Genomic DNA, 112585 nt, shown 5'->3' on the forward strand with positions numbered 1-112585 from the left:
GTGGGCATCGCTAACATCGGCAACAACCTGCCTAGCCTGCTAACGGCTAGCGTGTCGGGTATCGCCAACGCAACGGTCAGTGTGCTGGGCGCCAACGGCCTGTTGAACGTCAACATCCCGACCGTGCCATCGGGCACCAACACGCTCACCGTTTCGCTCAGCCTGGCTGGCGTGCAGGTGGCGACGGTGCCCATCAGCGTGACGGGCATTGACGTCATCGTGCCTGCCACCAACCTGGCCTCCGCCGTGGTCGGCACCGCCCTCACCCTGGGCACCTGCCCCGTGGGCAATCCTCTGAGTTACACCCTGGCCAACGGCACCATCGGCACGGGCAACCTGACCTTCGCGGCCAACCTCTCGGGCCAGTCGGTCACCATCGCTTGTCAGGGCAGCCCCTGCCCACCGGCAACCATCACGCTGCCAACCGTATCCCTACCCAGCCTGACTCAGCCCGTGCTGGCCCCCATCTGCGCTGGACAGCCCCTGTCCTTCTCGGTGGGCATCGCTAACATCGGCAACAACCTGCCTAGCCTGCTAACGGCTAGCGTGTCGGGTATCGCCAACGCAACGGTCAGTGTGCTGGGTGCCAACGGCCTGTTGAACGTCAATATCCCGACCGTGCCATCGGGCACCAACACGCTCACCGTCTCGCTCAGCCTGGCTGGCGTGCAGGTGGCCACGGTGCCCATCAGCGTGACGGGCATTGACGCCATCGTGCCTGCTACCAACCTGGCCTCCGCCGTGGTCGGCACCGCTCTCACCCTGGGCACCTGCCCCGTGGGCAACCCTCTGAGCTACACCCTGGCCGACGGCACCATCGGCACGGGCAACCTGACCTTCGCGGCCAACCTCTCGGGCCAGTCGGTCACCATCGCTTGTCAGGGCAGCCCCTGCCCACCGGCAACGGTCGTGCTGCCAACCGTAGGTCTGTTAACGCTCAACTTGGGTAACATTCCAACCAGTGTCTGCGTCGATCTACCAATCAATCTAAACGTACTACCAACACCGGGCGTAAGCCTCAGCTTGGTGACGATTACGGCAAGTACGACCTCCGGTACGCTCGCGGTTTCGGCGTTAGGTCCAAACGGCGCATTAAGTATCAATGGTGGTCAGTTGACAGTAGGCAACAATCAGCCAATCACACTGACGGCCCGTGTGGCTGGAGTAGCGGTGGCAAGTGCTACGTTCAATATCAACGTAACGCAGCCTGCTGTTCCCAACCAGCCACTACCTGGCTCACTTACAGCTACAGTTGGTAGCGTCCTTTCGTTAACGGGACTTTGCCCAACCGGTATACTGGTTAATGCGTCAGACTTGACTAATCTAACAGGCATCATCAACATTCCGACCACTACGGCCGGGGTGCAGAGTCTGTCTGTGCTGTGTAATGACAACGGCTGTCTGAGCCCCATCCGGGTGGTAACTACTACGGTAGTACCAGCGCTCATCGGTTTGTTGACTAATTCGCCAATCTGCCTCAATCAGCCTCTATCGCTGACGGTAATTCCGACGAATCTTACGCTAGGCGATCCACTGCTCAACGTAACGGTAACTGGTCCAGCCGGGCTAACGGCTTCGGCCCTGGACGGTAATGGCGTACTGACCGTAACAGGTCTAGTAAGTGGCATCAACAACCTGACCGTAACCGCTTCGCTGGCTGGTGTTCCAGTAGCGTCAGCCACGGTTCAGGCTACGGTTGTACCAGTTCCTGATCCAGTAGCAGTTGCCTCACTGACAGTATTGGAAGGTACGACGCTGTCATTGACAGCCCTTTGCCCAACGGGTGTTGTTAGCACATCAGGTTTAGGCGGAATCACTCCGCTTCTTTCGCTGCCTCCGACCACTGTGGGCGTACAGGTTCTGCCCATATTGTGCGCTGGACAAAATACGACTTGCGTTAGTCCAGTTACCTCGGTAACGGTAATCACAGTTCCGTTGCCAACGATCGGCATTACCCCATCCTCGCTACAGGTCTGCGTTGGTGATCCACTCTCGCTGACCGTGACCGGACTCGGTGCTATCACTGGACCCATCGGCCTTAGCCTGGTTGGACCGCCGTCCTCGATTGTCGGCATATCAGGTAATGTCATCACCGTCAACGGCCTGCCATCAGGCACCGCCACCCTGACCGTCAACGCGGGCATCACTGTGGCCGGCATTGCCGCCGTCGTCAGCCAAACCGTAACCGTCACGGTACTGGGCGTGCCTGCACCACCCACCGTTGTTACCCAGGCGGGGCAGCCTTACCCGGCTAACGTCAGCTCGCTCTCGGTCAACCAGAACTCAGCCAGCGTTCTCTTCAACGCCAGCTGCACTTCAGGCACCCTGAGCTACACCAGCAACACCGGCTTGGTCGGCAGCGCTAGTGTCATCACCGTTCCCACAACGGCAACGGGCGTATTCAGTTACTCAGCAGTATGTACAAACGGGGCTTGTATAAGTCCGACGACAGTAGCGAGCGTAACAGTTGTTACACCAGCTAACCTAGCGCCAGTCTTGTCACAGTCGCTGACGTCGCCCGTGAACGCTACGGTGGGCGTGGGTGTCAACATCCCAACTGCCTATGCCTTCTCCGATCCCAACGGCGATCCGCTCAGCTTCAGCTCGCCCAACCTGCCAGCCGCCCTGACCATCAACCCAGCAACGGGTGTGATCACCGGAGCTCCTTCGGCCAGCGGTACCTACGGTATCACCATCGTGGCCACCGACCCAGCAGGCTTGTCAGCAACGGGTAGCTTTACCCTGAACGTCGTACCGCAGCCGCCCGTCAACGTGGCGCCGGTGCTATCGCAGTCGCTGACGTCGCCCGTGAACGCTACGGTGGGTGTGGGTGTCAACATCCCGACCGCCTACGCCTTCTCCGATCCAAATGGCGATCCGCTCAGCTTCAGCTCCCCTAACCTGCCAGCCGCCCTGACCATCAACCCGGCAACGGGCGTGATCACCGGAGCTCCTTCGGCCAGTGGCACCTATGGTATCACCATCGTAGCCACCGATCCAAGTGGACTATCGGCAACGGGCAGCTTTACGCTCAACGTGGTGCCAGCCAACGCAGCACCGGTGTTGAGCCAGTCGCTGACGTCGCCCGTGAACGCTACGGTGGGTGTGGGTGTCAACATCCCAACCGCCTACGCCTTCTCCGATCCAAATGGCGATCCGCTCAGCTTCAGCTCGCCTAACCTGCCAGCCGCCCTGACCATCAACCCAGCAACGGGTGTGGTCACCGGGGCTCCTTCGGCCAGCGGTACGTATGGTATCACCATCGTAGCCACCGACCCAGCAGGTCTGTCGGCAACGGGCAGCTTTACCCTGAACGTGGTGCCTGCTAACGCAGCGCCGGTGTTGAGCCAGTCTCTGACGTCGCCAGTGAACGCTACGGTGGGTGTGGGTGTCAACATCCCAACCGCCTACGCCTTCTCCGATCCAAATGGCGATCCGCTCAACTTCAGCTCGCCCAACCTGCCAGCCGCCCTGACCATCAACCCAGCAACGGGCGTGATCACCGGAGCTCCTTCGGCCAGCGGTACCTACGGTATCACCATCGTGGCCACCGACCCAGCAGGCTTGTCAGCAACGGGTAGCTTTACCCTGAACGTCGTACCGCAGCCGCCCGTCAACGTGGCGCCGGTGCTATCGCAGTCGCTGACGTCGCCCGTGAACGCTACGGTGGGTGTGGGTGTCAACATCCCGACCGCCTACGCCTTCTCCGATCCAAATGGCGATCCGCTCAGCTTCAGCTCCCCTAACCTGCCAGCCGCCCTGACCATCAACCCGGCAACGGGCGTGATCACCGGAGCTCCTTCGGCCAGTGGCACCTATGGTATCACCATCGTGGCCACCGATCCAGCAGGTCTGTCGGCAACGGGCAGCTTTACCCTGAACGTGGTGCCAGCCAACGCAGCGCCAGTGCTATCGCAATCGTTGACGTCGCCCGTGAACGCTACGGTGGGCGTGGGTGTCAACATCCCGACCGCCTACGCCTTCAGTGATCCAAATGGCGATCCGCTCAGCTTCAGCTCCCCCAACCTGCCAGCCGCCCTGACCATCAACCCAGCAACGGGTGTGATCACCGGAGCTCCTTCGGCTAGTGGCACCTACGGTATCACCATCGTAGCCACCGATCCAAGTGGACTATCGGCAACGGGCAGCTTTACCCTGAACGTGGTGCCTGCTAACGCAGCGCCGGTGCTATCACAGTCGTTGACGTCACCCGTGAACGCTACGGTGGGTGTGGGTGTCAACATCCCAACCGCCTACGCCTTCTCCGATCCCAACGGCGATCCGCTCAGCTTCAGCTCCCCTAACCTGCCAGCTGCCCTGACCATCAACCCAGCAACGGGCGTGATCACCGGGGCTCCTTCGGCCAGCGGCACCTATGGTATCACCATCGTGGCCACCGATCCAGCAGGTCTGTCAGCAACGGGTAGCTTTACGCTCAACGTGGTGCCAGCCAACGCTGCGCCCGTGCTATCGCAGTCGCTGACGTCGCCCGTGAACGCTACGGTGGGCGTGGGTGTCAACATCCCGACCGCCTACGCCTTCTCCGATCCAAATGGCGATCCGCTCAGCTTCAGCTCCCCCAACCTGCCAGCCGCCCTGACCATCAACCCAGCAACGGGTGTGATCACCGGAGCTCCTTCGGCCAGCGGCACCTATGGTATCACCATCGTGGCCACCGATCCAGCAGGTCTGTCAGCAACGGGTAGCTTTACGCTCAACGTCGTACCGCAACCGCCCGTCAACGTGGCGCCGGTGCTATCACAGTCGTTGACGTCACCCGTGAACGCTACGGTGGGTGTGGGTGTCAACATCCCCACCGCCTACGCCTTCAGTGATCCAAATGGCGATCCGCTCAGCTTCAGCTCCCCCAACCTGCCCACCGCACTGTCCATCAATGCGGCAACGGGTCAGATCACCGGAGCCCCATCGGCTAGCGGCACCTATGGTATCACCATCGTAGCTACGGATCCAGCAGGCTTGAGCGCAACGGGCAGCTTTACGCTCAACGTCGTGCCAGCCAACGCTGCGCCCGTGCTATCGCAGTCGCTGACGTCGCCAGTGAATGCCACGGTGGGTGTGGGTGTCAACATCCCGACCGCCTACGCCTTCTCCGATCCCAACGGCGATCCGCTCAGCTTCAGCTCCCCTAACCTGCCAGCTGCCCTGACCATCAACCCAGCAACGGGTGTGATCACCGGGGCTCCTTCGGCCAGCGGCACCTATGGTATCACCATCGTGGCCACCGACCCAAGTGGACTATCGGCATCGGGCAGCTTTACGCTTAACGTAGTGCCAGCCAACGCAGCACCGGTGTTGAGCCAGTCGCTGACGTCGCCAGTGAACGCTACGGTGGGCGTGGGTGTCAACATCCCCACCGCCTACGCCTTCAGTGATCCAAATGGCGATCCGCTCAGCTTCAGCTCCCCCAACCTGCCCACCGCACTGTCCATCAATGCGGCAACGGGTCAGATCACCGGAGCCCCATCGGCTAGCGGCACCTATGGTATCACCATCGTAGCCACCGATCCAGCAGGCTTGAGCGCAACGGGCAGCTTTACGCTCAACGTGGTACCGCAACCGCCCGTCAACGTGGCACCGGTGCTATCGCAGTCGCTGACTTCACCGGTGAACGCTACGGTGGGTGTGGGTGTCAACATCCCGACCGCCTACGCCTTCAGTGATCCGAACGGCGACCCGCTCAGCTTCAGCTCGCCCAACCTGCCAACGGCACTAGTGATCAACCCCACCACGGGCATCATCACCGGAGCTCCATCGGCTAGTGGTACGTATGGTATTACCATCGTAGCCACCGACCCAGCAGGTCTGTCGGCAACGGGTAGCTTTACGCTCAACGTGGTGCCAGCCAACGCAGCACCGGTGTTGAGCCAGTCGCTGACCTCGCCCGTGAACGCTACGGTGGGTGTGGGTGTCAACATCCCAACCGCCTACGCCTTCTCCGATCCCAACGGCGATCCGCTCAGCTTCAGCTCCCCTAACCTGCCAGCCGCCCTGACCATCAACCCAGCAACGGGTGTGATCACCGGAGCTCCTTCGGCCAGCGGTACGTATGGTATCACCATCGTGGCCACCGACCCAGCAGGCTTGTCGGCAACGGGTAGCTTTACCCTAAACGTGGTACCGCAACCGCCCGTCAACGTGGCACCGGTGCTATCGCAGTCGTTGACGTCGCCAGTGAACGCTACGGTGGGCGTGGGTGTCAACATCCCAACCGCCTACGCCTTCTCCGATCCCAACGGCGATCCGCTCAGCTTCAGCTCCCCCAACCTGCCAACGGCACTAGTGATCAACCCTGCAACGGGTCTGATCACCGGGACTCCTTCGGCCAGCGGTACCTATGGTATCACCATCGTGGCTACCGATCCAGCAGGTCTGTCGGCAACGGGCAGCTTTACGCTCAACGTGGTGCCAGCCAACGCAGCACCAGTACTATCGCAGTCGCTGACGTCGCCAGTAAACGCTACGGTGGGTGTGGGTGTCAACATCCCGACCGCCTACGCCTTCAGTGATCCAAATGGCGATCCGCTCAGCTTTAGCTCGCCCAACCTGCCAGCCGCCCTGACCATCAACCCGGCAACGGGCGTGATCACCGGGGCTCCTTCGGCCAGCGGTACCTATGGTATCACCATCGTAGCCACCGATCCAGCAGGTCTGTCGGCAACGGGTAGCTTTACCCTGAACGTGGTGCCTGCTAACGCAGCACCGGTGCTATCGCAGTCGCTGACGTCGCCAGTAAACGCTACGGTGGGTGTGGGTGTCAACATCCCGACCGCCTACGCCTTCAGCGATCCAAACGGCGATCCACTCAACTTCAGCTCGCCTAACCTGCCAGCCGCCCTGACCATCAACCCGGCAACGGGTGTGATCACCGGAGCCCCTTCGGCCAGCGGTACCTATGGTATCACCATCGTGGCTACCGATCCAGCGGGTCTGTCGGCAACAGGCAGCTTTACGCTCAATGTGGTACCGGCTCAGACAACGCCGTTCGCGATCGTTGGTGTTACGCCAATCAATTGCCAGACGGTAACAGCAGGTCTGCGGACGTTTACCTTCTCGCCGATCTATGCGGGTCTGAACGGACAGCCTGTTCTGTTCTCTGTAGTGAACGAGCTGGTTCCAACGTATGCGTCAGGTCCTTACACGCTGAATCTGTATACCGACAACCCAGTCATCACGCTACGTGCGGAACAGGGTTCGTCAGTCTCCACGTTCACGCTTAACTGGCTGACCATCTGCACCGGTGGCACGGGTAACCAACCACCAGTCGTGGCCAACCCAATTGGTCCGCAGTCGGGTACTGTCGGTGTAGGGGTTAACTTCCCGATCCCAGGCAATACGTTCACGGATCCAAACGGTGATCCGATCACGGTGACTGTCATCAATCTGCCTCCAGGTCTGACATTCGACCCAAGCACGACGGCTATCGTGGGTACGCCAACGACACCTGGTACGACAACCGTAACGGTGATCGCAACGGATCCAAGTAGTGCGACGGTGAGCACGCAATTCCCATTCACCATCGTTCCGGCTACCCCTGGCAACCAGGCTCCGATTGTTGTGAATCCAATTCCGCCACAATCGGGTACGGTAGGCGTTGGCTTTACCTTTGTGATCCCAGGCAATACGTTCCAGGATCCAAACGGCGATCCGCTGACAGTTTCGGTATCGAACCTGCCTCCGGGTCTGACGTTCAATCCAAGCACGACGGCGATTACGGGTACACCAACCGCACCGGGTACGACGGTAGTGACGGTAACAGCAACGGATCCAAGCAATGCGACGGCGTCAACCACGTTTGTGCTGACGATCAGACCTGCGGTTATCCAGCCACCACTCAACTGTGGTAGCAACCTGGATGGCACTCCGCTGCGGGCAACCATGCCGATCTACGATTGCGAACAAATCCGGACCACGGGTCTCATTCAGTTCACGGCGGAAGGCGGTAATCCAAACGGAGGACCAATCGAGTTCCTGGCGTATGGTATCACCGGCTGGACGACAAGCTGTACGGAAACGATTGACCTCGAAACCCGCACGTTCTGCGATGCACCACCAATCGAAATCCAGATTCGTCAGCTGGTTAACGGTACGTATGTGTACGGACAAACGTACATCTTCGACATCCGTCGGGTCTGCCCAGCACCAGGTTGCCCACGTCCGTCGAATAACCGGACACCTGTTGTGAACGCTGGCATTCCAGATCAGTACGCACGAGTTGGTCAGATCTTCGATTATGACATCCAACCCAATGCGTTCTCGGATCCGGATGGCGATGCACTGCTGTACACGATTTCGCCCCGTCTACCAGACAGCTTTACGTACAGCACGGGTCACTTCCACGCCCTGCCGCTGGAGCCAGCCACCTACAACATTACGGTGATGGCCCGCGACAACAGTGGTGCTGCGGTGATCACAACGTTCCGGATCTTCGTGCTCCCATCGAACGAAACAACGCCACAGCCACCAGTCACGACGCCACAACCGCCGGTTACCCCACCCGTTTCGAGCAACTGTGGTAGCAGCAGCCTGGATGGTACGGCGCTGAGAGCGACGACTCCGATCTACGACTGTGCGCAACTGACAACGACGGGCGCACTGCGCTTCACAGCAACGGGCGGTAATCCGAACGGTGGTGCAGTTGAGTTCAGAGCCGTCGGCGTAACCGACTGGACGACGAACTGCAACGTCACCCTCGATCAGGGTATCCGGACGGCCTGCGATGCAGCTCCTGTCCCAATCCAGGTGCGTCAGTTGGTCAACGGTACGTATGTGTACGGACAAACGTTCCTGTTCAACATCCGTCAGGCTTGTCCGATTGCCGGTTGTGCCAACGCACGTGTCGCAGCGCCTGTCTACGCCGAAATGCCGCTGGAAGTAACTGTCCTGGGTAACCCGGTTGAAGGCGAAAGCGCTCAGATCGAGATACGTGGTGCAGAAGGTAAGTCGGTACGGATGCTGATGACGAACAGCAGCGGCTATCCAGTAAGCGATCAAGTCATCGAAAACGCACAAGCTACCGAGCGCCAGACGCTGAAACTCGGAGCAACGGGGGGTGTTTACCTGCTACGGGTATCGACACCAACGCAAGTGAAAACGGTGAAAGTGGTGAAGCAATAAACCACTGAAACCCCGAAGGCAAAACGCCCGGCCAGTTATCTGGCCGGGCGTTTTTGTTGTCTTGATATGATAAGTTAACATTTCCGTAACGCTCCTCCCTACCCTCCGCTCTACCTTTGTTTACTCCAACGAGCCGTACCCAAACGGGGTTTGGCGCTTAGTGTATATGAAACGTAGAGATTTTTTTCGCAACAGTACCCTGGCAACGGCCTTCCTCTCAACCACGCAGTCATTCGGTCACGAACAGAACCATCGTAAAGGCGCAAAAGCCAAGAACATCATTTTCATGGTGAGCGATGGCATGAGCACGGGCACGCTGAATATGGCGGACCTACTCCGGCAGCGGAAAGAAGGCCGGTCGAGTAACTGGCTGGGTCTGTATCGCGACAACCGGGTTCGGCGGGCGCTGATGGATACGGCTTCAGCCACGTCGCTCATTACTGACTCGGCAGCGGCTTCCTCAGCCTGGGGTGGTGGCGTCCGGGTTCCCAACGGTTCATTGAATGTCAGTGCTAACGGAGAGGAACATCGTCCAATTCTCCAGAAATTCAAAGCGGCTGGCAAAGCAGTAGGCTGCGTCACCACCGTACCTATTACCCACGCCACCCCCGCCGGTTTCTGCGTTAACAGCAAAAGCCGGGGCAGTCAGGGTGACATCGCGTTGCAGTACCTGGACCTTCGTTTCGACGTTATGATGGGCGGAGGTACCGAATTCTTCAGCGCCGAGAAACGCGCGGATAAAAAAGACGTTTTCGGTCAGTTCAAAACCAGCGGTTATCAGGTTGTGACGAATCGGGCCGATATGCAGTCAGTTCGGCCAGGCAGCCCAGTGTTAGGCGTCTTTCATCAGGACGGCCTCCCCTACGCCCTCGACCGGGAAAACGATGAAACGCTGAAAAGTCAGACTCCTAGTCTGGCCGAAATGACGGCGACGGCCATCAATCAGATGCAGAGTAATACCAATGGCTTTGTGCTACAGGTAGAAGGTGGCAAGGTAGACTGGGGGGCTCACGCCAACGATGCTGGTGCCTTGTTGTACGACCAACTGGCGTTTGATGATGCGGTAAAAGTTGCCATTGACTTCGCCGATAAAAACAAGGATACGCTGGTGGTCCTCACGACTGACCACGGCAACAGCGATCCGGCGTTATTGTACGGAAATCAGGCCAACAAAAACTTTGACCGGCTGCACACCTTTCGGCACACCAATAATCGTATCCTGACAGGCATCACGTCCAGTAGTACCACCCCGGCGCAACTCATCGAACAGGTGCAGGCGGCACAGGGGATTGCGCTGACCAATGATGATGCGAAAAGCTTACTTAGCCAGTATGGTCAGCCGAACGAGCAGGGTCTTTACAATCCCAGCCATTTACCCTACCGCTCATTCGCGCTGCTTCAGCAGGCTCATACGTCAATCGGCTGGGCCGGTATGGATCACACGGCTGATTACGTTGAACTAGCCATGCTGGGGCCGGGCAGCGAGTTACTGACACCACTAGTTAAAAACTCGGACTTGCATAATCTGTTGCTAACGGCCGCGGAGGTTAGTTTGAAATAGAACGCCGTTGTCGCGGTTCAGACGAATTATTTTCGGGTACAATGGGTACTGATTATACGGAACTGAACCGCGACAATTTTATGAGCAGCACACTCAAACCCGTCACCATCCTGACCGGCTTCCTGGGAGCCGGCAAAACGACCTTGCTGAACGCCATACTGGCGACTCGGCCAAGTACCAAATTTGCCATCATCGAAAACGAGTTTGGCGAAGAAGGTATCGACGGTGAGCTGGTTGTCCAGGCCAATACGGATGTGGTCGAGATGGCCAACGGTTGTATTTGTTGCTCGCTCAACGACGGTCTGTACGAGGTACTGGAAGAGCTTTACGACCGACGGGACAGCTTTGATGAATTACTGATCGAGACAACCGGTATCGCTGATCCGTCGGGTGTGGCTCAACCTTTCCTGACGGTGCCCAGTGTTCAGAAAACGTTTGATCTAAAACGGGTTGTGTGCCTGGTCGATGCGCAACTTATCGAAGACCAGTTACGCGATACGGAGGAAGCCATCCGCCAGATTGGTTTCAGCGATGTTATTCTGCTAAACAAAATCGATACAGTTTCGTCCGCTTACGTCCAGCAGCTGACCGAGTTATTACATGGCCTGAATCCATTCGCCCACATTCTCTACGGCGACAAGGAGACCTACCCCATCGACGAGTTGTTTGCTCTGGAACGAGATATTGAACCGGCTGAACCCGCCGTACCGCTGTTTCGGCCACTAAGTCCAGCTGCACTAAATACGTCGGTTCAACATCGTCACCATGTCCACAGTGATATTGTTTCGCTCAGCTTTCGATTTACGGAACCGTTCGAGCTGGCCGATCTCCAACATCGGCTTACGGCGTTTCTTCTGTTTCAGTCGCAGGGTATTTACCGCGTAAAGGGCATCATCTCGGCCCGCGATCAGCATCAGAAAATCATTCTGCAGTCGGTTAGCAAAAACCTGGTTATAACGACAGGAGCTGACTGGGCCGATGGTGAGGAACGGACCAGCCGGGTCGTGTTTATTGGTAAACTGCTTAAACCACAGGGTTTCGAAAAAATGCTGCGCCAGTGTCTGGCCAAACCCTCAACCTGGAACGTAGTGAGTTCCTCTCAGCTTCGGTCGACGCCGAAGTTGTGAAGTGGTCGATGATTTGGTACTTCCCTATTGAATAAGCAAGGCATAAATATTGAAAAACGAATCAATAATTTTAGTAATTGACTCGTAGACCGAACTTGAAGATACTAAAGGTGAAGGCTTTAGATAACTCACCATTCGTGATGCCTATCCATTTCCAAGTTTTTTTTATAGGATCGAAATAGTGGTAATAACTTTCTCCTCTTGCTTTGTAGTCTCTCACTTTCGTTGACGCAATAGTAGGACAGTTCGATTTGAAGGCATGCTCACTACCTTTTTTAACCGTTTGGCAGAAAAACTCCAGACCAATAAATATACCTTCTTTAGGGAAATTGATATGATACTTTTTCAAATCAATTGAAAAGGACTGACTAAACGGATTGATACGAACAATATTATTTTCGCGTAGCAAATCGTTACCTGGCAAACCTGATGAATCAATTTTCATCACGCGGACTCGGGCTTTCGAAAAGCCATTTCTTCCAATCAAATATTTACCTAATTTAAAGTAGGCTTTATCTATCTCTGCCTCGATTGTTTGTGGATTTTTAATCAATACGACATAAGTATTAGCTACTTGGCCACCTGGCCCCCAATTAGTACTTATCGTTTCTTCATTGTGAAAGCCCAGTTCCTCTGAATGCTTTTCTAGCTTCCGTTTTTTGACGGAAATTTCTTCAATCATTATCGGAGTCTCCACTAATAAAACTGTCACAACCTGTTCGTCCGACAGTTCCAGTAGAGTATAGGGTTTGTAGCCCATGTTTGAAACCTGGATGCGATCCACTTTGCTGTTCACTATCAGTTCGAATTGTCCTTGAACATTGGTATAAACCACACTATTTTCGGTCACATTCACTACGTTAGCATATTCTAGTGGTTTCCTAGTTACACTATCTATTACTGTTCCTTTGATAGTGTATTGCGCAAAAATATTACTTAATGGCAATAACAATAGATGGACTAGCAAGAGGCACTTCGTAAGAAGCAGAAAACGAATTTTTATGATCTTATTCACAGACAAATAAATACCTGTTTAGCTTTTTCTTAGTACTGTAAATATCTTCAACAAACTAATTATTTTCTCTGCATCGTTACACAGACTCCAACCAAATATCCCGATAATCACACCGACGTAGCTCCTACTCAAACTTCGCTTTCAGCGTTAGACCAGGCCAGTCGTCCGTTCGGAAGGGGTTGGCGGGTAGTCCGGCTGAGTTGAACAGGTTCGCTTCAATGGGCGAATCAGCCCAGGCGTAACGCACCGTCACGGGCTTCTGCCCATTGGGATGGTACACAATCACTTTGTTGCCAGCAATCTCCGCTTTGGCGTAGTGAAACTGCTTGTCGGCCCCCGCCACTTCGAAACCTTTCAGATAGCCGTATTTATCATTGGCGACTAATCCCTTGTCTACGTTACTGAACGTAACAATCGCCTTGCCGTCCTCGAACGTAACGGATTCGAACATCGGCGAACTGTATGCAATGTTCTGCCCGAAGTCCTGCTTCAACGCCTGGAGCGCCAGCCGGTGGCCCACGTCCTGCTTGTTAGTCGGGTGAATATCTTTGGGATTTCCTACGTCGATAGTAACGGCCATTCCGGTTTTGGGTAGTTTCAGCGTCTGAGTCTGGGCTTCCCGAAGTTCGGCCCAGCCACTACCCTTGTTGCTGGATTGCTCGGCTCCGTAACTGGCCAGTTGAACAAAATAAAACGAGAAATCATCGGGCTTGCCGTTCTGCCCCCACTTGGAACGCCAGTCGGTGATCAGCAACGGGAAACTTTGCCGGTACTGATACGACCGCCCCGCGTTGGATTCGCCCTGATACCAGAGCGTTCCGCGAATAGCGAACGGCACCAGCGGGGCGATCATGCTGTTATAAATCGTCGTACCGACGTTGTTCATGAATTTTATGTACGAATGTGGTTCAGCAAAGGCGGGCATCAGCCGCCACTCACCCGCCAGACTAATCCGGTCGGGGCCGCTGGCAACGTACAGATCCGACGGGGATCCCTGCACGCCCATCCCAAACCAGGTGGGGTTGACCACACTACCAAATTTAACGACCAGCCGGTTTTCACCGGGCTGCCAAGTGTTGGCGGGCAGCTCAATCTTGCGCGTCCCTTCCAGTACGCCTTCGCTCACAAGTTTGCCGTTGATGTAAATCTGGTTGGGACTATCGTTCTGCGCCAGCCCAAGGGTCGTTGGCTTCCCTACCATGTCGGCCGGAATGTCGATCACACGGGCCATGTAGCCTTCGCCTTTGAAACCGCGCATGTCTTTCCAGGCCCACTGCCCGAGCGGATCAGCTCTTCGCCAGTTAGCAAAGTCGTAGTCAACCGCCAGGTACTTTTTCTCGTCATCGCGCGTCGGCTGACGGACCGAGCCTAATAGTTGCTTTTTCAGCTTCTGATCCATCAGGCTATCAACTTCGACCCAGGTCGTGGGCAGGTGCTGAGCGTAGGTACGTAATTCTTCATTTTCCAACATGCCTTCTTTACTGAGCCAGCCTTCCAACTGCGAGCCACCCCAGGACGAATGCAACAGGCCGATGGGTACGTTCAGTTTCTGGGTTAGCTCGCGGGCAAAAAAGAACCCAACGGCCGTGAAACCGCCTACCGTTTCGGACGAGCATACTTTCCAATCCCCCTTTTTCAGGTCCTGCTCGGGAGTCAGTGCCAGTTCATGCTCTACGTAAAAGTGACGAATCTGCGGGAAGTTAGTGTTGCGCTTCTCCGCAGCATAGTTGTCTGCCTGATCCACCCGAAACTCCATATTCGATTGCCCGGAGCACAACCATACCTCGCCGATCAATACGTCGTGAATGGCTACTTCGCCGGACTTGGCACGGATCGTCAGGTCATGTGGGCCACCCGCTTCCATTGGAGCAAACGTCACCAGCCACTTCCCGTCGGTATTGGCTTTAGTTCGCCGGCTTTGTCCGGCCAGCGTTACGGTCACCTCTTCGCGCGGACTAGCCCAACCCCAGACCGGAATGGGCTTCTGCCGTTGCAAGACAACGTGGTCGGAAAACAAACGGACGGGCTTAGGTTTAGCCAGTAGACAGGTACTAACCAGAAGGAGGCAATAGAGTAATCGGTAGTTCATTGAGGAGAATTGTAATAGGGCGCAGCCAATGTACGAAAGATCAGCGTACCGCTCTACTTACCCATCCGTCGTTGGCTAATAAACCAACCTAATAGTAAAGCCATAGGCTGATCACTTTCTCCGATTTTAGGGTAAACCAGGAGCAGGTTGCGACTTTCTCTACTGATTACCCCGCATCAATAGAGTTATTCGTCGCTCGCAGCACCATTTTCTCTAGAATCTTTATTCACCAACCGAATGCACAACGTAACGACAACCATTTTCAGGCAGCAACCATTAAGGCAGTTGGCGCTCGCCGGTCTGGGCCTTACCAGTCTGGGCCTATCGATGGCCACAACCGCGCTGGCCCAGCCTAATGCGGCCCAGCCAACAACCACGCCCGTTGTTCAGGCCGCACCAATTATGAGTCGCTGGGAGAAGCAGGTTACGGCCGAGAATGCCTGGCGCGAGTACCCCCGACCGCAGATGGTTCGGCCGCAGTGGCAGAATCTCAACGGCCTATGGGAATACGCTATTACGTCCAAAACCGCCCCCGCGCCTACTAGCTTTAGTGGCCAGATTCTGGTTCCGTTTGCGCTGGAATCAACCTTATCCAAGGTAACCAAACCCCTCACCGATGAACAGCGACTCTGGTACCGCCGGAACGTAACGATTCCGCGCGACTGGGCTGGTCAGCGGGTACTGATGCATTTTGGCGCCGTCGATTACGAATGTAACCTGTGGGTTAATGGGGGCCTTGTCGGTTCGCACACGGGCGGATCGGACCCGTTCTCGTTCGATATTACCGAGTACCTGAAAGACGGACAAAACCAATTGGTACTGGGCGTAACCGACCCTACGTCCAACGATGAGCAACCGCGTGGCAAACAACTCACCAAACCGAACAGCATCTGGTATACCCCCGTTTCGGGGATCTGGCAGACGGTCTGGCTGGAACCCGTTCCGAAAGAAAACTACATCGACGAAATCCGCGTAACGCCGGAAGTTGATTCGAGCCGATTACGCGTGGAAGTCCTGCTCAGGAAACCGGTTGAAGCGGTGCAGATGCAGTATAAGACAGCCATTCGACTGACGGCACTGGACGGCAAGCAGGTAGTAGCAACGGCGCAACTGCGCCCCGGCACAACGGGTTACCTGACGGTGAAAAATCCTAAACTCTGGTCACCCGACAGCCCATTCCTGTACGATCTTAAAGTTGAGCTTGTACCGATCAGTGATCCGTACGGCACCACCCCCGAAAACAAACGACGACGCTGGGCCAACCCGGTTCGCATTGATTCCGTCCGGGCGTTGTATGCAGCAGCAACCGTTTCGGGTAAACCACTCGACGCCGTTACGGGCTACTTCGCCATGCGTAAAATTGCCATTGGTAAAACGCCGAACGCCGGCAATCAACCAGTTCTTCTGCTGAACAACAAGTTCGTGTTCCAGAACGGCCCGCTCGACCAGGGTTGGTGGCCGGGCAGTCTGCTCACTCCGCCTTCCGACGAAGCAATGGCGTTTGAGATCGATTTCCTCAAAAAGTCGGGCTTCAACATGCTGCGCAAACACATCAAAGTGGAGCCGGACCGCTATTATTATCTCTGCGACAAAATGGGTATTCTGATCTGGCAGGATATGCCCTCGGGTTTTCTAGAAGGTCAGAACGAACACCCCGGCGACGCTGTTGATCCCCTCCGGCGGTCGAAAGGGGTAGAGCAGTTTGAGCTGGAACTGCGCCGGATGATGAACCGCCTGCATAATTACCCCAGCATCGTTACCTGGGTCGTTCACAACGAAGGCTGGGGTCAGTACGACAATCCACGTTTATCCGCCTGGGTAAAAGGGCTGGATCCAAGCCGGGTTGTTAACGCGGTCAGTGGCTGGCACGACCAGGGCGCGGGTGATTTCTACGATATTCATACCTACGAGGAAGAACCTCGTTTCCCGGCGCCGAAATCAGACCGCGTCGTGGTTATTGGTGAGTTTGGCGGCATCGGCTGGCCCATTCAGGGGCACCTCTGGAATCCGAACATGCGTAACTGGGGCTACCAGACGTATCAATCAGCTGATGTCGTACAGCAGGCATACCAGAAGAAGTACGCCAAAATTGTTGACTATTACCAGAAACGTGGTCTGTCGGCCGCCGTCTACACGCAGACTACCGACGTAGAGGGCGAAGTCAACGGCTTACTGACGTACGACCGCGAGGTAATTAAAATTCCGGTCGAAGCACTTCAGAAGATTCACGCACCCCTGTTCAAATAAGCATTCCAGAGCACAAAGAAAGGCCCGAAGCGAGATTACTTCGGGCCTTTCTTTGTGCTGTTTTATTGTCACAGCATCATCTGCTTGATGCCTTTTCGAAAAGCTTCGTCGCCAGCTGCCAGACGCTGTGCATACAAGGTTTTTGCATCTTCACCACAAACATACCGTAAGGTATCTTTCCCATCCGTGGCGGCTTCATACACTACCTCAGCGATTTCTTCGGAGGTAGCCATCTTGATACCGGGGCCACTTATGGCCGCAAAGAACTTTCCGGCTAATTCATCATAAGCGGGATGCGAGGGAAACACCGACCGTTCGGCCATATCCGTAGCCACCAGACCCGGTTCGATATTTTTGATTCCGATACCAAACTGATCCAGTTCAAACGATAAGCTCTCTGCCCAGCCCTCCAGCGCCCATTTACTGGCGTCGTACATCGAACTGACCGGGAAAGCCATCAGCCCCGCCGAGGAGGTTGTGTTGATAAACAAGCCCGATCGTTTAGCCCTGAATGTTGGGATGAACGCTTTCGTCACCCGCACCGTACCCAGGAAGTTAGTTTCCATCTGGCGCACGATCTGTTCGTCGGTAGTGGCTTCCAGGGCGCCCAGCACACTATAGCCCGCATTGTTAAACACCACATCAATATCGCCAATAGCCAGCGCCTTCTGCGTTGTTTCGCTGATCTGGTGAACATTCGTTACGTCCAACGGTAGCAGGGTAACGTTATCCAATTGATTGAGTTCTGTCTCGTTTTCTGGTTTGCGCATCGTGGCAATAACTGTCCAGCCCTTTGCCGCAAATAATTTCGCCGTTGCTTTACCAATGCCCGCTGAGGCTCCGGTAATGAAAATTGTCTTTGTCATGTGCCCTGAATATTAAATTCTGGAGCAAACGTATCGGATATATACTATACATTTGCTATGGATTACTTTTTGGAAAGTGACTATGATTCAGGAAACTAAACAATGCGATACCGACCATGCCCGGCAGCGAACACTGGCGCTAAAGGATGCGATTGAGCTACTGAGCGGCAAATGGAAATTCTGTATACTGCTGAACTTGTACAATTACGAAACCATGCGGTTTAAGGATCTACAGGAAGCCGCCATCGGCATAACGCCCAAAGTGCTCTCTAAGGAATTGCAGGAACTAGAGGAGAACCGGCTCATTACTCGTACCGTTAACAATACTAAACCCGTTACGGTCTCCTACGCCCTGACCGAACACGCGCTGGATATCCAACCGGTGATTGAGGTATTGATTGACTTCGGGTTAAAGCACCGGAAGAAGATTAAGGAATGACTCCTGAATGTGAGGAGCTAATTGTTGCAAGCGTTTTGGCTACCAACAAAACACATTGGCGGTGCATCGGGCCACGTTGGCTCTGCCGTTGCGCAGCTACTGATCGATATAGGTAAATCCGTAACAGTCATTACGCGTGCCCCCAAAAAGGGTGATGTGTGAAAATAAAAGGACGCCGGCGTAGCCGTAGCCAACGTACATAAAGAAGACCAGTTCCCGGTGGTGGCCCCGCAGATGAAAGGCCCCGAAACGTATTCATCGGCCGAGGTGCCAGCGCCTTCGCGGCCGCTCTGGACAAGTCCGTCGAAGCCGAAGCAATTCCAGCAGCTGTACTTCGTGCGATTGCCTCATCAGCTAACGGGACAATAACCGTACAGTAAAGCATTTGACGACTGATTTTCAGAAAATCGCTAATTCGTGCTAAACACTATGCACGATGAACACCGTCCGCCTAACCGTGAGCGCCTGGGTATTTTCCTGGTTAGTAGCCGGGTCGTTTGCGCAGGCCCAACAAGCTCCGGATTCGCTCTTTAGATACCTAAAAACCCATACCCCAACGGATACCACCTACATCCGGGCCATGGATCAGGCCATTTTCAACCTGATTTACAAAAAGGCTGACTACTCCCGCGCCGATTCGCTTGGCCGACAAATGGCCGATGCCGCGACTCGGTTGAACTACTGGTCCGGTCTGGTTGGGGCGTACCGCAATCGGGCCTCGGCTAATTACATGGCCGCCAATTATGACCAGGCACTGGTCTATTTCCAGAAAACGGTGGATGCTGTCGAGCAATACAACCTTCCTCCGGCTATGCTCTACAAAGCCCTGGGCAATCTGGCGTCGGGTTATGAGAAGCTGGGAAAAGATCAGTTGGTTCTGCAAACGGCGTTACGTTCCATCACCGTTCAGGAACGATACCAACTGAAACCGCGCATGCCGGTTCCGCATCGACTCATTGGTGGGGCTCTCGTCAAAATGGGGAAAAAGCAACAGGCGATTCCTTACTACCAGGAAGCGGGCACTATTTTCCGGGAGCTTGGCGACCCGCGTGGCATGGCTATTTTCGAAAATCAGCTGGGTGATTTCTATCAGGAGCTGGGCCAGCCTAAAGTAGCGTTTACCCATTACCAGCAGTCGCTTACGATGGCCAAACAGCAGAAATTCGACCTGTTACAGGCTGATGTGTTGGATGGCTTGGCCCAGGCAATGAATTCGCTCAACCGGCCCGATGAGGGTCTGTCATACGCCCAGCAAGCACTGACCATTGCGAAAAAGCAGCAGCAGCCGCTCGGTATCTGCACCAGTTACAACACAATGGGTTCACTTTACCGAACCAAACAGGATTACGCTCAGGCCGAAGCCTACTTCCGCAAGGCCATCACCCTGTCCGACCAACACAATTACAAAGACGAACTCAAGAAAAATAGCCAGCAGCTAGCAGATTTGCTGGGTCAGCAAAACAAGTTTCAGCAGGCGTACGTCTTCCAGCTTCGGAAGAACAACCTGACGGATTCGGCAACCCTCGTGCGAACGAACGCCGAAATTGAACGGTTGCTGATCCAGTACGAAACAGAAAAGAAAGAAGCGCGCATTCGGCTCCTGCAAAAGGAAAAACAACTGGAACAGGAAGAAAGCGATCAGGCGCGCTGGCAACGGAATGCCCTGCTGACAGGCGCGATTCTCGTAATCCTGCTGGGAATGGCCATTGGGGCCTGGCTGCTGAACCGTGCCCGTGTTCAACGATTGCAGGAAGCTATTCAGCTACGCCAGCAGATTGCGCATGATTTGCACGACGAAGTGGGCAGCACGCTCAGCAGTATCTCCCTATTGAGCGGCCACACCAATGACCTGCTGAATCAAAATCGCCCCGAAACGGCGCAGAAAATGGTGCAGAAAATTTATACCGATGCCCGCCAAATCCTGGAGTCTATTGACGAAATTATCTGGACCATTAACCCTGGCAACGATTCACTCCAACGGATTGTGCTACGATTGCAGGAGTACGCGCAGCCATTAATGGAATCGAAGCAGATTGCGTTTAGTTTTTACGTCGATCCGGCCCTCGACCAACTGCCCGTTTCCATGGAAGTGCGCCGTAACCTGTATCTCATTGGCAAAGAGGCTATCAACAACCTGGTTAAGTATTCCGAAGCGACACGGGCAACGTTACGTTTCGAGCGGCAAACGAATCAGTTCAAGGTGGTGATTGAGGATAATGGTCGAGGTTTTGACCCCGACCAACTCAGTAACCGCACCGGCCAGCAGAGTATGCAGCAGCGGGCTACTGCCATGGGGGGTAAACTGACGGTACGTTCCGTTCCTGGTCAGGGCACCACGCTCGAACTTACCTCCGCAGCCCTGTAACAAGCGTACAGCCTCATACACTTATCCGATTTACTATTGGTTTACGAATGGTTACTTTTACCGAACCATCGTATTCAGACTAGCTACGTCCGCATAACCCCTATCCGTCATGATCCGCGTTTCTATTTTCGACGATAACGATTCACTCCGCGAAACGCTCTCGCTTGTCTTCGACGCGACCGATGATTTGATCGTGACCGGTACGCATCCCAACGCGCTCGATGCAATCGCTTGCGTGAAGCAGGAACAGCCGGATGTGATTCTGATGGATATTGACATGCCGGGGCGCACGGGTATTGAAGCCGTAGCGCTGATTCGGGAACAGACAACGATGCCCAAGATTTTGATGCTGACCGTTTTCGAGGATGTGGAGCGTATTTTTGCGGCTATATCGGCGGGGGCGGTTGGCTACCTGTTGAAGAAAACGCCCGCGGATAGAATCATCGACGCCATTCGCGAGGTGATGGCAGGCGGGGCTGCTATGACGCCGTCCATCGCGTTAAAAGTGTTAGACACGTTTCGCGCCCCGGCCCCCTCCCCTCCGGCAAAATACGCGTTGACCGACAAAGAACGCGACGTATTACGTCGATTGGTGGAAGGCGACAGCTATAAGCTCATTGCTTACCACTGCCAGATTAGCATGGGCACGGTCCGGACGCACATTGTCAACATCTACGAGAAGCTTCACGTCAACTCCAAGTCCGAAGCCGTAGCCAAGGCGCTGAAAACAGGCCTGTTCAACTAAGATTTCCTTTGGCATTCGTCATGACTAATTCGTTACCCGCCTTTCTGCTTCTCTGCCTATTTTCGTTCGCCTGCCAACCAAAGGATACCCATACCACAGCGACGAAATCACCAGAATCGCTGGCAGTCAATCAGCCCGGCACGACCTCGCTCAAGGACGCTGATTTCCTGATCGTTCCGGGTAAGCGCGTCGGCCCCATTCGGTTCAATACGTCAGAAGCCGATCTATTACGTCAGCTTGGATCAGCAGTAGTGACCGTTGGTGACACCATCTACGGGGCCGAAGGCGAAACCTTTTCCGGAACGACGCTCTACAAAGGAACCTCCGATGAGGTCCAGATTCTTTACAAAGACGCCAGCAAACGTACCCATCCAGAAGTAGTGCTGGTTCGGCCCACCGTAACCGACGACGAGGGGAATCCGCTTGCCACTATAGCCCCAACTCGCTGGCAAACGTCAGACGGTCTTCGAATTGGCACTAAGCTGAGCGAGTTGGTTCAACGAAACGGAAAACCGTTCAAGCTCTGGGGCTTTGGCTGGGACTACGGCGGTAATATCTCGGACTGGCAAGGTGGTCAGTTAGCCGCATCGGATGGAACCTCCTTACTCGCTCTTACGCTGGGGCCTTCCCCCAAGCTTACGCCAGCGCAGGAAAAGGCTTACAACCAAGTGATGGGCGACAGCGAATTTCTGTCCTCCTTACCGGCGATGAAAACGCTTGATCCAGTTGTCCAAACGATGAGTGTTACGCTCGAACCTTAGCTGGTGGCAGACTATTGCGCCGTTTTTCTCCCTTATGACCGCCCGCGAGCTTCGACCGATTTTTGCCCAGGTTGCGCAACAAACACTTTCCGTTGCTGACGCGGAGCGGTATCTGCAACTGCATCATTCACCAACAGCCCGGCGGTTTAAAAGCGGCATTACCGGCCTGGTTCTGTTGCTTTTCTTGGGCGTCGGCTTGTTTTTGATTTATCATGGTTACCGCGTCTCTACTAGTCAGCAGGGCTCGACGCCGTCACCTGCCCAACTCGGTACGGCGGGGTACTGGTTACCTCTGTTGCTCTTTGGTGGATTTGGCAGCCTTCTCGTACTGGTCAGTAGTTTCGGCTTAGCGTCGTTATTACGTGCGATTAACAATCCAGTAACGCCTTCTTTAGCTTCTATTCAGTTTTTGCTTAGCCAGGTGGCCACGCGTACCAGCACCGTCGATGATGCTATTCAGCAATTATTTCCAACCTCGCTTCCTGAACCTACCCGCGGCCGCTCATCGGTTGCCACGCGTTTCCTGTTCAGTGCGTTTCTACTAGCGGTTATTTATTTTAGCCTGCAACAAGGTAGTCAATCATACCGGCTGCTTGTCAATGGCCAGTCGACCAATGGTCTAGTCATAGACATGGTTTCTGACCGCAAGGGCCACACGAGCGCGCCAGTCGTTCGTTACTCCGTCAACGGTACTGACTATGAACTGACCGGCACTACGTATTCGAATCCGCCTGCTTATACTGTTGGAGATCGGGTCACTGTGCTCTACAATCCCGCGTCGCCAGACGAAGGTGCGATTCGATTCTTCACCGAGCAGTGGGTCGGCCCCCTCGTGGCGATTACCCTGGCCGGCTTTTTTCTGTTTCTCTTCTGGCGTCGACAGCGGTCGGCCAGTAACAGCTAGTCATCACACGGCACGAATCGTTACGGTGGCACGTACTTCTACGCATTAGCGTGTCAATAGCACACAAGGCCAACAATAGCAATTATTTAACTATCAGTCACTTACTCATAAAACAAGATCAGCCGTAGTTTCCCGATCATACATTTATCCGATTGATTGACGCTTAGCACGCCAGTAGCTTTGACACAAGTTCTTCGACGTACTGTCAACCTAGTGCCAAGCATGAAAACACCTTTACTGCGTCTACTTTTCGGGTTTTGGTTGCTTTTTCCAAGCTGGATTTTCCCCACGCAGATAAGCCAGGCACAGTCCCAGGACGCGCAGCCAAAACGACCTTCGCCAGTCAAGGTATCAGGCGGCCTAAACGCCTACGCGGGCGCCTACACAGCCAGCGGTATTGCCGCCCGGAATCAGACATCTCCCTTCGGTTTGAGTGGCTCGGTAACAGTGGCCTTACCCGGTGGAATCTCGCTTCCTTTCTCAGCCGTATTGGGTAACCAGGGTAGTAGCTTTCGGCAGCCGTTCAACCAGTTTGGCATATCACCGACCTACAAATGGGCCACGGTTCACGCGGGCTATCGCAACGTCAGCTTCTCGCCTTTCACCCTGGCTGGCCACACGTTTTTGGGCGGGGGCGTTGAACTGAATCCAGGTAATCTGCGACTGGGTGCCGTGTACGGTCGGTTCAACAAAGCTATTTCGAGTAACCTCGCCGAACCTGACATCATTCCGGCCTATCAGCGAACGGGTTACGCCGTGAAAGTGGGCTACGGCAAACCCGGCAACTACGTCGATTTGATTATGCTCCGCGCCCGCGACGATTCGTCGTCCATCGCTACGGTTCCCCAATCCGTTACGCAAACCGTCATTCCCGCCGAAAATCTGGTCGTTGGGCTTACCAGCCGCCTGCTGGTCATCAAGCAAATTACGGTCGAGTTAGACGCAGCTGTTAGTGCTTTTACCCGCGACGTTCGCAGTTCATTGGTATCGGCCGAAGGTAGCAATCCTGTCGTAAGGCTGTTTGGTAAATTCTTTACGCCCCGCCTGTCTACTCAGCTCACTCAGGCTACCCAGGCCGCCGTCGGCTACCGGGGCAAGAACGCAGGCATTAAGCTGCAGTACAAACGTATTGATCCTAATTTTCAGACGATGGGCGCGTACTATTTTCAATCGGATATTGAAAGCTACGCCATTGCGCCCAACCTAAATATGCTGGAAGGAAAGCTCCGGCTGTCGGGCAGTTATGGCTACCAGTTCGATAACCTGGCAGGTAACAAAAATGCCCGGACGGGGCGCTCTATCGGCTCACTGGTGGTGTCATATAATCCAGCTACAGCTTTTGGTCTTGACGTACAGCTATCGAATTACGGCATTAGTCAGCAGGCCGGGCTGCGGCCGGTGATTGATACGTTACGGCTGTCGCAGAACAACTTATCGGCCACAATCAACGGCCGGTATACGCTACAGAAAGACGCTATTCTACAGGTTTTTACGCTGACCACGACTTATCAGAAACTCAGTGATCTGAACGCCAATACCGCTAACCAGACCGAGAACACCAACACCAACCTGAACCTCGGTTATTTCTACCAGCAGACCGAAACGGGCTGGGGCATCAACGGTATGCTGTCGTATACCCAGACACAACTGCCTATCATCATCGGGGACAGTAGCCGGGCGGTACGGTTCTTCGGCCCGACGCTGGGTGCCACCCAATCCTTCTTTGACAAAAAACTAACGACCTCGTTCAATGCCAGCTACCTCGTCAATCAGCAGTCGGGCGTAACGGGGCAAGTGCTAACGGTTTCGTTCAACGGCGGCTATCAGCTCGCCAAACGGCAGACGCTCACGCTGTCAGCTAATTACCTGAACTCGAATACGGGTATTCAAGCCCAATCTTTCAACGAACTCAGAGGTACTCTCGGCTATGGCATCTCCTTCTAATACCATCCATCTATTCAGGAAGATCTGCGCTGGCTTATTCCTTCTGTTACTATTGGTAACGGTGGATAGCCGGGCACAGACCTTTCCATTACAGATTCAGGTTTCGGTGATGCCGCCCTACAGCGCCTATTTGCAGGATTATCCCGGCACAGGGCAGCAGGTGCGCGTTTTTCTCATTAATACCAGCCGTCAGACGTACCAGGTACGATTAGCAGGGCAACTGACCGGCGACAACGGCATCGAGATTCGAACATCACCGAACTACCGCCCACCCCGCCCCTTAACAGTTCCTCCCGGCCAGACTCTCCTGACCCGCAATGATCTCGAAGGGCTATTCGATCTGAATCAAATTGAGGTAATAGGCATCAACAAGAATCTGCTGGCACGGGGGTTTCCGCTGCCCGACGGTACGTATCAGCTCTGCGTGCGGGCTTATAACGAAACGGCGGCTAACGCTACCGGCGTTACGTTCGGGCAGGCCCTCTCAGCCGAGTTTCCGCTGGGCTGCTCGGCGCCGATCGTGGTGCGTTCGGTCGAGCCGCCCATCCTGATTTCGCCCCTCTGCGATGCTGAAGTAACAGCCACCACACCCCAGGCTGTTGTATTTACCTGGACACCGCCAGCCGGTGTATCGCCCGCGCAGGTGGATTACACATTACGTATTGTTGAGTTACCGCAGGCCGACGTCGATCCGAACGTCTTTATCGACGCCATAGCCTTACCGAAATCTGGCGTTGAGGTGCGCGGTCTGCGGACCAGTACGTTTCTGTATGGTCCTACCCAGCCACCGCTTCAACTGGGCAAACGTTACGCCTGGCGGGTACAGGCCATCGACCGCTCGCGCCGGATCAACTTCCTGAACGATGGTAAAAGTCCCGTCTGCGTCTTTACGTACGGCGCAGGCCTACCTCCCCTGGCCAAAACGCCAGGTCTGGAGCTGGTTCAGACGCCCATCAAGATTATCCATATTCCCGGCCTGAACCCTGGCGAGGATACCCCACCGGCGGGTGCTACGGCGGTTGCGAGCAAATACACCCCCTACAAACAAACGCTTGGCGTCAAATGCTCCTGCTTTGTTGAGGTGCCGGACAACCAGCCGGTAGATAATACCAAGGTTTTAACGAGCAAGACGGCGACCATCGCGGGTTTTCAGCTTAGCCTGCTCGACAACGTTAAGGAATCGGAGGGCGGAGTACTGAACGGTGATGGTATGATTCCGATTCCCATTGTCAACAGCTCATTTGCCAAACTGCGCGTACACCTTTACGATGTACAGTGTAATGCCGCCGGACAGGTCATCAGCGGCATCGTTCGGGCTCGTCTGAGCGATTCTCCGGGCGCAGCATCGCTCATGCCAGGTTACGACAAACCCAACTATTCCCCGCCCACGTTGACGAGCGATCAGATTAGCAAATTCAGCGAGTTTTTCTCAACGCAGCAGGATCAACTGGTATCGGCCCTCAAAAATTCGGCGAACAGCGCGGGTTTTGGCGTGCCCTTCGGCATCGATAAAGCCATTGGGCCCGTACAGACGGTCATTGCGATTACTGACGTAACGTTCACCCCAGAAAACGCTTATTTCAACGCCAATACCTGGATAAAAGCCCCCGGCGAGCCCGGTGGGTTCAACGGCATTCCACTTAGCGGGTATAATCTGTGTCTATCGCCCGACAAACCTTGTGGTGATGGTATTCTGTACTTGGCCAGCGAGATGAAGCTAACTAATTATCTCTCGCTAAAAGGGCTGGATGCCGCCCCGCCCGCCGGACCTTTTACGCTCCCCGACACGACGCAGATTACGTACGCCTTATTCGATCAGAACGGCTACCGACAGATGCGGGTGCATGCCGCCCTGAAACCACCCAAGCTGCTTGACGTTGCGACCAACAGTCAGCTCGCAATAAGCCTGAACTTTGGCATGACCGGTGCCGATTTCACCGACTGGACCGCCCAGGTGTTCTTCCCGGAATTTTACGTACAGGGGCTAAAAGATATTACGTTCGCGATGCAGCCCGGCAAACCGGCGCTCTACGACCATTCCGAAACGGCGACGCCCGGCAAACTCCCGGTGAATTACGATGGATATCAGCCGGGAGAAGAGAATCTCTGGAAGGGACTCTTCTTCCCCGAAATTCAGGTAAAACTGGGCGGCTTCTTCTCGAAACTCTCCCAAAGCGGCACAACGCTAACAGGCGGGGTACAAAATCTGATTTACGACGATAACGGTCTGACTGGTAAGGCCTATCTGACGCATCTGCTTGGGCTGGGCGACGGGAACCTAGCCAGCTGGTACGCATCGATCGACACGGTGGCCATTGATTTTTTGAAGAGTGACTTTCAGAGTTCACGTATGAACGGCCAGGTGGTCCTCCCCATTTTTAAGTACAAAGAGAACATGGACGAAAGTGCGGTCTGGCCATGGACCTGTACGCTGAAGAAAGACGAAAAAGGGGGCGACATGGCCTACCAATTTCTCATATCCCCCAAGCAGGATGCTGCCGTAGAGGTCTGGCAAGCAACGCTGGCGCTGAACAAAGACCTCACGTACATCTCCGTAGGCAACAAGTCCGGGAAGTTCGTGGCCGAAGCCGTGCTGGATGGCAAAGTAAGCATCAATACCGGAACGTTCATTTCCCCCGGCATGACGTTTAAGGGACTAACACTCACCTCCGAAGATCCGTACATCAAACTTGACGGCTTCACGACTTCGTTTGCGTCCCCCCAGAAAGATTTGGCGGGTATGCCGTTTACACTGACAGATGTGAACCTGAAAAAAGCGCTGGCACCGGCCCCGCTGGGGCAGTTCGACTTTAGCTTTACCGGGGGGCTGGAACTGGCCGAAGCGGCCAGCCTGACCGCAACGGCAACGACCCGATTACGTTTCTCAGCGGGCTTGAGCGGAGGTCGGCCCGACTGGAAATACGTCGATACGTACGTAGATAAGGTAACGGGCGACGGTCACATTGGCCCGCTAACCGCAAAGGTTGACCTAGATTTTTACCACGACAACGCCAAATACGGTAATGGATTCAGCGGAGTAGCTACGCTGGGCCTAGGCTTCGTGGGCGGCCTGGCCGTCAAGGCTAAATTCGGAAAAACGATTGGCAACGACAGCTACCGCTACTGGTACGTCGGCGGGACGGCCGTACTACCGGCGGGGGGTGTTCCTATTGGAACGACGCCGGTAGCGTTCAAAGGGTTCGGCGGTGGAGCGTTCAGCCGAATGACACAGGTCACCGACAAGCAGGGACAGATCGATTATGAACCTAGCAGTAGTACGAAGTTTGGATTGCAGGCAAAAGTGATTCTCGGCACTACCGGATCGAACCTGCTGAATGTGGATGCCGGGCTAACGATGGCCTTCAGCGATAACATGTCGCCGTCACTTATCGGCATTCATGGTGATGCCTACCTATTAGCCAATGATCCACCGAATTATGGCAGCGCGCTGGCCAAAGGAACCGTCGATATAACCTACGATATTGCCCATGATGTGTTCGATACGAAGGGCGGGCTTACAGCCAGCTATGGTGTCGAAGGCTTCAAGGTTGAAGCTGTAGCCCGCGAGGTTGGACTACGCATCAAACCCAGCGAAGGCAAGTGGTTTTTCAGCCTGGGCGTCCCCAACGACCGTTTAGACCTCAACATTTACGTTGCCAGCAAAGACCCACTCTTTACGTTCGGCTCCTACCTGCTGACGGGCAATGATATTCCCAATAATCTGGGAAACCTTCCCCCTGATCCTTACAAGCTATCGGCCAAAACGAAAAACGACCTGCACTACAAACCGCAGGACATTACCCCCCTGATTGCCGGTAAAACTCCGCTATTAGCGTTTGGTGCTGGCTACCACGTCGGCAATGAATATAAAGTTGGGCCCTTCTTTCTGGACTTTAAGGGCGACATGGGCTATGACCTCGTGCTGTACAACACCGATCAGGCCTGTGGTGGTACGCTGCCAGGCATCAACGGCTGGTACGCAACGGGGCAGCTCTACGCCTATCTCTACTTCGCGCTCGGTATTGATGTCGACCTCTGGGTGTACTCCGGCCGCATAAAAGCAGTCGAACTGGAAGCCGGTGCCCTGCTACAGGGCGGTTTAGTCAACCCGATCTGGTTTCATGGCAATGTCTTCCTGCGCTATAGTGTCCTGCACGGGGCAGTCAAGGGCAAGATGAATATGGATTTCTGGTACAACAAGGACGGTCAGTGCAAACCGGCTTATACCCCGCCGAATCCGTTCGCCGACCAGCCACTCATTTCCCGTGTTGCACCAAGCACGGCAGGCGATGAACAGGTGTCGACGCTCACGCCCTTCTACGCCGAATTCAACTATCCGATCAACTCCGAAATGACCGTCGATGCCGTTACGCCGGAAGGAAAAACGCTGCATCGCCGATTTGACATTCGCTTTAAGAAAGGCGAATCGTTCGAAGCGGGGCTGGTCCGAAAAAGTGGTCCGGGTGGCTATGACCAATGCATAAACGATCCAACAGGTAAGATTAAATATGGCCAGGAAGGCTCCGAAGAAGAAGGGGAAACGTATACCGCTACGTTCTACCGGACATGGGCAATGACGCCCTTCTCACAGTACGATCTCAACCTAGGCGTTGAAGTCTGGCACGAATATACGCCTGACGATAACGATCCTGATTATAAATCAGGCTGGCACCCGTACCGCTATAAAAAATCACCCGTCGAGCAATCTGTTACGGCCTCTTTTAAAACGGGTGCCTGTCTGACTGGCCTCACCCGCGAGGGGGGCGAGAGCGCTACTGTACTGTTCTCCTATCCCTTCGAAGGGCAGCGGTATTTTACGCGTAAAGATGGGAGCGGTTTCGGAGTGATCATGCTGTCGGCTAAGATGTGCTGCATGAACAACCTAGCCAGCGATAAATACTTCTCGCTTCAGGTACGCATGACGCCTTACCAGAATGGAACAATCAACCCGACTAAAGCTGGCGGAGCGCTGTATGCCGATGCGACATTCAAAGACAATAACCGCGCTCAGTACAACTTGCCACTGGGCATTCAGGCCAACACGCTCTATGCCCTCGATCTGGTCCGGGTACCGACCCAGGCCTACATCGACGAGCAGGAAGCCCTCGCCAAATCCCTGAAGCAGAAAGCCGTTTCGGCCAGTTCGCTCAGTAAAAACAAGTTTTTAAACAGCTTATCGGTCGGTCCGAATCAATCGGTTGGTACAGCTACGTCCTCATCGGCTAGTGGGCCGATGGTGAATGCACAAACCAGCGTACAGCCGGTCGGCGTCGCAACGCCGGGAGCCGGCCTCGGGAACTTCGCACTGTCCGTCAACCAGAAAGCCGCTACGCTGACCGAGGAAGAATACCTGAAACAGCTAACGGCAACGGGAACCCGCTCGGTCAAATACAATGAACGATTGTCTGATTTGAAGCAGTTCAGCATCAGCTACAAACAGCCGGATGATCCCGAGAGCTTGTCGCAGAAGTACGAGCAGATTCTCTACAGCTATTACTTCAAAACCAGCCGTTTTGATCGGATGGAAGACAAGCTCAAAGCGGTGACCATGCTGGCGACGAATCAGAAAATCTACCCCGTCATGCGGAACGGCTACAGCCAAGACAACGCGTACGGCATTGGTTTCCAGTCGCCCGAGCCCTTCGATACGTTCGAGCTGGAACCACAGCCCGTGCCCAATGGCTCGATCATGATTCAGCCACTGGTCAACTTCCGCGACAACAGCTACAACGACTGGGTCAGCAACTTCATGATCCCCATGTTTGGCGCCCTGATCCCAATGGGTCTGGACAGCAAAGCGCTCAAATCGGTCTACGAAGCAAAGGATTATCTGCTCATGTACAACCGGACCGACTTTGCGGCTCCTGAACCTCCGCTCTCGTCGAAAAAGATCAAAGCCATCCTTAAAAACGCGAACCACCAATGAAAACGCTATCCTACTGGCTGCTCCTGGTCGCGGGAGGACTGGCCTGCGGTACAACACTGGCTCAGAAACCGGGCAATCTGAATAAAACGGTACAAACGCCGGGCAAGTCGACGATTAAGAACCAGGTTAGTGGGGCACTGGCAAACTCGGATCAGGGCAACAAAACTGCATTTGCCAGCAGCACACCAATAAGCAAGGAGCAGATGACGCTGGTGGCCAACGGGGTGCCGCTCAACGATCTCGACGTTACTGCCATCAGTAGTAATCTGATCCCCGAAAACAAAGATCCGCTGGGGAATTACCTCAAGCAGGGACAGTCGGCTACACCAATGACCTACGGCTTAACGTACAAAAGCTGGGTCATCTTCGACGAGTGGCTGCAGCGCATGGCCGTCTGCATGGACCGGTGCGAAGCGTTCTGGGATGCCTATCCCGCCACTCGAACAGCGACAACCAAGAAGCAGATGGTAGCAACGCTAGGCTATGGCGAAAATGAAACGAAGGCATTCATGGACGTCCTGAAAGCAAACGCTGATTTCTCATCAATTTTTCTGTTCTACGACGCCTTCGTGACCTACTACAACACGATGGATTACCAGCCCATGCGGAAGTATGCCGGTAAGGCAACCTTCCAGATCAGCTGGCTGGCGCTCGATCCGTACGACTTCTACATCGCGATCCTACAGAACAACCTGAGTATGATCGACGCTAAGGAGAGCTCCGGCAAGAACCGGGGTAACGTTCGTAAGACATCCACCTTCATCCCGGCCACAAAATGATACGTTCTACCCTTTCAATTTTACTGCTCCTGTGCCTGTACCAGGTTCGACCTGCTACGGGCCAAGCTCAGCGTCAGCGCACACCTGCCAAGGCTGACCAGCCATCGGGTAGTCAGTCTACCGGCCCCCAGCGTTACCACCTCGGCGCGGTAGCCCGCTCCTATGGTGATTCAATCATCGTACGGTGGGCTCCCGAACAGGCATTACTATTTAAAGCCGCCGTTCGTTCGGGAGGCTACCGGCTGACCCGCCGAACGGTAGGCGCTAATGAGGTCGTTGATATGACCGTCAAACCCTGGACGGTGGAGGAATGGAAGCAGCGCGCCAATCGACGGGATACCATTGCGGGCGTCTGCTCGCAACTCCTATGGGGCAAAGCCGAGCCGATGCCGTTCGACCAGAACGTGAACCTGAGTGGTATCCTTCAGCAGCAGCAGCAGAATAATTTTCGGCTGATGCTGGCGCTCCTACTTGCCGACGAAGACCCAAGACACGCAGCGGGTATGGGACTGGGTTACATTGACAAAAACGTCCAACGGGGTAAGCGGTACGTGTATGCTATATCGGCCATCACCGATCGAACCGTATTGTATTCCGACACGGCCCGTACCCTGATCACCAACGATGGTCCGCATCCCCAGGCTGACATGATCGCCATCAAAACAGAAGCGGGCGACCGCGTCGCAAAAATTTCCTGGAACCGGGCGCTGGCCGAAACACAGTTCTCGGCCTATTACGTTGAAAAATCAGTAGATGGAGGACGAACGTTCCGGCGGCTCAACAAACGCCCCTGGCTCCAGGCCCCCACGGGTAAGTTTGCCCAGGTATATGAGTACACCGACTCGCTAACCCAAAATTATCGGCCTGTTCAGTATCGGGTTATTGGACTGACGGCTTTTGGTGAGTTAAGTCAGCCATCTCCGATGGTTAGTGCGCAGGGCATTGACCGGACTGGCCCAGCCGCCGTCAGTAAACTCCAGGCCGTTCACCAATCCGGCGGACGGGTACGGCTGAGTTGGCAGTACCCCAAGCCACCTGGCGATCTGGCAGGCTACGTAGTGGCTAAGAGCACCGACTCACAAGGTCCGTTCCAACCCCTCACTGATCGACTTCTGGCACCTGGTCAGCGTGAATTTATTGACACGACGGCTATCCCCTCGCAACCAGCCTATTACGTGGTAGTCCCCGTCGATACGGCCCGGAATGCGGGGGCATCGCTTCCCGCTTATTGTCTGTTTAAGGACACGAATGGTCCATCTAAACCCAAAAACCTACAAGGCTACGTTGACTCTACAGGTTTTGTACGGCTAGTCTGGGACCGTAATCCGGAACCCGATCTATTGGGTTATATGGTCGTCTGGGCAAACGATCCATCGCACGTTTTCACGCCTAAAACGGCTGATTATCTGACGATCAGCGTCTTTAACGACCAGACAACGCTACAAACACTTACCCGAAAGATTTATTACCGGGTGATTGCTTACGACAAAAACCGGAACCCAAGCGTGGCATCCGACATCTTAGCGCTAACCCGACCAGATCGTATTGCACCGGTAGCCCCGGCCATCAAAAGCTATACTGCATCCGACACCGCTATCACAATCACGTGGACACCCAGTAGCAGCGAAGACGTAGACCATCAGCTACTGCTACGCCGGGATGGAGATTCCCCGCGCTGGACCGAGCTCAAAAAAGCAGCCAAGCAGCAAACGACATTTACAGATACGGACGTAAAACCTGGCATCGACTACGCATACGCCCTCATTGCCGTCGATTCAGCCGGTCTCCGTTCAGAGCGGTCATTTCCCCTGAACACCCGAACCTTACGAGCCTCCCCGAAATCCATTAGCAATCTTACCGTAACTGTTGATTCGCAACAGAAACGGACATCGCTGGCCTGGTCCTACCCCCGCAATGATGTTCAGTTTATTGTTTACCGGTCGCTGGCGTCGGCCGGTCTACGCAGTTACGAGGCCGTTCATCGGCAGACGACCTACGCCGATACCCGCGTGGCGGCAGGGCAATATGAGTATGCTGTACGAGTAATCTACCCCGACGGCACCCAATCAGGCCTGTCGAACCGGGTTAAAATCGAGGTCAAATAGCCATGAAATCATCCACACGCTACTGGTTGCTGGGCCTGTTATTGGCAACAGCATCCCGCCTGCTGGCCCAGTCCAACGCGCCAACCAGTCTAACCGGGACGGCCCCGGCTTATAACCAGGTGGTGCTGACCTGGAAAGATAACTCGACGGGGGAAACCAAATTTGAGATCGAGCGAAACAACTTCACTACGTTCACGAAAATTGGTGAAGTTGCAGGAAACATTACGACATATACCGACAACACGGTTGGCGGGGGTACGTATCGCGTCCGGGCCATTCTGGCGACGGGTGCGCCAACGACGTACTCAAACGAGTTTACCATTTCCACCCCACCTCAACCGCCCACGTCACCGACCGATCTGGTGGCTACGGCCGAAAGCAGCAACAGCATCAAACTAACCTGGAACAATGGCTCGGGCGGCACGCCAACGGACTACCAGATTGAACGGGGCACGGTAGCCGGAGGTCCGTTCAATCTGCTCCAGACGGTAGCCTACAGCCGAGCTCCCACCTTTACGGACAATGGCGCGGTAGGCGGTACGCAGTACTGCTACCGAATTCGGGCACGTAACACGGGTGGTTCCTCCAACTACACAACGGCGGTCTGCGCAACGCCCCCCCTCGCTCCGACGAGCGTCAACAATTTGAAGGCAACAGCGATCAGCAACAGCTCCATCAAACTAACCTGGGACCGGTACGGCAAAGAAATCAGCTTGTCGATCGAGCGACGTATAGGACAGACCGGTAGCTGGTCACGGGTGGGGGCCGCCACGTCGGATGGGGGCGAATATACCGATAATGGCCTGAGTGGCGGAACAGAATATTGCTACCGGATTGCCGAGGATGGTCATAATTATTCAAGCATTGCTTGTGCCACGACAAGCGCCAGTGTTCCCAACGCCCCCGCCCGGTTGACGGCTACGGCGGTATCAAGTAGTCAGATCAACCTGCAATGGGCTGACCTGTCGGATAATGAAACGGGTTTCCAGATCGAACGGGGTAACACTACGACCGGAACGTTCTCTAAAGTTGCCGACGTGGGGGCTAATGCAACCACCTTCAGCGATCAGAACTTAACGGCTAGCACTCAATACTGCTATCGTGTCCGGGCGGTGAACGCAGCAGGAACCAGTGGCTATACGGACGTACAATGCGCGACAACAACAGCCCCACCCGTGGGTGCTCCGCAGAATCTGGTCGCAAATGCCACGTCGACAACGCAGATCAACCTAACCTGGACGGGGGTCGCAGGGGCCGCCAGCTACCAACTGGAACGTAGCCCGAACGGTAACGACACCTGGACGAAGATCGCTGATCCGGCAGGGAGCTCAAGCAGTTACACCGATCCGAACCTAACCCCGAATACGCGCTACTATTACCGCATTCGGGCGGTCGTTAGCGGCACTGCCGGGCCATACTCCAACGTAACGAACGCGCTGACGCCCGACGCACCACCAGCCGCACCGGCCCGACTCACGGCCAGCGCGACCTCCTTTAGCCAGATCAATCTGAACTGGGCAGATCTGTCAGCGAATGAAACCGGATTTCAACTGGAACGCTCAACCGACGGAACATCCTTCTCGAAAGTGGCGGATATTGCAGCTAACGCCACGAGTTATAGCGACCCGAACCTGAGTCCGAATACGCGTTATTACTACCGTATTCGGTCAGCCAACGCAGCTGGTAATTCGGACTATTCCAACGTAGCGGACGCCACTACGCCCGTCGGTCCACCAGCGGCCCCACAAGGCCTCAGTGCTGTTGCCACGTCGACGACTCAGATCAACCTAACCTGGACAGGGGTCGCCACTGCAACGAATATCCTGATCGAACGCAGCCCCAACGGAACGGATAGCTGGAATCAGATAAGTAGCGTGACTGGTAGCGCGACAACCTACGCCGATCAGGGCTTGAGCCCAAATACACGCTATTATTATAGAATCCGGGCCACGAACGGCACAGGAACTGGGCCGTATTCCAGTGTAGCGAACGCGATTACACCCGACGCGCCCCCAGCAGCTCCGGCCCGGCTTACGGCTAACGCAACATCCTTCAGTCAGATAAACCTCAGTTGGGCGGACCTAGCAGGCAATGAAAGTGGGTTTCAGGTCGAACGTAGCCCTAATGGGACCGATAGCTGGACGAAGATCGCGGACGTTGCAGCAAATACAACCAGTTACAATGATCAGAACCTGAGTCCACAAACCCGGTATTATTACCGCATACGGGCGGTTAACGCAGCGGGCAACTCCGATTATTCCAACGTAGCGGACGCCACTACGCCCGTCGGGCCACCAGCAGCCCCGCAGAGTCTCAGCGCTGTTGCCACCTCAACAACGCAGATTAACCTCAGCTGGAACGTAATTGCGACGGCGACAAATGTCTTAATCGAGCGCAGTCTAACTGGTACCGATGGCTGGAATCAACTGGCCAGTGTAGCCGGTGACGCGACAACGTATGCCGACCAGGGCTTAAGCCAGAACACCCGTTATTATTACCGTATACGGGCAGTCAACGCCAGCGGTAATGGTCCGTATTCAACCGTTGCCAGCGCAGTAACACCTGACGCTCCGCCGACTGCTCCAGCCCGGCTGACAGCAGCGGCAATATCATTCAGTCAGATCAATCTGAGCTGGGCGGACCTGTCGGCAAACGAAAGCGGTTTTCAACTGGAACGCAGTCTCAATGGCACCGATGGCTGGAACAAAATTGCGGACGTAACGGCTAACGTAACAACGTATACTGATCAAAACTTGAATCCGCGAACGCGTTACTATTACCGCATTCGGGCGATCAACGCGGCTGGCAATTCAGGCTATTCGAACGTGGCTGATGCTACTACACCCGACGCGCCCCCAGCCGCACCAACCCGACTGACGGCAACGGCTACGTCGAACACTCAGGTTAACCTGAGCTGGACAGATGGGTCGGATAACGAGACGGGCTTTGAGTTGGAACGTTCGACGGATGGTGTAGGCTGGACACAGGTCGCGAATCTACCTGCTAACGCGACTACGTATCAGAATACGGGCCTCACGCCCAACGTTCGGTATGCCTACCGTGTTCGAGCCATCAACGCAGTTGGGCAGTCAGCCTACTCCAACGTAGCAGAAGCCAGCACGCCCGATGTACCACCAGTAGCGCCCGCCCGACTCACGGCTACCGCTACCTCCCCGACTCAGGTTACGCTGGCGTGGGCCGACTTGTCAACAAACGAAAGTAGTTTCGAACTCGAACGGGGCAGCAGCGCTACCGGTACGTTTACTAAACTTGCCGACGTACCAGCCAACGCCACCACATACACGGACCAAAATCTGGCTGACAACACAGCGTACTGTTACCGGATACGAGCGAAAAACGCGGCTGGCTTATCGGCTTACACTGATGTTGTATGCGTAACAACGCCCCTGGCTCCTCCGGCTGCCCCCGTCAACCTGACGGCGCAGATCTTCGACTACGACCAGATACAATTGAACTGGTCATTGCCGAGTGCATCAACCAACCTGGTTCTCATTGAGCGGTCCACAAATCCAACATCCGGCTTTGTGGAAATCGGCCAGCGTCCCGCGTCACAAACGAGTTATATCGACGCAGGTCTACAGGAATACACGACTTACTACTACCGAATTCGGGCGACCAATGCCGCGGGAAATTCAGGCTACTCGAACGTAGCGTCGGCACGAGTGGACGAGGTAATTATCGCCGTTGAAACTGAATTTATCGCGCAGACAACCCTAATCGTCCATAACCGGAACCTGACCATCAATACAAACTGGCAACGAATGGCCGACGCATCTGTTCGGCTACTAAGTGCATCTGGTCAGGAAATGCTGTCCGACCGGCGCCGGGTCAAATCCGAAGACAGCTGGCAGTATGACTTGAACGCCCGGCCAGCGGGTGTGTACATTCTTCGAATCGAAGCCGACGGCCGTGCCTTCGCCAAACGTTTTCTACTGCCATGAAAAAGATATGTATTCTGCTGGCGTTGATTTTAATCGGCTGTCAGCCTAAACCGATTACGCCGATTACCAGCCAGATCAGCAAGGTCTGGAAAGCCAATACGGTTAAGGAGGGCGACGTGCTGGTGTTTACGCTGGGCGCCAGCAATAACATTAAACCTGGCTATGCAGGTTATCGGCTGGATTTAAGTCAGATCGACAAAGCCACGTTGAAGGACATTGACGGTCGCCTGCTAACGGGCACCTGGCGCGTATCGACCGATAACAAACGGCTAATTCTAGACAATCTGGTGCCAAAACCGACCAAAACAAGCGGCCTTATCGAGTTCACGATTCTCAACACCCCCGACGGTTCCAGTCTTAACCTGCAACGGCTGGACCAGAGTCGAAAAACTGGCAACACCCTTAATCAGTACGGGCTGATTCCGGAATAGATGACGGTGATAAACATGAATAGAGATCGTAACGGCCGTTACGATCTCTATTCTCAAATCTTATCTCTTTCTTCTAAAAACCCAATAAAATTAAAGCATCGTCAGTGCTTCGTCGTTGCCCTGCTGCACCGCCAGATCGAAGGCAGTCATGCCGCGATTATCTTTAACAAACTTATCTACACCGGCCTCTAGCAGTAATTTCACCATGTCATTCCGGTTAAACATAACCGCAAACATCAAAGCCGTGCTGCCATTACCATTCTGCACGTCCAGATCGGCGCCATGCTCGATCAGCAACTGGACAATCTCGGGATAGCCTTTGAACGACACTCCCATGAGGGCCGTATTGCCGCTCACGTCCTGCGCGTCGACATCGGCATGTCCTTCCAGGAGCACCCGTGTAGCGTCCAGATGACCGCTATAAGCCGTCAGAACCAGGGGCGTAAAACCCCGTCCGTCCTGCGCATCGACCGACGCCCCGGCCGCAATAAAATCCCGGAGGGCAGCCGCATCACCCCGGCGGGCTGCGTCAAACAGCGTGTCTTGGGGCTTATCAGAATAAAAAGACATCGGAATCAGAATTGAGTGGTTTCTAATGAATCTGGTAACGTAACAACAAAAAGAGGCTTTTTTTCTTCGGAATTATTGAATCTCTCTAGCCAATTGATTTATTGGCGCGGCTTCAGCAGCCTACGTTTGAAAAAATCAGCGGTTGCTTTGCCAACGGTCAGCGCGTTGACGTGCTTCATCCAATGGTGTGTGTCGTTCACGATAACCAGCGTTTCCATCGGCACATTCCGCTTTTCGAGTCTTAGCACCAGGTCAGTGCTCTGGTTGAACTGTACATTACGATCGTCGTCTCCGTGGATGATCAGCACGGGGGAGGTCCAGCCTTTCACCGATGAAACCGGCGACGATTCCCAACCTATTTTACCAGCCAATTCCAGATCGGGCGCCTTTTCGAACCGACCGGGGGCTTTATCGCTGGCCCGGCGGGCAGTCCAGTCGTGAACACCATGAATATCAACCCCAGCCGCAAACAGTTTTGAGTCCCGCGCCAGCGCCATAGCCGTGAGATAGCCACCGTAAGAACCGCCGTAGACACCGATTTGATCCGCCTGGATCTGGGGTTGCTGGGATAGCCAGACCGCTGCAGCCTTTACGTCCTGGTATTCGGATGCACCATCCTCCCCTCCGGCCGGTGCCATGTGAAAATCATAGCCGTAGCCAATACCCAGCCGGTAATTGACCGACAGAACAGCAAAACCCATACTCACCAGATGCTGATTGATGGCATAGGCATTGGAGTAATAATCGGAGTAATTCCAACCCAGCAGCATCTGCCGCGACGGACCGCCATGGACGTAAATAATGGCTGGTTTCTTTCCAGAACTACCCGCCGGCTCGAACAGTTGCGCGTGGATGGTCAGCCCATCCGGCGATTTGAACGTAACGGGTTTTGGCATTACCAGCCGGTCTTGCGGGAACTGCGATGGGATCAAGTTCTGGGCCAGCACCTTCGGCGTTCCTTTGCCAAACGGCATTACGGTCGGTAGCGGTGGCCGTTGCCCCGTTGCGCTGATCAGGACCAGCGTAGCCCCGTCGCCGGTGATAGCTGGTGTCCATTCCAGACCTGTGCCCGGTGTCAATATCTCCATAGCCGCCTTGTCGACCGGTACGCGCCCGACGTGCCGACGATCAATATCGTTTTTATCCGGCCCGGTGTTGGCACTGAACAGCAACCAGTTACCATCATGACTTAACGAAACATGCTCTACCATAAATGAGCCGGGCGTTAGCAGCAGTGGAGAGCCCCCGGTTACAGGAATCGAATAGAGGTGCGGCCAGTTATCGTGACTGGACAGAAACGTGATTCGGTCTTTACTCGCCCAGTGCAGGTTGAACCCACCGTGCGTAGCCGGGATGGAACCACGTAGCGTTTTCGGTGCTTTCCAGCATTCTTTGGCCACGCCCGACGTTACGTCGACCGTCCAGATAGCCCAGGCTGTAGGAACTCGTTTCAGTAGTGAATCAGGTTCACCACCGCTGCCCGCGGTTCGCACAAAGACCAGTTGTTTCCCATCCGGCGACCACTGTGGTGAGCGATCTTTTGCAAACGAGGGGGCCAGCCAGCGAATGGGTGTTTCGGTATCGGTAAATACGCCAATAAACGAATGGTCGCCCCGGTCGCAGACAAAGGCTAATTGCGAACCATCCGGCGACCAGGCTACAGACCCGTTCGCTCCTCGCGCCTGAAACAGTGCCTTGCCCGGTGCGCTACCACTGATGGGCGCCGTCCAGATTTGCCCACCTTTTACGAACGATACATTGTCGCTTTTCGGCGAGATAACCGGCTCATCGGCTTCGGCCAGTGCTTTAGGCTCTCCACCAGAAAACGGCACACTCCATACTTGGACGACAGGGGGCGTGGGCGACGAGTTTACGTTGACAGGGACGTTATCATCCCAGTTGGAGCCGTGATCGCCACCGCGCACGTATACCACCCATTGCCCATCATCGGAAATGGCCAGGCTGCTGATTTCCTGCCCATCGTCCTGCACGTAGCTGGTTAACCGGCGGGGTGTAAACTCCGGTCCTTCGGCAACATACACGTTTCGTTTCCCCTGCTCATTGAATACCCAGGCAATGCGGGAACCTTGCTTCGAACTGGTCATATCCGACGGAAACGGAGAACTCTTTACGGCCTCCAGCGAGAACGATTGTGCCGATGCCAGCGTCGGCAAGATTAGTGAAAAGGCCCCGAGCAGGGCGAGTAACGTAATTGTTTTCATGTAAGTCCGAAGAGGAGATGCAGAATGACACAAGTTAATCACACCACCAAGTAAGCCTTTTCAATCTACATTTAAATAATAATCAGAATAATATTTTGCAAATCAAATCAACTAATGCAAAACTGGCCTATCAATCATCATACACCTGCGATGATTGATAGGCCAGTTTTGCGCTTTATTTAAACGAATCAGATTTCGGAATACGCCGTTGGATGCAGCAGATAAATATCCGCCCGCATGAAGTTATGCGCGTATTCAGGCTTCGCATTCAATTCCTTCCAGCCCGGATCACTACCGAATGCTTTCCAGTGGGCGTCCCGTTCCGCTTTACTCTCGAAAGCCGTCATATACATCATATCCGGCATTTTCTTCCCAGCAATCACCTGACCACAGAAAACGGTATTGAAGCCCAGCCGCTCGAAGATACCTAACTCGCCGTTGTTAAACTGGTGAATTTTATTTTCACCCAGTTTCTCCGTAGCCGCTTCGTAATCGCGCAGTTCATAGATCCGCTCCGACGGACCAGCCTGGAGTTTGGGAAGACGTACGGCCGGCATTGTGGTAAACGCCTGCATTAGCGTTGACTCAAAACGGCTAAACACGGGTTTGTCAAATGCCGTATTCGTGTACTCCTGCGCGACCGTTACATACTGTTTGTCTTTGGTCAGCGTTTCGGCCATCCCGGAGAATTGATCCAGAGATTTGAAGGGAATCAGCACGAACAGCACCGAATCAGCGTCGGTAGGCATGAACACGCCTACTTTACCAACACCCGCCCGATGCAAGGCAGGCAGATAAGCCTCTTTTAAGTACGTTTCCAGCCGATCCCGCTGGTTTTTGTCCTTCAGGTGGTACGTCTTAAGCTGGTAATATTCGCGTTTGGGCGCAACGGTGAAAGCGGTGATGAGGACGGCGAACAGACCGCAGGCCAGCGCGCCAATGAGTTTTCGGATAATCATAGTTGCATAAAGATGTATACTCTTTCATAGAAGGGCTATAAGACAGAAAACTCCTTATGCCGAAAACAAAAAAAGCCGAACGAATTTATCCGCTCGGCTCAATATGATTTATTCTGATCTTCTTACAACATAACTGGCTGTCCCGTCCGCACCGACTCGTCGCAGGCAAAGGCGATCTGTAAGCTGTTAACGGCGTCCTGCATGTGATCGGTCAGGTCAATATTTTCTGTAATGGCTTTCAGGAAATACCGCTGCTCCCGGTTACAAAGCTCCTGGTGATCGGGTTCATCCTGCATGTCGATCCAGGTATCTTCTTTCGTAAAGTGGTCATTGGCGTCCAGGTCGGCGTAATGCACCCGCAACGATTCGGTTTTAGTGTGCGAATCGACGTTGTCCGACTTACCACTCCCCCCCGCGTTCTTCGCGACGATCGATACGCAGCCTTTAGGCCCGATTACGTCCTTGACAAAGAAGGCTGTTTCGCTCATCATCGGCCCCCAGCCCGCTTCGTACCAGCCCACAGAGCCATCCTCGAACCGAATTTGCAGCTGGCCGTAATTATAGTTATCAGCCGGAATCTCATCGGTCATCCGGGCACCGATGGCGTTCACCTGTACGGGTTTGGAGCGGGTCATTTGGCACATCACGTCGATGTAATGCACCCCGCAATCCACGATGGGGCTCAGACTTTTCATCAGATTCCGGTGAACGGTCCACATCGTGCCGTTGCTCTGCTGGTTCAGATTCATGCGCATCACCAGCGGCTTACCCATCGTCTGCGCCACTTCCACGAACTTCTCCCAGGATGGATGGTGCCGCAGGATGTATCCGACAACCAGTTTCTTTCCAGCTTTATTAGCCGCTGCGATAACCCGCTTAGCTCCTTCGACCGTATCGGCAACCGGCTTTTCGATAAACACGTGGCACCCCTGCTCAAACGCTTGAATGGCAAAGGATTCGTGGGTATCAGGGTACGTCGAGATGCAAACCGCATCGGGTTTGGTTTCCGCCAGAGCCGTCGTGTAGTCGGCGAAAAGCGCATAACCGCCCCCCAGACGCTCGTTGAGCACTTCTTTACTTTTCCCTGTCGATACGATTCCGCAGATCTCGAATCCGTCCAGCAGTTGATAAGCCTGGGCGTGTGACGAACCCATATTTCCGCATCCGACAACAAGGACCCGAAGCGGTGTAGTTGGTACTGACATAATGAGTTGATAGTGACCGGCCGGGCCAGTCGGATTAATAGTGGTAATCGGCAACTACGTAAAGGTACGACAGCAAATTCGTTGGCAGCAACCTTATCGCGCCTGTCCCGCCTTACGAATTAGCTCAACGACTCGATCAACAGGCAATTGCTCCACAGTATGCCCCTGGTCACCGGTCAGTGTCTGTGCCGCGAACACCGAGTTGATGATGGCTTCGTTCGTAGCCTCTATTGCTGCCATAAACAACGCCGATACGTTATCGTTCCGCAGGAGTTTTACGTCATCGAATGCACTCGCCGACTCATGCGGAATTTTGTACGCCGTCGATACGGCAATAACATAATCGCCACTCCCGTTGGAGGCAATCCCGCCCGTTTGCGCGAGGCCCATGAACGCCCGTTTAGCGAGTCGCTTGAGATTACGGGCGTCCAGTGGTGCATCGGTCATAACAACCATCATGCAGGAGCCGTCCAGCTTTTCTTTGAACGAGTACTTCCCCAGCGCTACGCCAATGGGCACGCCAGCAATTTGTAACACCCCACCAAAATTAGTTTGGACCAGCACCCCAACCGTATAGCCAGCCAGCGACGCGGGGAGTTTCCGAGAGGCCGTACCGATGCCGCCTTTGTAGCCGAAACAAACGGTTCCGGTCCCGGCGCCTACGTTGCCTTCGACCATAGAGCCAGCCTTAGCTTTGGTAATAGCCTCCAGTACGTGCTGCTTTTTTACGTGTCGTCCCCGAATATCGTTCAGAAATCCGTCGTTGGTTTCACCAATTACCGGATTGACGGAACGCACCTGCTCGTTACCGGACTGGGTCAGGGTGTAGTCTACAACAGCGTCGGCCGCCGTCGCCACGCTCAACGTATTGGTAAGCACGATAGGACTTTCGAGCGTCCCTAGTTCCTCCACCTGACTGTAGCCCATGAGCTTACCAAACCCATTGCCAATGTAGATGGCCGCGGGGAGCTTCTGCTGGAACAGGTTTCCGGTGTGCGGCAGGATGGCCGTTACGCCCGTTCTGACATTGTTACCCTCTTTCAGCGTCACCTGCCCTACCCGAACGCCCGGCACATCCGTAATCGCGTTATGCGCTCCGGTTGGCAGCACCCCGAAGTTGATCCCGTACTCGCGGGGACGTTTGGTAGGCTGCGCCTGCATCGCGGTCGAGATACTAAGACAAACGAGTAGTGCTGGAACAAAAACTTGAGCCATGAAGCGCATGCATTAGAGCAGTTTACGGTGGATAATATCAGATCACGCTATTATCCTTTCAGCGTAAATATAGAATTCACTGCGTTGTTTAGCACTTCATTCCGTAGAGATGATTACCGCTTTTGCGTCAATTGCAGCGAACTGTCGTTGATTTCAAACGCTTTCTTGTTCAGCAAATTGATCACTTCGGCCCCGGCTAGCAGTACCGGACCGTAGCCGTGCGCGGCATACACATTGATGGGGCGGTAGTAATAAAACGCCGGATCGAAGCCCATACCCGTTCCCACACAAACGCCTTCCACCTGTCCTTTCTGGTTCACTTTGGTTGATATGGCATTCCAGCCCAGCAGCGCCATCGGCGCATACGCCAGTTGATCAATCCAGCCGCGATTGATGGCTCGGGCAATGGCGTAGACGTAAATAGCCGTCGCTGATGTTTCGAGATAGGAGTCGTTTCGGTCGATGAGCTGGTGCCAGAAGCCAGAACCCGACTGGTACGCTGCTAACCCCCGAATATGCGCGTTCAGCTGAGCCAGCACCGCCGGACGATCCGAGTGACTTTCGGGTAATACGTCCAGCAGTTCGACCATCGTCATGACGGCCCAGCCGTTCGCCCGCGCCCAGTGGAATTCGGGGTGCGTAGCCATGCTCTCAACCCAGCCGTGCATGTAGAGCCCTTTTTCTTTGTCGAACATCCGTTTCGAGAACTGAAGCACCTGCTTCGTTGCCTCATCGAAATACTTTTTGTCGCCGGTAAGCTTTCCCATTTGCGCCAGCGCGGGCACACTCATAAACAGGTCGTCGAGCCAGAGCGTATTGGCTTGTGGCCGGTTCCGGGCCAGTGTCCCATCCGCCAGCCGGTGTTCCTGCGTCATGATGTACTTGATGTACGTATCGATCTGCGGCCGCAGATCGACCGACAGCTTTTTGATGAGCGACGCCCGAATCATAGCCGCGCACATTGCCCCAGCATCATCGAGTGCGTGCGGAGCCAGCATAGGCCGCAGGGACGTATTGGCCCGTGGGTCTTTGCTTACCTGATCCTGAAAGTAAGGGCGTAATCCCGCCAGAAAAGCCAGCCGTTTGTTGGTATACTCCGCGTAACGCGGATCGCCGGTGGCCTCGCTGGCCAGTAGCATCCCCGCGTACGTAACGCCCCATTCATAGCTCGTCAACCGGAAGTCGCCGGGTTTGATCACCGCGTTGGGCTGAAACCGCGTGAAGTCAGTTATTTCCTTACCAGTTTCTTTGTCGATCACCTGCGCCGGCGTTACCGCGTCCAGATACGTGTAAACACGGTTCAGCACCGCCGTTACGTCGGCCACTTTAGGCTGCCCATACGGCACCGGGTAGTCCGGCTGAAGCAGGTGAAGCGGGGTGGTCGAATCATTAACTTTGGCTGGAGCCGTCTGTCCCAGAGCGGGAATGACAGCCGTAGCAGCCCACAACAGGACGGCAGGTAGCGTAGCGCGTTTACGCATGAGTTAGCAAGGTTTAGGTAGGTTAAAGCCGACAAGCGGAAGAATGTACCTAAAAGTCGAACCTGGTAGGCTAATACTCTGACGAGTCCTGCTTTATCTGCTACTTTAGTATTTCGACGGTATTCAATTCAGGGCCGCCACCGTGGTTTGCCGACCCAGCAACGATATAAATCTTGCCTTTGTAAACAACCGCCTGCGTCCCGTGCCGCCCCTGCTTCAACCGGGGACCAGCTGCCCAGCGGTTCGTTTTTGGATCGAGCACTTCGGCTTCGTTATGAGCCTGTAACTGCTGCGTTTCACCACCAATTACCCAGACGTTACCGCCCTGTGTTACGGCCGTACTCCCCGCCCGCTGCGTCGGCAGGTTCGATTCCGCTGGCAGTGTTGTCCAGCTATTACGTTTGAAATCATACACGTCGACTTCGGGCAGGGTTGTTTCCAGTACCTTGCCAATTCGTGCCGTCGATTGCCGCCCACCCGCTACGTATAGCTTTCCATCGGCTACCGTTGCCTGAAAGTGATCACGGGGCCGGGGGGCGTCGGCCAGCCGTTTCCAAGTATTTGTTTTGGGATCGTACTCATCCAGCCAGGCTACGTGTCCATCGTAATGGCCATCAATGATACCACAGACCAGATAAATCTTATCATTATACACAACCGTTCCGGCCGATCCCCGAAGGCGTTCAGCCGGAATCACCGGCCCCTGTCGCCACGCACCTGTTTTCGGTGAGTAGATATAAATATTGGGAAGCGGGGTTTCGTGCGGAAAACTTCCTTTGAACGCACCCATCACGTAGATTTCATCGTTGTAGCTGACCGCCTGAAAGTGGTTCATTTCAACGGGGGGCGTCGGTAGTCGCTGCCAGACCAGCGTTTTCAGACTAAGTGCTTCGAGCGGCTTTATTCCCCGCCCACCGATAGCGTATAAACTATCGCCGATCAGGGTTGCCGCATTTTCGTGACGTACCTCACAGGTATTCTTGGTTTCAACTGGCTGCCACTCCTGCGCCTGCGCCAGGACGGTCATCGTTAATAAATGAGCACAGGTAAAGACAAGCTTTTTCATAGTAACAAGGAGTATTGCAGTAAAGAGGTTTCATCACCCCCGTTTTACTCAATTACACCAGTAGGCACACAAAAAGAGCTAGATCGATTTTACGAACGCAAGGATGTCCTGATATATCTGGTTGTTTTTCCAGAACAGTTGGAGTACCATGCCTATGTGTTTCTTGCGGGGGATAATTGTGAACGTATGGCGAATACCGTTCTCCGTCAACCGTTGCCGAAACTTCTCGCTGCTACTTTTTATGCTCGGGTATGTCCGCTCTCCAACGTACAATAGCATGGGCGGAGCGCCCTTGTGCACGTAGTACAAAGGAGACACAGCCCGCCAGACCGCCGGGTCTTTTCCGTAAGGTACCAGATACTGTTCATCGTTGGGGTACTCCATCTTTTTCAGATAGTCGTACATATCCAGCCCCGCGGGATCGTCGAGTATGGCTCCCTTAACCGGGTTTTCTGACAAACCCAGCTTGGTAAACAGTGCGTTATCCATCGCCAGCAGCGCGGCTAGTCCTGCACCGGCCGAATGGCCCATCACAAAAATTCGCTCCGGGTCACCGCCGTAGTCAGCAATGTGTTGTTTCGTCCACCTGACAGCAGTGGCACAATCGTCGGCCATAGCTGGCACGCGCACGGTTGGCGCTAGTCGGTAATTAATGACCACCGCAACGCAACCCTGCTTGGCCAATCGCCGACCAATAAACGTGTATATATTTTTATTGCCACTATTCCAGCTACCACCGTGAATAAACACCACAACAGGACGTAACGTAGTCGACGTTTTGCGGGGCTGGTATACATCGAGCCGATGACGCTCGGCATCGAAGCCAGCGGCCCCAGGCTCTACGTAAGCAATATCTTTAATTCGTTTACTGGGACGGGCAATCGCGTATTCGTTGCCCAGGCTGATCAACAAAACCAGGAGAGAAGCCATAGCAGGAAGCTGCCAGGCCAGGCGAATAAATGACATAGGGTGAAATTAAACGGCCCATTCTTCAAGGGCTTAGTACGCTAACATGTACGGATGCATAGTGTTTCTGGTTTGTTTGTCCTCTTCTACGTGTGCTTCTGTTTTCCTCACTTACCAGTATTTTTTAACAGTAGTCTGCTTACTCTATTGATAACTTTTAGATCGTTTCTCATTACGCATGGCATCCTTCTATTTAAAACTAACGTGTCTGGTAACGGCGCTGACCGGTCTTAACGCAGCGAGTGTTTCCGCTGGTAACGACGCACCTCTACCCGCCCGCAAGGCTGCCGATCCGGTAGCCATCAAAGTGCCGGCTGGATTTTCAGCGACCGTTGTTGCCGACGATCTGGGAGCCGCCCGTCACATTGCGATTACCAAAACGGGCGATATCTACGTAAAACTGGCTAAACTGAAAGATGGAGCCGGAATCGTTCGTTTGCGGGACATCAATCAGGATGGTACTCCCGACGAACGTACCAGTTTCGGTGATTACCCAGGGACTGGTATATTCCTGAAAAACGGGTACCTCTACACCTCCTCTAACAGCAGTATCTATCGCTATAAGCTCAATGACAAGGACGAAGTCATCAACCCCACTCAACCCGAGAAGCTAGTCTCCGGACTCCGCGTTAAGGTGCGGGACCAATCCAAATCCATTGCTGTCGACAACCAGAATAATATCTACGTCAACATCGCATCGGATAATGACGCCTGTCGGGAGCCAGGTACGGGCAAAGGCATGATGCCCTGCCCCCTCCTGGATTCGGCTGCGGGTATCTGGAAGTTCAAAGCGAATGTCAGTGACCAGCAGTTCAGCGACGGAACGCGCTACGCAACCGGCTTAAAGAACGTAGTTGGCCTGGACTGGAATGGTAAAACAAACTCGCTCTTTGTCATGCAGCACGGTCGGGGGCAGTTTCATGATTTCTACCCTCAGTACTACACGCCCGAGCAGAGCGCTACGTTACCCGCCGAAACGATGTACGAAGTGCGTCAGGGCGATAACGCAGGCTGGCCTTATACCTATTACGACCATATTCAGAAGAAACAATTTCTAGCCCCCGAATACGGTGGCGATGGTAAGAAGGCTGGTGACCCTTCCTATATCAAGCCAACAGCCGCTTTTCCTGCTCACCTAGGTCCTAACGGCCTGTTATTCTATACGGGCACCGCCTTCCCCGAAAAATACCGAAACGGAGCCTTTATTGCTTTTCACAGTCAATCGGCAGAATTGAAGAAAGGGTATTTTGTGGCGTTTGTTCCCTTCAAAAATGGAAAGCCGTCAGGCAACTGGGAAATATTCGCCGACAACTTCGCAGGAACCGATCTGGCGAAACCAACCGGCCCTGTACAGCACCGGCCCTGCGGTCTGGCGCAAGGCCCCGATGGCTCCTTGTACGTTACCGACGACCTGGGTGGTACGCTGTTCCGCATCAGTTATAACGGCGCTACCCGCCCGACAAAAACCGCGACGTCCTCAACTAAAAAGTAAGGAAGTGGTGTTGTTACGTGAAATGGATTTTCCGCACGTAACAACACCACTTTTTTATGTCTCCTGAGTCCACAGACTTACCTATTCTTTTCCAGTCGGCGGATTTAGTTGCCATCAACAAACCCCACGGTCTGCTCGTTCATCGCTCGCCCATTGCCAGTGATGCGAGCGAATTTGCGGTTCAGCTACTACGCGACCAGCTAGGCCAGCGTGTTTTTCCCGTTCATCGGCTGGATCGAAAAACGGGTGGTGTACTCCTATTTGCGCTGGACGAGGCAATGAACTCGTTGATGCAGCAGCAATTCGCGGCTGGCAGTGTCAGCAAAACTTACCTGGCTATCGTGCGGGGATACACCGCCGATCAGCAGGAAATCGACTACCCGCTTCGGCGCGATGATGGGACCGTGCAGGATGCCGTGACTCGGCTGGAAACGTTGAAGCGAACTGAAATCCCGATTCCGTTTGGTAAGCACGCGACGTCCCGGTATTCGCTGGTCAAACTCACCCCGGAGACAGGGCGAATGCACCAGTTACGCAAACACATGGCGCATATCTTGCACCCGATCATCGGCGACCGCCCGCACGGCTGCAACAAACAAAACCGGCTTTTTCTGGAACAGTTTGGCATGAACACAATGCTGCTCCATGCCGATCAGATTCACTTTTCTCATCCGCTTACGAACGAAAGCATCACGATCCGGGCTCCCAGACAGGCGGAGTTTAGTCGAATGATGACCCAACTATTCAGTGCTGACTAATCAATTATAGCCGAAACGTACTAGCTCTTTATGGATATAATCCCCGCACTGGTTGGCACCTGGTTCATCTGTAGCACTAACTTCCCGATGTGGCTCAAAGGTGATAAGATCGACCCAACTTTTACGTATTCCGTTGCAGATAAAAAGGCAAGCGTACCGGTGTTGCTGGACGAAGTCAAATACTGGAAAAAGGGGAAACAGAAAACCCTGACTGGCTATGACTATCAGCATCAAACCGATCCGCTCGCTTTTGAGTGGCGCGGGAAAGGACTGCTGAGCCTGGTAAGGAGTAATTCTGGTAAGGAGTAATTGGCGCGTTGCTCTCCTTGATCAGGAAGGACAATGGGCAGTGATCTGGTTTTCGAAGACGCTGTTTACTCCGGAGGGCGTTGACGTTATCAGTCGACAATCAAGCCTATCTTCTCAGCAACTCAACCAGATAAAAGTACAGATGGCCAATGACACTTTGTTGAAGAAACACTTACCTACCTTGCAAAATCTAGAGAAGTAACCTAGGTATTGGTAAGCCTATGGTACGCTTGCTGCCGTGCCATAAATCAAAAAAGAAAGCCGGGAGCGTTGGCTCCCGGCTTTCTTTTTATCGTTCGATCAATGACCGAGTCTTAGCGACGACGGTTCGACCGTTTTTTCGCTGGTGCAGGCGGAGCCAGCATTTTCGCTTTCTGTTCATCCGTCAGCGGCTTCAGATCAGTGATCGAGTAGCTGTTATCGCTGATGGTTGTGTTGAAGCTACCAACTTGTTGCTCAGGCTGACCGTTGCAAGGTAGTTTCGTAACCGAGAACACAGCGCGGAAGTACTGAACTTGTGGGCGTACCCGGCGTCCTTTGTAGCGCGTTGCGGCACCGCTTTCGATTTTCGACTTCTCAGCCTGTAACTGTTGAGCCAGATCGCCTGGCAGATCACGCAGGTTCAGAATAACCGTGTTCGTATCGAATTCGATAGCGCTGGTTGCCAGACGACGGTTCAGGCTGCGGTAGCGCAGGCGTGTAACCGTATCGCCAACTGAGGTAATGGTACCGTTACAGTAACATACGTTAGCAACTTCGCGGGTGTACGGCGTGCGGTAGTACACTTCCAGACGCTCTAACCGGTGGCGGTATTCACACTCAGCCGTAGCTTTTGGCCGGATGCTGGCGAAGCTCGTCGTAGCGACTTCACTCATACAGCTACCACATTTCGCCATCTGCTGATTGTGCACCGTTACGTAATAGAAACCTGGAACAACCTGACCACCCGAGAAATACTCAGCAGGGAAAGTCAGCGACGTATCGGTCGTGTTTTCCAGTTGCGCGATAACTTGATCGCTACCAGTAGCACCAGCTACAACCGAGTCAGCACGGTAATACAGACGAGCCGTGAACGTTTCGTTCTTTGGATTCGGAGTCGTGCTGCGCCAGCTAATTACAGGAGCAGCAGCGGCCGTGTTAACTGGAGCCGATTGAGCAGCGTTCGTTTCGTCAACATACGCCAGCGATACGCCTTTCAACGATGCGTTGTTGAACTGTACGTTCAGCTCGGGAATCGAGTCGCAAGTTGGGCAGACAGTTGGTGTCTTTGGGATCAGTTTCTTCTGGATGAATCCTTTGCGAACAGCCACACCAGCGCTGAAGCCACCATGTTTCCGGCTGAATTCATACAGTTGATCTTGAACACCGTTGACGATCAGGTAATTCAGTCTCGTATAGAACCCTTGTGCCTGAACACCGATGTTCCAGTTGTTACCCACTGGGAAGAATACGCCCAGCGACAGGATACCACCCGGATGGTACAGTTTCGAGCTTGGGTTAACTGTGCGGATCAGGCGGTCTGATTGTGACGGAACAGACGCCGAGATCGTAGCAGCTTCGGTCCGGAACAGACCACCACGCAGACCTAATTCGATAAAGGTCGTTGCATCTGGATTCCGGCGGCTACGAGCGACCGTGAACGCCAGAACAGGTCCGACCGTCAGGAACATATCTTCGGAAGCACGCTGCCGGATGGTTACCTGACCTGGGCTAGCATTGATTGGCGCAGCTTGTGCCAGTCCATACAAGTAGTCCCGATAAGCACCACGGGTGATATAGTTCTGGTAACCAAAGGCAGTTCCTACCCCAAAACGCAGCCGGCGAGTGGCTGGCGTAAAATAGTAATCGATGTTAGCGGTGATATTGAAACCAGCTCCGTTATAGAGCGAGTTGTCACGCCGAACTGGACCGAAAGTGTTCTCCCAGGTTCCGCAATACGCGAAGTTAGGCCCCGCGAACAGACCAACCCGCCAAGGTGACAGTCTCCGTACAAGGATAAATGTCTGGAACGTCGTGTCGCAGTCATCAAGTTCGGCAACGTCACTTGCCTGAGCCTTGAATTCGTCGCGACGTAGTGTGTCGGTGTAGACGCCTTTCCCTAAACGGTAGATATTTTCCCGTTGCCCAGTGGAACGTGAGGCAGGTTGAACTGTACTCTGCCGGACGGTGTCAGCCTCTTGAGCAAGGCTAACAGAAGGCATTGCAAAACCTAGCAACACGAGTCCAGCCAGCATCCGCATGCGGTGTTGTTGGATAAATGTTCGCATATTCATTGAGTTAATTTGGACGCAATTTTTCTAACTAAACTTCTATTCTCCCAAAGACAGCCCAGGAAACTTAGGGAACGGTCAACCCACCGAAACAGTAGATTTTTACGTTTATTTCCCCTAATTTGTTTCTTTTCAGATAGGTTTCCCTGTAATCTAGGTTCGTACGTATGCCATCCATCTTGTCATTTTTTTTTGACGTTGAAAAACACATACATATTTCTCACAAGACTCCGACCTGATTGGGTGACCGGCAAGAGCGCAGCCACTTCAGAAAGTAGTTCCGATTCTGCTACTCCCTTTCGCATTCCTTCATAGGTTTTTGCGAATCATAGTAGTCAACCGGCCGTTTCTTGTTTTGTTCGTAATCAGTAAACATTGTTTACGTAATCAAACAAGGCTCCTGATTGTTTTAAGATTCCAGTTGAAGACATACCGTTGTAACCTTGACGACGATTTATAGTCTAAAACTGGCCATAATCCCTTTCAGCGGCCAATAATAGACATTATGTATTTATTTGAAAACAAATTTTAGGCATATAATAAATTTCAAAGTACTTTATTGGATTTACAATACTTAATCAAATATTAATCCTATATGGGATTAAATATTGTCTTTTTTTCGCTATATTTCCGGATTAATATTTTTACTGCGGGCCTTTAATTTTTTCAATCGAATTGGTCAATACTGACATATTTCGCTTCATTTTTTTATCAGACAGCCATATTTATCCTCTTGTTGCCTACGCACCCACTTTAGCTACGCCCCCGCATAAATTCTCCGGCCGAACTTTTTAATAAGCCTGCTAAAGAGTTAAGGCAAAACAGTACTCCCCTTTCGACCAGTGCCCTTGCCTGATCGCCGGTAGCGGCAGTTGTTCCTACGATCAAACCAGCTTTTCTGATTTTGTCGACTGCATTACCAATTGCTTTCTTCACGTCATCATGCCCAGGACCATCATAATGGCCCATGGCAATAGCCAGATCGCGAGGCATGATAACGAAACCGTCAACACCTGGTACGGCCAGCAGCCTATCCAGGTTGTCAATGGCTTCCACGGTTTCGAGCTGAGGTAGAATCAACAGTTGTTCATTGGCAAAGCTCATATAGTCACTCTGGTTCATGTCGCCTTGCAAGTAGTCAGCGGCACGTACGGGACCTAACTCTCGCAAACCCGCGGGCGGGTATTTTACTGCGCGGACAAACTCTTCTACGTCAGCAACCGTGCGAACACCCGGTAACAAGATGCCCATCACGCCAGCATCCAATAACTGCGCAATTAGTTTAGGTTCGCTTCCCCGAACTCGGGCGAGCGGTGTAATTCCGCTTATTTCGCAGGCCCGAACAATATCCGGGACCTGCGCAGCACTGATTGGACTATGTTCCGCATCAATTACGTAAAAATCCAGTCCTGAAAAACCGCACAATTCGGCAACAGTTGGGTCAGCGCTGTTTGACAAGATGCCTAGCACAGGCTGACTGTTCAGAAGGCGGGTCTTGATGATATTTTGCTTCATTCTTTATTGATTAATTTTCGCTTTGCCGAAATTGGATGCATATGATTGTAAACGTAACGGATTTTAGAATAACCGACATATTTAATCGCTGAAGTCCTTAATCACATGTACTTTCGTCATGTGGAGAACGCGGTGTGCTGCTTATAAAACATTGGTATAAGTACTTTTATCAGCCTTATTTCCTTCCATCTATGCGTTGGCTTATCTTTCTACTGTTGAGTCCGATGTTTACTCTAGGACAGACGGGTTTTTCGGTTCGCCATCTCACCACCCACGACGGCTTGTCGCAAGGGTCCTGCTATTATATCCTGAAAGACTCGAGGGGATTCGTCTGGATGAGCAGCCAGAACGGTCTTAATCGGTTTGATGGTAGTCGCTTCAAGGTGTATCGATTCGACGAACAGGATTCTACTACGATTGGTAAGGGCGAAATCCGAGGTCTGGTTGAGACTCCACAAGGCGATCTGTGGGTGGGTACGGAAGAGTGCCTTAGCCAGTATGTTCGGCGTACAAATTCGTTCCGGCGTTTTTATGCCACCAACGAAAGGGGCCAACGAATTCCGGCTCTACAAGATCCCTTTTACGCCGATGACTCAACGGTGTGGTATGGGAGTCACTATGAGGGCGTAGTTAAACTGAATTTTCTAACTGGCCGAAAAACGCCCATCAACCCAGCTATAAAACCTAAGTTTAGTCTTGCGCTTCAGTGGATACTGCATCACCCCGAACAACATACCCTTACGTATTTATTACCGACCGGTCTGGTCCAATATAATTATAAGACTCACCAAACCCGCACTCTTTTCACCGGTCAAACTACCGATCAGACAATACATCCCACCACAACGACTTTACCCAGACAACAGAGTTTTCAGTGTATTTTCCGGAGTAAACAGACGGGGCATTACTGTTTGACCAGTCCACAGGGAATTTTCGAATTCGATAAGAATGTCACCCAGTTGGTGCGTTTCCATCCTTTACCCCTCAGCGCAAACAGCTACCGCATCGCTAGTGTCGACGAAGACAGGCAAGGCAATTGGTGGCTGGGCGTCGAAGGGGCTGGCCTCTGGAAATACTCTCCTACCGACCAGCAGATTTTATTAAAGGTTTCACCGGGCAATGGACAGGTAACCGCCACATCACTCCTGACCAATCAGATAGGCCGGGTGTACATTGATAAGTTAGGGCTCGTATGGGTGAATTCGGACCCGTTCGGAGTGGATATTGTGTATTCCACCGCTAAAACGGTTTCAACTATCCCCGATGATACACTCAATGTTTTGGATTTAAATACCCATCCTATCCGGGGATTATGTGAAGATCAGCGGGGATACATCTGGATTGGTACGACAGACGGCGGTATTCGTCGGTACAACCCTAAAACGGGCACTTTCAACGCGTACTTGGCGGATAAGGGCGTTAAAAATCAGGGAAACGTACGACAGATCCTCCAGACACGTAACGGACGACTGCTGGTCGCGAGTCTTCAGGGACTACTACAGTATAGCCCACAACAGGATCGCTTTGTCGAAATTCCGAATCCGCTCTGTACCGATAAAGACTGTCAGTACAACCGGGGACTCTGCGAGTTACCCGATGGCAACTTCGTCCTGGCTTCCTACGGTGGCTTGTTCCTGCTGAGCCCGTCACTCAAACCCATTTATCGACTCGATTCGGGTAGCACTTATTTCGGCACGTTGTATTTTGACCCGACTACCAGCTTACTCTACGCATCCCGACGTGACCAGGACCTTGTGGTTTATAAATACGAATCGGGGCAGTTGACACAGCAGTATGAAACCTTGGCGGGTCATAACGTCATGGCGATTTATCCTGATGCTGGTCGACATTGTCTATGGTTATGCAGCGACCGGGGGCTGGTTCAATTTGCCCCCCAAAAACGTCGTTCGACAAGAGTCTACACCGTACATGATGGCCTGCTTGACGACGTAGTTTACAACCTTCTCCCCGACCGACAGGGTGCTTTCTGGTTAAGTACCAATAATGGCCTGGCTAAGTTTATCCCCTCCCGGCAGCTGATTCGCCCAATCGTTTCTACCAAAGGGCGTGAGTACAACAGTATGGCGGCCCTTAGTAGCAGAGCTGGATTATTTTATTTCGGCGGGGTCCATGGACTGGATTACTTTTCACCGGAACAGCTAAACGCTAACCCCACAACCGTTCCGGTACGCATCGTCGATTTTCAGGTTAATGATCAACCCTACGTCAACGGAGCCGTTCCGGGCGAAACGAAACGAGTTACGCTCACCTACGATCAGCGCACCATATCCATCAGCCTGGCAGCGCTGGATTACTTCAGCAATGGGCAGCATCAACTATTCTACAAACTTTCTGGTATTGATGCCGACTGGGTGCCTCTTCGCGAAGGGAACACAGTCCGTTATGCGAATCTGCCACCAGATACCTACACATTCCAGGCAAAGGCGCTTGATGCTTATGGGCAATTTACTCCAGCTACGCAGTTGCAGATTATCCTTCAGCCGCCATTCTGGCAACGATGGTGGTTCTGGGCTGGACTGCTTTTGCTACTGGTCGGTGGTGTTGCTTTTGGAGTTTATTATTACAACCGGCAGCAATTAAAGCGCCAACAGCAACTGCTACAGAATACGCTGGCTACCCAGGAAGACGAACGTAAACGTATCGCCCGGGACCTTCACGACGACGTAGGCAATACGTTGGCTGCCGCTAAGGGGATTCTGGAGCGAACGCAGACTCAGCTCATTGAACCGGCCGAACTGGCAAACGTTGCGCACGCTTACGCGCTGGTCGATAAAGCCAGCAGTGACTTACGCACCATCACGCACGACCTGATGCCGGTTGAGTTTGACAAGTATTCATTAGCGGAGGTCGTTGACCAGCGCGTTGATGAGGCTAACCGGTCGGGGAAACTCCGTTTTGAGTTTATACAGTTCGGTACTGTCCGGCGGCTCACTCCCGAACGTGAGCTGGTAACCTATCGCATTATTGCCGAATTAATGCAGAACGCTCAGAAGCATGCCGGAGCCGGCGTCGCTTATATCCAGCTTGGCTTCCACGCTCGCGAACTGATGGTTGAAGTACAAACGCCCATTGGTAATCACCCAATTAATTCTTCAGATACTGTTACAATATCAGCCGGTATCGGTCAAAGAAATATAGTCCATCGAGCCGAATACCTACAGGCCGAGCTGACTACTGATAGCAACGTCGACAGTTACACCGTTCTCCTCAACGTTCCCTATGATGCAGCCATTCCAACTTCCGACTCGAGTTCTGATCATTGACGACCATCGTTTGTTTAACGACGGGTTGCGACTCATGCTCAACGAATCCCCGGATATAGACGTAATTGGGCAGATCTACTACAGCCGTGAGGCCATGCAGAAAATTACGCTGCTGCATCCTGATGTGCTGATCATCGACTTTAATATGCCCGAGCTGGATGGACTGGCATTAACGCGGCAGATTACCGCCGAGTTAGCAGACCAGTGCATTCTGATTCTTAGCATGTACGGTGAACAGCGCTACATCGACGACTTCAGGCGGGCCGGTGCCCTGGGGTACATGTTGAAAACAGCCACTCGGGCAGAGCTCCTTACCGCAATTCGCGCTGTGGCGCAGCACCAGCCTTATTTTGATCCCAAATTATCGGACGTAAAACAATTCAGCAATCACACGGACGATGTTTTCCTGCGCAAACACCGTTTGACCCCGCGCGAGGTCGATATCATCCGTTTGCTGAAGGACGGGTTGAGCAGTCACCAGGTTGCCGACCGACTGATTTTGAGCGTTCATACGGTAGATACCCATCGAAAAAACATCTACGCAAAACTGGGAATCAGCACAATAGCCGAGCTGGTTCGTTTTGCCATAGAAGCAGGTATCTGACCACAACCGTTTAATATACCTGAATTCAGGTATTGTTCTCTTCGTCTTTTTAGCGAAACTTTGTTTTGCTTCTTTCCATCCATACGGTTACCCGCTAATACAGAAAAGTCGATTGTTCTGATTGTTCAGGCAGCCGGCTTTTTCTGTTTAACAGCCTTCAGAAATACAGCCGGTTTGCGATACGGAACGTATTGCAGTGCGCTTCGACAATGTCAACTAGCCGGGGCGAGTAGCCGCCCCCCATGGACACCGTAATCGGAAGCCCATATTTTTTTGCTTGTTCGAACACAAACGTATCCCGTTGAAGACAGCCTTCCCGACTGACGGCCATTTTCCCCAGCCGGTCCGAAGCCAGAATATCGACTCCCGACACAAAAAACAGAAAATCGGGTACCTCGCGCTGAATCAGACGCGGCAGCGTATCATATAATGTATTCAGGTAAATATCATCAGCCGTACCCGTGGCCAGTTCAATATCCAGATCCGACTGCTCCTTCTTTAGTGGATAGTTGTCCTTCCCGTGCATACTAAAGGTAAACACCCGCGGGTCCCCCTGGAACATGACGGCAGTTCCGTTTCCCTGATGCACATCCAGGTCAATGATCAGAATTCGTTTCGACTGCCCTGTTTCAAGCAAATAGTGAGCGGCTACGCCCACGTCATTCAGCATGCAGAATCCCTCTCCCCGATCCGGGAAAGCGTGGTGCGTTCCTCCCGCTACGTTCATGGCTACCCCATCCTGTTTCGATTTCTGGGTGCAGTCGATCGTACCCTGCGTGATAATCCATTCCCGATGAATCAACTCGGGCGTTAATGGGAACCCGATCCGGCGTACCATGGCAGGATCGACCGTTAGGCTTTTTAATTGATGAACGTACTCCGCGGTATGGACGCCCAATACCCAATGATCGTCCACCGGGGCCGGATGAAAAAAGTTGTCCTCCGAGCAAGTCCCTTCATAGAGTAACTGCTCGTAAATCAATTCGTATTTCAGCATCGGAAACCGATGGCCTTCCGGTAGTCGTAGCCGGTACTCCGGCGAAAACGCAATCTGAAGCATGTAAGGGGTTAAGTCCGTTTGATAAAGTTACGGCTTACCTAACCCGCTAACGACGGCTTGTGTTAGTATTTGCTGTTTTTTGCGTGATTATAGAGTCGACTCAATCGTATGAAAATAGCTATTATTACTGGAGGTGGTCAGGGCATCGGTCGCGTAACAGCGCATTACTTACTAACCCATGGTTTCCGGGTTGCCATCTGGGAGTCTGATAAAGAAGCGCTTACTGAAGCGAAGAAGCATTTCGACGCTTCGCCTGATCAGCTTTTCTTCGTAGCCTGCGATGTCTCCAGCGAGGCCGAGGTTCAGCAGGCCGTTAAACAAACAGTTGATCACTTTGGCCAGCTCGACGTTCTGATCAATAATGCCGCCGTCATGGCCGAAAAACCACTGGATCAGTTCACACTTGATGACTGGAATCAGGGCATTGGGGTTAACCTGACCGGTTCGTTCCTGTGCGCCAAGTATACCGCTCCGTACCTGAAGACCCAACAGGGTTGTATCATCAACATGTGTTCGACCCGGGCGTTTCAGTCCGAACCGGATACGTTTGCTTACTCAGCGTCTAAGGGAGGAATTTTTGCGCTGACGCACTCGCTTGCGATGAGTCTGGGGCCGGATATTCGCGTCAACTGCATTAGTCCCGGCTGGATCGACGTATCGGCATTCAAAACAAAAGGCAAACCCGAAAAACTACGCCCCCAGGATCACGAACAACATCCCGCCGGGCGCGTTGGTCAGCCTGACGATATAGCCCGACTGATTTTGTTCCTGACCCAACCGGAAAATAACTTCATCACCGGTCAGAACTTTACCGTCGATGGGGGCATGACCCGTAAGATGATTTACGTCTAAAATTAGAAACATCAGCTCTTTCCAACCAGTTTATACGCTACGTTTAACATCAACCTCATCATGAACATTGATATTGCTGCTTCCCCGGAAACAGCGCCATTAGAAATTATTGATTTACAGGTTACCACTAAACGACTGGCTGACAAGTCGTTGCTTTCAGTTCATTTTTTCTTCCGGAAAGACCGAAAAGACCGGCGTTTCCAAATGCCTCCTTTGTCATGGTTTGATGCAGGTCAGTTTCAGCGGTTTTCGGAAGAATTGGCGGTTGCAAATCACCCCGAACAGGTACAGGTTGATCTAATCGATGCGGGTATTCGCCTAACGGGTTATGTCCGGCGGTTAGCTGGTCGTTGGAACGCTGGCCGCACGATTCATGTCGAACCGCTGCCAACGGCGGAGAACCAATTCACACCTTTTTCGCTGTATGCGTCCCACAACGACGTAAAGACGCACGCCCAAAAGCTATACAACCGTCTATGGGAGGTATTTACTCGCGGATAACCAATTCCTAGTTTCAACGCTTAATCACTCAACATTATGGAAAGCACTAATCAGGACGCCATGCTTAATCAGACGACGCCAACCTATGCCCCCGAAACGGGAGGTCCCGCGCAGACACCTGACGAAAGCATTATGATCAACGAAGATTACAACCCGACCGATTTGTCCGGCGATGCGCATACGATGCCCACAACGCCAACCGACGAAGCCGAAAAGCGGGCGAACAGTGATGGCACCGGAGCGGTTTCGGATAGCCCTAACATGCAGCCCGACACCGATAACTACGGCAACGGCGATGCCTTGGGTAATAACGATGGAACGATGCCCGATCCCGAACAAAGCGACAACGTATAAGAAGCTTGTATCATAAAATGAAAGCCACCTGATTGACCAGGTGGCTTTCATTTTATGATACAAGGTCGCGTGTTACACGCCCAACGGGCCACCCGCCGTTACGTCCATCTGTGGATCAACAATAGGTTCGCGGCTGGCGTGATGGCTACCAGGGTGGTTATCTTCTTCCTTAGCCTGACGATTCACGAATGTTTCGGCCAGCGCCGTTAGCTTATGATCAGTCAATTTTTCTTCCTCCAGTGTTTTGGCCAGCAACTCGGCCGACTGATCAAAACCCAATACATTGGCCAGAGTTAGCAATGACCCATAAGCGGCTATTTCATAGTGCTCAATTTTCTGAGCAGCAATGATCAAACCAGCGTCGCGTGTTAAAGAACCCGTTTCGGTCGTCGCAACAATACGCTGTGCGTCGTCGATCAGGCCGTCAATTGAGGCTGTTGTGTGCTCACCGTTGGCAATGCTGATGATTCGGAAGATTTCTTCCAGCCGCTCGACCTGGATTCTGCTTTCTTCCTGGTGTTGCAGGAAGGCATTACGTACTTCGTCGGTCGTACTGGCGTCAGCCTGTTCACCCAGTGCCTCAACAATCTGCTTCTCGACGTAATAAACGCTTTTCAGTTCACTAATAAATAAATCTCGTAACCCTTCGTCCGAAGACGAATCATTGCCGCTGAAAAAATCGGCTATGCGGTCAGTTAAGGATGCCATAACGTTGTTGTTTATAGTTGTTTACTGTTGGTTGGCAGAAAGAAAAAACCACAAAAGGTGTTGATCTACGCTAGTAATACAACTAGCCATGTACTTTTAATGTTGGCGGTTTTCTGGATTAGTTTAGCCAACCTTGTTCCGCGTTTGGGAGTGAATTAACAGTGTAGACTGTGACGGTTACTAAAACTCAGTAATCAAATGACAATAAGTCGATTCCAACCATAAAAGATTGATAGCCAGCGGAACGAGTATCATAACGCTTACCTGGTCTATCACCAGCAAAATCACTCAACCCATGTACGTTCGTTTTCGTAGAGTTGCTTTATTTTTAACTCACCAACGCCCTGTCGATTGTCAGCCCCCCCTTACTGGCTTATAGACCTACCTTATAATGCTGCACATATTCCCTTACTACTTAGGCCTCATTGTCATTATCGTGCTGCTAATTATGCTCGCGAATAAGATCAGGGTGGCTTATCCTATTTTGCTGGTGCTTGCGGGTCTGGCAATTAGCTTTATTCCGGGCGTGCCGACAGTTCAGATCAATCCCGAACTCATTTTTCTGATTTTCCTGCCGCCCCTTCTGTACGAAGCAGCCTGGGCGATCTCCTGGAAAGAGATGTGGAAATGGCGACGTATCATCAGCAGTTTTGCCTTTTTGGTCGTCTTTCTTACCTCATTTGCCGTAGCCTGGGTATCCAGTAAGTTTATTCCCGGCTTTACGTTGGCGCTGGGTTTCTTGCTGGGTGGTATTGTGTCGCCACCCGATGCCGTAAGTGCCGGAGCCATCCTGAAGTTTGTCAAACTGCCGAAGCGCATGGAGTCAATGCTGGAGGGCGAAAGCCTGCTCAACGACGCATCGAGCTTAATTATCTTTCAGTTTGCTCTGATCGCAGTCAGCACCGGTCAGTTTATGCTGAGCGATGCGGCCCTGAGTTTTAGCTGGATGGTCTTTGGAGGAGTTGGTATTGGTCTGGCAATCGCGGTTATCTTTTTCAAACTTCACAAATTTCTCCCCGGCGACGCGAATACCGATCTGGTCTTTACGTTGGTCACGCCGTATATCATGTATTTAGTCGCCGAATCCGTACACAGTTCGGGAGTGTTGAGTGTTGTCAGCGGAGGACTGTTTCTATCGCAGCGCCGACACCTTTTTTTGAGTAGCACCAGCCGTCTGCGGGCCGTTAACGTCTGGGAGTCGATAAGCTTTATCCTAAACGGATTGGTGTTTATGCTTATCGGGTTGGATCTTCCCGAAATCACCGCCGATCTGGAACGGGTAAGTCTTATATCCGCAATCGGCTACGGACTGTTGATAACGTTTGTCTTGATCGTTATGCGCTTGTCATCGGCCTTTGGAGCCATCGTCGTGACGATGATCGCCCGCAACTTTATCACCGTAGCCGACTCTCGTTATCCCGGCGTGAAAGGACCTTTCATACTGGGTTGGGCGGGTATGCGTGGCGTTGTCTCCCTGGCGGCTGCCTTGTCGATTCCGGTTCAGCTTAGTAACGGAGCGCCATTTCCGCAACGTAATCTCGTCCTGTTCATCACCTTTATCGTCATCCTATCAACGTTGATACTCCAGGGGTTAACGCTTCCCCTTTTTATTCGAGCTTTCAATCTATCAGATTCCGATAACAACTTACCCGAAGAGGAAGCGTATCATGTCATGTACAAGCGGTTGTCGCAACAGAGCCTGACGCATCTCAAGACTCATTACGCAACTCAAGTGAACGACCACCCAGCCTTTCAGCAATTGGTCCGAAAGTGGGAAGACAGCAATGAGTTGCTCGATGATGAACTGCAAACAGCCGACCACAAGGATATCTATCTGCAAATACTTGATCAGCAGCGGCACTGGTTACGTGAGTGGAACAAAGACTCAACTACGAATGAAGCTATCGTTCGCCGGCATCTGATGCGGCTGGATTTAGAGGAAGAGCGAATTCACTTTCTCTAGTGAGAAACCAGGGCTAGCCCTTTTGTACACTCCCTAGACAGATAAACGACCAGCGGAAACACCTTCCTGGAAGAAGCGTACTTTCTGGGCAGCTATAGCTGATTTTTTCTCTTTATCTATGAAGCAGACTGCGCTTGAGCCAGCAGTAAATAGCCACTGATTACGATGTATGCGCTGAGGAATAAATAAGGTTCATGAACAATTTTTCTGCTTTCACAGGCTATCGAAAGCCACTGTAAACTATGCATTTTTCTACCGCTAATAACCGTGAACAATTAAGGATAAAAATGCTTAAGTGAACAACAGTTAACTGTATCCTTACAGAAAACTGTTCTGGTACAAAAAGGGGATAAAAAGCAGGTTGACATAAACAACCTGCTTTTTTCTATTTGCTTACGTAAACCTATAGATACCCCGTACTTTCTCTACGGAATTAAGGGGTGTTTACATAGCCCGGAAACGGCACTGACCATATTTAAATGTATCTATTCCGGTCATCTTGCTTTCTGTACTGCAGCAGGAACACAGTTTAGGCATTGACAGTCAGCCGTAGCCAGTCTGACCGGAACATCGATAAAACACCCCCCTCCCGCCCCGAACAACCGAACGGTATATAACTGCGTACTAGCAGGGTTAGCTAAGCCCGCAAACCGTACCGTATTATTACTTACGAGTAGATTGCTACCAGCCCCGTACGCAGCTCCTGAATAGATGCTTCCAGGCGATATATCGGCCCGTTCGGTGTTCTGTAACGTAGTAAATACGATTTGTGCATTGTTGCTTGCCACGGAGCCCGTGCAACTAGCAGGAATCGACGTGGGAATTGCTTGAAAGGAAGGCGCAGTATTGACGACGACCGTAGTCGACGTGGCCGCAGAACAGGTTGTTGCCAACGTACACGTTACCGAATACACATCGTTTATTAAAGGACTAATGAGCAGTGAGGTCGTGTTCGCCCCCGTTGACCAGAGTAAGGTCCCCGTACTACATCCCCCCACCGTCAAGGTTGTCGAACGGCCCGCGCAGATCGTTGACGAATTGATTGTTAGTTGTGGTACCGGATTAACAGTAATGGTTGTACTGACAGTAGCGCTGCACCCTTGGGTATTGCTAATCGTAACCGAGTAAACACCGCTCGTTGACACCACGATTGAAGCCGTTGTTTCGGTTGTGGACCAACTGTAAGCTGACCCTCCCTCAGCTGTTAGGGTTGCACTCTGCCCCTGGCATAACGTTGTACTACTCGCAGTGATGGTCGCGGTTATGGCCGGATTGACCGTTACGATAGTCGAAGCAGTGGCCCTACACCCCTGGGCAGAAGTAACTGTAACAGAATAAGGCGAACTGGCCGTTGGAGAGATCACCAAAACGCCCGTCGTATTCGTCAGTCCCGTGCCAAACTGATAGTTACTGGTCCCTGTGCTGCTATTGGTAGCGATCAGCGTGGTACTCGTCCCACTACAGATAGTGGCGCTACTGAGTGTAGCGTTTATGGAAGGTTGTGCATTAACCGTTAACGATGTTGCTGCCGACGTACAGCCGCTTAAATTTCGCACAGTCACGGCATACGTACCCGGACTAACTCCCGTAAAGACTGTACTACTTTGATAATCCGTCCCGTTGACACTGTAGGTTATTCCCGTTCCAGCAGGAGCGCTTACCGTGATGGTTCCAGTGGCCACGGTACAACTGGGTTGACTGGTCACACTGGCCGTAGGTGTCGTGGGCGTTAACGGCGAAGCACTGATGGTTACAGATGTAGGTGTTGATGTACACACACTACTGGTTCCGTTACGTACTCGTATCTGATACGTTCCTGAACTGACCCCCGCAAACACGGTTGAGGGCTGGTAGGTCGTACCATTGATGCTGTAAGTGTAGCTAGTGCTCAGGGGAGCCGCTACAGTGATTGTGCCCGTAGGTAGGTTACAGGTAGGCTGGGCAGTTGCCGCTGCGGTCGGTGCTACCGGGACGCCCGCCTGGGTAATAACGACGGACTGGGTGGCTCCATAACATCCTTTCACTGAATTATAATAGGCACTGTAATACGTTCCCGCTGGCACCGCGGTCAAACTAGTGATGCGGTTCGCTTCAGTGGCCATGGGCCCGGTATGCCAGGTCTGGCTACTACTACCAGGCGTATTAGTAGCCGTAAAACTGGTGAGATTAGCCGTTGAAGCGGGACAACTGATCGTAGTAGAAGTACTACTACTAAGAGAAGGCGCCACATCGGCGATGGATATTGCGTCTAAAAAATTACCGACAGAGGCATTGCCCCCCGCCGACGAGACCGACGTAAAACGTATGGAAAATACATTGGCACTCCCGGTTGGTAACGTAAACGTCACGTTATAATATCCCCAGGCGGTGTTGCCATCGGAGAAGTTACCCAGGTTTAGGACCGACGTTGATCCGACGGTAGCGCTGGTAGGACTGGGGGTCCCTATTGACACGTTCATCACATCGGTACCACTACGTCCCCGGTGAGCGAAATTAAGCGTAAACGTACTGCCGGCTGTTGCCGTAAAGTTTTGAAAAAGCGTTGATACGACGTTAGCGTTGAGTTCAACAAACTGGTTCCCAGAATAAGCAGGCACGCTCTGAAATCCACTCCGCCATAATTCAATTTGCCCGTCTGAGGCAGTAGTCCGCCAGGGTGGTACTAGAACATTCTGACTGGCGATAGTATTAGAGGTTGGATTGACCGCTGACGTTTCAAAATCTGTGTTCGTTAAGTAAGTACACTGAGCAGCAACGTTGGCGGAAGAGGAAATAAGCAAAATGAAAATGCTTATTCTGAGCAGCAATTTATGAATGAGAAAGCATTTGTTCATGGGTGAACAAGTTGCCCACCAAATTCACGCCAACGACGAAGACCAACATGAAATTTATATTATATGTACATTATATCTAAATAGACTACCATACGATCAAGCAAGTGATGATACTAGCCGACCTTATTATGGTAGCAAAGGAGTTATCTTCGTTTCGTGCCATACTTACTCTCGCACGAAAATCAGGCCGTTTTCCAGGTTGAGTTTGTACCAGACGAACAGCCACTTGTAAAGCAGCCGTTTCCCTACCCCGTAACCTTACTAGTTTATCCTGTCGAACTCTATCCCGGTTTGAAGAGTAAAATACTTTAGGTTGTCTTATGAAAGGAGCGGTTCGTTGGACCGCTTTCTTTTTAGGCAATAATTATTTCTCTACCGACAACCCTAGTTGACTGCTAGTTGAGTAAACGCGAGTTGATCGTCGCTCGATGGGAACGGCTGATGAACTTGTTTCTTTACTAATTCGTGGTCGTTTCGAACGTTTGGTTTTGTCTGTTGCTGACATTGCTATAGTATTTGTTTTCCTGCCCCATACAATCAGCTATCATAGGCAGTTGTTAGCTCGTATGAGCTAACGGTCCTCTATCTATCAGTGTTATCAGAAAACAGGAAATGGTAGCCAATATAAAAGCCATACCTCTCGGTATGGCTTTCCTTCATTCATTTACTCAGTATCAACCGAGATCCACCAAGAAACTTCAAACTAACTGGAACGTCGTATAAAAGCGCTTTAGCGGTTGCCTGAATGCCTTGGGGTATGGTAACTACGTGCTTTAAGTGAACAACATCCGTCGCTGTGGGCACCCAGCCACAGGACATATGCTTGGATCGACCCAGTTACCGCTTTTCAATGTATACATGGACTCATAGGAAGGCATAGTCTGAAAAGTTACCGAAGCAGAAAAATTCGAGCTTTGAGTGGAACTACAAAGTCTTCTTACCTGCCATTCGTACTGGGTGCTACCTACCAACCCAGTTAGTGCATACCCACTCGTAGTTATGCCGCCAATCACCGTCCAGTCATTAGTGCCTACTGGTCGGTACCGAAGTTCCGCTATGATGCCCGTCTCGCTAGGGCCATATGACCAGTAGAGGTAAGCCGATAAAGCCAAGACATTACCTGACCCCAATAAGGAAGGAGTCTGGCAGGCAGAAGAGGTCGAAAAGGTCTGCAGGGAGCTGAAGTCAGAACTCGCCGTTGGCGAACAGACACCTTGTACTTGCCATTCGTAGGCCGTTGCCCCTTGCAAGCCCGTTAATGAGTAATTCCCAATAGGGCTTAAGGTCAGATTGCTCACGGTGGTCCAGTTTAGATCACCCACCGCCCGCCAACGTAAGTTATACGTTTGACCAGACACCAAAGGACTCCAAGAAATTGTAGCCGAAGTACGGGATGGAAAGGCGTTGAAGCGGCTTGGTACCTGACAGGGAACCGTAAAACTTACAGGCCCTACAAACTGATCGCGGCCCATTACTCGAAGTCGCCACTCATAGGTAGTGTTGGGGGTGAGGTTGACGAGAGATGTTTCTGATTGACTCAGATACTGTCTTGTACTCCAAGTATCAGCCCCAACTACCCGCCATTGCACTTCATAACTAAGATCCATTCCCAGTGAAGGCCAGTTCAACCTGGCAGTGGTTCCTTCGAGAGTTGTGATTAGATCTGATGGGGACAGGGTAATATCAACAAGGGTAACATCAACACTTGAACTGATGCTCCCTACCGTTGTATTCGATGGCCTAATGCGATAATAATAACGTCCTAATGGCAATGCTTTACTCTCGGTAAACGTAGTAGTATTTGGCCCCACTCCACAAACAGGCATAAAACCGACAGTAGGCGAAGTAGAGCGTTCGATAAAATACCCCATTTCATTGGCTGCATTGTCCTGCCAAGTTAAAGTCACTAGGGAGTTAACAGAACTGATCCGTAGTTAGTAGGAGCCGGAGCGTCGGTTGGTGGGGCATCAAGCGAGTAAGCCGTATGGGTTTGCCGAAGGGCTAAACCGGCCTGTATACGGTCATATTGGCCAGGGGTAAAATCTTGCGTACAGTAAGACCAGTAGCTCATAATGTTAGAGATCATTGGCGAAAAAGCCTCTCCATTGGCATCACGAGCGGTACTGCTTGGATCGTATTGAGGACAACCATTGACAGTTAAGATATTAGCGCCTACCATTCCGTAGGGGTCGGCGGGCGTATCGCAAATCAAGTCCCCACTTGTCTCGCAATTGGCCCCCGCCCCCCGAGTAACTAGCTCGTCTGTGACAGCCGTGCCATTACTATATCCGAAAGTATGGTAAAGACCAAAGGTATGTCCTAGTTCGTGAGGAACTACATGGTGGCCCATATGAGCTACTCTACAGCTATCATTATCATTGGTTGCAATAAATGAACGGGTTGTAAAGAGGTGATTACCATTAGAAGGGGATTTGGCATACCCTCCTATCGCATTATCTAAGAACCGATTCACATAGTATTGATTCAAGGCATTGGTTGCATCTCGTCCATCTAGTGTTGACTCGTCTGCATAGGCGAAATTATTGAGCAAATAACTATTGTCAATATAGTCAGGTATAGTACCGGCGAAGTAAAACTGAATGCCATAGCCATTTGACAGAAAGTGACTGTTAGTCATAGCCATGACTTGATTTAAATTAGCTAACGTTAACCCACCAGAACCATCATCATATCGAAAGATATGGGGCCGAATGGGTACATAGGTAATAGCATTAAAAGCCGCTCCCGACGACCGTTTACGTTCCAGGGCAAGCTTACCCTGTTGCACAAACTCGCGGAACTGTTGAGGGGAAAGATCAGTAGTACCACACTGAGTTAGTGAATTTGGAGACGATTGGGCAAATAATTGGGTGGCGTAAAGAGAAAATAGCAGCCAGCTCACAATACTGGTAAAGAGTCGATTCATGGTGTAGCTTTAGAAAAACAGTGTTTTGCAAATATGCTGTTTGTAAGTAATATCTAATCTCTTCTAGTTTTGCTATGCAGCCCCCACAACTATCTCAGCCTTATCCTTGCCAGAACTAGACGATTCAGTATTCATATCTAGTTATTTTCAAATTACAATTGTTATCATTCATACGGATTAAGTAGTCTCTACGTAAAAAAAGCCCCGACGCATTCCGGGGCTTTTTTTACGTAGAGACTACTCAGTTTTATTTTTTATTGAGCAATTGCTTAACAAGAGTTTTGAGTTCATCGATCTGAGCCTGTTGTTTTTCCATCCTGGTTTGCTGTTTTTCGATGGTCGTTTGTTGCTGGATGCTGTATAGTGTCAGCTCCTCAATCTTCGCTAGCAACTTGGCATCCATCTTAGCCACATCTACGCCCTGCTCTACAACCTCGGCCGCCGAGGGTACGCCAGGCAGGTGTTGGTTGGCCTGGATGAAGCGAGCTACTTCTGACAAGGGCGCAAGCTTGTAGCTGGGCCCAAACACGTAATCACTCCACTCACTGGCATTCTTGATAGCCACCTTCACCTTCTCCGTCAGAATACCATCCTGCACGTAAAGACGGTAACCAGCCGGGGTTTTATTCACTTCTTCGCCAATCACGACGCCGTTACCCGATACGTTTTGCAAGTAATTTCCTTTCTGTTGCCACAACTCAGCACCCAGCCGACCTCCGCTTATCGTGCTACCTAGTACGACGTTACCCGAGCCATCGACGGTGAGAAATTTGGTTTGACCGGTCGCGCTAACTGGTGAATTATTAGTCAGTTTCTCCAAGCGTAATCCAGATTGGTTGTCCGCATCTGCCGCTACATGTAACTTATTGCTGGGTGATGAGGTACCAATACCCACGTTAGCGCTATTTCCCAGAACTAGGCTATTACTAGCGGATACTACAGCGTTGTTGCCGATGGCCGTTGCGTTTACCAGCCCCGCGTTGCCCGCGTCGGCCCGGAAGCCGATGAATGTATTATTGAAACCGCCGTTGTTGCCCCGCCCAGCTTCGAAACCCAGCGCCATGTTGTTGTTGCCATTGACGCCAGGCCCATTGCCCGAATTGGCTCCAATATAGACGTTAAAACCGCCTGAGGTGTTGAACTGACCGGCGTTGTCGCCCAGAAAGTAGTTACCTGACCCACTGACGTTATTAGCTCCCGAGTTTGTACCAAAGAAGTAGTTGCTGCTGCCGGTCTTGTTGCTGATACCAGCCTGCACCCCAATGAAGGAGTTGAATTGTCCTGAAGTATTGGCTCGTCCTGCCTGGTAACCAACGAAGGTGTTGGCCGAAGCATTGGTCGAGTAGCCGGCCTGGTTTCCTATAAAAGTATTTTGTGTCCCGTTTTGGCTCTTACTACCTGCTCGACTACCTAGGTAAACATTACCTGATTCGATACTACTGTAGCCCGCACTGTCCCCAACCGCGACCGTGTTACTGATATCACTAGTATAACCACCAGCACTGGTACCAATGAAGATGTTACTAACACCAGTTCCGTTACCGGAACCTGCATAATAGCCTAGGGCAACATTCAAGCGGCCCCTATTAACCAACAAGGCACTAGAACCAATTGCTGTGTTTAGAGACCCGTTTGAAAGGGCCCCAGCACTGGCACCAACGATCGTATTCCCAGTGCCTGAGCTATTGTACAATCCTGCGCTCGATCCAATAAAAATATTACCATTGCCTGCTGAGTTGGAGAATCCTGCTTGCACGCCTATCGCCACATTACCAATGCCAATAATATTACCCGATCCAGCAAAACTCCCGAAGTACGAGTTTCCGTTACCGGTATTGTTGTTGGCGCCTGCATTATAGCCAAAAAAAGAGTTCTCTCTTGCTTCAACCATATTAGAACCAGCGCTATACCCAAAGAGAGAGTTGCCAAATGAATTTGAATTATTCTGCAATCGGTTTCCTGCTCCAATACCAACAATAGAATTGGCTGAACCTGGCGTGGTGGAAACGGGGGTGGTGATGACGAGATTGGTTGTGGTCTGAGCCAATAACGGAAAGCTAACCGCTGATAGGAAAGCAGCACTGAGTAAGTTACGGTAAAGTAGATTCATAAAAAGAAGATTGAACAAAAGAGGAGACAAAAAATGCCACTAAAATAAGCACTGACAGCTATCTAGTCAATTCCGCCCAGAGAAAAGGAGCCGTTATCCTGAGCGTAGTTGATATCAGTTACACAATTCCCGAAGAAAATAAATCAAGCAGTGATAGCTTCGACTGTCCGTTCCGAAAACGTTCTGAATGACTAGTACTGCCAGAAAGCCGATACGATTCTTGACGATTCATCAATAGATTTGGCTAATGGAAGACCTAATTGCCTATTTGCTCCAGTTTGGTCACCTGGACGAACAGCAACGCGACTTAATTCTTGGCAAGGCGAAACGTAAGAGCATCGCCAAAGGGGCCTATTTTTCAGAAGCGGGCAGAACATCCAGCCAACTAGGCTATGTAACGCAGGGAGTTTTCAGGGTCTGTTATTATGATAAGAAAGGGGATGACATCACCCGCTACTTTGTCTATGAGAACCGTTTTGTCGTTGACATCAACAGTTTTCGCGACCAGACTCCTTCGGCTGAATACATTGAAGCCGTTACCGATTGTCAGGTTTTAGCTTTTTCGAAAGAAGACTTTACTGAGCTTGCCACCGTCATACCTGGATGGCAGGACATATTTGTCAAGATTACGTCTTACGTACTGGAGAACAAATTGAAGTTTACCAGTAACATGTTGGTTCAGGACGCTCAAACAAGATATCTGAACTTCCTGGATCATTATCCTGGACTAGCCAATCGCGTTCCACTGGCGATGGTAGCTTCTTACCTGGGCATCACACCGTCTTCCCTAAGTCGGATAAGAAAAAGTATTCTTTGACGGCTTTATTGCCAATTGGCAATTGCCATGACATCTTATCCTGTCAACTTTGTCATCGAATCCAATAAGCGAACCGATGGAATTGACAAATCTCTTCAGGCAGATTGAGTTTATAAAGGAGGTTGATAAACTGAAGTACATTCTACGCAAAACCAAGCTATTCAACAGTGATCGAAACGAGAATGACGCTGAGCATAGCTGGCACCTATCCTTGATGGCTATGGTTTTGGTCGAGCACGCCAATTTCCCCGTAGATCTGCTTAAAGTAATCAAGATGCTGCTGATTCACGACATTGTTGAAATCGACGCTGGCGATACGTTCATCTATGATACGCAAAAGAGCCATGACAACACGGCACAGGAGAGAGAAGCCGCCAACCGAATTTTTGGCATTTTACCTCATGAGCAAGCCACAGAGCTAATTGCCCTTTGGGAAGAATTTGAGGAACAGCAAACCAACGAAGCTAAGTTTGCCCGGGCCATGGACCGCCTGGAACCTCTTCTGCAAAACACATCGAATGAAGGTGGCACGTGGAATGAATTTGGGGTAACGTACGAAAAAGTCCACGCCAAGAAAAAGGTGATTCAGCGAGGCTCTGAATCGCTCTGGCAATACGCTGAGCAGCTTATCAACGATAGTGTCGAGCAGGGGATTTTGAAAAAGTAGAACCGATTTCTAGGGCATTCGACCTCAAAACTTTAGTGGTTATTTTTCAAAGGCAGGATTTCTAGCTTGCTCTGAAAAAGCAAACGCACTGTAAGTAAATGTCTTACAGTGCGTTTATTGTGTGACCACGGGGAGACTCGAACTCCCATGCCGTGAAGCACCACCCCCTCAAGATGGCGTGTCTACCAGTTTCACCACGTGGCCAAGAGTGTTTTTGCGGGTGCAAACATAGTCATTTGTACTACTTATCCCAAATTCGAGGCTTAATCTTTTTTGCCATTTCAGCGAAAAAATACCCAGAAACAGGCATTTTTTCGTACTTTTATCTTTCTAAATCAATGACAAAATACCACTTGATATGGCACTGGAATTAGTTGGAAAACTCGTAAAAGTATTACCCGAAGTGACGGGACAAGGCAAAAATGGCCCATGGAATAAGCAGGATTTCGTTATTGAAACCATGGATAGCCAGTACCCTAAGAAGGTATGCATGACCGCCTGGGGAGAAAAAGCCAACGACCTGAAACAGTTCGCAGACGGTGATACGCTTAAGGCAACGTTCAGTGCTGAATCACGGGAGTACAACGAGCGCTGGTACACCGAACTCCGCGCTTTCCGGATCGAAGCCGCTGATGATAATGGTGGTGTTGGCTACAGTGCCCCTGCCCGCCCTGCTCAGCAGCCACAGTCGCGTCCTGCCGCTCAAAGCCAGCCATCGGGCGCGCAGCAGTTCAACTCGGCTTTTGATGACGAAAGCAATGATCTGCCGTTCTAACCAGAAAGGTGATAAACGAAAAAAGCCGCTTAGTAGCGGCTTTTTTTGTGATCCGGCTGGGATTCGAACCCAGGACCCATACATTAAAAGTGTATTGCTCTACCAGCTGAGCTACCAGATCGATTAACGCGTTAACTTTATATGACAAAAAGCGCTTTCGTTAATTGTGGTGCAAAAGTATAGCCTTGTTTTTATCAATGCAAGCCTTTAGCCTTAAAATAAGCCTATTTTTTTTATTTCTGGTTACCAGCTTTCAGAGTCGGGCCACCTCACCGACGCTTGTCAGTCAAGCGGATTCTTTGTTTGCTACTGGCGATCAGGCACATGCCGCGCAACTGTACGAAAAGGTACTGGATGCGGGCTATGAAGCAACAAATACTATGTTGCTGAAACTTGCCAGCGCCTACGAGCAGCAGGACAACATTCCTCGCCTGCTTTATTTCCTCCAGGTCTACTTCGATCACCAGCCCGACGATGCCGTTCTGCACAAGATGAACGAGATTGCCCGCGCCAATAATCTGGATGGCTACGAGACCGACGATCTGAATTACTTTTTTCTCTTTTATCGGAAATACGGAATTTACATCCTGATCTTCCTTCTCTTGCCGGCTGGCTACGTCTTTACGGTACTTATTTTAAAAGGGCTACGTCGCCAGCCGGCGCCATTGCGGCAAAAATGGGTTTTGTTTATCTATTTGCTGGTTCTATTGGCCTTTGTCAATCTACCCGACAGTGTTCAATCTGGAATTACGAACAACAACCGGGTGATGATTCGCACAGCACCGTCGGCTGCGGCTCCCGTTGTTGACGTGATTGGTCAAGGGCATAAAGTCAATATCCTGGGAAGCCGGGATATTTACCTACGGGTTCTGTGGCACAATAAGTTATACTTTATCCGGCGCGACAATATCTGGGTAATTTAACGTCCTAACGGATGAGTGTTACCGGTCCTTTGAAAGTTCGTTTATCGGTCCGAATCAGGTAGTAGTAGGTACCAACTGGCGTATCGGTGCCATACCAGCGAAATTTTGGATCAATGGACGTAAAAATGATCTTGCCCCACCGATTTGAAATGTCTATTGATCTGAACTGTTCTGCGCAGACATTGTCCGGTAAGTCTTTTACGCCAAAATAATCGTTGATACCATCTCCATTGGGTGTAAACACGTTTGGAACGGTAATTTCGGCGCTGACAGATGGATCGCGTAGTCGGAACGTAACGCTGGTTGTGTCGGTATGCTTGGGCTGGCAGGAGCGGTCATCGACTACAAAATCGACGATGAAGGTGGCTTCTGATTGCCCGTTCATCAGCGCACAAGTCGGTTTCCACGTAAAGGCCGATTGGAGCATTGGCCGTCCCGTTTTGTTCGTGAATGCCATGCCCAGCGCCTTCATGTCGAAACCTCGGCCAACGCCCGTCATCAGCAGCGTATCCCGATCAGGATCATTACCCAGCACATCGAACGCCGAGCGTCCCGACGAATCGTTTGGACTGACAACCAGATCAACTACGGGACCGCTTAGCGTCGTGCGGATACTAGGTGGCTGACTGGGTAGCCCATCCGCCCGCAATGTTACGCTTACGGTGTCGCTGAGGTTGCGATTACAGCGCGCATCGGTGACGATGAAATCTACTACATAACTCGACTGCGTAGCCTGCGCGCAGGTCGGTTTCCAGGTGAACGGTTGTGATACCTTCCCTATTCCTACCGTATTGCCAAAGTTCATACCAGCCTGTACCAGCGTGAACCCTCGTCCGACGGCCCGTAACGTAATGTTGTCGTTATCCGTATCAACACCAAAGGCCGTAAACGACAGTGACGCCCCTACCGTGGTTCTACCCTGATTGTTTACTAGATTGGTACTCGCTTTGGGTTTGTTGTTTGCTGAGGGGATGATGTTCAGCCGGATAGTCAGCGTATCGCTTAATCCCTGTGGACAGCCGTCGTCCGTTACCCGAACCATGAGCGTAACGGGTCGTCCATCACCCACGCATCGCCCAAAACAGAATTTAGTCTGTAGCGTATCTTTCGTCGTTTTAGTCAATAACTCGCCAGGTGTCAACGTTAAGCTAGGCAGCGAGCCGCTCATGTTGATGACCTGGATACGTTGGTTGGCGTTGGGGTCGGTCAGGTAAAGATTCAGACAGTTCGTGTCTTTTTCGGCGATGGTCAACACAGTTCCTTCCTGGTAAAAACTCTTGGCTCCGTCGGCCTTGAGCAGCAACTTCGGCGGGTCATTGCGGGGACAGTCGATGACGTTTAACTGGAAATCTCGGCGGACCAGTCCAATCTGCTTCCCCCGTCGGAACTCGCGCACTTCCACCGAGAAAACAAACAACCCCTCCCGGTCGGCGGTCACCTGCAACAAGCCAGTACGAGCATTAACCCGTAAGGGAATCGAACCTGGAATCTGATTGGCGTCGGATATGCCAGAAATCCACTGAATTGGCCGATAGGGTCCTGCATCGGTAATGGGGGCGTCGGGCTGGCCTGTCCGTGTGTTCGAGCTGAATCCATTGTAGGGCGTAACAAGCTGATACGCCAGACTATCCCCGTCCGGATCTTTAGCACTAAAGTCGAACGTAAACGGCTGACCAATGCAGATATAATCCCCCTTAGCTACGCTAAAAACGGGCGATGAGTTATTGAACGCCGTCGATCCTGACCAGGGTGCCGGGAACTCGAGGTAAAAAACCGATCCTGCTTCGCCGGGCCGAACAATATTGGTGATTGTTCCATTCCGACAGCAGCGTTCCCAGCTTACGTAGTACCCCTCCGGATCATTGAACGCCTGTCCGAAGCTAATATCGGTGCTATATCGAATCAGACGAGTTTCGACGCGGGCACGAGATGCACAGGTCGGATTGCTGTACTGGACCCATTCGGTACTGATTCGGGGAACCTGAATAGCCCCCATGTAGCCATTATCGCGTTTTCGGTAGAACGCAACAAAGGCGAACACATCATCGGACCGGGGATCGCCGTTAATATTATCGAAGTACAGATTTAGGTTGATACGGTGGGTATAAGTACCAGTTGAGCTTAGTTTTTGCAGTTCCAGCTCTCCTCCCACAATATGCGTAGCCTGCGCAAACGGCATTACTGCCATCAGCAGGCTAAGCGTCAACACCACTAACCATAAGCGCCGGTAAAGTTTCTCCATAGAGAGTTTGTTTCAGAAATAAGACTATCCAAGAATAGCTGTCTAAATTAGCGTTTTTTTTAGAGACTCATGCGCAGAAGAAGTCATAAAGCACCCGAACGTTTATACGCGGTTTCAGTCGATGCCGTGGCAGCCGAGGGGAAATGTATTGTCCGCACCGACGAGGGCGTCATTTTCGTCGAAAACCCAACGGGTGGCCCCGGCGTAGCTCCGGGCGATGTTGTGGATCTGAGAATTACGAATAAAAAGAAGCAGTATCGCGAAGCCATTGCCGAGCAGGTTATTGAACGCTCAGCCGTACGTGCCGATCCATTCTGTGAGCATTTTGGCACCTGCGGTGGCTGCAAGTGGCAGCACATCCGCTACGATGAACAATTGCAGTTCAAGCACCAGCAGGTCATCGACCATTTGAGCCGGATCGGCAAAGTAACGCTGCCTGATTTTCATCCCATCATGGCGGCCGAGCCAACCCGTTATTACCGGAACAAGCTCGAATTTACCTGCGCTGAAGGGCGCTGGCTGACTACCGCCGAGGTGCACACGCGTGAGGCTATGGATCCACGTGCGGTTGGCTTTCACATTCCGGGGCGCTTCGATAAAGTGCTCCCCATCCAGCACTGCTATTTGCAGCCCGATCCTTCCAATGCTATCCGGCTGGCCGTGGCGGACTATGCGCAGGCAAATGACATCAGCATGTACAACCTGAAGCATCACACCGGTTTTCTCCGTACGTTGATTATCCGGACGGCTTCATCGGGTCAATTGATGGTTACCGTTCAGGTAGCGCAGGACCAGCCCGACACGTTGAATGCACTACTGGGCTTTTTGCAAACGAGCTTCCCTGAGATTACGTCGCTGAATTACATTCTCAACACAAAGAAAAACGACAGCTACCAGGACCAGGAAGTCATCAACTGGGCTGGCAAGCCCTACATTGAAGAAATCATGGATGACGGGAGTGGCAAACCGCTGGTCTTCCGCGTCGGGCCAAAATCCTTCTACCAGACCAACGCTCAGCAGGCCTTTAACCTCTACAAAGTCACCCGCGACTGGGCTGGCCTGACGGGCAACGAGCGGGTTTATGATCTCTACACCGGAACAGGAACGATTGCGCTGTTCGTAGCCCGCCGGGCGCAGCACGTAGTAGGCGTCGAATACGTCGAAGCGTCAGTAGCCGATGCGCGGGTGAACGCACAGGTGAACGATATTCACAACACCACCTTTGTAGCGGGCGACATGCGCGCGATTCTGACGGATTCGTTTTTTGACCAGCACGGTCGCCCTGACGTCGTGATTACCGACCCACCCCGCGCCGGTATGGACGAAGAAGTGACCCGACAACTCCTGAAAGCCGCTCCGCAGCGAATTGTGTACGTTAGCTGTAACACGGCTACCCAGGCCCGTGATCTGGGTATTCTGGACGAAGGCTATACCGTAGCCAGCGTCCAGCCCGTCGACATGTTTCCCCATACGCACCATGTCGAGAATGTGGTACTGCTTCAGAAAAGATAAATCCTGACGCCCGCCTTCACGAAGGCGGGCGTCTTTTCAAAAACTGATGTATGGCGTCAGTTTTTCGATCGTTTTCGCGTCCAGTACCCGGATCGGTTTCAGGGCATCAGCGGAGGTGTAAGCGCCGTGCTGTTCCCGGTAGCTGACAATAATCTGTGCCTGGCGCCGGGACAAAAACGGAAAGCGATCCAGTTCTTCCGCGCTGGCGGTATTAATAGCCACCTTACGGGCGGCTGTCTGTATTTTGCCAAATTTGGTTAGCTCAGTCAGCGCCAGCGAGTCCAGGCCGTATACCTCCCGAAACTGCTCCGTCGAATGAAAGCCGCCCAGTGCGTCGCGGTATTTAATGATCCGGCTCGCTAACGTAGCGCCGATACCTTTTAGAGCAATCAATTGAGATGTATCAGCAGTGTTGATATCGAAAGGCTGCAACGCTGGTTTGACGTAACGCTCAGTAAACGCAGGCCTGTTAGGTACGCTTTCTTCGTCATTCCTGAATGCCGGTCGGTCGGCATAGACGTTACCGTAATTCGCCGACGCCGATGATTTTAGCGTAATGTAGGGCTCCAATTGGTCATACAAGTCAGCGGGAAAGTCGTAAATTTTGAGGAGGTCCTCTTTCCGCCGAAACTTCCCGCCTTTGCTTCGATACTTTTCGATCCGTTCGGCCATCCAACGCGGCAGCCCCAGTTGCTGCCAATCAGTTACGCTGGCCGTGTTAGGATCAAAGGCGAACAACTTGGGTTCATTGAATCGTTCAGTGATTGTTTTTTCCTGTTCGCGGGAGCCAAAAGAAGGTTGTTTTGCTTCCTCCGCCTTCATCAAGGCTACCAGACTATCCAGCTTTCGTTGATCAGCGAGCGACGTATCAGCGGGCTTTGCTGCTATCAGAAATCGATACGCAAACGGAATGAGCAAACAGAAAATAATCAGCAGTAATAAAACGAGAAAGCCCCGCACCTCCCGGTGCGACAGGCCAAAGTAGTCGCGTATTAGCGACTGAAAACGGCTAAACATTTGATTTTGAACAAGAAGTTACGGTTGGCTGTAAGCTACGTAGCGACTCTCCTTCTGTCAACTAATTCTCAAGATCTGTTACGTTACATTTCGTGAACGGTATAAAAAAACAGCAGTCGGACAGGGATGCCCGACTGCTGTCTATCAAAAAGAATCATACTCAATCAGGCTTTGTAAAACAGCCATTTCGATAGCTCCCGATACGTAATTTTCTTACCATACATCAAAATACCGACGCGGTATATACGGCCCGCCAGCCAGATGGTACCCACAAAACCCAGTACCAACAACACCATCGATAGCGCCAGTTCCCAGGCGGGTACGCCAAATGGAATCCGGACCATCATAATAATGGGCGACGTCAGCGGAATCATCGACGTCCAGAATGCCAGTGGCCCATCGGGGTCGCGCACAACGAACTGCGAAAAAGCAATAGCGGCAATGATCGGAATGGTAATTGGAAACATGAACTGCTGCGTCTCGGTCTCATTATCGACAGCGGCCCCCACTGCCCCAAAGAGGGCACTGTAGAGCAGATATCCGCCTAAGAAATAGAACAGGAAGCAGCTGACAATGAGGGGCACATTGAGCGTTTCAACGGCCTGGAAGAAGTCAGCGACTGGATTATCGGCAGTTGCCAGTTTCTGCTGTACGTCAACCTGGCCAGGCATACCACCACCCATCCGGCTCGTCATCGCCGACTGAGCCGATTGGTTTTGACCCATCAACTGCGACCCAACCGTCATAAGGCCAACTGTCAGCACAATCCAGAGCAGGAACTGTGTCAGGCCTACCAGCGCTACCCCGATGATTTTACCCATCATGAGTTGAAACGGCTTCACCGACGAGATAATAACCTCAACTATTCGGTTGCTTTTTTCTTCCATGACACCCCGCATCACCTGCGTACCATAGATCAGCACGGAAATGTAAATAAGCATAGCGCAGATACCTCCAATAATGGTCGTTGCCGTAGCGTTGCTGCTTTTCTCGCCCTCGGCGCTCATGCTGATCGTTTGTGCGTCAACATTGATCTTGGCGTCCTCAATAATCTTCTGCGTAATACCAGCTTCCCGTAATTTAATCTGCTCAATTTCCTTCGAAATCGCCCGTTCAATCTTGCTTTGTAGCGACAGGCTCACGCTTTTTTCGGCGAAGATTTGTACGGACTTAGGCTTTTCAATAACATTCGCCGGGATGTAGACCAGCGCATCAAAGCCGTCTTTTACAAACGTTTTCTTTGCCGATGGCAGTGGGTTTTTCGGATAACTATAGATCGTTTCGTCGTCGTTTTTAAACTGGTTGACAAACCGTCCGCTTTCGTCCAGAACAGCTACTTTTTTCTGGTTGATGGAACTGATGGCCGCCCAGCCGATAGCTGCGTAGAAACCGAAAATCAACAATGGTCCCAGAATCGTCATGATTATGAACGACTTTTTACGGACCCGGACCAGGTATTCGCGTTTAATGATCAGAAGAATTGTTCTCATATTGAGGAGCCGGACGAACCGGTTTGTTTAGGTTTAGGTAGTGGGAATTTCACCAACGGCCTGGATAAAAATATCATTCATGCTCGGAATATTCTCGCCGAACGAGCGTACAGCGACCCGATCAAGCAGATGCCTAATCAGATCGTTTACGGCGGCATCTGCGGGAATCCGGATGTCGGATCGTACAAATGTTGAATCATCCGTCGGCACCGTCTTTAACACCTCAAAGGCCGGGGGTAGCATAGCCAGCGAGCCCTGATATTCGACGTGGTAGGTATGGGTTTTGAATTGTTCTTTGATGGCCCGCTTTGGTCCATCCAGTACCTTCTGCGACCGGTTAATCAGCGCAATATGATCGCACAACTCCTCAACAGATTCCATGCGGTGCGTCGAGAAGATGATCGTTTTTCCTTTGGCACGCAGTTCCAGAATTTCGTCTTTGATCAGGTTGGCATTGATCGGGTCGAAGCCGGAGAAAGGTTCATCGAGAATCACCAGGTCCGGCTCGTGCATCACCGTAGCGACGAACTGCACTTTCTGCTGCATCCCTTTCGACAGATCTTCGACGTTTTTCGACCACCAGGTTTTGATATCAAACTTGACAAACCAGATTTTCAGTTTATCCATCGCCTGTTTTTCAGTCAGGCCTTTTAGCTGCGCCAGGTAGAGCAGTTGCTCCCCTACTTTCATTTTTTTGTACAGACCACGTTCTTCAGGCAGGTAACCAATGCGTTTGATGTGGCTGGGATTAAGCCGCTCACCAGCCAGCAGAACTTCGCCCGAATCGGGAGCGGTAATCTGATTGATAATTCGAATGAGTGACGTTTTACCGGCCCCGTTAGGGCCAAGCAGACCAAAAATACTTCCCTGCGGAACGGACAGGCTCACATCATCCAGTGCCCGGTGTTCGGCGTACTGTTTGACGATGTGATGCGTTTCAAGAATATTCATTCTGTTCAGGCTAAATTAGTTTGAGTGTTTAGGCTAGCCAAACCTACGGGTTTTGCACCTGTAGTACCAATCAAATTTTGGATGAATAGCCCCCGGCGTCCATAAATGGCAAAAAGCCACGACAGGGCGGCCGTGGCTTTTTGTTTAGTTCTTTCATTTATGCCAGTTTAGACAACTGCGTCCTCAGTCTGAATAGGCTCGGTTCTGAATTCGCCTTCCCATTTGGAAATGACACAGGTCGCGACGGCATTACCCGCTACACTTGTTGCGCTACGCCCCATATCGAGCACCTGGTCGATTCCCAGCAAAAGAGCTAACCCTTCGATTGGCAGATTGAACATCGACATGGTACCAGCAATGATTACCAGCGAAGCGCGGGGTACCCCCGCTACGCCTTTCGACGTAATCATCAGCGTCAGCATCATCGTCACCTGCTGCTGAAAGCTGAGAGGAACGTGGTAGGCCTGAGCAATGAAGGCGGTAGCAAACGTCATATACAACATCGACCCGTCGAGATTAAAGGAATATCCCAGCGGTAAGACAAATGAGATTATTCGTTCCGAGCAACCGAAACGACGTAACGCTTCGATTGTCTGCGGGAATGATGCCTCCGAACTGGCCGTGCTGAACGACAGGATGACCGCGTCTTTGATCTCCCGCAACAACGCCATGTAGGGGATTCGTACGACCAGGCAGATTAGTGCCAGCACCACGAACAGGAAAAACAGCAGCCCGCCGAAGAAACACAGAATCAGGTAAGCATACCCGGTCAGGATACCCAATCCTTGCTGCGCCACCACAGCCGCAATGGCACCCAGCACGCCGAATGGCGCAAAGCCCATAACGTAACTGGTTACCTTGAACATGACGTGTGACAGAGCGTCCAGCGCTTTGATCATAACTTTCCCCTGCGCGCCGATTGCCCCGACAGCTACGCCAAAGAAAATACTGAAGACTACGATCTGAAGGATTTCGTTCGTCGCCAGCGATTCGGCAAAACTGGTCGGGAAAATATGGGTGATGAAGTTTTCGAACGACATCTTTTTGACTTCGATACCGGTGTCGGTTCCTGCGGCTGGCAAGGGTAAGTCCATGACCTCACCCGGCTTCATGATATTAACAACCAGCAAGCCAACGATCAGCGACAAAATTGTGGCGAAGTAGAAATAGGCCAGGGTTTTCAGGCCAATCCGGCCCACGGCTCCGAAATCGCCGAGTTTGGCAATCCCGACGACAAGGGTTGAAAACACCAGAGGTCCAATGATCATTTTGATCAACCGTAAAAAGATCTTGGACAATATATTCAGATCAGTCCCGGAAAAGCCTGAACTGGTAGCTGGGAAAAAGTATCCAATGAGGATACCGAGCACCATGCCCAGGAAAATTCGAGTTGTCAAGTTGGGAAGTTTCATGCAGTCAGATTAAGTGACGGTACTGACAAAAGTAACGTAAACTGACCACTTCAAAAAGCGCCCTTGCCGGGAGTTATCGTACCCGCAAGGCCGGTTTCCCTAAAATTCAGTAATCCTCAAAACTACGAGAACTTAGGCTTAGTCGATCGATCAAGCAAAGTAAGGCGAGCAAGCCTCTATTTTTTTGGGTTTACGTCTTTCGGATTCAGTGCGATAAAAAAAACGTGTCTGTTTTACGTGTAAGGGCAGCCTACATAAGAAAATGTACCCTTCGCTCATTGCTCTTCCCACTCTTCTCCACCGCATAACTCACGATTCTGTATCAAAACCGTTTCAATCACCATTACTTTTGATTTTATTGGTAGTCTATAGGAAACCTGTTTGTATTTTTACTTGAATATTCGACGGTAAATGGGCTTGCGATACGCAAACATTAGCCACATGACTGGATAAAAGAGGAAATCAACCAATACGAGCGGTGTCCGAAAATGAATGTCGTCAACAATGGTTGTAGTACCTGACTGGTCACGTATTAACCGGTGCCGGTGGTGCCAGCGGCTCAGGAAAAAGGGCAGTCGAACTCCCTGGTCGACAAAGTAGATTTCGGATTCGGTCGTCTGCTGATCAACGATCTGGCTTACCCAATCCTGCCGAAAGAATATAAAATTGAGTTCTATCTGCACAACATCGCCCTGCTGACAGCCATCAAAACGTACCACTTTAACGGGCGGAAATGGTGGATTTAGCTGGTCGAATAAGGCCCGGTCGAAACCCGACCAGACAACGGGAAGCGGTTGGTTAACCTTTGTTCTCAGTAGGAGATGCATGGGAAAAGCGGCTTGCGAACGAATGAAATAAATGCATAGGTCGATAAGGAAGACAACTACCAAACGATTCCTCTGTTCCAGCCCAGGCACAAAGCGGACACAGCATGTCAGCAAAATCGACCGATTTGTCGGTTTGTGGACAGTTGTTTTTCTTTGTCAGATTAACCTGGTATTGGCCAATGCGCCTGGTCCCGATTACATTACGGTACGTAACGGCCTACCACAGGGTACAGTGAATGCGATCATACAGGATCGACAGGGGTTTATCTGGATGGCCACCCGTGACGGGCTCTGCCGGTACGACGGAATTCGGTTCAACATCTTCACCCACGATCCACTCCAACCGTCGTCTATTTCGTTCAGTAGTATCTCCAACATCCGGGAAGACCGATCGGGCCAACTCTGGATTCATACGGAGAATAACAACATTGACCGGTTCGACCCGGTCACAACCCAGGCTGTCCGGGTTTCTAACTCAGTTGCCTTCCGGAAAGCATTAGGCCGGGCCAGCATTACCAGTATCTTTCCTGATCAACAGGGAAACGTTTGGGTCGCTACACAAACGAACGGTTTTTTTCGGTTGCATCCAAGCGGCCAGGTTAGTCAGCACTATTGGCCAGCCCAGAGAGAAATCCCGCAACGGGTCTTACATAAAATCCTACTCGACAGGCAAGGTCAACTCTGGCTGGCCGCGAATGACGGCCTTTTCTGCTATGAGCCTAAATCGGGGAAATTTACGGGATACCGAACGGCACAGGGACTTCCTCAGAACAACGTAGCTACCTTACACGAACGTACGAACGGCGAACTCCTGCTGGGGTTCCCGACGCAAATTGCCTTGTTCGCTCCTTTATCGGGGCGGGTACGCCGGGTCATTCCGCTGCCTGCACCATCTAAACTTCCCGCCGTTTTTGCTCAGGACGCCCAAGGCGTTGACTACATTAATCAGTACCGATACACGGATGAAGAAGGCCTTACGGCGCTACCGACCGATCCGAAATTAGCGCGGTATTCGATCCTTTCGCTACTAGTTGACCGATCCAATGTACGCTGGCTTGGCCTGAACGGAGACGGTGTTGTGAAATATGATATGATAAACCGTCCATTTACCAGTTGGACGTACGCATCGAATTTTCAGACAACCTGGCTTTCCCAGCAATTAGGCATTCCTATTAGTAGCATTCCCGCTTCGATTCGCCAGCAGAACTCACTTCTCACGCGCTACCAGTTCGACAAGCAAGAAAACCTCTGGATTGGTGGAACCGACACCCATCCCTACCGGTACACAGCCAGCCGGAAAACATTCGAACCCATAAAGCCTGCTGGCATTGAACCCCGTTGGTTAACTGACAACACCTTTCGGTTGACCGTGTTGGCGGCCGATCCCCAGGGCGATGTATGGGGACTAGTCGGCACGACTAACCAGGTTGTGGCCCGCTATAATCCCAGTCGGCAAGCGTTCACCACATTTGCCCTGCCGCTCCCTGCTAACAACCCATACGTTGTCCAGGCAATGGTAGCCGACGGCGGTCGAATCTATCTGGCGACTAAAAATCACGGATTACTTCAGGCGGATTTGTCCACCAAGCGATTGAGTCAGTGGTCAGCTACCGGTATTGGTCAACGAGCACTTCCGAGCAACTCTCTGCTATGCATGGTGCAGGACCCTTTGAGGTACAATCACCTTTGGATCGGTACGTTTGGCGGAGGCCTCTGCCGACTGGATAAACTTACAGGGCAGATTAGCCGGTTTGGCGTAAAGGAAGGTCTGCCGGGAAATGTCATCTACGGCGTCCGGCCGGATCGAAACGGGTGCCTCTGGCTCAGCACGAACCGGGGTCTTTGCCGTTTTATGACGAAGACACTGGCCTCCTGTACCTACACCGTTGACGACGGTCTACCAAGTGATGAATTCAACCAATTTCATGACATTGCCCTACCCGACGGCGAATTAATTTTTGGGGGTCTGGATGGCTATACCAGCTTCAACCCCGAACGTATCCAGGAAGACCCATTCAAGCCTAAGGTTGCCCTGACTGGCTTGCACATTAATAATCAACTTGTTCGAACGGCAGATCCCGATTCCCCCATTCAGGAAGACATCAGCACCGCTACCAACATCAGCCTGACTTATCGTCAAAACTTTCTGGCCTTTGATTTTGCAGCCCTGCAATTCAATCAACCCAGTAAAAATCAATACCGCTACCGCCTTATCGGATTAGACAAAGACTGGGTGTACGGTGGAAATTATCCAACTGCTACGTACACGAACCTTTCTCCAAATACATACACGTTTATTGTCAACGCATCCAATACGTCCGGCATCTGGAGTCCCGCTACGCATCGGCTTTCCATCACCATCAATCCTCCTTTTTGGGCCACCTGGTGGGCATTCTCGGCCTATGTTCTTCTGCTGGTAGGCGCTATTTACATGTATCTGAGAACCCGACTAAATCGGATTCGACTCAGAAGCCAGGTTGAACTACGCGAGCAGGAGGCAATCCAGTTAAAGAATTTAAACGAGGTCAAAAATCGATTCTTTGCCAACATAACTCACGAGTTCCGTACGCCACTGACCCTGATTCTGGCCCCTCTGGAAGAAGTGATGAGCCAACTTGCCGATCAACCACAGCGTACCCGCCTGAGTCTGGTTCATCGCAACGCAAACCGGCTTCTGCGCCTGATCAATGAGCTTCTTGACCTAGCCAAACTAGATGCGGGTAATCTGGCAGTTACCAATACCGTTGGCAACCTACCAGAGTTTGTCGAACGAATTGTCCAGTCGTTTCAGGAAACTGCCCGCCAGCAGGGAATCGATTTAGGGTGCCATCACCAGCTTATGCACGAGCAATATTGGTTTGATGCTGACAAGCTGGACAAGATCATCACCAACCTCATTTCGAACGCGCTAAAATTCACTGAGGCAGGTGGTTCTATTACCGTGTCACTTAGTCCTATTGCCACTGGGTCTGATTCCAGTGTACCCGGTCATGCAGAAGAACGTATTCTATTACGTATTCAGGATACGGGCGTTGGCATTCACGAAAAAGAACTGGTCCAGATTTTCAACCGATTTTATCAAGGTAGTCCAACTGGGGGAAAAACGTCACGCGGGTCGGGTATTGGTCTGGCGCTGGTCAAAGAATTAGTCGACGTATTGCATGGTGCTATCCGTGTTGATAGTGTCCCGGGTACGGGTACTACATTTTCTATCGAACTCCCCTACCAACCAGCACAACTGGCCGCAACGACGACCGAACCCTCACAGTCAGACAACACCCAACTCCAACGTTCAACCAGTGAGCCGGAAACCACCTTTCGCATTTTGCTAGTTGAAGACAACAACGATATAGCTGACTACGTGGAAAGTCTGCTGGTGACCAATTGGTTGGTTAGTCGTGCTGCCAACGGTCGCGCAGGCGTAGAGGTAGCGCTGGCCATCCTGCCAGACCTTATCATCAGCGACGTGTTGATGCCAGAAATGAATGGCTATGAACTCTGTCATACCCTGAAGTCGAATCCAGCCACCAGTCATATTCCTATTATTTTACTGACGGCTCGCACCGCCGAGGAAAGTCGTCTGGAAGGCTTCCGTGTTGGCGCTGATGACTACATTGAAAAGCCCTTTCGGGCTGAAGAACTACGGAGCCGCGTTCTCAACCGATTAAATCAGCAGCAACGAACACAGCAGTTTTACAGAGGCCAGCTGCTGCGGGAGGGACATTTGCCAATAAATAGTCCTTCCCCCGAAGACGAGTTTGTGAACCGGATGTATGCCATTCTGGAAGACAAGCTGGATGATTCCAGCTTTGGGGTCGAATCATTGGCAAGCGAGCTTGGTATTAGTCGAATGCACCTGAACCGAAAGGTCAAGTCCATGACGGGTATTACTCCTAACGAACTTATCCGGGTTGTCAGACTACACCGAGCGGCTAATTTACTGATGACAGGAGCACCAATCGCTGAGATTGCCGATCGGGTTGGCTTTGATACACCCGCCTATTTTTCGAAGGTCTTTAAGGATTATTATCGTATGACACCCTCCGAATTTATTGAACAGCGTCGGCGCGAAACGGTATAAAAATCTCTTCACCCATAGTCTGATGTAACCATAAAACGAAATAAACTACCTTTTTTTCGTTGTTACCATTCACATCGCTCCAGCCTGCATTCACTCCATTAAAAAGCTCACTCACAGCTCATGTTACAAATTTTATAGCCGTTGTTACATTAGAGAAAGACCACAAAATATATTCTCGCCACTATTGTATTGACTTAGCGGCACACTAGGTCATTTCTTCTATACCTCAAATTAAACACTATGACCTATTTCTCTTCGGCAAACTCTTCGAACCGAACCACACCGGTAGACTGGCCTCCACTCAAACTCTATCTCCGCGAGAGCGGTCGACAGTCGTTTCCAGTTGATGATTTAGTTTACTTACAGGCAGTAGCCAACTACAGTTGGTTAAACTGGATCGATGGTCGTCGCATGCTTATGCCCCGTACGCTTAAGTATTACGCGCCCAAGTTACCCTCTGACTGGTTCATCCGGTTGCACCGCAATTGCGTCGTCAATCGCCGGTACGTTGAACGGCTGGAACGCACCGATACGGGTGGACTGGTTCACCTGTCAACGGGTGAAGTTCTCCCCGTGTCGCGTCGTCGCTGGAGCACAGTTCGTCGGCAGTTGGCTCACAACATGCCTCATCTCAACTAAACAACATTCTTTACTATACCATAATTTTTACTGTTGTCCCCAAAAGCCCTGACTCGTCGACGAGTCAGGGCTTTTTGTATTATGTGTCTGTTATTCTTGCAGTCTACCTAATGGAGAGAAGTCATATAGGTTGTAGCTTTGCTTTTAAACAACTAATCCAATTTTTATGAACCAACAATTACGTTTAGCCTACTTCTGGTCCTGGCTAACTGCGGCTTTTCTGGTGTCGTTCGGCACAGCGCAGGCGCAGCTACTGACCGAAGATTTTGGCGCAGCAACATTGCCCTACCCGCTTACGGCACAGGGCTGGGCAGCACACAGTGGTGCTGGTACGAACACGATTAATGCATCGCTTCCAAACCTGACGTATTCAGGATTGAGCACAACAGGGGGCTCAGCGTCACTTGGTACATCGGGTGAAGACATCAATCGTGCGTTCACGGCGCAAAGCAGCGGTTCAGTCTATGCCTCGATGCTTATCAACGTATCGGCAGCTCAGGCAACCGGCGATTATTTTTTCCATTTTGGGGGAGCTACCATCGGCAGCACGTTTGCTTCCCGACTCTACGTCAAAAGTGTCACGGGTGGTTTCCAGTTTGGTTTGAACAAAACCAGCGAATCCTCGCCGGCAACTGCTTATACGTCGACTACGTACCAGTTCAATACAACCTACCTGGTTGTGGTTAAGTACACCATCGTCTCAGGCGCGACAAACGACGTAGCTGAGTTATTTATTCAGCCAGCTCTTGGTCAGGCAGAGCCAACCGCCGACATAACCAGAACGTCTACCGCACCCGATCTAACGACAGTAGGTACCATTGCGTTACGTCAGGGTAATGGTACGGCGGCCCCCACCGTCCGGATCGATTACGTTCGTGTTGGTACAAACTGGAGCGACGTAACCAGCGGCACCGCCGGTCCCAATCAGCCACCTACGGTGGCTAATGTGATCCCAAGTCAGTCAGCGACGGTAGGTCAGGCGTACTCATATACTGTTCCAGCGAACACCTTTGCTGATCCGGAGAACGAAACGCTCACGCTAACCGCATCGGGCCTCCCTGCTGGTATCGCCTTCACAAGCGGAGTATTCAGTGGAACGCCTACTACAACTGGTGTTTCGTCCGTAACGATTACGGCAACAGATCCGGCCAATGCGTTTGTCAATACGGCCTTTTCCTTCTCGGTCAGTGCGGCTCCGGTTACGAACTTACCACCAACGGTAGCGAATGCAATTCCTAACCAAACAGCGGTCGAAGGGCAAACCTTTAGTTATGCAATTCCAGCAAATACGTTCAATGATCCGAATGGCGATGCCCTGACCCTAACGGCTTCGGGTCTTCCCAGCGGCCTTACGTTCACGAATGGCGTATTAAGCGGAGTTCCTAGTACTACTAGCGTAGCAACGATTACAGTCGTAGCGACCGACCCCGGCAGTTTATCGACCAGTACCAGCTTCACACTAACGGTTAATTCGCGCTTTACCCCCATCGCTACCGTTCGAACGGGCATCGGCCAAACGTTCACGGTCGTTGGCCGGGTAACGGTCACCAATCAGCTGGGTTCGCGTCAATTCTACGTGCAGGACGAAACAGGTGGTATTCTGGTATACAGTGGTGCGTCAGGAACCGACTATTCAACAGTCGTGCAACTCGGCGACTTGGTTCAGGTTAGCGGCCCCATATCCGTCTTTAACGGCGCCGTTGAGATTAACGGCGTAACGGGTTTCACCGCTGTTTCAGGAGGAGAAGCACCTGCCCCGAAAGTTATTACGTTGGACCAGTTACCGAACTACCAGGGCCAGCTTGTTTCCGTAGCCGACGCCAGCATCAGCGGTTCAGGAGCGACACTGACGGGAGGCACCAACTATACGATCACTGCCGGTGGTCAGTCGGCAACGCTACGGATCAGTGCTAACTCGCCACTGGCTAATGCAGGTCGTCCAGCTAACCCGGTCAGCGTAACGGGTATTAGCGACCGCTTTGTGTCGGGTGCTACGACGACGGGCACGAACGGCCTGCAATTACAACCGCGTATTTTATCTGACATTTCGGGCGCTACTGCCGCTACAGATCAACTTTGCGGTGGTACGGGTGGCACGGAGTTAAACCGGGATCAGACGCTGGACATCGCTGCGTGGAATATGGAATTTTTGGGGGCTAATGCTGGCGTCATCGCTTGTCCACAGGGAAATCTTCCGTATAACAACTTTGGCCCGACGAACGAAGAATTGCAGCAGACCAACGCTGCAATCGTCCTGGGTAAACTAACGTCCGATATTATTGCTGTAGAGGAAGTGAGCGATCTGAACCGGTTACAGGCTGCCGTCGCAGCCATGCCGGGTAGTTACAGCTACATCTGCTCGAATCGTTTTTCGTACTATTTCCAGAACGAGTGTGATCAGACGCCATCCAATGGAACCGTTTTCGGACCAACGGCATTAGCTCAGAAAGTCTGCGTTGTGTACAACACGGCAACGGTTACGCCTGTCCTGGCGGAGACTAAACCGTTGCTGGATGGCAAATACAATTACCCGTCGGCCAACAACTGGTCATCGGGTCGTCTGCCATTTATGTTCGTTGCCAACGTAACGATCAACGGTGTTACACGGAAAATTCACACGGTAGCTATTCACGCCAAGTCGGGTAGCGCGGCCGCCGATTACAACCGTCGGAAGCAGGATATCGATGATCTGAAGGCGGAGCTTGATGCGAATTACTCGACCGCTAACCTGGTTATTCTGGGTGATTATAACGACCAGATCAACTCGTCGATTGCCACTGGCCGTCCATCGTCGTACACGTCAATCATCGCTGATGCAACCAACTACAGCGTTCTGACGCAACCGCTCGAAGCGCAGGGCTGTAATACGTTCGCATCGTCGGCCAGCTTTATCGACCACCTGACGGTGTCGAACGAACTGAACGCGGCCTACGTAGGTAGCTCGGCGTACGTGTTGCAACCTGGTTCGATTCCGAACTATGTCAACACAACTTCGGATCACTACCCAATTGCAGCCCGGTTTAACCTGGCTAACCTGGCAGGTCCTGTTACTCCCTTGGCGTTGACGCTAACGGCGACTCCAACCCAGGTGAGTGCTGCTGGCTCGGTCAACCTGCTGGCAACCGTCACCGGTGGCACGGCCCCCTTCAGCTATACCTTCAGTGGCCCAGGCACCATCACCACCAGCGGCAACAGCGCTACCGTCACCGCCCTGACAGCGGGTCTGCAGACTTTCACCGTCACCGTGGCTGATGCCACCTCGCCCACTCCCCAGACCATCACCGCTACTACCAGCGTGAGCGTCTCGACGGCTGAGACAGTGCCCTTCGCTATCACTGGAGTGACCACCGTCAGCTGCACCACCCTCAGCGCCGGGCAGCGGCAGATCAGCTTCACCCCCCAGTACACAGGTCTGAGTGGACAGCCGGTCACCTTCTCGGTGCAGAACGAGCTAGCGCCAACAAACGCTGCGGGTCCTTACCCGCTCAACCTCTACACGGACAACCCGGTCATTACGCTGCGGGCGACTCAAGCCGATGTCACAACCAGCTTCGCCTACAACTGGCTGGCCGCTTGTACCGGTACCACTCCGCCGGTCAATCAGCCACTGGCTGCCACGCTAACGGCGACCCCAACTCAGGTGAGTGCTGCTGGCTCGGTCAACCTGCTGGCAACCGTCACCGGTGGCACGGCCCCCTTCAGCTATACCTTCAGTGGCCCGGGCACCATCACCACCAGCGGCAACAGCGCTACCGTCACCGCCCTGACAGCGGGTCTGCAGACTTTCACCGTCACCGTGGCTGATGCCACCTCGCCCACTCCCCAGACCATCACCGCTACTACCAGCGTGAACGTCTCGGGGGCGGAAACGGCGCCCTTCGCCATCACCGGGGTGAGCACCGTCAGCTGCACCACCCTCAGCGCCGGGCAGCGGCAGATCAGCTTTGTGCCCCAGTACACAGGTCTGAGTGGACAGCCGGTCACCTTCTTGGTGCAGAACGAGCTAGCGCCAACAAACGCTGCGGGTCCTTACTCGCTCAACCTCTACACGGACAACCCGGTGATCACCCTCAGAGCCAGCCAAGCTGGAGCAGAAACCAGCTTCGCCTACAACTGGCTGGCCGCTTGTGCCGGTGGTACTACTCCACCAGTCAATCAGCCACTGGCTGCCACGCTAACGGCGACCCCAACTCAGGTGAGTGCTGCTGGCTCGGTCAACCTGCTGGCAACCGTCACCGGTGGCACGGCCCCCTTTAGTTACACCTTCAGTGGCCCGGGCACCATCACCACCAGCGGCAACAGCGCTACCGTCACCGCCCTGACAGCGGGTCTGCAGACTTTCACCGTCACCGTGGCTGATGCCACCTCGCCCACTCCCCAGACCATCACCGCTACTACCAGCGTGAACGTCTCGGGGGCGGAAACGGCGCCCTTCGCCATCACCGGGGTGAGCACCGTCAGCTGCACCACCCTCAGCGCCGGGCAGCGGCAGATCAGCTTTGTGCCCCAGTACACAGGCCTGAGCGGACAGCCGGTCACCTTCTTGGTGCAGAACGAGCTAGCGCCAACAAACGCTGCGGGTCCTTACTCGCTCAACCTCTACACGGACAACCCGGTGATCACCCTCAGAGCCAGCCAAGCTGGAGCAGAAACCAGCTTCGCCTACAACTGGCTGGCCGTTTGTGCTACGCCTAACGCTCGTGTAGCGGCTAAAGAGGGAACCTTGCAAGTCAACCTGCTGGGTAACCCTTCAGCCAATGGTCAGGTTTCGGTTGAGGTTCGCGGTGCTGCCGATCAGGTATTGTACCTGCAACTCACGGACATGAGCGGTCGGATCATTGACACGCGTCAGGTTGAGCAAGCGGGTTCGGTTGAACGTCACACGTTCGACGTGAACCGTCAGCAACGTGGAATTCTGTTGCTACGCGCTACAACGCCTACCCAGGCACAAACAGTCAAAGTGATCAAAGCTGATTAATTTGAAGTACTTAGTAAACAGAAACGCCCGACCAAATTTGGTCGGGCGTTTCTGTTAGAAATGGGTTTAAACGCTACGCTGCTTGAGCTTACTCAGATAAACTTCAGCATTTGCGCGTTCGATTACATCTGCTCCAATACGCGTTCCATCGACACTTCCTGTCCAATTCGTGCCTTCAATTCGCTGATTGGAATACGTACCTGTTCGGTCGTATCACGATAGCGGATCGTTACGGTGTCATCTTCCAGTGTCTGGTAGTCAACGGCAATACAGAATGGCGTGCCAATTAGATCCTGACGGGTGTAACGTTTGCCGATAGCATCGCGCTCTTCGTATACAACCCGGAATTCCGACCGCAGGCTCTTCACGATTTGTTCTGCTTTTTCGGGCAGCCCTTCTTTCCGTACCAGCGGGAATACGGCAGCCTTGATTGGTGCCAGCGCTGGATGCAGTTTCAGGTACGTACGCTCTTTCTGCTGATCGCCTTCCCCAACGACTTCTTTCGTGAAGGCATTGCAGAAGACAGCCAGGAATAGCCGGTCAGCCCCAACCGACGTTTCGACTACGTAAGGAATGTAGTTTCCGTATGGTTTACCCGTTGCGGGGTCAACATCATTATCGAAGTACTGCTGTTTCTTGCGGCTCAGCTCCTGATGCGATTTCAGGTCAAAATCCGTCCGCGAGTGAATACCTTCCATCTCCCGGAAACCGAAGGGGAACTGATACTCAATGTCCACAGCGGCATTGGCGTAGTGAGCCAGTTTTTCATGGATGTGGAATTTCAACTTTTCGGCTGGAAGGCCCACCGCCTGGTGAAACTTCATCCGCGTGTCGCGCCAGCGTTCGTACCACTCCATCTCGGAACCGGGCCGTACGAAAAACTGCATTTCCATCTGTTCGAACTCCCGCATCCGGAACGTAAACTGCCGGGCTACGATTTCATTCCGGAACGCTTTACCAATCTGGGCAATACCAAATGGTACCTTCATACGACCGGTCTTCTGTACGTTCAAGAAGTTGACGAAAATACCCTGCGCCGTTTCCGGACGGAGGTAAATCAAGCTGGCGTCTTCCGCCACCGAACCCACCTGCGTCGAAAACATCAGGTTGAACTGACGCACTTCGGTCCAGTTGTCGGTACCCGAAACAGGGTCTTTGATTCCCTCGGCGATAATCAGGTTCCGTAACCCTTCCATATCATCGGCGCTCTGTAAGCGACCTAGTTCGTTACGTAACGCTTGGCCGCGTTCGGTGTCGCCCGCCAGTTCATATTGTTCGGCTTTGCCTTCAATCAGTTGATCAGCCCGGTAGCGTTTTTTCGAATCACGGTTGTCGATCATCGGGTCGTTGAACGAGTCAACGTGTCCCGACGCTTTCCACGTCAGCGGATGCATAAAGATCGACGCATCGATCCCAACGACATTATCGTTGAGCTGCGTCATCGCTTTCCACCACAGCGTTTTAAGGTTATTTTTCAGCTCGACGCCATTCTGACCGTAGTCGTATACAGCCTGTAGACCGTCATAGATTTCAGACGACGGGAACACAAAGCCGTATTCTTTGGCGTGGGAAATGATGTCCTGAAGAGAGGCTGCCGGAGTACCCGTAGCCGGTGTTTGAGTAGTATTCATACGTGAAGGCAAAAATACAATAGTGACCGGATTAACCGACACATCAGCAGGTTACTGGCCCCAGAAGTTACGCTGAGCGCCAAAGAAGCACGTATTAATACCCGCCGTAAAACTTCCGTAGCGCCCATTCGATGCTCACCAGGATCAGTACGACAAAGAATAACCACCGCCAGTTGATGATCTCGTTCATTTCTTCGGTGCTGCTCAGACGGGCAGGATGCGGTTTCGTCGTCAGACTGTTCACCAGGGCATCAAGGCGATCGGCACCGTAGAACTGGCCGCCTGTTTGCTGGGCCAGTTGGCGCAGTAAGCCATGGTCAGCCGTCGTGTTCAAGGCTTCAAGTTGAAGATCGCGTACGACAAACTGTCCAGATGCCTGTTCGGCTTTGCCACCGGCGCTTGCAGCAATACTGGCTTTGAATTGATACGCGCCCTGGGGCAAGCGGCTGATTTCAAAGCGACTATTCTCGGCGGTAGGGGTATAATTAAAATTACGAATGATGCCCCGCTCATCGGTAATGTCGAGCCGAACGGGTTTATCGTACAAACGCTCGTAAATATCGTTGTAGATTTCGGTTTCAAAGATTACCTTCTCCCCCGCCACAAATTCGTTCCGGATTGGATAAACCCGCAGCTTACGCCGGTCTTCTTTCACCGAGATCAGTTGAATGACTTTCTGAATAAGTTCGTCAACGACTTCCTGTTTTTCAGTCAGGGCGAATTCCTCCTGACGCCACGACCACAGTCCCTCTCCGGCCAATACCGCTGTTTTGCGGGGACTCGTTACGTTCAATGCCAGCAACGGTTTTGTCGTCCGAACGCTACCAATCTGCTGCCATAGTACAACTTCGCTTCCCGGCTGCACCCGAAATTCGCCGTACGGAGCTAGCATGGGCGGCAGTTTACTCAGTATCTCAAACCGGCTCGGGTCAAGATTAAGTTGCTTGAAGGAGGGATTCAATACGCCCGTCACCTTGTCGCTCTGGCCGGGCTGACCCGCAATTTGTATAACAGAGTTCGACGTATTGAACGGCCCCAGCGCCGACTGGTTGCCTAACACAAATAGCACAGGAGTATTTTTTGCCAGGTAGCGTTGTACCAAGGCGGTACTCATTCCGCTGTTGTCCGGAATCTGGTGCAGGATGATCAGATCATATACCTTCTCCGCAGGGGGCGTTTGATCGGAAGCACCAGTTATTGTTCGTACGTCGACTTCGTAGTTCTCGTTTTTCTCCAGAATACTACGTAACGCTTTTACGTCGGGGTGCGGGGCCAGCGCAAGCAGAAGCACCTTCTCTCGGCCGTCGATTACGTCCAGGTACACATCCTGGCGGTTATTCTGAGTGCTGAACTCACCCGGCTGCGGCAGGATTTCAACGACGTAGTGCTGAACACCTTTCTGCGTTGCCGTAGCCTGAAAAGTCAGTTGATTGAACGTATCGTTCTGCCCGAACCGAACTGATTGCCGACCTAGTTCTTTTCCGTTCTGACGCAGCACAACAGTAGCGTTACGTCCCTGAAAGCCGTTACTGATTATTTCCGCCTGTACCGGAAACTGGTTGCCCAGGTAGGCAATCCGGTTCGCGATGATGCCTTTCAGCTGAATATCTTTTTTTGGAATGGTGTCGCCCAGGCCAATTGTCTGCACCGCGAACGGGTATTGCCCAAACGTAGGTGATACACCCTGGTTGAAAATTCCATCGGAAACCAGGACAACGTCCGTTAAGTTGCGCCCTTCGTAATCCGACCGAATGCGGGATAAGAGCCCCGACAGATCGGTTGTTCGTTGGGTAAATGGGATCTGAGTTAAGTCGGTAGTACTTACTGAATCACCAAAATTACGTATGGCTACGTCCAGTCCTTTATCACTAAGCTTTTGCTGGAGTTGCTGCAGGTTTGTCAGCGCCCGGTTCAGGGCAGGACGTCCGGCAGCGGCTACGGATTCGGAATTATCAATCGCCAGCACCACCGTTGGCTTTTCGGTCAGCGTCTGGATACTGCGGATCAACGGATTCAACAGCAGAAAACAAAGCAGACTAACAACGACAAACCGAAGAGCTGCCAGCCAGTAGGCAGTACGTTTGTCAATACCGCCGACGGTATCTCCACTGCCGTTCGCCGACGACATGCCCGGCAACGGCAGTGGCTGATACATGACGTAGGCATAGAGCGCTCCGACCAGCAAACAAACCAGAATCCACCAGGGCGACGATTGAAAAATTATGTTCATGAAAAAGGGAGGAGGGAGGAGAGGGAGGAAGGCGGAAAGGGAAAGCAGCGGAATAGAAGATAAAGTAATTTCTTCAGCGCCTTTCTTCTTTACTCCCTCCTCCCCTTCCTCCTTTTTCTACGTTAACATCCCACCGTCTACCTGCAGCACCTGACCGGTGATGTAAGCCGACATGTCGGAGGCAAGGAAAACAGCGCAGTTAGCAACGTCTTCGGGCAGCCCGCCCCGCTTCATCGGGATCGACTGTTTCCATTCTTCGACGGCTTTTTCGTTGACTTCGCCGGTCATTTCAGTTTCAATAAAACCAGGCGCAATGGCATTTGAGCGAATATTACGCGACCCTAATTCCAGTGCTACCGACTTGGTAAAGCCAATAATACCGGCTTTCGACGCTGCGTAGTTGGCCTGACCGGCATTTCCCCGAATACCCACTACCGATGTCAGGTTAATAATCGACCCGACCCGGGCTTTCATCATTGGTTTCGTGGCTGCTTTCGTCAGGTTAAAGACCGACTTTAAATTAACGTTAATAACCGAATCCCATTGTTCTTCGGTCATCCGCATCAGCAGGCCATCTTTGGTAATACCAGCGTTATTGATCAAGACGTCCAGTTTACCAAAATCAGCAATGACCTGATTGATTAACTCTTCGGCTGCTTTATAGTCCGACGCATCTGACCGGTAGCCTTTGGCTTCGCCCCCAAACGACCGCAGTTCTTCTTCCAGTGCCTGACCTTTTTCAACGCTCGACAGATACGTAAAAGCTACTGTTGCGCCTTCCTGCGCAAATTTCAGGGCCATAGCCCGACCGATCCCCCGCGATGCGCCCGTTATCAGCGCCACTTTTCCTTTTAATAAATCCATTGTTAGCTTATTGTCGGGCACAAACAGCAGACCGACTATTAATAAAAACTAGAAGCGTCAAAAATAACGCTTTAGGGCTAAACGACAAGGTACGCGTTTCTTTTGCTTTCGCCCCGAAGCTGTGTTACTTTGTTGAAAACTAAGAACCTCACCATGCGCTTGCTGATCCTGCCTCTCCTCCTCTCGTTACTCTCGTCGGCTGTACACGCGCAGAAAGTACTGGCGCAGGATGACCATCGCCAGCCAAAGCCATTCATCACGGCGTATGAACAGAAAGCTGATTTTATTGAGGCCGATGTCTGGCTGCAAAACGGCAAACTTGTTGTGTCAACCACAAAGCCGCAGGACGGAATAGTAGCGCCTACTCTGGATTCGCTCTACCTGTCGCCCATCAAACAACTGTTTGCTCAGCATAGTGGATCTGTCAGTTCGGATCGGCGGTACACCTTTGGTCTGGTCCTCGACATAAAAGACAATCAGGAAGCAGTTCTCTCCACTCTAGTCGATCAATTGCAGCAAAATATTACGTTGTTCAACCGGAGTGCAAATCCCAGCGCCATTCAGATTATCATTACAGGCAACCGCCCCCGAATCGAATTACTACTCGACCAGTCGGCGCTCCTGCAATTCGATGGCCGTCCAAGTGAAATCTACGACGAAGAAACGTTGGGACGGGTTGCGATGATCAGTGATAACTTTGACTCGTATTCCCAGTGGAACGGCGAAGGCAAAATGCCCGATGCGGATCAGGACAAACTCAAACGAGTGCTCAAACGGGCCCACAGCTCCAACAAGCCCTTCCGGTTGTCGAATGTTCCTAACACGCCCGATGCCTGGAAGCAGTTAAAAAAACTGGGCGTCGATATAGTGGGCACCAACAAAATCGCGGAGCTTGCAAAGGATGTTAAGTAGAGATTTGGCTGAATCTGAACATTAGAAAATCTGCTTTGCGCCCGGAATCCGCACGATCAGGGCAGCAAGTACGAAGGAGCCAACCAGCGCCAGCGGGATAGCGATTATCAGTTTAACGAGCGGATCGAGTGGTAGGTCGGTCAGCAAAAGTGTTAGTAAAATGACAACGAGTGGGTGAAACACATAAACCCCAAATGCGTAGCGGGAACCCTTGTCCAGGCGGGTGCTTGTGTAGTTCCACCGCTGTTTTGCGATGTAGAGCAGGGCTACAATAATCGATATTCCCGTCAGTTGCTCCCAGATACTGTAGATCAGCGATTGAACGCTCCAGCCATCGCTCACACTGGCGGGAGTCAGTTTGACTGTTACAGCGACCACAAGCAGCAGTGGGAAAACAAGAAATGCCAGCGTCAGGGCAAGCCGACTAAAGAAACGCCCCTGCGCCCGCGATAGTTGGTCGAACCAGTTGTTTTGCTGCGCCAGTATTCCCACTCCAAATAGCGCAACGTATTGCGGAAAGTGCGCCAACTGGAAACCAAACGGCTCCCAGACCCAGCCAAGCGGGAACACAATTCGGACCAAAAAACTGATAAGTCCGAGCGCCAGCGCACTTAGCAGAATGGTTCCCGTTCCGGGGCATTGTAGGCGGAAACGTAGCGTAAACACTTGCCGCATCGCCACATACATCAGCGTAAACAGTAACAGAGCTTCCACAAACCACATGACGCCCGGCGAAATCCAGCCGTCGTAGCCATTCACAAACTGCCAGAACGTAACGTCATTGCCTTTTCCGTAGCGATACACCAGAAAATTCAAGATCGTCGCCAGCACGAATGAGTAAATCAGCAACGGAATCCCCAGTCGTTTCAGCCGATCAACCACGAACGTGACAGCTCCTTTCCGATCGTACGAAGGACCAACAAAATAGGCCGACAGCATGAAAAACATACCCATAAAAAAAGACTGATTAGTCGCCACAAATACCGTCATGACTAATCGGATCAGTTGATTATCCACCGGTTGCCTGAAATACCAGCCCCCCGGTGCCCCGTAGGCAATCATAGTATGATGCAGGACCACAAGACCTGTGAGCAATAGTTTAATGAGGTCGAGATAGTAAATCTTCTGCGACGGGATACTAGACTTTGTTTCGGAGGTCATAATCGGAGAGGAAGGCAACCATAAAACTATTCACGCAAGTAGCTGAATACCAAAAAAACTGACTCATTTAGCAAAAACTAGCCAGTTAATAATGATCTCTGATCACCTACGGCTGTAAGCAATACCCTGAAGAATGACGTGCAGTTCAGCCAGTTCCTCGGTAGTACCCTGCCCGGAGTCAAAATCGGCTAGGGCCCCATCCGGCAATATAAAACAGCCATAGACGGCCGTAAACTTTTCCCAGTTCTCAATTTTCACCAGAAAACCAGCGGGTCGAATCGCCTTCAATACGTCGCGCGAGCGTGTGTAACGGGGGTAACCAGTTAACGGTGGTACGGTATCGTTTCCATGTACGTAGTGCCATACCTGTGCGTCAATCCCGGCCATCTCGGCCTCATTCGCTGGATTCAGGGTCTCAATCAAGTCGATAATTGGCTGAGCGTCTGTCACTGTTTTCACAATTTTAACCGGGCAAATAAATCAGATTCACCTGCCTGGCCGTAAGGTATGTTCATTTTCAGTATTGTATTCGTTTTCGTTAGCATCCGGTTAAGACAAACCTGTCAATGAGCGATAAATCATTCGGTCAGTAGGTTAATTCATCGTTCGACTTTTGATAAATGTAGATTTGTCAATCGTCCCGATGGAAATTCCTCAAGTAAAAAAAGCGCCAGTCGTTTACGACGTAGCCATTGTAGGCTCAGGGGCGGGTGGTGGTATGGCGGCTTATATGCTGGCCAAGGCAGGTGCCAAGGTAGTCCTACTCGAAGCGGGCGGTTACTACGACCCTGCCGATCCGAAATACATCACCCAACTAAAATGGCCCTGGGAATCACCTCGTCGTGGAGCCGCGACCGAATTCCGCTCGGGTGGGGATTTTGATGCTGCCTGGGGTGGTTGGCAGATTGACGGAGAGCCTTACTCGGCAAAAGCCGGTACGGAATTTAACTGGTTTCGATCACGTATGCTGGGGGGACGTACGAACCATTGGGGACGTATTTCGATGCGCTTCGGTCCCGACGACTTCCGCCGACGTTCGCTGTCGGGTGTGGGCGACGACTGGCCTATCAGCTACGAAGATTTTAAACCTTACTATGACCGCGTCGACCGGCTTATTGGCTTATTTGGCTCCGTCGAGAACCTGCCCAACGAGCCGGACGGTATCTTTCTACCCCCACCTAAACCCAGGCTTCACGAGTTGATGCTACGTAAAGCTGGGTCACAGATTGGTATTCCAGTTATTCCTTCGCGATTGAGTATTCTCACAAAACCGATCAACAACGAGCGCGGTCAATGCTTTTATTGTCGCCAATGCAACCGGGGTTGCCAGGCTTACGCCGACTTTTCGGCCTCGTCAGTCCTGTGTATCCCTGCCGTTAAAACGGGCAACGTCACGCTCATCAATGGCGCGATGGCCCGTGAAATCCTGACCGATCCTAATACGGGACTAGCTACCGGCGTAAGCTATGTCGACAAGCAAAGCTTACAGGAGATTACGGTTCGGGCAAAAGCGGTTATGGTGGGAGCTAGCACCTGTGAATCTGCGCGTCTGCTGCTCAATTCCAAATCAGCCCGCTTTCCAAACGGACTGGCTAATGGCAGCGGAGTAATCGGCAAATACCTGAATGATTCAACGGGCGCCAATCGGTCGGCCTTTGTGCCTGCCCTGATGGATAGGAAGCGGTACAACGAGGATGGTGTAGGTGGGATGCACGTCTTTACGCCCTGGTGGCTGGACAACAAAAAACTGGACTTCCCGCGTGGCTACCACATCGAATACGGTGGAGGAATGACGATGCCCGGCTACGGCTACGGTGGAGGAATTGAAGCTCAAAATGGCACTATTCCCGATCGACAGGGTAAAATGAAGCCGGGCGGTGGTTACGGTGCTAGTCTGAAAGATGATTACCGGCGCTTCTACGGCGCTTACATCAGTATGGCAGGCCGGGGAGAACCCGTGCCCCTCGAAAGCAACTACTGCGAAATCGATCCGAATGGCGTCGATAAGTACGGCGTCCCGACGTTACGTTTCCATTACAAATGGTCAGACTACGAGGTGAAGCAGGCCAAGCACATGCAGGATACGTTTGAGGAAATCATTCACGCAATGGGTGGTATTCCGTTAGGCGCTAAACCCGGACCTGATACGGCTCATGGGTACGGCCTGGCAGCCCCCGGTCGCATCATCCACGAAGTCGGTACCGTGCGTATGGGCAATGATCCTAAAACGTCGGCCCTGAATAAGTACCAACAGGCACATGAGGTCAAGAATTTATTCGTCGTTGATGCGGCCCCATTCGTTTCTCAGGGCGATAAAAACGTAACGTGGACCATCCTGGCTGCGTCTATGCGTACCTCCGAGTATCTGATTGACCAGGTAAAACAGAAGAATATTTGACATTTGTAAGCTCTTTTTTAGTTAGCAAGCAAATCGTCTGTGTTGTACATTTAGGTATGGATACGAAGGAGTTCATTACTATTGATGCTGACATCTTAGGCGGTCAGCCCGTTTTTACGGGGACACGCGTTCCTGTAGAGTCGTTATTTGATTACTTAAAAGCAGGTGAATCGCTAGATGTTTTTTTGGAGGAATTTCCTACTGTCAAGAGAGAACAGGCGGTCGCTTTACTGGCTATATCTATTAAACTGCTAACCGCAAACAACATCGATCAGCTTTATGCGGCTGCTGCTTGACGAGAATTTACCCAAACGTCTGAAGCTTGATTTCACCGATCATGAAGTCTACACGGTTCGAGATAAAGGATGGAACGGAATAAAAAACGGTGAATTGCTCAAACGAATGCTGCCCAATGGTTTCGACGCTTTGCTCACTTTTGACAAAAACCTGCAGCACCAGCAGAACTTTGAGAAATATACGCTGACAGTATTTGTCCTGAATGCCGAAATCAACACTTACTCGGTTCTTACTAAGCTCTCGGACAGTGTAAATCAACATCTCTTGAGCAGTCATCTACCAATCGGGCCGATTGTCATTATGTAATACTGAGACTTTTCTTTTTTACGTCAAAAGACATGAGTCATTTTAAACATAAGTAGCTGCATAGCTTAGCTGTCGGCTACTTAAAACAGAAAAATAGCTAGCTTAAGCGCAGTATCACGTCCGATAGCAAGTACGACCCGACGGCTTCCTTATTTAGTAATGTGCATAAAAAAAGACCGGACGGAACCGTCCGGTCTTTTCATTTATCTATCGTATTCGGATTACTCCGTTACTTCTTCTTGCTTTTTCACCGTGATTGTCAGCGTCTCACCTTCACCACTGTAGTCAGCCTGAATTACATCGCCTTCCTTCAATTCCCCTTTCAGAATTTCTTCAGCAATGGGGTCTTCCAGATAGCGCTGAATGGCGCGGCTCAACGGACGGGCACCGTACTGCTGGTCATATCCTTTCTCTGACAGGAAGTCTTTCGCTTTCTCGGTCAGATCGACGGTGTAACCTAGGCTTGTCACGCGGCCAAGCAATTTGCCCAGCATGAGGTCGATGATTTTGTGGATGTCTTCGCGTTGCAACGAGTTGAACACAATCACATCGTCCAGACGGTTAAGGAACTCCGGCGAGAATGCTTTACGCAGCGCGCTCTGGATGGTGTTCTTCATAATCTCGTCCTGGCTTTCGCTCTTGCGGGTAGCAAAACCGATACCGGCTCCGAAATCTTTCAGGTCACGAACCCCGATATTCGACGTCATGATGATGATCGTATTTCGGAAGTCAACCCGGCGACCCAGACCGTCGGTCAGAATACCATCGTCAAGCACCTGCAACAAGATGTTGAATACATCCGGGTGAGCTTTCTCGATCTCATCCAACAGCACGACGCTGTATGGTTTCCGACGGATTTTCTCGGTGAGCTGACCACCTTCTTCGTAACCAACATAGCCCGGAGGAGCGCCGACCAGTCGGCTAACGCTGAATTTCTCCATGTACTCCGACATATCGATACGTACCAGCGCATCGTCTTTGTCGAACAAGTAGCTAGCCAGAACTTTCGCCAGCTCCGTTTTACCAACCCCCGTTGGACCAAGGAAAATAAACGAACCGATTGGCTTCTTCGGATCTTTCAGGCCTACCCGCGTCCGCTGGATGGCTTTCACTAGCTTGTCGATAGCAGCCTGCTGACCGATTACTTTACCTTTCAGTTCCTCGCCCATGTTGACGAGTTTTTTACCTTCATCGTTCGATACGCTCGTGACTGGAATACCTGTCATCATGGCTACGACTTCAGCTACGCTGTTTTCGTCCACCGTGTACCGACGTTTTTTGGTATCCTCTTCCCACGCCTGTTTAGCACGGTCAAGCTGATCGATCAGGCGTTTTTCCTTGTCGCGGAGCTGAGCAGCCTCTTCGTATTTCTGGCTCTTAACGACCTGGTTTTTCTCCTTCTTAATATTCTCAATCTGCTCTTCAAGCTTCAGAATATCTTCGGGAACGGTGATATTCGAGATGTGTACCCGAGCACCCACTTCGTCCATTACGTCAATCGCTTTATCGGGCAGGAAGCGGTCAGAGATATAACGCTCCGACAGTTTCACGGCTGCTTCGATAGCTTCCGGCGTGTAGTTAACGTGGTGGTGGTCTTCGTACTTATCCTTGATGTTGTTCAGGATCTCGATGGTTTCGTCAATCGACGTAGCATCAACCATGACCATTTGAAAACGACGGGCCAAGGCACCATCTTTCTCAATATACTGACGGTATTCGTCCAGCGTCGTGGCACCGATGCATTGAATGTCGCCACGGGCTAGTGCTGGCTTGAACATGTTCGAGGCATCCAGTGAGCCCGACGCGCCACCCGCACCAACGATGGTGTGCAGCTCATCAATGAACAGGATCACCTCCGGCGATTTTTCCAGCTCGTTCATCACGGCTTTCATCCGCTCTTCGAACTGACCCCGGTATTTTGTACCGGCTACCAGCGATGCCAGATCAAGAGTAACCACGCGTTTGCCAAACAGCACCCGCGATACCTTTTTCTGAACGATACGTAACGCCAGCCCTTCAGCAATAGCCGTCTTACCGACGCCCGGTTCGCCAATCAGGATTGGGTTATTTTTCTTACGACGGCTCAATACCTGAGCAACGCGCTCGATTTCTTTTTCACGACCAACAATTGGGTCCAGTTTACCGACTTCAGCCAGTTTGGTCAGGTCGCGGCCAAAGTTATCCAGCACGGGTGTCCGTGACTTTTCAGAACCTTTGGCTTCTTTGCCCGAACCGCTGCTGCCGCTACCGCCAAACATACCCCGGTCATTGTCATCATCATCGGTCTCGGGACCCATCACCGGACGACTTCCCGAGGATTGGTATTCCAGCATCTCTTTAATGACTTCGTAATTAACATTGAACTTATTCAGAATCTGCGTGGCGACATTGTCTTCATCGCGCAGAATCGATAACAGCAGATGCTCCGTGCCAATGAGTGGGCTTTTGAAAATTTTGGCTTCCAGATACGTAATTTTCAGCGTCTTTTCCGACTGACGGGTCAGTGGGATATTCGCCAGATTTTTTACGTTGTTGGTCGCCGTACCTTTCGTTGCCTGTTCAATAGTGACCCGAAGTTCGTCGAGCGAGATGCCGAGCTTTTTAAGCAGCCCGACGGCCACGCCCTCTCCTTCCCGGATCATGCCCAGTAGCAGATGTTCTGTACCGATGTAATCGTGGCCTAGGCGTAAGGCCTCCTCCCGACTCAGCGAGATTACTTCCTTAACGCGGTTTGAGAATTTTGCTTCCATTCGCTTTGGGTCTCCTAAGGTAAGCGTACTAATGGCTTAACGTAGAGTTTTAAGGATTTGTTCACTCCCGAAGGCCAGCCGTCAACACGTCCAACGCGGCCGGTCCCTGGCAGAACAACAGGTCTATAACACTCACATTGGCTACAAAATCAGGGCCAAAGTTTTGCTGATACGGCACCGGCGAATAGAATAAGGGCGATCCCTCTCTATTTCGGGAATTCAGCGCTGACCGGGCGTCAAATACGCCGACTTCAGGGCTTTTTACGTAGCAATCTGTCAGGTCAACTGGTGTTCGAATAGCCAGTAGTTTCAGACAAATTGTCAGCAATTCTTTATTAAGATCAAATAAAAACTCCCACTCCTTCTGGTAAACCGGCTCGAACTCTGGAGCATAGTACTCAAAGAACGGAGCCTTGCCATAAGCAGCCTGCAAGCTTCGCCAGTGACGAACGGACCAGGGCTGACTGTTGTCGATCCTTACCTCACGGATTGGATGGTGGTGTGTCCCCTGCTGTACCGGCACGGCCAGCGCGTCTACTTTGTGGGCTGTCACAATGTAACAGCGATTTCTGTAGCTTTGCTTCTGGTAATGTTCATGCGCTTCCAGCCATACCCGATCGAACTTCAGAAAACCAGTTATAAAATCCAGATTGGGCAGGTAATGCAGGTCAATGAGTAACTCAGTTTGTTTTGGTTGCTGGTATTTTTCCAATAAAGACTAATTATATCAGCAACAAGTAACACAAAAAAGTAATACCAGAAACCGATTTTACAAATTTTTAATTGTTTGGGTAGAACGGGCAGAACTCCCCATTCGCTATGATCTCTGCTCATCTATTATCAGATGATATTTTTTCGATTGCTGTCACGGTTGCCGTTGACGGTGCTTTACGGTTTGTCGGATTTCTTGTATTTTTTGTTGCTTTACGTCGTTCGCTATCGGAAGCGGGTCGTCTTAGAAAATCTGCGTCTTTCATTCCCCGAAAAGTCTCCGGCCGATATCCAGCGCATCGCCCGTGGCTTCTATCGCAACCTGACCGACCTTATCGTTGAGACCATCAAGATGCCAGCTATGTCACCTGATGAACTCCGGAAACGGGTCCAGTTTACGAACGCCGACCTAGTAAAGCAGCACCTTCAGGCCGGTCAGGCGGTGGTAGGTATGGCATCGCACAGCAGTAACTGGGAGTGGGTTCCGTCGGGTTCGGTGCTGCACGGCATGCCAGCCGATAGTATCTACAAACCACTCAACAATCCATTTTTCGAGAAATTAATGCAGGAGATCCGGTCGGCGTTCGGGGCGGTACCCGTACCGATGCAAACGCTTCCCCGGCGCATGGCCGCGCAGAAAAACATACCCCGGATTATCGCGCTGGTTGCCGACCAGGTACCCGACGTACCAGAACAGGCCTTTTGGACCGATTTTCTGCATCACGATACCCCCTTCTACCCCGGCACTGAACGACTGGCCCGTAGTCGACAATTGCCTGTCTTTTACACACACATCAACCGGGTCCGACGGGGCTACTATCAGGTAACGTTCACGACTATCGGCCAGCCACCTTATACCGACTTACCCGAGGGAGTGATTCTGGAGCGATACCGCGATCTGTTGGAAGAAACCATCCGGGCTTATCCCTCTGACTGGCTCTGGTCGCACAAGCGCTGGAAACACTGGCGAGGCAAGTACCCTAGAATAGTCACTAAACTCAGTTAGTGAGCAGTTTAATGATCGAGGGCCCGGCTTACTAAGCCGGGCCCTCGATCATTAACTGTATCTCCAATTATTATAATGTGTCGCGCTTGGCAGCCCTCTCCGCTCGTTTAGCATCACGTTTGGTTTTCCATTCTTCCGATTTCTGGTCGATTTTGTCGCCGACTTTATCAGCTTCTTTGCTGATTGCTTGTCCTGCCTTTTTAGCATTACGTTTGGCGCCCCGACCGACTTCGGTGGCTGCGTCACCAACATTTTGACCAGCTTCCTTTAGGTCAGATTTGACACGGGCTTTCCGAGCAGTGGTATTGGTTGTGTCCTGTGCGTATGCGCCCGTTGCTAACAGAGCAACCAGAGCGAATGCATACAACGATTTGATTTTCATTTTTTTACGTGTTAGAACGAACGGATATCCTGCTTAACTGTCTTTATCAACAGCAGGGTGTACTCAGTATAAATAACTACGCTGAAGGCATTTTGTTTACACTAACTAACTGGTAATTAATCCTCTTAAATAAGTAGACTACAGTTTATCTTGTTAAGTATTTTGGGTGAACATTTATCCAATAGCCAACGTTTTCCAGGAGTCGGGTCCATCGGTTGACAAACTGCTTTTTCTGTACCTTTGTCTTTGTCAATTGGCCCGGCCAACTCTCGTATGCTCGATTCGCTGCTTACTCCATCTATATCGTCGGTGGTTCCTGATCCGTCGGTTCATTACACGCCCTCACTTACTCAGTACGTTCGTCGCAAAACCATTCCGGTATTTATTGGTGACGTGCCCATGGGCTCTGATTATCCGATCCGGGTTCAATCGATGACCACAGTCGATACCATGGACACGATGGGGTCGGTAGAGCAGTCTATCCGGATGATTGAAGCAGGTTGTGAATACATTCGGATCACCGCGCCCAGCGTGAAAGAAGCGCAGAACCTGGAAAACATTCGTCGGGAGTTACGCGCGCGAGGATATACCACGCCCCTTGTTGCGGATATTCACTTCACGCCTAACGCAGCGGAATTGGCCGCTCGGGTAGTAGAGAAAGTCAGGATCAATCCCGGCAATTACGCCGACCGCAAGCGGTTTGAGTACATTGATTATACCGAAGCAGCTTACGCGGCTGAGCTGGAGCGTATCCGGGAGAAATTTTTGCCCTTGGTCCGTATCTGTAAAGAACACGGTACGGCAATGCGGATTGGCACCAACCATGGTTCGCTATCGGATCGGATTCTGAGTCGTTACGGCGATACACCCGCCGGTATGGTTGAGTCGGCGCTGGAGTTTCTGCGCATCTGCGAAGATGAACAGTACTACAATATTGTCCTGTCAATGAAATCCAGCAACCCGCAAGTGATGGTACAGGCGTATCGGCTGCTGGTGCAACGGCTGGACGAAGAAGGGCTCAAACCTTATCCGCTCCACCTCGGCGTTACCGAAGCCGGGGAGGCCGAAGATGGCCGCATCAAATCGGCGTTGGGTATCGGCACGCTGCTTGAAGATGGTATTGGCGATACCGTTCGCGTATCGCTGACGGAAGAACCCGAGCGTGAAGCTCCCGTAGCACAGGCATTAATCGACCGTTACACAAACCGGGCCGCCGACAGCCAGCCCATGCCGTCGATCACAACCTATCCGATTAATCCGTTTCAGTATACGCGCCGGGCTACCCAGCCAGTGACGAACATTGGCGGACAGAACGTCCCTCGTGTCATCGCTGACTTCAGCCAGGTACCGGTTACCGAACACGACGTATTACAGCCCATTGGGCACTTTTACCTGCCCGTACCGGACAAATGGCGGATGAATGACCTCGGCGCAGATTACGTCTACACCGGATCTCAACCGGCGCAGTTCATGCTACCGAATGGTCTGAAAGAGATTCTGGATTATACCGTCTGGCAGTCAATCGCCAGCACGACGGCTAGTTATCCTCTGCTCACAGCTGACGAGTACCTGACAGCCAGGGCATCGTCACGACTTCTCCATGACCGTCTGAACGTAGTGCGGGTTTCCCTTACTGACTTATCGGATGACTTACTGGACGCGTTACGTAGTGACGTAACGATAGTACTGCTGATCATAACAACAAACGCCCACGCCATGCCGGAACTCCGGCGGCTTTGCGTTGAGCTCATCAATCAGGGAATTGATACGCCAGTCGTTATTCAGCGGAGTTACCCAGCCAGTCAGGCCGAAAATATCCCGCTATTTGCCGCTACCGACGCGGGTGGCTTATTGATCGATGGCTTAGGGGACGGCATCATGCTCTCATCGGCCAGTCAGCCTCATGCCGATGAACTAAAACGGCTGAACAACCTGGCGTTCGGTATTTTGCAGGCTGCCCGGACCCGTATCACTAAGACCGAATACATTTCCTGCCCCTCATGCGGCCGGACGCTATTCGATTTGCAGGAAACGACGGCTATGATCCGCCAGCGTACCGATCACCTTAAAGGCGTCAAGATTGGTATCATGGGCTGTATCGTAAACGGCCCCGGCGAAATGGCCGATGCTGACTATGGTTACGTGGGTATCGGACGTGACAAGATTGCGCTGTATCGGGGCCAGCAGGTCATTAAAAAGTCGGTACCAGCCGGTCGCGCCGTTGATGAATTGATCGAGTTAATTCGCGAAGACAGCCGGTGGATCGAGCCCGAAAAAATTGACCAAATCTGACGGATTCACGATTAAATTTTGTTCTTAATACAGGCAGGGCAATACCGCTCCTCCGACTTTTGTTGGTGCCTGTTACCCGACTACTATGAATCGTCTACTGGATTATTTCAAAATTGGTCCTGTGTTCGCCTATTTTCTGCGTGTTTTTCGTAAGCCAGACCCTAACGCGCCAACCAGTACCAACTTACGTATGATGCACGGTATCAATCGTATTTCGATCATCATGTTCCTGTTCTGCGTGTGCGTGATGATTTTCCGGGCCTGCACGCGCTAACTCAGGAAGCTTCATGAACGTAGAAGCGCTGCGCATCTATTGCCTGGCAAAGCCAAATGTTACTGAGTCGTTTCCTTTTGACGAAGTAACGCTGATTTTCAAGGTAGGCAATAAAATATTTGCCATGCTGGATACCGAAAGCAGACCTACCACGATGGCGCTCAAATGCGATTCGGAACGGGCGGTACAACTTCGGGAAGAATTTGATGCAGTCCAGCCGGGCTACCACATGAACAAGAAACACTGGAATACGATCACCGTTGATAGCAGTGTTAAGAGCCGGGATTTGCAGGACTGGATCGACCATTCCTACGAACTGGTATTCCAGAGTTTGCCCAAAGCAGTCCGAGCGCAATTATCTGAATAAAGTTGATTAGACTGTTGTAAATTCGCAGACGTGAGAAGCTGAACTGAATCATGGAAATTGCTGTATTAATTTTCCTGTTTGCTTTATACATGACGATCCGGTACTTCACCGTCGATCATGACACGCCCGCTGACAAAGATCGAAAGCGGTATAAAACAGGAATCGAGCTGGTCAATAACCGGACGTTTGTTGACGCGCATCAGTATTTCGACGACGTCATCAAGCAAGCCCCTAAATCGGCTATTGCCTATGCGTACCGCGGCAAGTGCCAACTCGCCCAGGGCAATTATCACTCTGCTATTTATGATCTGACGCAGGCCATCAGCCGTGATAATACGTTGGCCGAATGTTACCTTGACCGCGGCATCGCTTATTATACCCTGGAAGATTTTCAAAATGCATTCCGGGAGTTTGACAAAGCTGTCTGGCATTTCAGGGATATTAAACCCGACGCTTATCGCTGGCGGGCACTGGCTCGCATTCAGGTGTGCCAGCTTCCTCAGGCCGAAAACGACCTGCGACGGGCTATCGCGCTGGGCGACGAGAATTCATACCATATTTTGCTGCAACCGCCGTTTACCCGGCCTGTTTTTCAGGACCGGTAACGTAACAATATAAACGAAAGAAGCCCGATCCTAACCGGTCGGGCTTCTTTCGTTTATGTGCGTACGGTTATTTCAACTTACCCATTTGCTCGACGTTGCGCCGGGCACTGTTACCAACTCAGTGATTCGGGAGCCTGATTAAAAAGAGCGTCGAGGTCGGCATCTATCTTTGACAAAATATTAAGTCGATGGTATCGTTGCATTTCTTTCCAAACAGTTGGATGCCCTTTTTTCTGTAGCTGTTCGACCATATTATTTAATTGTATTTTCGGCGCATTTCTATCTCGGTGATGTACATATTCACGCAATCGAGCTTTGTAATCTCCATAAGCTTCTTGCCTAGCCTGACGTAAAAATTCTCTTTCTACGTGGTTAAGAGCGTGTTGGGAAATTGAAAAGTACTGGTAGTGGAGTCAACTTTGTATCGACCAAGATGCAATGTA

74 protein-coding genes and 2 tRNA genes are annotated in these 112585 nt (G+C 52.0%); 42 read left to right on the forward strand and 34 right to left on the reverse strand.

Features of this window, described 5'->3' with window-relative positions:
- Positions 1-51 precede the first annotated feature (51 nt).
- From ACYVAD_RS20435 to ACYVAD_RS20445, 3 genes are all read left to right on the forward strand, one after another.
- On the forward strand, positions 52-9135 hold the full coding sequence (locus ACYVAD_RS20435; protein WP_461141392.1) for a putative Ig domain-containing protein: 9084 nt from the start codon (positions 52-54) through the stop codon (positions 9133-9135).
- Between the two features lie 166 nt (positions 9136-9301).
- The gene (locus ACYVAD_RS20440; RefSeq protein WP_461141393.1) at positions 9302-10696 is read left to right on the forward strand and encodes an alkaline phosphatase; all 1395 of its coding nucleotides are present in this window, start codon (positions 9302-9304) and stop codon (positions 10694-10696) included.
- A 41-nt stretch (positions 10697-10737) separates the two neighbouring features.
- Complete coding sequence (locus tag ACYVAD_RS20445) at positions 10738-11823, forward strand: CobW family GTP-binding protein (protein ID WP_461141394.1); 1086 nt, start codon at positions 10738-10740, stop codon at positions 11821-11823.
- A 70-nt stretch (positions 11824-11893) separates the two neighbouring features.
- On the opposite strand, the gene ACYVAD_RS20450 is transcribed toward ACYVAD_RS20445, so the two are convergent.
- Complete coding sequence (locus ACYVAD_RS20450) at positions 11894-12838, reverse strand: carboxypeptidase-like regulatory domain-containing protein (RefSeq protein ID WP_461141395.1); 945 nt, start codon at positions 12836-12838, stop codon at positions 11894-11896.
- Between the two features lie 124 nt (positions 12839-12962).
- Positions 12963-14927, reverse strand: a complete 1965-nt coding sequence (locus ACYVAD_RS20455) for a sialate O-acetylesterase (RefSeq protein ID WP_461141396.1) — start codon at positions 14925-14927, stop codon at positions 12963-12965.
- A gap of 402 nt (positions 14928-15329) precedes the next feature.
- Here ACYVAD_RS20455 and ACYVAD_RS20460 point away from each other — a divergent pair, with 402 nt between their 5' ends.
- Positions 15330-17174 carry a glycoside hydrolase family 2 protein gene (locus ACYVAD_RS20460; RefSeq protein WP_461141464.1) on the forward strand — a complete coding sequence of 615 codons (1845 nt, stop codon included), beginning with the start codon at positions 15330-15332 and terminating at the stop codon, positions 17172-17174.
- A gap of 68 nt (positions 17175-17242) precedes the next feature.
- On the opposite strand, the gene ACYVAD_RS20465 is transcribed toward ACYVAD_RS20460, so the two are convergent.
- A complete protein-coding gene (locus ACYVAD_RS20465; RefSeq protein WP_461141397.1) occupies positions 17243-18040 on the reverse strand; it encodes an SDR family oxidoreductase in 798 nt (265 codons plus the stop codon).
- A gap of 82 nt (positions 18041-18122) precedes the next feature.
- On the opposite strand from ACYVAD_RS20465, the gene ACYVAD_RS20470 reads away from it, so the two are divergent.
- From ACYVAD_RS20470 to ACYVAD_RS20525, 12 genes are all read left to right on the forward strand, one after another.
- Complete coding sequence (locus ACYVAD_RS20470) at positions 18123-18479, forward strand: winged helix-turn-helix transcriptional regulator (protein ID WP_461141398.1); 357 nt, start codon at positions 18123-18125, stop codon at positions 18477-18479.
- Between the two features lie 234 nt (positions 18480-18713).
- On the forward strand, positions 18714-18848 hold the full coding sequence (locus tag ACYVAD_RS20475; protein WP_461141399.1) for a hypothetical protein: 135 nt from the start codon (positions 18714-18716) through the stop codon (positions 18846-18848).
- A 67-nt stretch (positions 18849-18915) separates the two neighbouring features.
- Positions 18916-20844, forward strand: a complete 1929-nt coding sequence (locus tag ACYVAD_RS20480; RefSeq protein ID WP_461141400.1) for a tetratricopeptide repeat-containing sensor histidine kinase — start codon at positions 18916-18918, stop codon at positions 20842-20844.
- A 109-nt stretch (positions 20845-20953) separates the two neighbouring features.
- Positions 20954-21589: a response regulator gene (locus ACYVAD_RS20485; RefSeq protein ID WP_461141401.1), complete on the forward strand. Its 636-nt coding sequence runs from the start codon at positions 20954-20956 to the stop codon at positions 21587-21589.
- Positions 21590-21609: 20 nt separating this feature from the next.
- Positions 21610-22350 (forward strand): hypothetical protein, encoded by a 741-nt coding sequence (locus ACYVAD_RS20490; protein ID WP_461141402.1) that lies wholly within the window; start codon positions 21610-21612, stop codon positions 22348-22350.
- Between the two features lie 34 nt (positions 22351-22384).
- Entirely contained in the window at positions 22385-23254 is an 870-nt protein-coding gene (locus tag ACYVAD_RS20495; protein WP_461141403.1) for a DUF3592 domain-containing protein, read from the forward strand.
- Between the two features lie 222 nt (positions 23255-23476).
- A complete protein-coding gene (locus ACYVAD_RS20500) occupies positions 23477-25198 on the forward strand; it encodes a porin family protein (protein ID WP_461141404.1) in 1722 nt (573 codons plus the stop codon).
- Positions 25182-31124: a hypothetical protein gene (locus tag ACYVAD_RS20505; RefSeq protein ID WP_461141405.1), complete on the forward strand. Its 5943-nt coding sequence runs from the start codon at positions 25182-25184 to the stop codon at positions 31122-31124. The genes ACYVAD_RS20500 and ACYVAD_RS20505 overlap by 17 nt, the downstream gene beginning before the upstream one ends.
- Positions 31121-31903, forward strand: coding sequence for a hypothetical protein (locus tag ACYVAD_RS20510; protein ID WP_461141406.1), 783 nt, complete (start codon positions 31121-31123; stop codon positions 31901-31903). Before ACYVAD_RS20505 ends, ACYVAD_RS20510 begins: the two co-directional genes overlap by 4 nt.
- On the forward strand, positions 31900-34008 hold the full coding sequence (locus tag ACYVAD_RS20515; RefSeq protein WP_461141407.1) for a fibronectin type III domain-containing protein: 2109 nt from the start codon (positions 31900-31902) through the stop codon (positions 34006-34008). Before ACYVAD_RS20510 ends, ACYVAD_RS20515 begins: the two co-directional genes overlap by 4 nt.
- A 2-nt stretch (positions 34009-34010) precedes the next feature.
- A complete protein-coding gene (locus ACYVAD_RS20520; protein ID WP_461141408.1) occupies positions 34011-37970 on the forward strand; it encodes a fibronectin type III domain-containing protein in 3960 nt (1319 codons plus the stop codon).
- Entirely contained in the window at positions 37967-38401 is a 435-nt protein-coding gene (locus ACYVAD_RS20525) for a hypothetical protein (RefSeq protein WP_461141409.1), read from the forward strand. The genes ACYVAD_RS20520 and ACYVAD_RS20525 overlap by 4 nt, the downstream gene beginning before the upstream one ends.
- 90 nt (positions 38402-38491) lie before the next feature.
- Here the strand turns inward: ACYVAD_RS20525 and ACYVAD_RS20530 are convergent, their stop codons facing one another.
- The 8 genes from ACYVAD_RS20530 to ACYVAD_RS20565 all read right to left on the reverse strand — a co-directional run bounded on the left by ACYVAD_RS20530 (position 38492) and on the right by ACYVAD_RS20565 (position 48085).
- Entirely contained in the window at positions 38492-38971 is a 480-nt protein-coding gene (locus ACYVAD_RS20530; protein WP_461141410.1) for an ankyrin repeat domain-containing protein, read from the reverse strand.
- Between the two features lie 98 nt (positions 38972-39069).
- A complete protein-coding gene (locus ACYVAD_RS20535) occupies positions 39070-41193 on the reverse strand; it encodes an alpha/beta hydrolase family protein (protein WP_461141411.1) in 2124 nt (707 codons plus the stop codon).
- 188 nt (positions 41194-41381) lie between these two features.
- Positions 41382-42152 carry an NIPSNAP family protein gene (locus ACYVAD_RS20540; RefSeq protein WP_461141412.1) on the reverse strand — a complete coding sequence of 257 codons (771 nt, stop codon included), beginning with the start codon at positions 42150-42152 and terminating at the stop codon, positions 41382-41384.
- A gap of 122 nt (positions 42153-42274) precedes the next feature.
- The gene (locus ACYVAD_RS20545) at positions 42275-43357 is read right to left on the reverse strand and encodes a Gfo/Idh/MocA family protein (RefSeq protein ID WP_461141413.1); all 1083 of its coding nucleotides are present in this window, start codon (positions 43355-43357) and stop codon (positions 42275-42277) included.
- Positions 43358-43450: 93 nt separating this feature from the next.
- Positions 43451-44572 (reverse strand): DmpA family aminopeptidase, encoded by a 1122-nt coding sequence (locus ACYVAD_RS20550; protein ID WP_461141414.1) that lies wholly within the window; start codon positions 44570-44572, stop codon positions 43451-43453.
- A gap of 113 nt (positions 44573-44685) precedes the next feature.
- A complete protein-coding gene (locus ACYVAD_RS20555) occupies positions 44686-46053 on the reverse strand; it encodes a glycoside hydrolase family 88/105 protein (RefSeq protein ID WP_461141415.1) in 1368 nt (455 codons plus the stop codon).
- A 100-nt stretch (positions 46054-46153) separates the two neighbouring features.
- On the reverse strand, positions 46154-47119 hold the full coding sequence (locus ACYVAD_RS20560; RefSeq protein ID WP_461141416.1) for a Kelch repeat-containing protein: 966 nt from the start codon (positions 47117-47119) through the stop codon (positions 46154-46156).
- Positions 47120-47197: 78 nt separating this feature from the next.
- Positions 47198-48085 (reverse strand): alpha/beta hydrolase, encoded by an 888-nt coding sequence (locus ACYVAD_RS20565; protein ID WP_461141417.1) that lies wholly within the window; start codon positions 48083-48085, stop codon positions 47198-47200.
- 178 nt (positions 48086-48263) lie between these two features.
- Here ACYVAD_RS20565 and ACYVAD_RS20570 point away from each other — a divergent pair, with 178 nt between their 5' ends.
- The 3 genes from ACYVAD_RS20570 to ACYVAD_RS20580 are packed head-to-tail and all read left to right on the forward strand — an operon-like array spanning position 48264 to position 50644.
- Positions 48264-49577 (forward strand): PQQ-dependent sugar dehydrogenase, encoded by a 1314-nt coding sequence (locus tag ACYVAD_RS20570; protein WP_461141418.1) that lies wholly within the window; start codon positions 48264-48266, stop codon positions 49575-49577.
- Positions 49578-49633: 56 nt separating this feature from the next.
- Positions 49634-50335 (forward strand): pseudouridine synthase, encoded by a 702-nt coding sequence (locus ACYVAD_RS20575; protein ID WP_461141419.1) that lies wholly within the window; start codon positions 49634-49636, stop codon positions 50333-50335.
- A 30-nt stretch (positions 50336-50365) separates the two neighbouring features.
- Positions 50366-50644, forward strand: coding sequence for a hypothetical protein (locus ACYVAD_RS20580; RefSeq protein WP_461141420.1), 279 nt, complete (start codon positions 50366-50368; stop codon positions 50642-50644).
- 314 nt (positions 50645-50958) lie between these two features.
- On the opposite strand, the gene ACYVAD_RS20585 is transcribed toward ACYVAD_RS20580, so the two are convergent.
- Together ACYVAD_RS20585 and ACYVAD_RS20590 are read right to left on the reverse strand one after the other, a co-directional pair.
- Complete coding sequence (locus ACYVAD_RS20585; RefSeq protein ID WP_461141465.1) at positions 50959-52878, reverse strand: hypothetical protein; 1920 nt, start codon at positions 52876-52878, stop codon at positions 50959-50961.
- Positions 52879-53667: 789 nt separating this feature from the next.
- Positions 53668-54429: an HpcH/HpaI aldolase family protein gene (locus ACYVAD_RS20590; protein WP_461141421.1), complete on the reverse strand. Its 762-nt coding sequence runs from the start codon at positions 54427-54429 to the stop codon at positions 53668-53670.
- Positions 54430-54620: 191 nt separating this feature from the next.
- On the opposite strand from ACYVAD_RS20590, the gene ACYVAD_RS20595 reads away from it, so the two are divergent.
- Both ACYVAD_RS20595 and ACYVAD_RS20600 read left to right on the forward strand, forming a co-directional pair.
- Positions 54621-57713: a two-component regulator propeller domain-containing protein gene (locus ACYVAD_RS20595; RefSeq protein ID WP_461141422.1), complete on the forward strand. Its 3093-nt coding sequence runs from the start codon at positions 54621-54623 to the stop codon at positions 57711-57713.
- On the forward strand, positions 57670-58317 hold the full coding sequence (locus ACYVAD_RS20600; RefSeq protein ID WP_461141423.1) for a response regulator: 648 nt from the start codon (positions 57670-57672) through the stop codon (positions 58315-58317). The genes ACYVAD_RS20595 and ACYVAD_RS20600 overlap by 44 nt, the downstream gene beginning before the upstream one ends.
- Positions 58318-58474: 157 nt before the next feature.
- Here the strand turns inward: ACYVAD_RS20600 and ACYVAD_RS20605 are convergent, their stop codons facing one another.
- On the reverse strand, positions 58475-59377 hold the full coding sequence (locus tag ACYVAD_RS20605) for a histone deacetylase family protein (RefSeq protein WP_461141424.1): 903 nt from the start codon (positions 59375-59377) through the stop codon (positions 58475-58477).
- Positions 59378-59485: 108 nt separating this feature from the next.
- Between ACYVAD_RS20605 and ACYVAD_RS20610 the strand changes: the two genes are divergently transcribed.
- Genes ACYVAD_RS20610 through ACYVAD_RS20620 form a run of 3 tightly spaced genes read left to right on the forward strand, consistent with a single transcriptional unit; the run spans position 59486 to position 61084 of the window.
- Positions 59486-60229 carry an SDR family oxidoreductase gene (locus ACYVAD_RS20610; RefSeq protein WP_461141425.1) on the forward strand — a complete coding sequence of 248 codons (744 nt, stop codon included), beginning with the start codon at positions 59486-59488 and terminating at the stop codon, positions 60227-60229.
- Between the two features lie 60 nt (positions 60230-60289).
- Positions 60290-60730 (forward strand): hypothetical protein, encoded by a 441-nt coding sequence (locus ACYVAD_RS20615; protein WP_461141426.1) that lies wholly within the window; start codon positions 60290-60292, stop codon positions 60728-60730.
- Positions 60731-60766: 36 nt separating this feature from the next.
- The gene (locus tag ACYVAD_RS20620) at positions 60767-61084 is read left to right on the forward strand and encodes a hypothetical protein (protein WP_461141427.1); all 318 of its coding nucleotides are present in this window, start codon (positions 60767-60769) and stop codon (positions 61082-61084) included.
- A gap of 72 nt (positions 61085-61156) precedes the next feature.
- Here the strand turns inward: ACYVAD_RS20620 and ACYVAD_RS20625 are convergent, their stop codons facing one another.
- Positions 61157-61792 carry a YciE/YciF ferroxidase family protein gene (locus ACYVAD_RS20625; protein WP_461141428.1) on the reverse strand — a complete coding sequence of 212 codons (636 nt, stop codon included), beginning with the start codon at positions 61790-61792 and terminating at the stop codon, positions 61157-61159.
- Between the two features lie 391 nt (positions 61793-62183).
- Here ACYVAD_RS20625 and ACYVAD_RS20630 point away from each other — a divergent pair, with 391 nt between their 5' ends.
- A complete protein-coding gene (locus ACYVAD_RS20630) occupies positions 62184-63755 on the forward strand; it encodes a Na+/H+ antiporter (protein WP_461141429.1) in 1572 nt (523 codons plus the stop codon).
- Positions 63756-64249: 494 nt separating this feature from the next.
- Here ACYVAD_RS20630 and ACYVAD_RS20635 read toward each other — a convergent pair whose 3' ends face one another.
- The 3 genes from ACYVAD_RS20635 to ACYVAD_RS20645 all read right to left on the reverse strand — a co-directional run bounded on the left by ACYVAD_RS20635 (position 64250) and on the right by ACYVAD_RS20645 (position 71625).
- Positions 64250-66589: a hypothetical protein gene (locus tag ACYVAD_RS20635; RefSeq protein WP_461141430.1), complete on the reverse strand. Its 2340-nt coding sequence runs from the start codon at positions 66587-66589 to the stop codon at positions 64250-64252.
- 1906 nt (positions 66590-68495) lie between these two features.
- Positions 68496-69515, reverse strand: a complete 1020-nt coding sequence (locus ACYVAD_RS20640; protein ID WP_461141431.1) for a zinc metalloprotease — start codon at positions 69513-69515, stop codon at positions 68496-68498.
- A gap of 247 nt (positions 69516-69762) precedes the next feature.
- A complete protein-coding gene (locus ACYVAD_RS20645; protein ID WP_461141432.1) occupies positions 69763-71625 on the reverse strand; it encodes a TMF family protein in 1863 nt (620 codons plus the stop codon).
- 247 nt (positions 71626-71872) lie between these two features.
- Between ACYVAD_RS20645 and ACYVAD_RS20650 the strand changes: the two genes are divergently transcribed.
- Together ACYVAD_RS20650 and ACYVAD_RS20655 are read left to right on the forward strand one after the other, a co-directional pair.
- Positions 71873-72442, forward strand: coding sequence for a Crp/Fnr family transcriptional regulator (locus ACYVAD_RS20650; protein ID WP_461141433.1), 570 nt, complete (start codon positions 71873-71875; stop codon positions 72440-72442).
- Between the two features lie 76 nt (positions 72443-72518).
- On the forward strand, positions 72519-73109 hold the full coding sequence (locus tag ACYVAD_RS20655) for an HD domain-containing protein (RefSeq protein ID WP_461141434.1): 591 nt from the start codon (positions 72519-72521) through the stop codon (positions 73107-73109).
- A gap of 122 nt (positions 73110-73231) precedes the next feature.
- On the opposite strand, the gene ACYVAD_RS20660 is transcribed toward ACYVAD_RS20655, so the two are convergent.
- Positions 73232-73313 (reverse strand) — tRNA-Leu (locus ACYVAD_RS20660).
- A 154-nt stretch (positions 73314-73467) separates the two neighbouring features.
- Between ACYVAD_RS20660 and ACYVAD_RS20665 the strand changes: the two genes are divergently transcribed.
- Complete coding sequence (locus ACYVAD_RS20665) at positions 73468-73884, forward strand: DUF3127 domain-containing protein (RefSeq protein WP_461141435.1); 417 nt, start codon at positions 73468-73470, stop codon at positions 73882-73884.
- A gap of 48 nt (positions 73885-73932) precedes the next feature.
- Here ACYVAD_RS20665 and ACYVAD_RS20670 read toward each other — a convergent pair.
- A tRNA-Lys gene (locus tag ACYVAD_RS20670) sits at positions 73933-74005 on the reverse strand.
- Positions 74006-74081: 76 nt separating this feature from the next.
- On the opposite strand from ACYVAD_RS20670, the gene ACYVAD_RS20675 reads away from it, so the two are divergent.
- Positions 74082-74807 carry a hypothetical protein gene (locus tag ACYVAD_RS20675; protein ID WP_461141436.1) on the forward strand — a complete coding sequence of 242 codons (726 nt, stop codon included), beginning with the start codon at positions 74082-74084 and terminating at the stop codon, positions 74805-74807.
- A gap of 4 nt (positions 74808-74811) precedes the next feature.
- Here the strand turns inward: ACYVAD_RS20675 and ACYVAD_RS20680 are convergent, their stop codons facing one another.
- Positions 74812-77049 (reverse strand): gliding motility-associated C-terminal domain-containing protein, encoded by a 2238-nt coding sequence (locus tag ACYVAD_RS20680; RefSeq protein WP_461141437.1) that lies wholly within the window; start codon positions 77047-77049, stop codon positions 74812-74814.
- Positions 77050-77118: 69 nt separating this feature from the next.
- Here ACYVAD_RS20680 and rlmD point away from each other — a divergent pair, with 69 nt between their 5' ends.
- On the forward strand, positions 77119-78561 hold the full coding sequence (gene rlmD / locus ACYVAD_RS20685) for a 23S rRNA (uracil(1939)-C(5))-methyltransferase RlmD (protein WP_461141438.1): 1443 nt from the start codon (positions 77119-77121) through the stop codon (positions 78559-78561).
- Positions 78562-78597: 36 nt separating this feature from the next.
- Here the strand turns inward: rlmD and ACYVAD_RS20690 are convergent, their stop codons facing one another.
- From ACYVAD_RS20690 to ACYVAD_RS20710, 5 genes are all read right to left on the reverse strand, one after another.
- The gene (locus ACYVAD_RS20690) at positions 78598-79578 is read right to left on the reverse strand and encodes a helix-hairpin-helix domain-containing protein (protein WP_461141439.1); all 981 of its coding nucleotides are present in this window, start codon (positions 79576-79578) and stop codon (positions 78598-78600) included.
- Between the two features lie 164 nt (positions 79579-79742).
- Positions 79743-81068, reverse strand: a complete 1326-nt coding sequence (locus ACYVAD_RS20695; RefSeq protein WP_461141440.1) for an ABC transporter permease — start codon at positions 81066-81068, stop codon at positions 79743-79745.
- A gap of 33 nt (positions 81069-81101) precedes the next feature.
- Entirely contained in the window at positions 81102-82019 is a 918-nt protein-coding gene (locus ACYVAD_RS20700; protein ID WP_461141441.1) for an ABC transporter ATP-binding protein, read from the reverse strand.
- Positions 82020-82186: 167 nt separating this feature from the next.
- Positions 82187-83431 carry a dicarboxylate/amino acid:cation symporter gene (locus ACYVAD_RS20705; protein WP_461141442.1) on the reverse strand — a complete coding sequence of 415 codons (1245 nt, stop codon included), beginning with the start codon at positions 83429-83431 and terminating at the stop codon, positions 82187-82189.
- A 389-nt stretch (positions 83432-83820) separates the two neighbouring features.
- The gene (locus ACYVAD_RS20710) at positions 83821-84258 is read right to left on the reverse strand and encodes an SRPBCC family protein (protein WP_461141443.1); all 438 of its coding nucleotides are present in this window, start codon (positions 84256-84258) and stop codon (positions 83821-83823) included.
- Between the two features lie 133 nt (positions 84259-84391).
- Here ACYVAD_RS20710 and ACYVAD_RS20715 point away from each other — a divergent pair, with 133 nt between their 5' ends.
- The 3 genes from ACYVAD_RS20715 to ACYVAD_RS20725 all read left to right on the forward strand — a co-directional run bounded on the left by ACYVAD_RS20715 (position 84392) and on the right by ACYVAD_RS20725 (position 93956).
- Positions 84392-88339, forward strand: coding sequence for a hybrid sensor histidine kinase/response regulator transcription factor (locus tag ACYVAD_RS20715; protein WP_461141444.1), 3948 nt, complete (start codon positions 84392-84394; stop codon positions 88337-88339).
- Between the two features lie 240 nt (positions 88340-88579).
- The gene (locus ACYVAD_RS20720; RefSeq protein WP_461141445.1) at positions 88580-88978 is read left to right on the forward strand and encodes a LytR/AlgR family response regulator transcription factor; all 399 of its coding nucleotides are present in this window, start codon (positions 88580-88582) and stop codon (positions 88976-88978) included.
- A 166-nt stretch (positions 88979-89144) separates the two neighbouring features.
- On the forward strand, positions 89145-93956 hold the full coding sequence (locus ACYVAD_RS20725; RefSeq protein ID WP_461141446.1) for a putative Ig domain-containing protein: 4812 nt from the start codon (positions 89145-89147) through the stop codon (positions 93954-93956).
- A 122-nt stretch (positions 93957-94078) separates the two neighbouring features.
- On the opposite strand, the gene ACYVAD_RS20730 is transcribed toward ACYVAD_RS20725, so the two are convergent.
- The 3 genes from ACYVAD_RS20730 to fabG all read right to left on the reverse strand — a co-directional run bounded on the left by ACYVAD_RS20730 (position 94079) and on the right by fabG (position 98681).
- Positions 94079-95587 (reverse strand): glycine--tRNA ligase, encoded by a 1509-nt coding sequence (locus tag ACYVAD_RS20730; RefSeq protein ID WP_461141447.1) that lies wholly within the window; start codon positions 95585-95587, stop codon positions 94079-94081.
- A gap of 94 nt (positions 95588-95681) precedes the next feature.
- Positions 95682-97817, reverse strand: a complete 2136-nt coding sequence (locus ACYVAD_RS20735) for a VWA domain-containing protein (protein ID WP_461141448.1) — start codon at positions 97815-97817, stop codon at positions 95682-95684.
- A gap of 117 nt (positions 97818-97934) precedes the next feature.
- Entirely contained in the window at positions 97935-98681 is a 747-nt protein-coding gene (gene fabG, locus ACYVAD_RS20740) for a 3-oxoacyl-[acyl-carrier-protein] reductase (RefSeq protein WP_461141449.1), read from the reverse strand.
- Positions 98682-98834: 153 nt separating this feature from the next.
- On the opposite strand from fabG, the gene ACYVAD_RS20745 reads away from it, so the two are divergent.
- Positions 98835-99593 (forward strand): PI-PLC domain-containing protein, encoded by a 759-nt coding sequence (locus ACYVAD_RS20745; protein WP_461141450.1) that lies wholly within the window; start codon positions 98835-98837, stop codon positions 99591-99593.
- 21 nt (positions 99594-99614) lie between these two features.
- Here ACYVAD_RS20745 and ACYVAD_RS20750 read toward each other — a convergent pair whose 3' ends face one another.
- Positions 99615-100754, reverse strand: coding sequence for an acyltransferase family protein (locus ACYVAD_RS20750; RefSeq protein WP_461141451.1), 1140 nt, complete (start codon positions 100752-100754; stop codon positions 99615-99617).
- 102 nt (positions 100755-100856) lie between these two features.
- Positions 100857-101213 carry a hypothetical protein gene (locus ACYVAD_RS20755; protein WP_461141452.1) on the reverse strand — a complete coding sequence of 119 codons (357 nt, stop codon included), beginning with the start codon at positions 101211-101213 and terminating at the stop codon, positions 100857-100859.
- A 184-nt stretch (positions 101214-101397) separates the two neighbouring features.
- Here ACYVAD_RS20755 and ACYVAD_RS20760 point away from each other — a divergent pair, with 184 nt between their 5' ends.
- From ACYVAD_RS20760 to ACYVAD_RS20770, 3 genes are read left to right on the forward strand one after another with little or no spacing between them, the layout of a single operon-like run.
- Positions 101398-103152 (forward strand): GMC oxidoreductase, encoded by a 1755-nt coding sequence (locus ACYVAD_RS20760; RefSeq protein ID WP_461141453.1) that lies wholly within the window; start codon positions 101398-101400, stop codon positions 103150-103152.
- Between the two features lie 56 nt (positions 103153-103208).
- The gene (locus ACYVAD_RS20765) at positions 103209-103448 is read left to right on the forward strand and encodes a DUF433 domain-containing protein (protein ID WP_461141454.1); all 240 of its coding nucleotides are present in this window, start codon (positions 103209-103211) and stop codon (positions 103446-103448) included.
- Positions 103432-103755, forward strand: a complete 324-nt coding sequence (locus ACYVAD_RS20770; protein WP_461141455.1) for a DUF5615 family PIN-like protein — start codon at positions 103432-103434, stop codon at positions 103753-103755. Before ACYVAD_RS20765 ends, ACYVAD_RS20770 begins: the two co-directional genes overlap by 17 nt.
- Before the next feature lie 221 nt (positions 103756-103976).
- On the opposite strand, the gene ACYVAD_RS20775 is transcribed toward ACYVAD_RS20770, so the two are convergent.
- Together ACYVAD_RS20775 and ACYVAD_RS20780 are read right to left on the reverse strand one after the other, a co-directional pair.
- Positions 103977-106505: an ATP-dependent Clp protease ATP-binding subunit gene (locus ACYVAD_RS20775; protein ID WP_461141456.1), complete on the reverse strand. Its 2529-nt coding sequence runs from the start codon at positions 106503-106505 to the stop codon at positions 103977-103979.
- Between the two features lie 61 nt (positions 106506-106566).
- The gene (locus ACYVAD_RS20780) at positions 106567-107217 is read right to left on the reverse strand and encodes a WbqC family protein (protein WP_461141457.1); all 651 of its coding nucleotides are present in this window, start codon (positions 107215-107217) and stop codon (positions 106567-106569) included.
- Between the two features lie 132 nt (positions 107218-107349).
- On the opposite strand from ACYVAD_RS20780, the gene ACYVAD_RS20785 reads away from it, so the two are divergent.
- Positions 107350-108222: a lysophospholipid acyltransferase family protein gene (locus tag ACYVAD_RS20785; RefSeq protein WP_461141458.1), complete on the forward strand. Its 873-nt coding sequence runs from the start codon at positions 107350-107352 to the stop codon at positions 108220-108222.
- A 70-nt stretch (positions 108223-108292) separates the two neighbouring features.
- Here ACYVAD_RS20785 and ACYVAD_RS20790 read toward each other — a convergent pair whose 3' ends face one another.
- Positions 108293-108604, reverse strand: coding sequence for a hypothetical protein (locus ACYVAD_RS20790; protein ID WP_461141459.1), 312 nt, complete (start codon positions 108602-108604; stop codon positions 108293-108295).
- 273 nt (positions 108605-108877) lie between these two features.
- Here ACYVAD_RS20790 and ispG point away from each other — a divergent pair, with 273 nt between their 5' ends.
- From ispG to ACYVAD_RS20810, 4 genes are all read left to right on the forward strand, one after another.
- Positions 108878-110896: a (E)-4-hydroxy-3-methylbut-2-enyl-diphosphate synthase gene (gene ispG, locus ACYVAD_RS20795; RefSeq protein ID WP_461141460.1), complete on the forward strand. Its 2019-nt coding sequence runs from the start codon at positions 108878-108880 to the stop codon at positions 110894-110896.
- 85 nt (positions 110897-110981) lie between these two features.
- On the forward strand, positions 110982-111170 hold the full coding sequence (locus ACYVAD_RS20800; RefSeq protein WP_461141461.1) for a DUF6728 family protein: 189 nt from the start codon (positions 110982-110984) through the stop codon (positions 111168-111170).
- A 13-nt stretch (positions 111171-111183) separates the two neighbouring features.
- Positions 111184-111537: an MmcQ/YjbR family DNA-binding protein gene (locus ACYVAD_RS20805; protein ID WP_461141462.1), complete on the forward strand. Its 354-nt coding sequence runs from the start codon at positions 111184-111186 to the stop codon at positions 111535-111537.
- Positions 111538-111587: 50 nt separating this feature from the next.
- Positions 111588-112142, forward strand: coding sequence for a tetratricopeptide repeat protein (locus ACYVAD_RS20810; RefSeq protein ID WP_461141463.1), 555 nt, complete (start codon positions 111588-111590; stop codon positions 112140-112142).
- Positions 112143-112585 lie beyond the last annotated feature (443 nt).

This window comes from Spirosoma pomorum (genome assembly GCF_054776615.1).

What these genes read in the sequence shown, in the direction of transcription:
- ACYVAD_RS20520 (WP_461141408.1), top strand. Translation starts at nt 34,011, where the DNA reads ATGAAATCATCCACACGCTACTGGTTGCTGGGCCTGTTATTGGCAACA.
- ispG (WP_461141460.1), top strand. Translation starts at nt 108,878, where the DNA reads ATGCTCGATTCGCTGCTTACTCCATCTATATCGTCGGTGGTTCCTGAT.
- rlmD (WP_461141438.1), top strand. Translation starts at nt 77,119, where the DNA reads ATGCGCAGAAGAAGTCATAAAGCACCCGAACGTTTATACGCGGTTTCA.
- ACYVAD_RS20485 (WP_461141401.1), top strand. Translation starts at nt 20,954, where the DNA reads ATGATCCGCGTTTCTATTTTCGACGATAACGATTCACTCCGCGAAACG.
- ACYVAD_RS20445 (WP_461141394.1), top strand. Translation starts at nt 10,738, where the DNA reads ATGGGTACTGATTATACGGAACTGAACCGCGACAATTTTATGAGCAGC.
- ACYVAD_RS20480 (WP_461141400.1), top strand. Translation starts at nt 18,916, where the DNA reads ATGAACACCGTCCGCCTAACCGTGAGCGCCTGGGTATTTTCCTGGTTA.
- ACYVAD_RS20595 (WP_461141422.1), top strand. Translation starts at nt 54,621, where the DNA reads ATGCGTTGGCTTATCTTTCTACTGTTGAGTCCGATGTTTACTCTAGGA.
- ACYVAD_RS20575 (WP_461141419.1), top strand. Translation starts at nt 49,634, where the DNA reads ATGTCTCCTGAGTCCACAGACTTACCTATTCTTTTCCAGTCGGCGGAT.
- ACYVAD_RS20675 (WP_461141436.1), top strand. Translation starts at nt 74,082, where the DNA reads ATGCAAGCCTTTAGCCTTAAAATAAGCCTATTTTTTTTATTTCTGGTT.
- ACYVAD_RS20560 (WP_461141416.1), bottom strand. Translation starts at nt 47,119, where the DNA reads ATGAAAAAGCTTGTCTTTACCTGTGCTCATTTATTAACGATGACCGTC.
- ACYVAD_RS20750 (WP_461141451.1), bottom strand. Translation starts at nt 100,754, where the DNA reads ATGACCTCCGAAACAAAGTCTAGTATCCCGTCGCAGAAGATTTACTAT.
- ACYVAD_RS20770 (WP_461141455.1), top strand. Translation starts at nt 103,432, where the DNA reads ATGCGGCTGCTGCTTGACGAGAATTTACCCAAACGTCTGAAGCTTGAT.
- ACYVAD_RS20440 (WP_461141393.1), top strand. Translation starts at nt 9,302, where the DNA reads ATGAAACGTAGAGATTTTTTTCGCAACAGTACCCTGGCAACGGCCTTC.
- ACYVAD_RS20565 (WP_461141417.1), bottom strand. Translation starts at nt 48,085, where the DNA reads ATGTCATTTATTCGCCTGGCCTGGCAGCTTCCTGCTATGGCTTCTCTC.
- ACYVAD_RS20545 (WP_461141413.1), bottom strand. Translation starts at nt 43,357, where the DNA reads ATGTCAGTACCAACTACACCGCTTCGGGTCCTTGTTGTCGGATGCGGA.
- ACYVAD_RS20590 (WP_461141421.1), bottom strand. Translation starts at nt 54,429, where the DNA reads ATGAAGCAAAATATCATCAAGACCCGCCTTCTGAACAGTCAGCCTGTG.
- ACYVAD_RS20725 (WP_461141446.1), top strand. Translation starts at nt 89,145, where the DNA reads ATGAACCAACAATTACGTTTAGCCTACTTCTGGTCCTGGCTAACTGCG.
- ACYVAD_RS20585 (WP_461141465.1), bottom strand. Translation starts at nt 52,878, where the DNA reads ATGCTGGCTGGACTCGTGTTGCTAGGTTTTGCAATGCCTTCTGTTAGC.
- ACYVAD_RS20570 (WP_461141418.1), top strand. Translation starts at nt 48,264, where the DNA reads ATGGCATCCTTCTATTTAAAACTAACGTGTCTGGTAACGGCGCTGACC.
- ACYVAD_RS20790 (WP_461141459.1), bottom strand. Translation starts at nt 108,604, where the DNA reads ATGAAAATCAAATCGTTGTATGCATTCGCTCTGGTTGCTCTGTTAGCA.
- ACYVAD_RS20765 (WP_461141454.1), top strand. Translation starts at nt 103,209, where the DNA reads ATGGATACGAAGGAGTTCATTACTATTGATGCTGACATCTTAGGCGGT.
- ACYVAD_RS20620 (WP_461141427.1), top strand. Translation starts at nt 60,767, where the DNA reads ATGGAAAGCACTAATCAGGACGCCATGCTTAATCAGACGACGCCAACC.
- ACYVAD_RS20690 (WP_461141439.1), bottom strand. Translation starts at nt 79,578, where the DNA reads ATGTTTAGCCGTTTTCAGTCGCTAATACGCGACTACTTTGGCCTGTCG.
- ACYVAD_RS20555 (WP_461141415.1), bottom strand. Translation starts at nt 46,053, where the DNA reads ATGCGTAAACGCGCTACGCTACCTGCCGTCCTGTTGTGGGCTGCTACG.
- ACYVAD_RS20605 (WP_461141424.1), bottom strand. Translation starts at nt 59,377, where the DNA reads ATGCTTCAGATTGCGTTTTCGCCGGAGTACCGGCTACGACTACCGGAA.
- ACYVAD_RS20610 (WP_461141425.1), top strand. Translation starts at nt 59,486, where the DNA reads ATGAAAATAGCTATTATTACTGGAGGTGGTCAGGGCATCGGTCGCGTA.
- ACYVAD_RS20630 (WP_461141429.1), top strand. Translation starts at nt 62,184, where the DNA reads ATGCTGCACATATTCCCTTACTACTTAGGCCTCATTGTCATTATCGTG.
- ACYVAD_RS20800 (WP_461141461.1), top strand. Translation starts at nt 110,982, where the DNA reads ATGAATCGTCTACTGGATTATTTCAAAATTGGTCCTGTGTTCGCCTAT.
- ACYVAD_RS20505 (WP_461141405.1), top strand. Translation starts at nt 25,182, where the DNA reads ATGGCATCTCCTTCTAATACCATCCATCTATTCAGGAAGATCTGCGCT.
- ACYVAD_RS20640 (WP_461141431.1), bottom strand. Translation starts at nt 69,515, where the DNA reads ATGAATCGACTCTTTACCAGTATTGTGAGCTGGCTGCTATTTTCTCTT.
- ACYVAD_RS20745 (WP_461141450.1), top strand. Translation starts at nt 98,835, where the DNA reads ATGCGCTTGCTGATCCTGCCTCTCCTCCTCTCGTTACTCTCGTCGGCT.
- ACYVAD_RS20635 (WP_461141430.1), bottom strand. Translation starts at nt 66,589, where the DNA reads ATGAACAAATGCTTTCTCATTCATAAATTGCTGCTCAGAATAAGCATT.
- ACYVAD_RS20655 (WP_461141434.1), top strand. Translation starts at nt 72,519, where the DNA reads ATGGAATTGACAAATCTCTTCAGGCAGATTGAGTTTATAAAGGAGGTT.
- ACYVAD_RS20490 (WP_461141402.1), top strand. Translation starts at nt 21,610, where the DNA reads ATGACTAATTCGTTACCCGCCTTTCTGCTTCTCTGCCTATTTTCGTTC.
- ACYVAD_RS20700 (WP_461141441.1), bottom strand. Translation starts at nt 82,019, where the DNA reads ATGAATATTCTTGAAACGCATCACATCGTCAAACAGTACGCCGAACAC.
- ACYVAD_RS20460 (WP_461141464.1), top strand. Translation starts at nt 15,330, where the DNA reads ATGAGTCGCTGGGAGAAGCAGGTTACGGCCGAGAATGCCTGGCGCGAG.
- ACYVAD_RS20580 (WP_461141420.1), top strand. Translation starts at nt 50,366, where the DNA reads ATGGATATAATCCCCGCACTGGTTGGCACCTGGTTCATCTGTAGCACT.
- ACYVAD_RS20455 (WP_461141396.1), bottom strand. Translation starts at nt 14,927, where the DNA reads ATGAACTACCGATTACTCTATTGCCTCCTTCTGGTTAGTACCTGTCTA.
- ACYVAD_RS20720 (WP_461141445.1), top strand. Translation starts at nt 88,580, where the DNA reads ATGACCTATTTCTCTTCGGCAAACTCTTCGAACCGAACCACACCGGTA.
- ACYVAD_RS20625 (WP_461141428.1), bottom strand. Translation starts at nt 61,792, where the DNA reads ATGGCATCCTTAACTGACCGCATAGCCGATTTTTTCAGCGGCAATGAT.
- ACYVAD_RS20500 (WP_461141404.1), top strand. Translation starts at nt 23,477, where the DNA reads ATGAAAACACCTTTACTGCGTCTACTTTTCGGGTTTTGGTTGCTTTTT.
- ACYVAD_RS20615 (WP_461141426.1), top strand. Translation starts at nt 60,290, where the DNA reads ATGAACATTGATATTGCTGCTTCCCCGGAAACAGCGCCATTAGAAATT.
- ACYVAD_RS20535 (WP_461141411.1), bottom strand. Translation starts at nt 41,193, where the DNA reads ATGAAAACAATTACGTTACTCGCCCTGCTCGGGGCCTTTTCACTAATC.
- ACYVAD_RS20760 (WP_461141453.1), top strand. Translation starts at nt 101,398, where the DNA reads ATGGAAATTCCTCAAGTAAAAAAAGCGCCAGTCGTTTACGACGTAGCC.
- ACYVAD_RS20680 (WP_461141437.1), bottom strand. Translation starts at nt 77,049, where the DNA reads ATGGAGAAACTTTACCGGCGCTTATGGTTAGTGGTGTTGACGCTTAGC.
- ACYVAD_RS20805 (WP_461141462.1), top strand. Translation starts at nt 111,184, where the DNA reads ATGAACGTAGAAGCGCTGCGCATCTATTGCCTGGCAAAGCCAAATGTT.
- ACYVAD_RS20600 (WP_461141423.1), top strand. Translation starts at nt 57,670, where the DNA reads ATGATGCAGCCATTCCAACTTCCGACTCGAGTTCTGATCATTGACGAC.
- ACYVAD_RS20525 (WP_461141409.1), top strand. Translation starts at nt 37,967, where the DNA reads ATGAAAAAGATATGTATTCTGCTGGCGTTGATTTTAATCGGCTGTCAG.
- ACYVAD_RS20665 (WP_461141435.1), top strand. Translation starts at nt 73,468, where the DNA reads ATGGCACTGGAATTAGTTGGAAAACTCGTAAAAGTATTACCCGAAGTG.
- ACYVAD_RS20475 (WP_461141399.1), top strand. Translation starts at nt 18,714, where the DNA reads ATGAAAGGCCCCGAAACGTATTCATCGGCCGAGGTGCCAGCGCCTTCG.
- ACYVAD_RS20530 (WP_461141410.1), bottom strand. Translation starts at nt 38,971, where the DNA reads ATGTCTTTTTATTCTGATAAGCCCCAAGACACGCTGTTTGACGCAGCC.
- ACYVAD_RS20470 (WP_461141398.1), top strand. Translation starts at nt 18,123, where the DNA reads ATGATTCAGGAAACTAAACAATGCGATACCGACCATGCCCGGCAGCGA.
- ACYVAD_RS20775 (WP_461141456.1), bottom strand. Translation starts at nt 106,505, where the DNA reads ATGGAAGCAAAATTCTCAAACCGCGTTAAGGAAGTAATCTCGCTGAGT.
- ACYVAD_RS20465 (WP_461141397.1), bottom strand. Translation starts at nt 18,040, where the DNA reads ATGACAAAGACAATTTTCATTACCGGAGCCTCAGCGGGCATTGGTAAA.
- ACYVAD_RS20495 (WP_461141403.1), top strand. Translation starts at nt 22,385, where the DNA reads ATGACCGCCCGCGAGCTTCGACCGATTTTTGCCCAGGTTGCGCAACAA.
- ACYVAD_RS20705 (WP_461141442.1), bottom strand. Translation starts at nt 83,431, where the DNA reads ATGAAACTTCCCAACTTGACAACTCGAATTTTCCTGGGCATGGTGCTC.
- ACYVAD_RS20515 (WP_461141407.1), top strand. Translation starts at nt 31,900, where the DNA reads ATGATACGTTCTACCCTTTCAATTTTACTGCTCCTGTGCCTGTACCAG.
- fabG (WP_461141449.1), bottom strand. Translation starts at nt 98,681, where the DNA reads ATGGATTTATTAAAAGGAAAAGTGGCGCTGATAACGGGCGCATCGCGG.
- ACYVAD_RS20695 (WP_461141440.1), bottom strand. Translation starts at nt 81,068, where the DNA reads ATGAGAACAATTCTTCTGATCATTAAACGCGAATACCTGGTCCGGGTC.
- ACYVAD_RS20735 (WP_461141448.1), bottom strand. Translation starts at nt 97,817, where the DNA reads ATGAACATAATTTTTCAATCGTCGCCCTGGTGGATTCTGGTTTGTTTG.
- ACYVAD_RS20650 (WP_461141433.1), top strand. Translation starts at nt 71,873, where the DNA reads ATGGAAGACCTAATTGCCTATTTGCTCCAGTTTGGTCACCTGGACGAA.
- ACYVAD_RS20540 (WP_461141412.1), bottom strand. Translation starts at nt 42,152, where the DNA reads ATGATTATCCGAAAACTCATTGGCGCGCTGGCCTGCGGTCTGTTCGCC.
- ACYVAD_RS20730 (WP_461141447.1), bottom strand. Translation starts at nt 95,587, where the DNA reads ATGAATACTACTCAAACACCGGCTACGGGTACTCCGGCAGCCTCTCTT.
- ACYVAD_RS20645 (WP_461141432.1), bottom strand. Translation starts at nt 71,625, where the DNA reads ATGAATCTACTTTACCGTAACTTACTCAGTGCTGCTTTCCTATCAGCG.
- ACYVAD_RS20810 (WP_461141463.1), top strand. Translation starts at nt 111,588, where the DNA reads ATGGAAATTGCTGTATTAATTTTCCTGTTTGCTTTATACATGACGATC.
- ACYVAD_RS20785 (WP_461141458.1), top strand. Translation starts at nt 107,350, where the DNA reads ATGATATTTTTTCGATTGCTGTCACGGTTGCCGTTGACGGTGCTTTAC.
- ACYVAD_RS20550 (WP_461141414.1), bottom strand. Translation starts at nt 44,572, where the DNA reads ATGGCTCAAGTTTTTGTTCCAGCACTACTCGTTTGTCTTAGTATCTCG.
- ACYVAD_RS20510 (WP_461141406.1), top strand. Translation starts at nt 31,121, where the DNA reads ATGAAAACGCTATCCTACTGGCTGCTCCTGGTCGCGGGAGGACTGGCC.
- ACYVAD_RS20710 (WP_461141443.1), bottom strand. Translation starts at nt 84,258, where the DNA reads ATGCATCTCCTACTGAGAACAAAGGTTAACCAACCGCTTCCCGTTGTC.